At 48.9% G+C, this 115343-nt stretch carries 122 protein-coding genes, 2 tRNA genes, 1 pseudogene and 3 other annotated features (1 of these 128 running past the window's edge); of the genes and pseudogenes, 19 read left to right on the top strand and 106 right to left on the bottom strand.

Annotated elements, in window-relative coordinates:
• Window positions 1-56 precede the first annotated feature (56 nt).
• The 7 genes from HNQ47_RS01560 to HNQ47_RS01590 are packed head-to-tail and all read right to left on the bottom strand — an operon-like array spanning window position 57 to window position 6470.
• The gene (locus tag HNQ47_RS01560; protein ID WP_183326840.1) at window positions 57-233 is read right to left on the bottom strand and encodes a fluoride efflux transporter FluC; all 177 of its coding nucleotides are present in this window, start codon (window positions 231-233) and stop codon (window positions 57-59) included.
• 42 nt (window positions 234-275) lie between these two features.
• Complete coding sequence (locus HNQ47_RS01565) at window positions 276-2372, bottom strand: DUF2812 domain-containing protein (RefSeq protein WP_183326842.1); 2097 nt, start codon at window positions 2370-2372, stop codon at window positions 276-278.
• 40 nt (window positions 2373-2412) lie between these two features.
• Window positions 2413-3618: an aminopeptidase gene (locus tag HNQ47_RS01570; protein ID WP_183326845.1), complete on the bottom strand. Its 1206-nt coding sequence runs from the start codon at window positions 3616-3618 to the stop codon at window positions 2413-2415.
• Window positions 3619-3649: 31 nt separating this feature from the next.
• On the bottom strand, window positions 3650-3841 hold the full coding sequence (locus HNQ47_RS01575; RefSeq protein WP_183326847.1) for a hypothetical protein: 192 nt from the start codon (window positions 3839-3841) through the stop codon (window positions 3650-3652).
• A 52-nt stretch (window positions 3842-3893) separates the two neighbouring features.
• Window positions 3894-6008 (bottom strand): ferrous iron transport protein B, encoded by a 2115-nt coding sequence (gene feoB / locus HNQ47_RS01580; RefSeq protein ID WP_183326849.1) that lies wholly within the window; start codon window positions 6006-6008, stop codon window positions 3894-3896.
• Window positions 6009-6024: 16 nt separating this feature from the next.
• On the bottom strand, window positions 6025-6246 hold the full coding sequence (locus HNQ47_RS01585; RefSeq protein WP_183326851.1) for a FeoA family protein: 222 nt from the start codon (window positions 6244-6246) through the stop codon (window positions 6025-6027).
• Between the two features lie 14 nt (window positions 6247-6260).
• Window positions 6261-6470, bottom strand: coding sequence for a FeoA family protein (locus HNQ47_RS01590; protein WP_183326852.1), 210 nt, complete (start codon window positions 6468-6470; stop codon window positions 6261-6263).
• A 157-nt stretch (window positions 6471-6627) separates the two neighbouring features.
• Here HNQ47_RS01590 and HNQ47_RS01595 point away from each other — a divergent pair, with 157 nt between their 5' ends.
• Entirely contained in the window at window positions 6628-6978 is a 351-nt protein-coding gene (locus tag HNQ47_RS01595) for a heavy-metal-associated domain-containing protein (RefSeq protein WP_183326854.1), read from the top strand.
• 61 nt (window positions 6979-7039) lie between these two features.
• Here the strand turns inward: HNQ47_RS01595 and rplT are convergent, their stop codons facing one another.
• The 7 genes from rplT to amrA all read right to left on the bottom strand — a co-directional run bounded on the left by rplT (window position 7040) and on the right by amrA (window position 11273).
• Window positions 7040-7396 carry a 50S ribosomal protein L20 gene (gene rplT, locus HNQ47_RS01600; RefSeq protein WP_183326856.1) on the bottom strand — a complete coding sequence of 119 codons (357 nt, stop codon included), beginning with the start codon at window positions 7394-7396 and terminating at the stop codon, window positions 7040-7042.
• Between the two features lie 18 nt (window positions 7397-7414).
• Window positions 7415-7609: a 50S ribosomal protein L35 gene (rpmI, locus tag HNQ47_RS01605; protein WP_183326858.1), complete on the bottom strand. Its 195-nt coding sequence runs from the start codon at window positions 7607-7609 to the stop codon at window positions 7415-7417.
• 13 nt (window positions 7610-7622) lie between these two features.
• Window positions 7623-8171 carry a translation initiation factor IF-3 gene (gene infC / locus HNQ47_RS01610; protein WP_183326859.1) on the bottom strand — a complete coding sequence of 183 codons (549 nt, stop codon included), beginning with the start codon at window positions 8169-8171 and terminating at the stop codon, window positions 7623-7625.
• Between the two features lie 224 nt (window positions 8172-8395).
• Window positions 8396-8599: a helix-turn-helix transcriptional regulator gene (locus HNQ47_RS01615; protein WP_183326861.1), complete on the bottom strand. Its 204-nt coding sequence runs from the start codon at window positions 8597-8599 to the stop codon at window positions 8396-8398.
• A 1-nt stretch (window position 8600) separates the two neighbouring features.
• On the bottom strand, window positions 8601-9080 hold the full coding sequence (locus tag HNQ47_RS01620; protein ID WP_221247927.1) for a hypothetical protein: 480 nt from the start codon (window positions 9078-9080) through the stop codon (window positions 8601-8603).
• Between the two features lie 95 nt (window positions 9081-9175).
• Window positions 9176-9982 carry a radical SAM protein gene (locus HNQ47_RS01625; protein ID WP_183326865.1) on the bottom strand — a complete coding sequence of 269 codons (807 nt, stop codon included), beginning with the start codon at window positions 9980-9982 and terminating at the stop codon, window positions 9176-9178.
• Entirely contained in the window at window positions 9972-11273 is a 1302-nt protein-coding gene (gene amrA / locus HNQ47_RS01630; protein ID WP_183326868.1) for an AmmeMemoRadiSam system protein A, read from the bottom strand. Before amrA ends, HNQ47_RS01625 begins: the two co-directional genes overlap by 11 nt.
• Before the next feature lie 163 nt (window positions 11274-11436).
• On the opposite strand from amrA, the gene HNQ47_RS01635 reads away from it, so the two are divergent.
• From HNQ47_RS01635 to HNQ47_RS01650, 4 genes are all read left to right on the top strand, one after another.
• Window positions 11437-11512, top strand: a tRNA-Lys gene (locus HNQ47_RS01635).
• Window positions 11513-11868: 356 nt separating this feature from the next.
• Window positions 11869-13047 carry a sn-glycerol-1-phosphate dehydrogenase gene (locus tag HNQ47_RS01640; protein WP_183326870.1) on the top strand — a complete coding sequence of 393 codons (1179 nt, stop codon included), beginning with the start codon at window positions 11869-11871 and terminating at the stop codon, window positions 13045-13047.
• A gap of 11 nt (window positions 13048-13058) precedes the next feature.
• Window positions 13059-13853 carry an HAD-IIA family hydrolase gene (locus tag HNQ47_RS01645; RefSeq protein ID WP_183326872.1) on the top strand — a complete coding sequence of 265 codons (795 nt, stop codon included), beginning with the start codon at window positions 13059-13061 and terminating at the stop codon, window positions 13851-13853.
• 17 nt (window positions 13854-13870) lie between these two features.
• Window positions 13871-14311, top strand: coding sequence for an RpiB/LacA/LacB family sugar-phosphate isomerase (locus HNQ47_RS01650; protein WP_183326874.1), 441 nt, complete (start codon window positions 13871-13873; stop codon window positions 14309-14311).
• A 12-nt stretch (window positions 14312-14323) separates the two neighbouring features.
• Here the strand turns inward: HNQ47_RS01650 and HNQ47_RS01655 are convergent, their stop codons facing one another.
• The 21 genes from HNQ47_RS01655 to HNQ47_RS01755 form a co-directional block, all read right to left on the bottom strand.
• A complete protein-coding gene (locus tag HNQ47_RS01655) occupies window positions 14324-15142 on the bottom strand; it encodes an HAD family hydrolase (RefSeq protein WP_183326876.1) in 819 nt (272 codons plus the stop codon).
• Window positions 15139-15960 (bottom strand): Cof-type HAD-IIB family hydrolase, encoded by an 822-nt coding sequence (locus HNQ47_RS01660; RefSeq protein ID WP_183326878.1) that lies wholly within the window; start codon window positions 15958-15960, stop codon window positions 15139-15141. Before HNQ47_RS01660 ends, HNQ47_RS01655 begins: the two co-directional genes overlap by 4 nt.
• Window positions 15948-16445 carry a dihydrofolate reductase gene (locus HNQ47_RS01665; RefSeq protein WP_183326880.1) on the bottom strand — a complete coding sequence of 166 codons (498 nt, stop codon included), beginning with the start codon at window positions 16443-16445 and terminating at the stop codon, window positions 15948-15950. Before HNQ47_RS01665 ends, HNQ47_RS01660 begins: the two co-directional genes overlap by 13 nt.
• Window positions 16446-16459: 14 nt before the next feature.
• Entirely contained in the window at window positions 16460-17296 is an 837-nt protein-coding gene (locus tag HNQ47_RS01670; protein WP_183326882.1) for a Cof-type HAD-IIB family hydrolase, read from the bottom strand.
• 9 nt (window positions 17297-17305) lie between these two features.
• Window positions 17306-18166, bottom strand: a complete 861-nt coding sequence (thyA, locus tag HNQ47_RS01675) for a thymidylate synthase (protein ID WP_183326884.1) — start codon at window positions 18164-18166, stop codon at window positions 17306-17308.
• Window positions 18150-18989, bottom strand: coding sequence for a Cof-type HAD-IIB family hydrolase (locus HNQ47_RS01680; protein WP_183326886.1), 840 nt, complete (start codon window positions 18987-18989; stop codon window positions 18150-18152). The genes thyA and HNQ47_RS01680 overlap by 17 nt, the downstream gene beginning before the upstream one ends.
• A gap of 59 nt (window positions 18990-19048) precedes the next feature.
• Complete coding sequence (locus HNQ47_RS01685) at window positions 19049-20419, bottom strand: aminopeptidase (RefSeq protein ID WP_183326888.1); 1371 nt, start codon at window positions 20417-20419, stop codon at window positions 19049-19051.
• The gene (murI, locus tag HNQ47_RS01690; RefSeq protein ID WP_183326889.1) at window positions 20416-21186 is read right to left on the bottom strand and encodes a glutamate racemase; all 771 of its coding nucleotides are present in this window, start codon (window positions 21184-21186) and stop codon (window positions 20416-20418) included. Before murI ends, HNQ47_RS01685 begins: the two co-directional genes overlap by 4 nt.
• An 856-nt stretch (window positions 21187-22042) precedes the next feature.
• Complete coding sequence (hisE, locus tag HNQ47_RS01695) at window positions 22043-22366, bottom strand: phosphoribosyl-ATP diphosphatase (RefSeq protein WP_183326891.1); 324 nt, start codon at window positions 22364-22366, stop codon at window positions 22043-22045.
• Between the two features lies 1 nt (window position 22367).
• Entirely contained in the window at window positions 22368-22694 is a 327-nt protein-coding gene (hisI, locus tag HNQ47_RS01700; RefSeq protein ID WP_183326893.1) for a phosphoribosyl-AMP cyclohydrolase, read from the bottom strand.
• Complete coding sequence (gene hisF, locus HNQ47_RS01705; RefSeq protein ID WP_183326895.1) at window positions 22691-23452, bottom strand: imidazole glycerol phosphate synthase subunit HisF; 762 nt, start codon at window positions 23450-23452, stop codon at window positions 22691-22693. The genes hisI and hisF overlap by 4 nt, the downstream gene beginning before the upstream one ends.
• Before the next feature lie 3 nt (window positions 23453-23455).
• Window positions 23456-24175, bottom strand: a complete 720-nt coding sequence (gene hisA / locus HNQ47_RS01710; RefSeq protein WP_183326897.1) for a 1-(5-phosphoribosyl)-5-[(5-phosphoribosylamino)methylideneamino]imidazole-4-carboxamide isomerase — start codon at window positions 24173-24175, stop codon at window positions 23456-23458.
• A complete protein-coding gene (gene hisH / locus HNQ47_RS01715; protein WP_183326899.1) occupies window positions 24172-24786 on the bottom strand; it encodes an imidazole glycerol phosphate synthase subunit HisH in 615 nt (204 codons plus the stop codon). Before hisH ends, hisA begins: the two co-directional genes overlap by 4 nt.
• Window positions 24783-25364, bottom strand: a complete 582-nt coding sequence (gene hisB, locus HNQ47_RS01720) for an imidazoleglycerol-phosphate dehydratase HisB (protein WP_183326902.1) — start codon at window positions 25362-25364, stop codon at window positions 24783-24785. Before hisB ends, hisH begins: the two co-directional genes overlap by 4 nt.
• Window positions 25361-26392, bottom strand: a complete 1032-nt coding sequence (locus tag HNQ47_RS01725) for a pyridoxal phosphate-dependent aminotransferase (protein ID WP_183326905.1) — start codon at window positions 26390-26392, stop codon at window positions 25361-25363. The genes hisB and HNQ47_RS01725 overlap by 4 nt, the downstream gene beginning before the upstream one ends.
• A complete protein-coding gene (hisD, locus tag HNQ47_RS01730) occupies window positions 26385-27671 on the bottom strand; it encodes a histidinol dehydrogenase (protein ID WP_183326907.1) in 1287 nt (428 codons plus the stop codon). Before hisD ends, HNQ47_RS01725 begins: the two co-directional genes overlap by 8 nt.
• Window positions 27652-28299, bottom strand: coding sequence for an ATP phosphoribosyltransferase (gene hisG / locus HNQ47_RS01735; protein ID WP_183326909.1), 648 nt, complete (start codon window positions 28297-28299; stop codon window positions 27652-27654). The genes hisD and hisG overlap by 20 nt, the downstream gene beginning before the upstream one ends.
• On the bottom strand, window positions 28296-29414 hold the full coding sequence (gene hisZ, locus HNQ47_RS01740; RefSeq protein ID WP_183326911.1) for an ATP phosphoribosyltransferase regulatory subunit: 1119 nt from the start codon (window positions 29412-29414) through the stop codon (window positions 28296-28298). Before hisZ ends, hisG begins: the two co-directional genes overlap by 4 nt.
• A 35-nt stretch (window positions 29415-29449) precedes the next feature.
• Window positions 29450-29682 (bottom strand) — a binding site (T-box leader).
• A 55-nt stretch (window positions 29683-29737) separates the two neighbouring features.
• Complete coding sequence (locus HNQ47_RS01745; protein ID WP_183326912.1) at window positions 29738-31306, bottom strand: GNAT family N-acetyltransferase; 1569 nt, start codon at window positions 31304-31306, stop codon at window positions 29738-29740.
• 13 nt (window positions 31307-31319) lie between these two features.
• Window positions 31320-31877, bottom strand: coding sequence for a helix-turn-helix domain-containing protein (locus tag HNQ47_RS01750; RefSeq protein WP_183326914.1), 558 nt, complete (start codon window positions 31875-31877; stop codon window positions 31320-31322).
• A 103-nt stretch (window positions 31878-31980) separates the two neighbouring features.
• Entirely contained in the window at window positions 31981-32688 is a 708-nt protein-coding gene (locus tag HNQ47_RS01755; protein ID WP_183326916.1) for a PIN domain-containing protein, read from the bottom strand.
• Between the two features lie 28 nt (window positions 32689-32716).
• Here HNQ47_RS01755 and HNQ47_RS01760 point away from each other — a divergent pair, with 28 nt between their 5' ends.
• The gene (locus tag HNQ47_RS01760) at window positions 32717-33379 is read left to right on the top strand and encodes a B3/B4 domain-containing protein (protein ID WP_183326918.1); all 663 of its coding nucleotides are present in this window, start codon (window positions 32717-32719) and stop codon (window positions 33377-33379) included.
• 11 nt (window positions 33380-33390) lie between these two features.
• On the opposite strand, the gene cls is transcribed toward HNQ47_RS01760, so the two are convergent.
• Genes cls through HNQ47_RS01810 form a run of 10 tightly spaced genes read right to left on the bottom strand, consistent with a single transcriptional unit; the run spans window position 33391 to window position 43930 of the window.
• Window positions 33391-34938 carry a cardiolipin synthase gene (gene cls / locus HNQ47_RS01765; protein ID WP_221247928.1) on the bottom strand — a complete coding sequence of 516 codons (1548 nt, stop codon included), beginning with the start codon at window positions 34936-34938 and terminating at the stop codon, window positions 33391-33393.
• A 17-nt stretch (window positions 34939-34955) separates the two neighbouring features.
• Entirely contained in the window at window positions 34956-35309 is a 354-nt protein-coding gene (locus HNQ47_RS01770; RefSeq protein ID WP_183326922.1) for a zinc ribbon domain-containing protein, read from the bottom strand.
• Between the two features lie 3 nt (window positions 35310-35312).
• Window positions 35313-35831: a phosphodiesterase gene (yfcE, locus tag HNQ47_RS01775; protein ID WP_183326924.1), complete on the bottom strand. Its 519-nt coding sequence runs from the start codon at window positions 35829-35831 to the stop codon at window positions 35313-35315.
• A gap of 47 nt (window positions 35832-35878) precedes the next feature.
• On the bottom strand, window positions 35879-36373 hold the full coding sequence (locus HNQ47_RS01780) for a COG2426 family protein (protein WP_183326926.1): 495 nt from the start codon (window positions 36371-36373) through the stop codon (window positions 35879-35881).
• Window positions 36374-36428: 55 nt separating this feature from the next.
• Entirely contained in the window at window positions 36429-37649 is a 1221-nt protein-coding gene (locus tag HNQ47_RS01785) for a hypothetical protein (RefSeq protein WP_183326928.1), read from the bottom strand.
• 6 nt (window positions 37650-37655) lie between these two features.
• Window positions 37656-38447, bottom strand: coding sequence for a hypothetical protein (locus HNQ47_RS01790; protein ID WP_183326930.1), 792 nt, complete (start codon window positions 38445-38447; stop codon window positions 37656-37658).
• 27 nt (window positions 38448-38474) lie between these two features.
• The gene (locus HNQ47_RS01795; protein ID WP_183326932.1) at window positions 38475-39218 is read right to left on the bottom strand and encodes a hypothetical protein; all 744 of its coding nucleotides are present in this window, start codon (window positions 39216-39218) and stop codon (window positions 38475-38477) included.
• A gap of 42 nt (window positions 39219-39260) precedes the next feature.
• Window positions 39261-42368, bottom strand: a complete 3108-nt coding sequence (locus tag HNQ47_RS01800) for an AAA family ATPase (RefSeq protein ID WP_183326933.1) — start codon at window positions 42366-42368, stop codon at window positions 39261-39263.
• A complete protein-coding gene (locus HNQ47_RS01805) occupies window positions 42365-43486 on the bottom strand; it encodes an exonuclease SbcCD subunit D (protein ID WP_183326935.1) in 1122 nt (373 codons plus the stop codon). The genes HNQ47_RS01800 and HNQ47_RS01805 overlap by 4 nt, the downstream gene beginning before the upstream one ends.
• 27 nt (window positions 43487-43513) lie before the next feature.
• On the bottom strand, window positions 43514-43930 hold the full coding sequence (locus HNQ47_RS01810; RefSeq protein WP_183326937.1) for a DUF3284 domain-containing protein: 417 nt from the start codon (window positions 43928-43930) through the stop codon (window positions 43514-43516).
• A 73-nt stretch (window positions 43931-44003) separates the two neighbouring features.
• Between HNQ47_RS01810 and HNQ47_RS01815 the strand changes: the two genes are divergently transcribed.
• Both HNQ47_RS01815 and HNQ47_RS01820 read left to right on the top strand, forming a co-directional pair.
• A complete protein-coding gene (locus HNQ47_RS01815; RefSeq protein ID WP_183326939.1) occupies window positions 44004-46826 on the top strand; it encodes a DEAD/DEAH box helicase in 2823 nt (940 codons plus the stop codon).
• Between the two features lie 10 nt (window positions 46827-46836).
• Window positions 46837-47250, top strand: coding sequence for a (deoxy)nucleoside triphosphate pyrophosphohydrolase (locus HNQ47_RS01820; protein WP_183326941.1), 414 nt, complete (start codon window positions 46837-46839; stop codon window positions 47248-47250).
• Here the strand turns inward: HNQ47_RS01820 and HNQ47_RS01825 are convergent.
• The 15 genes from HNQ47_RS01825 to HNQ47_RS01895 all read right to left on the bottom strand — a co-directional run bounded on the left by HNQ47_RS01825 (window position 47235) and on the right by HNQ47_RS01895 (window position 60157).
• Window positions 47235-48023, bottom strand: a complete 789-nt coding sequence (locus HNQ47_RS01825; protein WP_183326943.1) for an ADP-ribosylglycohydrolase family protein — start codon at window positions 48021-48023, stop codon at window positions 47235-47237. The genes HNQ47_RS01820 and HNQ47_RS01825 overlap by 16 nt on opposite strands.
• A gap of 50 nt (window positions 48024-48073) precedes the next feature.
• Complete coding sequence (locus tag HNQ47_RS01830; RefSeq protein WP_183326945.1) at window positions 48074-48754, bottom strand: lysophospholipid acyltransferase family protein; 681 nt, start codon at window positions 48752-48754, stop codon at window positions 48074-48076.
• Entirely contained in the window at window positions 48741-49082 is a 342-nt protein-coding gene (gene acpS / locus HNQ47_RS01835) for a holo-ACP synthase (protein WP_183326947.1), read from the bottom strand. The genes HNQ47_RS01830 and acpS overlap by 14 nt, the downstream gene beginning before the upstream one ends.
• Window positions 49079-49513: a 3-hydroxyacyl-ACP dehydratase FabZ gene (fabZ, locus tag HNQ47_RS01840; protein WP_183326949.1), complete on the bottom strand. Its 435-nt coding sequence runs from the start codon at window positions 49511-49513 to the stop codon at window positions 49079-49081. Before fabZ ends, acpS begins: the two co-directional genes overlap by 4 nt.
• A 2-nt stretch (window positions 49514-49515) precedes the next feature.
• Window positions 49516-50751, bottom strand: a complete 1236-nt coding sequence (gene fabF, locus HNQ47_RS01845) for a beta-ketoacyl-ACP synthase II (protein ID WP_183326951.1) — start codon at window positions 50749-50751, stop codon at window positions 49516-49518.
• 9 nt (window positions 50752-50760) lie between these two features.
• Complete coding sequence (fabG, locus tag HNQ47_RS01850; RefSeq protein ID WP_183326953.1) at window positions 50761-51495, bottom strand: 3-oxoacyl-[acyl-carrier-protein] reductase; 735 nt, start codon at window positions 51493-51495, stop codon at window positions 50761-50763.
• The gene (gene fabD / locus HNQ47_RS01855) at window positions 51488-52399 is read right to left on the bottom strand and encodes an ACP S-malonyltransferase (RefSeq protein WP_183326955.1); all 912 of its coding nucleotides are present in this window, start codon (window positions 52397-52399) and stop codon (window positions 51488-51490) included. The genes fabG and fabD overlap by 8 nt, the downstream gene beginning before the upstream one ends.
• Window positions 52400-52410: 11 nt before the next feature.
• Entirely contained in the window at window positions 52411-53382 is a 972-nt protein-coding gene (locus HNQ47_RS01860; protein WP_183326957.1) for a nitronate monooxygenase, read from the bottom strand.
• Window positions 53357-54301 (bottom strand): beta-ketoacyl-ACP synthase III, encoded by a 945-nt coding sequence (locus tag HNQ47_RS01865; protein WP_183326959.1) that lies wholly within the window; start codon window positions 54299-54301, stop codon window positions 53357-53359. The genes HNQ47_RS01860 and HNQ47_RS01865 overlap by 26 nt, the downstream gene beginning before the upstream one ends.
• Window positions 54289-55098, bottom strand: coding sequence for an acetyl-CoA carboxylase carboxyltransferase subunit alpha (locus tag HNQ47_RS01870; RefSeq protein WP_183326961.1), 810 nt, complete (start codon window positions 55096-55098; stop codon window positions 54289-54291). The genes HNQ47_RS01865 and HNQ47_RS01870 overlap by 13 nt, the downstream gene beginning before the upstream one ends.
• Window positions 55091-55957, bottom strand: coding sequence for an acetyl-CoA carboxylase, carboxyltransferase subunit beta (gene accD, locus HNQ47_RS01875; protein ID WP_183326962.1), 867 nt, complete (start codon window positions 55955-55957; stop codon window positions 55091-55093). The genes HNQ47_RS01870 and accD overlap by 8 nt, the downstream gene beginning before the upstream one ends.
• A complete protein-coding gene (gene accC, locus HNQ47_RS01880) occupies window positions 55944-57308 on the bottom strand; it encodes an acetyl-CoA carboxylase biotin carboxylase subunit (RefSeq protein WP_183326964.1) in 1365 nt (454 codons plus the stop codon). The genes accD and accC overlap by 14 nt, the downstream gene beginning before the upstream one ends.
• Complete coding sequence (locus HNQ47_RS01885) at window positions 57305-57718, bottom strand: acetyl-CoA carboxylase biotin carboxyl carrier protein (RefSeq protein ID WP_183326966.1); 414 nt, start codon at window positions 57716-57718, stop codon at window positions 57305-57307. Before HNQ47_RS01885 ends, accC begins: the two co-directional genes overlap by 4 nt.
• Window positions 57719-57733: 15 nt before the next feature.
• Complete coding sequence (locus HNQ47_RS01890) at window positions 57734-57985, bottom strand: acyl carrier protein (RefSeq protein ID WP_281378153.1); 252 nt, start codon at window positions 57983-57985, stop codon at window positions 57734-57736.
• A 237-nt stretch (window positions 57986-58222) separates the two neighbouring features.
• Complete coding sequence (locus HNQ47_RS01895) at window positions 58223-60157, bottom strand: sucrose-specific PTS transporter subunit IIBC (RefSeq protein WP_183326970.1); 1935 nt, start codon at window positions 60155-60157, stop codon at window positions 58223-58225.
• A gap of 174 nt (window positions 60158-60331) precedes the next feature.
• On the opposite strand from HNQ47_RS01895, the gene HNQ47_RS01900 reads away from it, so the two are divergent.
• The 3 genes from HNQ47_RS01900 to HNQ47_RS01910 all read left to right on the top strand — a co-directional run bounded on the left by HNQ47_RS01900 (window position 60332) and on the right by HNQ47_RS01910 (window position 63424).
• On the top strand, window positions 60332-61765 hold the full coding sequence (locus tag HNQ47_RS01900) for a sucrose-6-phosphate hydrolase (RefSeq protein WP_183326972.1): 1434 nt from the start codon (window positions 60332-60334) through the stop codon (window positions 61763-61765).
• Window positions 61765-62727, top strand: a complete 963-nt coding sequence (locus HNQ47_RS01905; protein ID WP_183326974.1) for a LacI family DNA-binding transcriptional regulator — start codon at window positions 61765-61767, stop codon at window positions 62725-62727. Before HNQ47_RS01900 ends, HNQ47_RS01905 begins: the two co-directional genes overlap by 1 nt.
• Before the next feature lie 103 nt (window positions 62728-62830).
• Window positions 62831-63424 (top strand): HdeD family acid-resistance protein, encoded by a 594-nt coding sequence (locus HNQ47_RS01910; protein WP_183326976.1) that lies wholly within the window; start codon window positions 62831-62833, stop codon window positions 63422-63424.
• A gap of 45 nt (window positions 63425-63469) precedes the next feature.
• On the opposite strand, the gene HNQ47_RS01915 is transcribed toward HNQ47_RS01910, so the two are convergent.
• Window positions 63470-64906, bottom strand: coding sequence for an IS3 family transposase (locus HNQ47_RS01915; RefSeq protein WP_183326978.1), 1437 nt, complete (start codon window positions 64904-64906; stop codon window positions 63470-63472).
• A gap of 69 nt (window positions 64907-64975) precedes the next feature.
• Window positions 64976-66070 (bottom strand): PTS sugar transporter subunit IIC, encoded by a 1095-nt coding sequence (locus HNQ47_RS01920; RefSeq protein WP_183326980.1) that lies wholly within the window; start codon window positions 66068-66070, stop codon window positions 64976-64978.
• Between the two features lie 94 nt (window positions 66071-66164).
• Here HNQ47_RS01920 and HNQ47_RS01925 point away from each other — a divergent pair, with 94 nt between their 5' ends.
• Entirely contained in the window at window positions 66165-66683 is a 519-nt protein-coding gene (locus tag HNQ47_RS01925) for a transcription repressor NadR (RefSeq protein ID WP_221247930.1), read from the top strand.
• A 38-nt stretch (window positions 66684-66721) separates the two neighbouring features.
• Here the strand turns inward: HNQ47_RS01925 and HNQ47_RS01930 are convergent, their stop codons facing one another.
• Together HNQ47_RS01930 and HNQ47_RS01935 are read right to left on the bottom strand one after the other, a co-directional pair.
• Window positions 66722-68239 carry a prealbumin-like fold domain-containing protein gene (locus HNQ47_RS01930; RefSeq protein WP_183326982.1) on the bottom strand — a complete coding sequence of 506 codons (1518 nt, stop codon included), beginning with the start codon at window positions 68237-68239 and terminating at the stop codon, window positions 66722-66724.
• 138 nt (window positions 68240-68377) lie between these two features.
• On the bottom strand, window positions 68378-68812 hold the full coding sequence (locus HNQ47_RS01935; RefSeq protein ID WP_183326985.1) for a hypothetical protein: 435 nt from the start codon (window positions 68810-68812) through the stop codon (window positions 68378-68380).
• 218 nt (window positions 68813-69030) lie between these two features.
• On the opposite strand from HNQ47_RS01935, the gene HNQ47_RS01940 reads away from it, so the two are divergent.
• Window positions 69031-69573: a LemA family protein gene (locus HNQ47_RS01940; RefSeq protein WP_183326987.1), complete on the top strand. Its 543-nt coding sequence runs from the start codon at window positions 69031-69033 to the stop codon at window positions 69571-69573.
• Window positions 69574-69653: 80 nt separating this feature from the next.
• Here HNQ47_RS01940 and lysS read toward each other — a convergent pair whose 3' ends face one another.
• The 3 genes from lysS to HNQ47_RS01955 form a co-directional block, all read right to left on the bottom strand.
• Window positions 69654-71135 carry a lysine--tRNA ligase gene (gene lysS / locus HNQ47_RS01945; RefSeq protein WP_183326989.1) on the bottom strand — a complete coding sequence of 494 codons (1482 nt, stop codon included), beginning with the start codon at window positions 71133-71135 and terminating at the stop codon, window positions 69654-69656.
• Between the two features lie 34 nt (window positions 71136-71169).
• Window positions 71170-71377, bottom strand: a binding site (T-box leader).
• An 81-nt stretch (window positions 71378-71458) separates the two neighbouring features.
• Complete coding sequence (locus HNQ47_RS01950) at window positions 71459-72001, bottom strand: DNA-3-methyladenine glycosylase I (protein ID WP_183326991.1); 543 nt, start codon at window positions 71999-72001, stop codon at window positions 71459-71461.
• Window positions 71988-72581, bottom strand: a complete 594-nt coding sequence (locus HNQ47_RS01955; RefSeq protein WP_183326993.1) for an L-threonylcarbamoyladenylate synthase — start codon at window positions 72579-72581, stop codon at window positions 71988-71990. Before HNQ47_RS01955 ends, HNQ47_RS01950 begins: the two co-directional genes overlap by 14 nt.
• Window positions 72582-72650: 69 nt before the next feature.
• On the opposite strand from HNQ47_RS01955, the gene mnmE reads away from it, so the two are divergent.
• The gene (gene mnmE / locus HNQ47_RS01960; protein WP_183326995.1) at window positions 72651-73976 is read left to right on the top strand and encodes a tRNA uridine-5-carboxymethylaminomethyl(34) synthesis GTPase MnmE; all 1326 of its coding nucleotides are present in this window, start codon (window positions 72651-72653) and stop codon (window positions 73974-73976) included.
• On the opposite strand, the gene HNQ47_RS01965 is transcribed toward mnmE, so the two are convergent.
• Entirely contained in the window at window positions 73947-75095 is a 1149-nt protein-coding gene (locus HNQ47_RS01965) for an alanyl-tRNA editing protein (RefSeq protein ID WP_183326997.1), read from the bottom strand. The genes mnmE and HNQ47_RS01965 overlap by 30 nt on opposite strands.
• A complete protein-coding gene (locus HNQ47_RS01970; protein ID WP_183326999.1) occupies window positions 75079-75852 on the bottom strand; it encodes a DeoR/GlpR family DNA-binding transcription regulator in 774 nt (257 codons plus the stop codon). Before HNQ47_RS01970 ends, HNQ47_RS01965 begins: the two co-directional genes overlap by 17 nt.
• Window positions 75853-75999: 147 nt before the next feature.
• On the opposite strand from HNQ47_RS01970, the gene hxlA reads away from it, so the two are divergent.
• From hxlA to HNQ47_RS01985, 3 genes are read left to right on the top strand one after another with little or no spacing between them, the layout of a single operon-like run.
• Window positions 76000-76626, top strand: a complete 627-nt coding sequence (hxlA, locus tag HNQ47_RS01975) for a 3-hexulose-6-phosphate synthase (RefSeq protein WP_183327001.1) — start codon at window positions 76000-76002, stop codon at window positions 76624-76626.
• A 9-nt stretch (window positions 76627-76635) separates the two neighbouring features.
• Entirely contained in the window at window positions 76636-77196 is a 561-nt protein-coding gene (gene hxlB / locus HNQ47_RS01980; RefSeq protein WP_183327003.1) for a 6-phospho-3-hexuloisomerase, read from the top strand.
• A gap of 3 nt (window positions 77197-77199) precedes the next feature.
• A complete protein-coding gene (locus tag HNQ47_RS01985; RefSeq protein ID WP_183327005.1) occupies window positions 77200-78144 on the top strand; it encodes a type I phosphomannose isomerase catalytic subunit in 945 nt (314 codons plus the stop codon).
• Between the two features lie 11 nt (window positions 78145-78155).
• On the opposite strand, the gene HNQ47_RS01990 is transcribed toward HNQ47_RS01985, so the two are convergent.
• Window positions 78156-79376 carry a sensor histidine kinase gene (locus tag HNQ47_RS01990; protein WP_183327007.1) on the bottom strand — a complete coding sequence of 407 codons (1221 nt, stop codon included), beginning with the start codon at window positions 79374-79376 and terminating at the stop codon, window positions 78156-78158.
• A complete protein-coding gene (locus HNQ47_RS01995; protein ID WP_183327010.1) occupies window positions 79373-80047 on the bottom strand; it encodes a response regulator transcription factor in 675 nt (224 codons plus the stop codon). Before HNQ47_RS01995 ends, HNQ47_RS01990 begins: the two co-directional genes overlap by 4 nt.
• Before the next feature lie 99 nt (window positions 80048-80146).
• Here HNQ47_RS01995 and HNQ47_RS02000 point away from each other — a divergent pair.
• Window positions 80147-80221: transfer RNA gene (locus HNQ47_RS02000), tRNA-Glu, on the top strand.
• A 122-nt stretch (window positions 80222-80343) separates the two neighbouring features.
• Entirely contained in the window at window positions 80344-81591 is a 1248-nt protein-coding gene (locus tag HNQ47_RS02005) for a peptidoglycan bridge formation glycyltransferase FemA/FemB family protein (RefSeq protein ID WP_183327012.1), read from the top strand.
• A gap of 117 nt (window positions 81592-81708) precedes the next feature.
• On the opposite strand, the gene HNQ47_RS02010 is transcribed toward HNQ47_RS02005, so the two are convergent.
• The 35 genes and pseudogenes from HNQ47_RS02010 to mnmG form a co-directional block, all read right to left on the bottom strand.
• Window positions 81709-82383 (bottom strand): N-acetylmuramoyl-L-alanine amidase, encoded by a 675-nt coding sequence (locus HNQ47_RS02010; RefSeq protein WP_183327014.1) that lies wholly within the window; start codon window positions 82381-82383, stop codon window positions 81709-81711.
• 19 nt (window positions 82384-82402) lie between these two features.
• Window positions 82403-83059, bottom strand: a complete 657-nt coding sequence (locus HNQ47_RS02015) for an N-acetylmuramoyl-L-alanine amidase (protein WP_183327016.1) — start codon at window positions 83057-83059, stop codon at window positions 82403-82405.
• Between the two features lie 39 nt (window positions 83060-83098).
• A complete protein-coding gene (locus HNQ47_RS02020) occupies window positions 83099-83794 on the bottom strand; it encodes a TVP38/TMEM64 family protein (RefSeq protein ID WP_183327018.1) in 696 nt (231 codons plus the stop codon).
• A gap of 42 nt (window positions 83795-83836) precedes the next feature.
• Entirely contained in the window at window positions 83837-84232 is a 396-nt protein-coding gene (gene atpC / locus HNQ47_RS02025; RefSeq protein WP_183327020.1) for an ATP synthase F1 subunit epsilon, read from the bottom strand.
• 6 nt (window positions 84233-84238) lie between these two features.
• On the bottom strand, window positions 84239-85642 hold the full coding sequence (gene atpD / locus HNQ47_RS02030; protein WP_183327021.1) for a F0F1 ATP synthase subunit beta: 1404 nt from the start codon (window positions 85640-85642) through the stop codon (window positions 84239-84241).
• A gap of 10 nt (window positions 85643-85652) precedes the next feature.
• On the bottom strand, window positions 85653-86498 hold the full coding sequence (gene atpG / locus HNQ47_RS02035) for an ATP synthase F1 subunit gamma (RefSeq protein ID WP_183327023.1): 846 nt from the start codon (window positions 86496-86498) through the stop codon (window positions 85653-85655).
• Window positions 86485-88020, bottom strand: coding sequence for a F0F1 ATP synthase subunit alpha (gene atpA, locus HNQ47_RS02040; protein WP_183327025.1), 1536 nt, complete (start codon window positions 88018-88020; stop codon window positions 86485-86487). The genes atpG and atpA overlap by 14 nt, the downstream gene beginning before the upstream one ends.
• Before the next feature lie 15 nt (window positions 88021-88035).
• On the bottom strand, window positions 88036-88560 hold the full coding sequence (atpH, locus tag HNQ47_RS02045; RefSeq protein WP_183327027.1) for an ATP synthase F1 subunit delta: 525 nt from the start codon (window positions 88558-88560) through the stop codon (window positions 88036-88038).
• Complete coding sequence (gene atpF, locus HNQ47_RS02050) at window positions 88554-89111, bottom strand: F0F1 ATP synthase subunit B (protein WP_246345994.1); 558 nt, start codon at window positions 89109-89111, stop codon at window positions 88554-88556. Before atpF ends, atpH begins: the two co-directional genes overlap by 7 nt.
• A gap of 18 nt (window positions 89112-89129) precedes the next feature.
• Window positions 89130-89372: an ATP synthase F0 subunit C gene (gene atpE, locus HNQ47_RS02055; protein WP_183327028.1), complete on the bottom strand. Its 243-nt coding sequence runs from the start codon at window positions 89370-89372 to the stop codon at window positions 89130-89132.
• Between the two features lie 20 nt (window positions 89373-89392).
• Complete coding sequence (locus HNQ47_RS02060; RefSeq protein ID WP_183327030.1) at window positions 89393-90100, bottom strand: FoF1 ATP synthase subunit A; 708 nt, start codon at window positions 90098-90100, stop codon at window positions 89393-89395.
• On the bottom strand, window positions 90101-90535 hold the full coding sequence (locus tag HNQ47_RS02065) for an ATP synthase subunit I (RefSeq protein ID WP_183327032.1): 435 nt from the start codon (window positions 90533-90535) through the stop codon (window positions 90101-90103).
• Window positions 90471-91091: a uracil phosphoribosyltransferase gene (gene upp / locus HNQ47_RS02070; protein ID WP_183327035.1), complete on the bottom strand. Its 621-nt coding sequence runs from the start codon at window positions 91089-91091 to the stop codon at window positions 90471-90473. The genes HNQ47_RS02065 and upp overlap by 65 nt, the downstream gene beginning before the upstream one ends.
• 101 nt (window positions 91092-91192) lie before the next feature.
• Entirely contained in the window at window positions 91193-91936 is a 744-nt protein-coding gene (locus tag HNQ47_RS02075) for an MBL fold metallo-hydrolase (RefSeq protein WP_183327037.1), read from the bottom strand.
• Window positions 91926-93275 (bottom strand): replicative DNA helicase, encoded by a 1350-nt coding sequence (gene dnaB / locus HNQ47_RS02080; RefSeq protein WP_183327039.1) that lies wholly within the window; start codon window positions 93273-93275, stop codon window positions 91926-91928. The genes HNQ47_RS02075 and dnaB overlap by 11 nt, the downstream gene beginning before the upstream one ends.
• A gap of 1 nt (window position 93276) precedes the next feature.
• Complete coding sequence (rplI, locus tag HNQ47_RS02085; RefSeq protein WP_183327041.1) at window positions 93277-93726, bottom strand: 50S ribosomal protein L9; 450 nt, start codon at window positions 93724-93726, stop codon at window positions 93277-93279.
• Window positions 93707-95671, bottom strand: a complete 1965-nt coding sequence (locus HNQ47_RS02090) for a GGDEF domain-containing protein (RefSeq protein WP_183327043.1) — start codon at window positions 95669-95671, stop codon at window positions 93707-93709. The genes rplI and HNQ47_RS02090 overlap by 20 nt, the downstream gene beginning before the upstream one ends.
• A gap of 9 nt (window positions 95672-95680) precedes the next feature.
• A complete protein-coding gene (locus tag HNQ47_RS02095) occupies window positions 95681-96547 on the bottom strand; it encodes a YybS family protein (RefSeq protein WP_183327045.1) in 867 nt (288 codons plus the stop codon).
• Window positions 96548-96608: 61 nt separating this feature from the next.
• Complete coding sequence (rpsR, locus tag HNQ47_RS02100; protein WP_183327047.1) at window positions 96609-96839, bottom strand: 30S ribosomal protein S18; 231 nt, start codon at window positions 96837-96839, stop codon at window positions 96609-96611.
• Between the two features lie 18 nt (window positions 96840-96857).
• The gene (locus HNQ47_RS02105; RefSeq protein WP_183327049.1) at window positions 96858-97355 is read right to left on the bottom strand and encodes a single-stranded DNA-binding protein; all 498 of its coding nucleotides are present in this window, start codon (window positions 97353-97355) and stop codon (window positions 96858-96860) included.
• A 15-nt stretch (window positions 97356-97370) separates the two neighbouring features.
• Window positions 97371-97667 (bottom strand): 30S ribosomal protein S6, encoded by a 297-nt coding sequence (gene rpsF, locus HNQ47_RS02110; RefSeq protein ID WP_183327051.1) that lies wholly within the window; start codon window positions 97665-97667, stop codon window positions 97371-97373.
• A 94-nt stretch (window positions 97668-97761) separates the two neighbouring features.
• The gene (locus HNQ47_RS02115; protein WP_183327053.1) at window positions 97762-98646 is read right to left on the bottom strand and encodes a putative ABC transporter permease; all 885 of its coding nucleotides are present in this window, start codon (window positions 98644-98646) and stop codon (window positions 97762-97764) included.
• A gap of 1 nt (window position 98647) precedes the next feature.
• A complete protein-coding gene (locus tag HNQ47_RS10120) occupies window positions 98648-99892 on the bottom strand; it encodes a 2-hydroxyacyl-CoA dehydratase (RefSeq protein ID WP_281378154.1) in 1245 nt (414 codons plus the stop codon).
• Window positions 99882-102809 (bottom strand): acyl-CoA dehydratase activase, encoded by a 2928-nt coding sequence (locus tag HNQ47_RS02125; protein WP_183327055.1) that lies wholly within the window; start codon window positions 102807-102809, stop codon window positions 99882-99884. Before HNQ47_RS02125 ends, HNQ47_RS10120 begins: the two co-directional genes overlap by 11 nt.
• Before the next feature lie 162 nt (window positions 102810-102971).
• A complete protein-coding gene (gene metK / locus HNQ47_RS02130; protein WP_183327057.1) occupies window positions 102972-104069 on the bottom strand; it encodes a methionine adenosyltransferase in 1098 nt (365 codons plus the stop codon).
• Between the two features lie 273 nt (window positions 104070-104342).
• Complete coding sequence (locus HNQ47_RS02135; protein WP_183327059.1) at window positions 104343-104522, bottom strand: hypothetical protein; 180 nt, start codon at window positions 104520-104522, stop codon at window positions 104343-104345.
• Window positions 104519-106447 (bottom strand): methionine--tRNA ligase, encoded by a 1929-nt coding sequence (gene metG, locus HNQ47_RS02140; protein WP_183327061.1) that lies wholly within the window; start codon window positions 106445-106447, stop codon window positions 104519-104521. Before metG ends, HNQ47_RS02135 begins: the two co-directional genes overlap by 4 nt.
• A 31-nt stretch (window positions 106448-106478) precedes the next feature.
• Window positions 106479-106674 (bottom strand) — a binding site (T-box leader).
• 85 nt (window positions 106675-106759) lie between these two features.
• Window positions 106760-108280, bottom strand: coding sequence for an RDD family protein (locus HNQ47_RS02145; RefSeq protein WP_183327063.1), 1521 nt, complete (start codon window positions 108278-108280; stop codon window positions 106760-106762).
• Window positions 108281-108345: 65 nt separating this feature from the next.
• Window positions 108346-109971: a hypothetical protein gene (locus tag HNQ47_RS02150; protein WP_183327065.1), complete on the bottom strand. Its 1626-nt coding sequence runs from the start codon at window positions 109969-109971 to the stop codon at window positions 108346-108348.
• 32 nt (window positions 109972-110003) lie between these two features.
• Window positions 110004-110605: pseudogene (locus HNQ47_RS02155) on the bottom strand (DUF7010 family protein).
• A 181-nt stretch (window positions 110606-110786) separates the two neighbouring features.
• The gene (locus tag HNQ47_RS02160) at window positions 110787-113195 is read right to left on the bottom strand and encodes a glycogen/starch/alpha-glucan phosphorylase (protein ID WP_183327067.1); all 2409 of its coding nucleotides are present in this window, start codon (window positions 113193-113195) and stop codon (window positions 110787-110789) included.
• Between the two features lie 84 nt (window positions 113196-113279).
• Window positions 113280-113780: a winged helix-turn-helix domain-containing protein gene (locus HNQ47_RS02165; protein WP_183327069.1), complete on the bottom strand. Its 501-nt coding sequence runs from the start codon at window positions 113778-113780 to the stop codon at window positions 113280-113282.
• Between the two features lie 76 nt (window positions 113781-113856).
• Window positions 113857-114366 (bottom strand): hypothetical protein, encoded by a 510-nt coding sequence (locus tag HNQ47_RS02170; RefSeq protein WP_183327071.1) that lies wholly within the window; start codon window positions 114364-114366, stop codon window positions 113857-113859.
• A 7-nt stretch (window positions 114367-114373) separates the two neighbouring features.
• Window positions 114374-114670, bottom strand: a complete 297-nt coding sequence (locus HNQ47_RS02175; RefSeq protein ID WP_221247932.1) for a septum formation initiator family protein — start codon at window positions 114668-114670, stop codon at window positions 114374-114376.
• 10 nt (window positions 114671-114680) lie between these two features.
• A protein-coding gene (mnmG, locus tag HNQ47_RS02180; RefSeq protein WP_183327075.1) for a tRNA uridine-5-carboxymethylaminomethyl(34) synthesis enzyme MnmG crosses the window boundary here: on the bottom strand, window positions 114681-115343 show its end. The gene runs 1185 nt beyond the window's last position; the window shows 663 of its 1848 coding nt (coding positions 1186-1848); its start codon lies beyond the right edge, outside the window; its stop codon occupies window positions 114681-114683.

The raw sequence follows: 115343 nt of genomic DNA on the forward strand, positions 1-115343 counted from the left end.
AATTGTGACGCATACAAAAAGACCGATCATTCGGTCTTTTTTTCATGTTGGTTTATTTACAATGATATTTTTTCACCCGCAAATACTGCGACGACACCAATGATGATACTGGCATAAATATAGCACAATGCCAGAACAGTATGCCCGCTTTTCATCAGATCCGTGCTTTCTGCCGCAAACGATGAGAAAGTAGTAAAACCGCCGCCGCATGCGACAAGCAGCGCATTGATCATGGTTCGTCCTCCTTAAAAAAGCGGCTTTTTCAGCCGCTGATTTTATTGTTCTTTTTGATTCATTTCGTCCCATTCTTTTTTCAGATCTTCATCGCTTTCACGATCTTGTCCCTGATCTTCCAGGTTGATCTGACTGCTGCGTACGCGCAGACGGGCGCGCAGTTTTCTGGACACACGCTTGGCGTTGTTATAGATGCGCAGATAGATCACAAAGAAGATCAGCGCCAATACAAAGACCAGAACACAGATCGCATAGTACCAGATGTTTGGTGCCTGATATGAGCGTGAAATGAAGAAGGAAATCACACAAACGGCCATGACGATAAAGATCAGATACAAGGTCGACCGTGTGGAGCTGGCATATTTACGGAAGAAGGCAAACTTCTCTTCTTCATTGAAAATGTCTTTTCGGTATTGGCCCGGAATTTCTTCATTCCGTAAAACGAACCAGCCGGCTTCCTTTTTATTTTTGCTTGGCCAGCGTTCGATAACGGTCCAGCCGTCGTTTGTCCAACGGTTCTTTTCCTCATCGGACGGCTCATCTTTATAGTAATTGATCCGATAGTAGTAATTCTTCGGTGTACCTTGACGGAAGTAGAAGTTCTTACCGTGACGGCTGGTAAAGTGATAACCTTCCAGTGATTTGTCTTCAAGGTATTGTTCTTCTTTTTCATATTCAGACAATAAGAATTTCTTACGGTCTTCATACAAATCTTCGTCGTCTTCGCTTTCATCCTCTTCGTCATCATCGAAGTCATCGTCATCGTATTCCACTTCGATGTTGTCGTCATCGATGATATCTGCGGCACTCAGTTCCGGTTTCACCGGTTCTTCTGCCGGTTCCGGACTTGTTTCTTCTGCTGTTTCTTCACGAATTTCCACATCCGTTTCCGGCTCTGTCGCTTCGATCGGCTCCGCAGTCTGTTCTGGTACTTCAGCCGTTTCTTCTGTCACCGTTTCAGCAGACGGTTCAATTTCTGTCTCCGGTTCAACGGGTTCCGGTTCCTGTGCATCCGTCATTGGCTGTGCGGTCAGTACATCTGCTTCCTCTTCTTCGTCGGCATCCAGTTCGTGCACATAAGATTCTTCTGGCTGCTCTTCTTCGACCTCGACTTCTTTCAGCGAGATTTCATCCGGTGCAGATTCCAGTTCTTCCTGTACCTCGATTTGATCCATTGTGATGGCATCTTCTGCCGGTTTCTCTTGATCCGGTATAAACAACGGTTGCTGACGGGCATCCACGATTTGAACCGATTCAACGACCGATCCTTCCTCCGGTTCTGCTTCCGCTTCCATCACAGATTCTGTCTCTGGTTCCTCGGTAACCAATGGTTCCGGTTCTTCTTCGGCTTCCGGCTGAACTGTAGGTTCTTCCGCGGTTTCATTGATCATTTCTTCTGCCGCTGCTTCGGCAGACGGTTCGGTTTCTGTCTCCGGCTCTGCTTGAGCAGCTAATGGTTCCGGGACTTCTTCTATCGTTTCTTCAACCTCAGCGGTCTCTTGTTCTTCTTGAGCAATCGGTTCCGGTTCCTCTTCGGCTTCTGGCTGAGCCGCAGGCTCTTCTGCGGTTTCACGGATCGTTTCTTCTGCCGCTGCTTCGATTTCTTTCTCCGGCTCCTCTTGAACGGCCGATGGTTCCGGTATCTCTTCTGCCGGTTTTTCAGCTGCTGTGATTTCTTCCTCAGCGATGGATGGTTCAGAAACTTCTTCAGAGGCTGCCGGTGCTTCCGGCTCTTCTTCTGCAGCCGGTTCTTCAGCTGCTGGTTCTGGTTCTTTTACCATCTCCGGCTGTTTCACACGGCGGACAGCTTCTTCCGCTTCTTCATACGTTTCAGCTTCGATCGGTTCTTCGACATCATCTACTGTATCAGCCAGGGTGATGTCTTCAAATCGTACATGTTTATTTTCTAATTCGCTGGAATTGACACGTACACGCTGGTGCTGCGTACGCTTGCCAATGCGAAATGATCTTCTTTTCTGTTTATGATCGCCTGTCTGATCGACATCAAATACCGTATGGGCATCAAAATCTTTCAGCTCAGGTTCTTCGATCTGCAAAGATGAATATTTATCTTCTTCCTGCAGTCGTTTTAATTCCTCCAACGCACTGCGCTTTTTTCCCTTAGAATCGTTGGCCATAATCTCCCCCCATTATATGTTTATTTTACTTACATTCACGCTATTCGTCAAACGCAGTTATGTAGGAATCAAACGTTCCGTTTACAAATATTGGCACTTTTTTTCCGTCACGTGTTTTTGCTTCAATGCGCAGATCCGCACTGCCGACCATAAAATCTACATGCACCAGCGATTGATTCAATCCATGGGCCTTCAGTTCATCCTCCGACATTGTCAAACCGTTTTTCAAACATTCTCCATACGATTGTCCCAGCGCAAAGTGGCACGATGCATTTTCATCGATCAAAGTTTCATAGAAAATCGTATTCATCTCGGAAATCGGTGAATCATACGGTACAAGCGCAATTTCACCAATCGAACGCGCCCCCTCATCCGTATCTAATATACTGGTCAGTACCTCTTTGCCGACTTTCGCATCATAGTCAACGACCCGGCCGTTCTTGAACGTAAATCGAAAATCGTCGATCGTCGCCCCGTTGTGGACCAGCGGCCGTGTGCTGACCAGAACGCCGTCGATGCCGTCTTTATGCGGGGCCGCAAATACTTCTTCGGTCGGAATATTTGGGAAATAGTAGGTGCCGTCTGTCAAGGTGCTGCCGCCGCCCGCAAAAAGATAATCCTCCGGCAGCTTCACGATTAAATCCGTACCAGCGGCATTCTGATAATGAAGCGATTCAATATTTAATCGATTCAACGCCTTTACGCGCTGTTCAAATTGACGCCGCCGATCCTGCCAGTCTTCGGTAACGCGGGAAACCTGAAAGATCGCATTCCATAAATCTTCGGTCGGCTGACTGCTGTTCGGGAAGACCGCCTTTGCCCATGCCGGAACGGCTGCCGCGGCAATGCACCACTGATTGTGCATCGTATCCAGACGGCGGCGATACGGTTTCGTCGCCTGGCGAAACGTTTTCTGCCGTGCAGCAATGATCGATGCATCCACATCTTTCATCAAAGCCGGATCATCGCCGACAAGTGTCAGGTAACAAGCGCCTTGTTCACTGGTTTCATTATAAAAAAGCGATTCATGGGCCATCACGGTCAGATCACCATGTAAATAATTCAAGTGATCCACCTGCTCATCGCGGTAGCGCACGATCACACGGCCGGCACCGTTCTGATATGCCGTCTTGACCAGCAGGCGCACAAAGTCTGCCGTTTCCACCGGGGCACTGATGATCACCAGCTGTCCTTTTTTCACGTTCAGTCCATTTTTGATCAATAAATCCGCATACTTCTGAAACATAATTCCTCCTATAGAAAAAGGCAGAATAGAACTATTCTGCCGTGTTCGTTATTTTTTTGGGATGATCTTTGCGATATCTTTCATAGAGCGTTTCACCGCCCTTGGCCGAACACATATGTCCGCAGTGGCTGCAGTCTTCATCGCATGCACCATGCTGGATAACATGCCGGACGGCCAATATAAACAGAATCGCTATCACGATCATCGTGATGACTGTTGACATATGTATCTACCTCCAGTTTCAATATACCACAATCTCAACCAATCGGAAAAAATTATGCTTCCGCAGTCTGCGTATTGATTTGTTTCTGCGGCACCGGCCGGAAAATGAAGTACAGCGCAGCTACGATAATGACAATGGCTACGATCTGTCCGAAACCGAACGCTGCTCCGTAGAACAGCCAGGAACCCATTTGATAAATCACCAACGATAAGCAATAACCCAACATGAACTGGTAGCCGATGGCGATCCAGCCCCATTTCCGGTCGCCCATCTCACGCATGCATGCGGACATTGCTGCAATGCACGGCGGATCGAATAAGTTCATTGCCATGAATGACAAGGCAGCGATTGGTGTAAACAGCGATGTGATACCTGCTTTTCCCGCCAGCATCACAACCGTTGACGTTGCGGTTTCCTTGGCCATTTCAGCTGTAATGATCGCTACGGTTCCCTGCCAGCTGCCAAATCCCAGCGGCGCAAAGATCCATGCCAGCGCACCGCCGATCGAAGCCAGGATGCTTTGATCCAGCTGTGTTTCCGGATCGAGGAGCTGCAGGCTCCAGCTGAAGCTTTCCAGGAACCAAACGATGACAACGATTGAGAAGATAATGGTTCCGGCTTTTACGATAAAGTGTTTGCCGCGGTCCCATACCCGCAAAGCTACATTTTTTCCGCTCGGGAAGTGATAAGCCGGCAGCTCCATGACAAACGGGGCCGTTTCGCCGGCAAAAAGCTTCGTTTTCTTCAAAGCGATGCCGGAGAAGATGATCACCAGGAAGCTCAAGACCCACATGCTCCAGGCTACCCATACATTGCCTGGGAAAAACTCAGTCGTGATCATGGCGATAATTTCGGTTTTTGCGGAACACGGGATGAATGTCGTCAGCATGATCGTCATCCGGCGGTCTTTTTCATTCTCAATGGTCCGCGTTCCCATGATGCCCGGCACGCCGCAGCCGGTACTGATCAGGATCGGAATGAAGCTCTTGCCGGACAAGCCGAAGCGGCGGAAGATCCGGCCCAGGACAAAGGCGATCCGCGCCATATATCCACAGTCTTCCAAGATCGCAAGGAACAGGAAGATCAATAAGATCTGCGGCACAAAGCCAAGCACCGTACCGACACCGCCGATGATGCCGTCCACGATCAGACTCTCCAGCCAGCCTGCCATCCCGACACTTTCACAGAATGTGGATACCGCCGGCGGAATGATTTCCCCGAACAAGACATCGTTGGTCCAGTCGGTCATCCATGTACCTAATGTCGAAACCGAAACATAATAGACAAACCACATGATCGCAAAGAAGATCGGCAAGCCTAAGATCCGGTTCGTAACGATTTTATCGATCTTATCGGAAACGGAAAGTTCCCCGCGCGCCCGCTTCTTTTTCACGCATTCCAGCATCACTTTGGCAATGTAATCGTAGCGCTGACTGGTGATGATACTTTCCGCATCGTCATCTAATTCTTTTTCGCAGTCTCTGATATGTGATTCGACATGATCCAATATTTCTTTGGATAACCCCATCTCCCGGATGGCTCGTTCATCTCGTTCGAAGACTTTGACCGCAAACCAGCGTAATCCTTTGGAGCCGACGATCGGTTCAATGGATTCTTCGATATGAGCCAGGGCATGCTCCACAGAACCGGTGAAAACATGTGGGTTCTGAGGAATGCCTGTATGTTCCTGGACCATTTGGATGGCTGCTTCTGCCACTTCCAAGGCATTTTCCCCTTTCAAAGCACTCATTTCGATGACTTTGCAGCCCAAGTCATTTTCTAATTTTTTGACATTGATTTGATCGCCGTTTTTACGGACCAAATCAATCATATTAATGGCCAGGATCATCGGAATTTCCAGCTCCAACAATTGTGTTGTTAAGTATAAGTTTCGTTCGATGTTCGTGCCGTCGATGATATTGATGATCGCATCCGGTTTCTCATTCACCAAATACTGCCGGGCAACGACTTCTTCCAGACTATATGGAGATAACGAATAGATGCCCGGTAAGTCCTGGATCGTTACATCCGGATGGCCTTTCAATTTTCCATCTTTTTTCTCTACCGTGACGCCCGGCCAGTTGCCGACATATTGACTGCCGCCGGTCAGGTTATTGAACAGCGTTGTTTTACCGCTGTTTGGATTTCCTGCAAGTGCAATGATCATATTCTCTTTCCCTTCTTTACTGTTCCACTTCGACCCATGCCGCATCTGCTTTACGGATCGATAATTCGTAGCCGCGGACAGTCAGTTCGATTGGATCTCCTAACGGTGCCACTTTACGTACATAGACTTCGCTGCCTTTGGTCAGCCCCATGTCCATGATGCGGCGTTTCGTCGGTCCGCTGCCGTTCAATTTTTTGATATGGACCGTATTTCCTACTTTCACTTCATTCAATGTCATTCAATCATCCCTTTCTATACCAGCACGCGTCTTGCCAATGATTCATCCAAGGCCACACGCACTCCTTTTATATCCACAATTAAGTTTCCATCAATACTTTGAATGACCTTGACTTGACTGCCTTCCACAAATCCTAACGTTGCCAAATGGGCCCGTACTTCATCTTTACCGGTCACCCGTTTGACCGTATAAAGTTTGTTCATTTCTGCATAGGTAAGCGGCATACGCACCTCCTGTTAGCTTTATCTAACATCTACAGTTTAATTTAACTAACTCGTCCTGTCAACTATAAATTTTATTTATCTAATTTTTATTAGTCTTATTAAATTCCTAATTGACAATTCTCAACTTCCTGCGTATTCTGACATTGGGGTGAGTGAAATGAGCACAATTCTTATTGCGGCCTTGATCGCGCTTGCGGTCATCTTCGGTTTACGTCAGGCAAAACGAAAAATGCGTACTGGATGCTGCGGCGGTGCATCGGAACCGGTCAAACGCATTAAAGTAAAAGATAAAGAAAAACAAAACTATCCATACGAGGAATCTTTCCGCATCGCGGATATGCACTGTAAAAATTGTGAGATCCGGGTAGAGAATGCGGTCAATGCCCATGACGGTTTTTTCGCCAAAGCGAAATTAGCCGACAAACAAGTTACCGTTCTGGCGAAACAGCCCATCGACCGGATCAAAGTACAGCAGTGGATCTCAAAAGCAGGCTATTCGGCTTATTAAACATCCGTCATGGATCATGCATAAAAAAACCCGTTTTCATTGAAAACGGGTATCTTTTTTCTTAGTTTAAAGCCGCTTTGGCTTCATCGCAGATCTTCGTGAAGCTTTCCGGATCATGGATGGCCATTTCACTCAACATTTTTCGGTTGATATCGATGTTTGCCAGTTTCAGTCCATGCATCAAACGGGAATACGATAAGTCATTCATGCGGGCAGCGGCGTTGATGCGGGCGATCCACAGACGACGCATATTTCCCTTTAATTTACGACGATCGTTGTATGCATATTTGAACGAGTGCATAACCTGCTCGTTTGCGGTTTTATAAATTGTATGCTTCGAGCCGAAGTAACCTTTGGCCAGCTTGATGACGCGCTTTCTGCGGGCGCGTGTAACGGTTCCGCCTTTTACTCTTGCCATTCTTCGTTCCTCCTCTTATTACTTCACAAGCATGTCTTTGATACGCTTGTAGTCTGTCTTATCGACCATAGCCGGTTTGGCTAAATGACGTCTTTGTTTCTTCGTTTTTCCGTGGAAACGGTGCGAAGTGTACGCGTGAGATCTTTTCAGCTGTCCGGAACCTGTCTTTTTCACACGTTTGGCAAGTCCTCTGTGGCTTTTCATTTTAGGCATTGTGATATCCTCCTTACTTTTTTTTCGGCGATAACGTCACCGACATTGTGTTGCCTTCCAGTTTCGGGCGTTTTTCCACAACGGCGATATCCGATAACGCATCAATAAAATCATTCATAATTTTCCGGCCGACTTCCTGACGCGTGATCAGCCGACCGCGGAATCGCATATCAATCTTCACTTTCATCCCCTGACCGATCCATTTCTGCGCATGACGCACTTTCGTATCAAAGTCATGAGTATCGACTACCGGAGATAAACGCAATGATTTCATTTCCACAACATGCTGCTTACGCTTGGTTTCTTTGGCTTTCTTCTGCTGCTCAAAGTGATAGCGTCCGTAATCCAGCACTTTACAAACCGGAGGTTTCGCTTTCGGCGCTACACAAAGTAAATCTAAATTTTTATTTCTTGCATAGTCCAGAGCTTTTCTCTTTGGCATGACACCCAATTGTGTTCCATCTGTATCGATGACCAATACTTCACGAAATGGAATTTTCTCGTTAAACAAGTCTCTGTTTACGTTATTTGGGGCTACTTTTCGATTATTGATATTTGACACCTACCTTTTTATCAAAAGAAAACGGGCGCAGTATGCACCCGTTTCATTCTTCTGCTCATTGAGAGAATTGGCATAAACCCATGCTTCAAAAAACATCAGGTGAGAAGGGGTGCTTCTGACTTTCCATTTCCTTGCTCGTTTACTTTACCATAATCCATTCTGACTGTAAAGCGGATTTTCTGAAATTTCCTTCATTAAAATACTCGCCGACAATGCAGGATTGATCAGTCTTCGGTAAATTCGAAAAGATCCTCCACCGTTACATGAAACACTTTGGCGATCGCCATGGCAAGCTTCAGAGAAGGATTGTATTTCCCGTTCTCCAGATGTCCGATCGTCTCTCTTCTGGCGCCGACCAGTTCGGCAAGTTCGCTCTGTTTCATGCCTGCCTTTTCCCTGTATTCCCGGATCCTGGTTTTCAATGCCATTTTATGCGCCTTTCTTGTCCATGATCAGAAAGAGAATGGTCCGCAGCACGGACAGAAACAATAAGGAAGCAACGATGGCCCATCCCATCATATACGCGGCATTCAATGAAATATGCGCAAACGTACCGCCCACCAGTGCGATCAGACAGGAAAAAACCGTCAGAATTTTCAGGCAGATGGCATCACACCTTTTGAGATTCTGTTCCGCCATTTCATCAAAGCGTTCTTTCTTATACTTCTGGATCCGCCAGTAATGAACAAAAAGCAGAAAAATTGCGGCTGCTGAAATAGCCCGTCCAACTGCGGCAGAACCTTCATCATAACTGCTTCGCACCCACATCCAGTAAATCAACGCAAAAAGTACTGCGAATAAAATTTTCGTTGCTACAATTTCAATTAAAGATACATTGTCTCTCAATTCTCCCAGTCCTTTCAATGTTACATATTTTTCACATCTGATGTGAAAAATATGTAACTTCATACGGGATGTGTCAATAGAAATATAACGGCCGAAAGAGCATCTAAAAACCCATGTATTTTACACATGGGTTCAATGAATGACATTTTGGATCATGATCAACAATTTCCAGTATATACATATTTCAGATAACGGCGTGCCACATCCGCCAGTTCATAGATCTGCCGGACCGGAGCGGCCGGTATATCACAATGATAACGCGGAAAATAGCGCGTCACATGCAGCACGATATTCTCATTCACAGAAGCAAGCCAGGCCGCCTCCGCTGCCATTCGTTCCGGTGAATCGTTCTTTCCCGGCACGATCAATGTCGTTACTTCCAAATGACACGTGACATGTGTGATCCAGTCCTTGACCATGTTCAGATCGCCCTGGCACCAATCATAATAAGAATCCGTAAAACCCTTCAGATCGATGTTCATGGCATCCACATACGGAGCAATGGCGCGCAATACTTTCTGCGAAAAACAACCATTACTGACCAACACACAAACCATATCATGTTCATGGAGCAGTCTGCCGGTTTCGATGATCGATTCAAAATCAAGCAGCGGTTCATTGTACGTAAAAGCAATGCCGATATTGCCGGAGCCGCGGTATCGTTCAGCCAACTGCACAAGTTCTTCCGGACTCAAGGTTTTAGTCGGGGCCTGATCGGTCATCGATATCGAAGCATTCTGGCAGAACGGACAGCGCAGATTGCATCCGAAGGAACCGACCGAAAGGATCATCGATCCGGGATGAAAACGAGCCAGCGGCTTTTTCTCGATCGGATCCAAAGCGACCGCGGTCCAGCGATGATGATTTCCGGGGATGTTCCGCCCGCTGCGGTTCGTGCGCGCACGACAGAATCCTGTCTGTCCTTCGCTGAGCTCGCAGGCATGAAAACACAAATCACATTTCATGACGAACGACCTCAAAACGCTGAATGTTCAAGCCTTCCTCATCTTCGATGCCCGCTTTCTGCATCGCGATCGCGATCTGCTGCCGGACCGAAGTGACACCGTCCAGATCCGGCAGCAACAAGCCTCGGCGTCCGTACGGATCGGAAACCAGGATGCCGTAACGCTTCACATCCAGCTGATCCGATGAATCAACCGGTTCCAAATGACCGAGCACATCCACCGATATCTCTAAGTCATCGAGCTCCTTTGGTTCGATCGGAAAAAAGCGCGGATCCCGTGTGGCGGCATGCGCCGCATTGGAAATGATCTCCGAGGCAATATTGGACTTCGTCGGCATGAACGTGCCGATACAGCCGCGCAGACGGCCATGTTCATGAATGGACACAAAGGTGCCCGCCTGTTCCTGCATCATTTCATAAGGTCCCTGCGGATCGATGGTCTTTCGTTCCGTCACATAAGCATGGACCGCGCGCACAGCCAGATCTACGTAAGGATCGCGGCATGGATAGATGCAGACACCATAGCCAATACCGAAGATATCTTCATGACTGAGACACTGCACATCGTAAGGATAACCATCTAAAATACCGGACATGATCGTAAAGGAACCGTGACCGCATTCACCGGCCCGCCGGCGGAACGAATTGGAGAAATCAAGCAGACGGCTGAACTCTCCCTTGCCCATGACATCCATGATTTCCCGTTCATACTCGGGGCCTTCCTTGGTCGGTCCATATGGACTGTTCGCATTGACATGGTGGGACAGATCACCGCTGGCAATAACGGCTGTGCGTCGATCCAATCGATCGGCACAAGCCTGGATGATCTGCCCAAGTTCCAGATTCTTTTCCAGCGGCAGACCGGACAATCCCAGACGAACGAGCTTATAGTGGGTCCAATATTGATTGATAAAATACAGCGGGACCATCGTGCCATGATCCAGCCGATCGTCCTGCGGATATTCTTTGCCGGCCGGAAACTTGCGCTCAGCACACATCTGACAAATGGCATCGACCAATTCTTCATCATATTCTACATGAAACGACACAGACTTTGCCCCAAAGCGAGCAAAATCCCCACGGGCTTCTTTACCTGGTGAAATTTGAAAATAATCCCGATACATTTCCGCATGCGGCGAGATACAAATGATCGTATCTGGCTGCCAGGAAGCGAGAGCACGGGCAGCTTGATGATAGGCATCGATCGTAGCCTGAACCTGTTTTTCTTCGCCGCGTCCGACTTCCGATACAATGACCGGCGGATGCGGAACCATGATAGCTCCTTTTATCATATGAATCATCTCGTTTCTATACTTCTATTGTACTCAATATTGATGGATCGAAACGTCAATTTTTCCAGCAGATCGACCGAATTGTATCGATGGCTTTTTTTCCGCTGTCAAAACAGATTTTCAGTTGCATTCAATTTCAAACCATGATAATATAATCAAGCACGGACCCTTAGCTCAGTTGGCAGAGCAACTGACTCTTAATCAGTGGGTCTAGGGTTCGAATCCCTAAGGGTCCACCATGGGAAATTAAGATGCCGAAAGGCATCTTTTTTTATTCTTGACCCTCATTTTTGATTGAAATCTGCCTTGAACAAATTTTCTGTATCATGCTCTTTCAGAAAATTTGTTCAAATATTTTTTATAAAATCAAACACGAACAGATTTTCTATCTTGCTTGTTTCAGAAATTCTGTTCAATGCATTTTAGAAAACAATTTAAAGAACAATATTTCTTTTCATCCTCCTCATTGAAATTTCGTTCAGCATTTTTTGAGCATTCGTTTATTTATACATTTGTTCAGACTGATCTTCCTTGTCTTTATTTTTTGAATTGATAAGATACAGCTGAAAAGTGAAAGACAAACAAGGAGGATATCATGAACGAAATACTGAACCTGAACATCAATGAAATGGCCCAGACAGAATTTGACTGCTCCTGCGGCCGCCATCACAATTTCGAAATTCACGATCTCGCGGTCGGTCCTGGCGCTATTCAAAAACTGCCGGAATTTGCCGCCCCGTTCAAAGACGGACAGATCCTGATGGTTTACGATAACAACACGTTCAAAGCTGCCGGCAAACAAGCCCGCGACCTGCTGACCGACGCTGGTTTCAACATCAAAGAACTGTACTTTGACCGCGGCAGCGACATTCTTATTCCGGATGAAAGCGTCGTCGGACGCATCCTGCAGGAAATCGAAGCCGATACAAAATTGATCATTGCGGTCGGCGGCGGTTCCCTCAACGATTCCTGTAAATACGTTACCTGCCGGACAAAAATGCCGTATATGATCGTCGGCACGGCACCGTCGATGGACGGCTATGTTTCCGACGGGGCCCCGTTAATGTCCGCCGGACGGAAAATTTCCTATCCCGCTCATCTGGCTTATGCGGTCATCTGTGATACCGATATCATGAAGCTCGCCCCGCAGGAACTGATCCAGGCAGGATTCGGCGATGTCGTCGGCAAGATCACTGCCCTGACAGACTGGGATTTATCCGTCAAAGTGACCGGTGAATACCGTTGTGAAACGACGGTGGAACTGGTACGGCGCGCCCTGAATAAATGCTTCGAAAAATCTGATCAACTGCCGCAGCGCGATGGAGATGCCATCAATGCACTGATCGAGGCCTTGATCCTGACCGGAGTAGCGATGGCTCTGGTCCGCGTTTCCCGCCCGGCTTCCGGTGCAGAACACATGCTTTCGCATTACTGGGAAATGGACTACATTGCCCGCGGTCTGAATCCGATCCATCACGGTACGCAGGTGGGTACCGCCACACCGGTCATCGCCCGCTTTTTCGAAAAACTTTCGGACATTCTGCCGGAAGGCACCGGTCAGCTGTGCCCGCCGCATGAAGAAATTGAAAAACTGCTTCGTGATGCCGGCGCTCCGGTCACTCCAAAGGACATCGGCATTTCCAAAGAGCTGTTTCATGCGAGCCTGATGGAAGGCTACAAAGTCCGCCCGCGTTATTCTGTTCTGAAGTTTGCGATGGACAACGGCCGACTGGAACAAATTGCGGATGAAATCACAACGGAAATCTACGGATAAGAGAGCGCACGATGTTACCAAAAGATAAAGCCTTAGACGATATCAAGCTGTTCGTTCTCGACATGGACGGCACGGTCTATTTAGGCAGCAAGCTGATCAATGGCTCGCTGGATTTTATCCGCCAAGTCGATGCCCTGCCGGACCGGGACTATATTTTCTTTACCAATAATGCCTCCCGCGTGCCGTCCTTCTATGTTCAAAAGCTCGCTAAAATGGGACTGAAAGTCGAAGAAAGCCGGATTGTCACCGCCGGCGACGTGACCGCTGAATTTCTGCAGGAAAATTACCCAGGTGCCCGGATCTACTTAAACGGCACCCCGCTGCTGGAAGAAAACTGGAAAGCTAAAGGCCTGCACCTTGTTGACGAGGATCCAGATGTAGCGGTCCAAAGTTTTGATACGACACTGACTTATGAAAAACTCGATAAGATCTGCCGCTATGTACGAAACGGGGTCCCGTTTATCGCAACGCATATGGATACCAACTGTCCGACCGAAGATGGCTTTATGCCCGACTGCGGCGCGATGTGCAGTCTGATCACCGACTCCACCGGTGTCAAACCGCGCTTCTTAGGAAAGCCATGGAAAGAAACAGTGGAGATGATCACAGCGATCACCGGCTGTCCGCCCGCAAATATGGGCTTTGTGGGAGACCGTCTTTATACCGATGTTGCCACCGGCGTCAACAACGGTGCGAAAGGATTCCTCGTGCTGACCGGCGAAGCCGATATGCAGACGGTGGCCGAATCCGATGTTGAACCAACATGTATTTATGAATCACTGAAAGAAATGAAAGACTATTTATAATAAAAGGAGAGATCAATATGAAAATCGTATTTGGATGTGACCCGAACGCTGCTGAATTTAAAAAACAATTAATGGACTATGCCGAAAAAGAACTCGGCCACGAAGTGACGGATCTTGGTTCCGATGATCCCATTTACGCCAACGTTGCCTTCCGTGTAGCTCAGGCAGTCGTAGATGGAAAATACGACCGCGGGGTGCTGCTGTGCGGAACGGGCATCGGCGTCTCTATTGCCGCAAACAAAGTCAAAGGAGCTTATGCCGCCTGCATACACGATGTATATCAGGCACAGCGCGCCCAGCTTTCCAACAATGCCAATATCATCACCATGGGCTCGCAAGTGATCGGTATCCAGCTGGCCAAAGAAATGCTCAAAGAATATTTGTCTGTTACCTTCAACCCGGAATGTCGTTCAAAACCAAAAGTACAGCGCATCGTGGATTTTGAAAATGAAGCATAAAAAAGCGAATGCTTACGCATCCGCATTCAGGACATGATCGAAAATATAGTGACCGACCGCATCTTCTTCATTGGTCTGCGGCGTCACCACATCGGCGATCCGTTTACAAGCGGCATCGCCGTTTTTCATACAAACGCCAAGACCGGCTGCTTCCAACAGCGCATAATCATTCGATGCATCGCCGAATGCCAGCGTCTCTGTCATCGGAATGCCAAAATGGTCGGCGATCCGCTGCAGGCCCATGCCTTTATTCACATGAACATCCACGAATTCGATCATTCCCGGCTGGGTCTGAAAATGAACGACGCCCGGATCCTGGAATGCATCGGCACAAGCCATCACTTGTGCCATCGCCTCAGGCTGCCGGCAGACAATATTGATCTTGTGGACTCTTTTGCCTTTCATCAATTCATATAAATCAGCCAGATGCTCATGTTCTCCATACCGCAGGGCATCCTTGACCGTTGCCGGGGTAGAATAATTCGAGTAGCGGTCCACACCGATCTTGATATGGAAACAAACCGGCTGTCCTTTGAAGTGGTCCATGATCGCATCGATGGTTTTTTCATCCAGCAGATAGTTCCGGTCCGCTGTTTTGGTTTCTGTGTCATATACCACGCCGCCGTTCATGCCGATCAGAAAACGGATCTCTTTTGTCATGCCCCACTGATCGATCATGTTCAGTGTCGTTTCCAACGGGCGGCCCGATGCGATCCCGAACAGGATCCCCTGATCAACGGCTGCCCGGACGGCCTGATGATTAAAATCAGATACTGTTTTATCGGCCCGCAGAAAGGTGCCATCCAAATCGGTCGCAATCAGCTTGATCATGCACCCGCCTCCAACATATGCGCTTGTACATAACGGGCCAGGCCATCTTCATCATTGGTATAACGTGTTACATCATCGGCTTTTTGTTTCACGGTCTCATAGCCATTGGCCATACAGATGCCGTGTCCGGCCGCTTCGATCATCGCCAGATCATTGGTCGCATCGCCGAATGCCCAAACATTTTCCATCGGAACATGGAAATGTTCTGCCGCATACTGCAGGCCTGTGCCCTTATTGCGCAGTTTGTGTGAGAATTCGTATAAATTGGCTGCCGATGAATACGAGCTGATTCCTTCTACGGGTATTTGTTTCGCAGAACGTTCCATCTCAGTTAAACGTGCGGCATCAAACATCAGCAGGATCTTATCGACCGTATCGTGTTTCCGCAAATATGCATATAGGTCTGTTTCTTCCGGCAATTCGTGATAGATTTCCGAATCTTTCCGCATCGCTTCATCCAAATGTTCCGTATACCGCGTCGCGCCGTCCACGATGCACCGGGCGACCCAATCGACATTCTGATAAAAATCCAGCACAGCTTTTGCTTTATTGCTTTCCAGACGATAACGATTGATCTCTTCCCCGGTTTTCAGATCACAGAACACGCCGCCGTTGCTGCCGAGCAGAAAATCGACCAGCGGTTCCACCTGCCAGCGGCTGATATCCTGCTGCAGCGACCACATGCTCCGGCCGGAAACCAGTCCAATGATCACGCCGTCTGCTTTCAGCATCTGCAGCGCTTCCAACGAAGCCGGCGAAATCGTCTTGGCCGAAGTCAGAAGCGTATTATCCAGATCCATCGCAATTAAACGATCCATTTTTTTCGCTTCCTTTCATAACGCACATGCGCAAATTGAATGCCCTGTTCCTCTGCCGTATATTCCACGGTCCGTCTATATCGATACGCATCAAACTGCGGAAAATACACATCCGCATCAGCTGAAGCATCGATCTCCGTCAGCAGCAATTCATCCGCATACGGAAGCAGCTGCTGATAAATGGAAGCCCCGCCGATCACATAGATTTCTTCATCTTTATTCTTATATGCCTCCACGAACGCATCCACGCTGGAATATAACACGACCTCATCCGGCAGCACCGGATGCGACCGCGAGATCACAATGTGCTTGCGCCGCGGCAGTAAATGCGGCAGGGACTCATATGTCCTGCGCCCCATCACGATCGGATGACCGATCGTGTGCTCCTTAAAATATTTCATATCTTCCCGCAGCCGCCAGATCAAATCGTTGTCTTTTCCCAGTTCCCGATTCGCTCCGACTGCCGCAATCATGATCAATTTCATATCTTTCACCTATTCTATTTATTCACGGCATCGTTTTCGATGATCTGTTTCATCAAAAAACGGCCGACCGCACTGTCTGCATTGGTTTCCGGTGTAATATAGTCCGCTGCCCGTTTTGCCGCTACCGACCCATTCTGCATGCATACGCCCGTGCCCGCGATCTGGATCATTTCCCGATCATTCGGCGCATCGCCGAACACGACAATATGCTTCAGATCCGTACCATAATGACGGGCCAGCTGCCGGATCCCAAAGCCTTTATTGACGGCCGGATCCACGTATTCATAAAAATCATCGGCAGTCGCAAAACCAACGACACGATTATCCCGGAACGCTGCCGCGCGCTTTTCAATGACCGGCATATATGACGGATCAAAATGCAGGACCATCTTATTTACATCCCGATTTTTTAGGAATTCCTCCATGTTTACTTCGATCTCGTATTCACCAAACTCCAGTTGTTTTGCCCGACTTTCCGGAGTCGAAACATTTGTATAACACGTCGGCCCGATGATCACTTGAAAAACCACATCCAGATCTTTGTAGAAATGATAGACCTTCAGACACGCATCGCCGGGGATCAAATAATATTCTTCCTTTTCACGACGGCGGACATCATACAGCACACCGCCGTTCATACCGACAATAAAGCTCACGCTTTTTTCGATGCCCCAGTCGGCGATCATCGGCCGAACTGTATCGATCGGGCGGCCGGACGCGATCCCGAACAGAATTCCTTTTTCTTTCAGCCGGCGGATCGCTTCACGATTGATTTCGGTCACCTGATGATCCGGATCAAGAAAGGTTCCGTCCAGATCAGTGGCCACCAATGTCACTTGATCAAACTTCATAGACACCGCCTACTGCGCCAGCGGGAAACGGATCTTTCCCATGTGCTGGTAATTTTCCAACTTGATGTCCTTCATCGTAAAATCATAGAAATTCGTGATTTCCGGATTCAGCCACAACGTCGGTGCCGGTAAGTCTCCCTGCGTATGGAACCGTTCCAGCTGTTCTTTGATCCCGTCGATCTGATTGATATAAATATGCGCATCTTTGATCGACCAGTACAGCGAGCCGGTCTGCAGACCGGTCACCTGCGCCAGCATCTTCAGTAAGACCGCATACTGCGTCACATTGAACGGCAGACCTAACGGTACATCACAGCTGCGCTGATGGACCCAGGCATTTAGTTTGCCGTCCGTGATATCCCATTCGCTGCTCCAGACACAACTTGGCAGAACGGCCGTATCCAGATAGTCATCCTGCCACAGCGACATGACCCGGCGTCGGTCTCCCGGTGTGTTCTTCAGGCTGTCGATCAATCGGTCGATCAAGCCGAATTTACGGACGATATAGCCATACGCCGTACCGATCGTATGCGCATAGCTCGGATCAAAGTGCTTCAGCACGGCACCGGTCTTTTCATCCTTCCAGTCGCCGTTTTCATCAATTTCCCACAAATCCCAGATATGCACGTTTCGTTCCTGCAGCCAGCGCACATCGTTGGACTGCGCCTGATAGATCCATAACATCTCTGTGACCGCCTGACGGATAAACAGTTGTTTGGTCGTCAGGATCGGAAATTCCTTGCCGACATCCAGATGAAAATACGCCGCCGGCAGTTTGATCGTATCAATTCCGGTCCGGTTGGAGACCTGGACACCGTGATCTAAAATATTCTCACATAATTCACAATAAATCTTATCCCATGTTGACATACGCATTCTCCATAATATGTTTCATGATAAAACGGCCGACCGCACTGTCGTCATTGGTCTCTGGTGTGATATAATCCGCGACCCGTTTGGATTCTTCCGAGCCATTTTTCATACAGACACCGGTGCCCGCGATCTCGATCATTTCCCGATCGTTCGGGGCATCGCCGAACACCACGATGTTGCTTAGATCCGTGCCATAGTGCTTCGCCAATTTCCGGATCCCGAATCCTTTATTGATCGCCGGATCCACATATTCAAATAAATCATCGGCAGTGGCAAAGCCGACCACACGGTGATCGCGGAATTTAGCCGCCCGTTCTTTGATCACTGGCATATAATCTGCATTAAAATGCAGGATCATTTTATTCACATCGCGATTTTTCAGAAATTCTTCCAGATCCACTTCGATCTCGTATTCACCGAAAATGCGCGAACGTGCCCGGTTTTTTTCGGTCGAATGATTCGTGTAGCACGTCGGTCCGACCGTGATCTGGAACGTGATATCCAGGTCTTTGAAAAAATGATACACTTTCAGGCAGGCTGCCCCCGGAATCAAATGATATTCTTCTTTCTCACGGCGGCGGACATCGTATAAAACGCCGCCGTTCATGCCGACAATAAAACTCACGCTTTTTTCAATTTGCCAATCGGCGATCATCGGCCGGATCGTATCGATCGGCCGGCCGGACGCAATGCCGAATAAAATCCCTTTTTCTTTCAGACGATGGATCGCTTCCCGATTCAGATCCGTTACCTTCTTTTCCGAATTTAAAAATGTTCCGTCTAAATCAGTCGCAACCAGTGTGATCTGTTTCTTTTCCATATTCCTATACCTCGCTGCTTCCCTTATCTTATCAAAAAAAAGGAATCGCTGCACGATTCCTACTTCATATACTTCAAGAAAGCCGCATAACCATTGCGTGCTTCATAAATATCTGCCTTGCTGGCGAGCTCATGCGGAGCATGCATATTATGCAGCGGCACGCCGCAGTCGATCACCTGCATGCCGTAATTGGCCAGGATATACGCAATGGTACCGCCGCCGCCATGGTCGACCTTGCCCAATTCGCCGGTCTGCCATTTGACTTGGCCCTGTTCCATGACCGCACGCAGTTTGGCGATATATTCGGCGTTCGCATCGTTGCAGCCGCTCTTGCCGCGGGCACCGGTATATTTGTTTAAAACGATGCCGCCGCCAAAACGCGGCTGGTTGTTCGGACTGGAAATATCCGGATAATTTGGATCATGGGCGGCACAGACATCGCTGGAAAGCATGGTTGAATGGATCAAAGCACGCTTCAGCCGCAGTTCATCATAGACACCGCAGGCATTCATCACTTCAGCCACGACGTTTTCAAAAAACTTGGACTGCATGCCCGTTGCGCCCTGACTGCCCACTTCTTCTTTATCGACGAGCAGGCACACCGCCGTGCGGTCAACCGTTTCGGTTTCCAAAAACGCCCGCAGCGACGTATACGCACAAATGCGGTCATCATGACCATAGCCTAAAACCATAGAGCGGTCTAAGCCGCATGACCGGGCGCAGCCGGCCGGTACGGCTTCCAGTTCTGCCGAAATAAAATCCTCTTCTTCGATCCCATAGTTCGTTTTTAAGATCTGCAGGATATTTGCCTTGACCGCCTGTTCTGATTCACCTTGCAGCGGCATCGAACCAAACGTAACATTCAGATTTTCCCCTTCGATCACTTCGGTCGCTTTTCTCTGCATTTGTTCCGCACCAAAGTGGATCAATAAATCACTGATCACAAAGACCGGATCATCTTCCTGATCGCCGATCGCGATATCGACGACCGAGCCGTCTTTTTTACATACGACCCCATAGATTGCCAGCGGGATCGTGACCCACTGATATTTTTTGATCCCGCCATAATAATGTGTATCCAATAAAGCCAGATCATCTTCTTCATACAGCGGATGCTGCTTCAGATCCAGCCGCGGACTGTCAATATGGGCACCTAAAATATTCATGCCCGATTCGATCGGATCCGTGCCAATGTTCACCAGCACAACGGATTTATTCATCTGACAGGCATAAACCTTATCGCCGGCAGACAGTGTCTCATGATTCTGGATCACATCTGCTAAATTGCGGTAACCGGCCTGTTCTGCCTGTTCAATGGCCATCTTCGCGCAGCGCCGTTCCGTCTTGCCTGCAGAAATGAAAGCCATATAATCTTCTGCCAGCGACTCGATTTCCTTTCGCTGTTCTTCGTTATAATTCCAAGTTTTCATTTCGATTCCTCCAATCTTTCAAACAAGGATCGGCATAATGCTTCCTTGCCGGCTAATGTATCCTTCCATTCGATCTGTCCGGTCCCGGATAAATTGAGAAGGTTTTTCTGCGCCAGCAGATCCTTGACGTGTAAGACCGTCCCCTCATTGCCGTCGATCAAACGAACCCGGCTGCCCAAAATTTTCGTCAGCGCCTGCCGATAGAATACATAATGTGTACAGCCCAGGACGATGCTGTCGACATCCGGATGATAAGCAATATGCGCCCGCAGCGCCGTGTCGATTTCGTCTTTTTGATCCAGACGGTCCTGTTCCACCAACTGCACCAAGTCCGGACATGGCTCTTTGTAGATCGTATGTTCATTTTCAAAACGCTGCATCAAATCCGCAAACTTTTTTTCTTTCAAGGTAAAGTTCGTCGCCCATACGGCTATTTTCTGATGGGGGCCGGCTTCACATGCCGGTTTCAGTGCCGGCTCCATCCCGATGATATCGATATCATAACGTTCCCGCAGCAGCGGTACGCACGCGCTGGTCGCCGTATTGCAGGCAATGACAATGGCTTTCACACCGCGCTGGATCAAAGCATCGCAGATCGATATACAGCGAGCTGTGATCTCCGCCTTGGTCTTGGTTCCGTATGGATTATATTTTGAATCGCCGACAAACAGAATGTCTTCGTGCGGCAGCAGACGATGCAGCGTATGAACAACGGTCACACCGCCCATACCGGAATCAAAGACACCGATCGGATCCTTTGTCTGCATTCCGATTCCTCCTTATAAAGCACATATATCATACCACAAAATACATTTTGCTTACGTCTGAGCATAATAAAAGAACCGGCCTTTTATTGACCGGCTCTTTATGTTATTTCCATGTCTCTGTTTTTTCTTTTTGTAAATGCGATTTGTTTTTATTGTCCGCTTTTCTTCAGACTCTTTTTCTTACTCTCTTACGGATCTTGTACCATCGCTTCGACCTACCGTCGATTTTTTTCTGCACATCCGATCAGGCTTCCTTTTTTATTTACGATTTATCACGCTCGCCTGATTTCTCACCCTGATTTTTATACTTCGATCTCCTCTACTCTTAATCAGGATGTACCCTTTTTTTTCTGATCCTTCGGTTTTTTCGAAATCCCTATCAGGAACATGCCTGTTCTTAATTTGAGTTCCTTCATCACTTCGATATCTTGCCTTGGATCTTTCTTTTTTTATCACCCTGACCTTCATTTTCGGAATATCTCAATTCGTACCTTCTTTCCGTCAGGATGTTTCCATTTTTTAGAAATCAACCGGTTTTTTCGAATCACCTATCAAGAACATTCCTTTTTATTATTCTGAGTTCTTTCATTTCATCGATATCTTGCCTTCGATTTCGTTTTCTGTCACCCTGATCTCAATTTTGGGAATATCTCAATTCTTACTTTCTCTCATCAGGATGTTTCCATTTTTTTGATGTGCCCAGAGAACCATGGATCTCACAGAGATTTTTTTACCTCTCTGTTATAACCATCTTTCTTTGTTCATCTTCATCTTAGCATAAAAAATCCGGCCTGCAAGCCGGATGGAAAAGTCTGTTAATTTTTCGGAAAACTATGAAAATTTTCTGTAAATTTTTTTAATATCTGGTGATTGGTTTTCGTTCTGGTTTTAAATTGTGCGTCTTAGCATTCCGCTGCGCGACCACTTTATTGACATCCTCCAGCGTGATGCCTTTTTCCGCCATCAGCACCAGGACATGATATAACAAGTCATTGATCTCATTGACCTGATCTGCTTTTGTCTGATGCAAAGCGGCGATGATCACCTCTGTGCATTCTTCTCCGACTTTTTTCAATATCTTCTCTTCGCCTTTTTCAAAAAGATACGTCGTGTAGCTTCCTTCTTCCGGATTGGCTTTGCGGTCCAAAATTGTCTGATACATTTCTTCCAATTCGTTCATCTTATATTTCCTTTCCGTCGAGATCCCGATAAAAACAGCTGTAATGGCCCGTATGGCACGCCGCTCCGTCCTGGATCACTTCCAGCAGGATCGTATCTGCGTCGCAGTCAACGTAAATATTCTGTACGTGCTGATAATGGCCGCTGGTTTCTCCTTTTGTCCACAGTTCCTGCCGGCTGCGCGACCAATAGGTCGCCAGACCGGTATCCAATGTCTTCTGCAGACTGGCCTCATTCATATATCCTAACATCAATACTTGTCCGGATTTCACATCTTGTACGATGCACGGCACCAAACCGCCGCCTTTTTCAAAATCGATCTTGATCATATGCGTACCGGAATTCCTTTCTGATCCAAATACTGTTTCACATCCTGCACCGTCAGTTCCCCATAGTGAAACAGACTGGCAGCTAAAGCTGCATCGGCTGCTTCCTGGGCAAAAACATCGTAGAAATGTTCAAGCTTTCCGCAGCCGCCGCTGGCAATCACCGGCACATTCACCCGATCACGGACCGCTTTGCAGAAGGTAAGATCATAGCCGTCTTTGGTCCCGTCGGTATCCATGCTTGTCAGCAGGATCTCTCCGGCGCCTAACGCAACGCCGCGGTCGATCCATTCCAACGCGTCCATTCCGGTATCGATGCGGCCGCCGTTGATGACGACATTCCAGCCGGAACCATCCGGACGCATCCGGCCGTCGACCGCCAGTACGATACATTGGTCACCGAAGATCCGTGCTCCTTCTCGGATCAGTTCGGGATCGCGGACCGCTGCACTGTTTAAACTGATCTTATCCGCACCGGCCCGTAAGATCCGCCGGATATCCTCGATGGTCCGGATGCCGCCGCCGACCGTAAACGGAATAAAGATCTGCTGCGCAACTTGTTCTACCACACGCACCATCGTATCCCGATGTTCATGCGTGGCGGTAATATCCAAAAAGACCAGTTCATCGGCCCCTTGTTCATAGTACATGCGGGCCAGCTCCACCGGATCGCCGACTTCTTTCAGCCCGACAAAGTTGATCCCTTTGACGACTTTCCCGTCTTTGACATCCAGGCAGGGAATGATTCTTTTTGTCAACATAGTTTATCCCTCCTTGCATAAAGCAATGGCTTCATTCAGATCCAGCGTATGCGCATAAATCGATTTACCGACGATGGCACCGTAGATATTCAATTCTTTCAATGCGCGAATATGGGAAAGGTCCCGGATGCCGCCGCTGGCCGTGATCTGGATCGAAACGGCCTCTTTCAGCTGCTTCAGCATATCTAAATTCGGTCCCTGCAGCGTACCGTCAGTTTGGATATCCGTAAAAATGATCGTCTGCACACCGAGGCTTTCCATCTTTTTCGCAAAATCCAGATAATACAGCTGACTGTCTTCCAGCCAGCCGGAGCCCTGCACATAGCCATTCTTGCAGTCCAGACCGACTGCGATCTTTTCGCCATAACGGTTCACCGCGCTTTTGACCAGTTCTTCATCGTGCATGGCCGCCGTTCCCAGGATCACACGGGAGACGCCTCGTTCCAAATAAAACGAAATATCATCCATGGTCCGGATCCCGCCGCCGACTTCGACCGGCACGCGTACCGACTGGGCCGTTTTGCAGATCAAGGCTGCATTTTCTTTCTTGCCTGTCTTGGCGCCGTCCAGATCGACCATGTGAATATAATCGGCATGCGCCTGTTCAAACATTTTTGCGATCTCGGCGACGCTTTCGCCGACGATTTCCTTCTTCCCGTAGTCCCCCTGATACAGCCGTACAGGTTTTTGGTCAATAATATCAATTGCCGGTAATACGATCATCCGAATTCCTCCACGTAATATTGTAAAATTTTCAAACCATCCGGTCCGCTTTTTTCCGGATGAAACTGGCAGCCAAGCACATGATCGGCTGCGACCATTCCGGGCACTTTCAGCGGCCCGTATTCACAATAGCCCCACAATTGGGCGGGATCATACTCCTGTGCATAGTACGAATGCACGAAATAAACATAAGGATCGTGACCAAGCTGTTGATGGATCGGATTGGGCTCGGCTTGTTTTAATTGATTCCAGCCGATATGCGGAATGCGCAGATGCTCCGCTTCCATCTTCACGATCCGGCCTTTTAAGAAGCCGAACCCCTCGGTATAGCCATTTTCTTCTCCGGATTCAAACATCACCTGCATGCCCAGACAGATCCCGAGCAGCGGTTTTTTATCTTCATTGACCATCTTCTTGATTGGTTCATACAAGCCAGCCTCGTGGATGTTTTTCATACAGTCTTTGAATGCACCGACCCCTGGCAGGATCAGCTTTTCGCAGACAGCCAGCTGCGCCGGATCACCGGTGATGACACAATCATGTCCAAGGGCACGGAGCGCGTTTTCCACGCTGCGCAGATTGCCCATGCCGTAATCGATGACCCCGATCATACCAGCACTCCTTTGGAGGACGACACGGTATCGCCGGTGACTTTTACTGCCTGTTTCATCGCATGGCCAAGCGCTTTGAAGATGGCTTCGATCTTATGATGATCGTTGGTGCCGTAATAGACATTGACATGCAGAGTAATGCCGGCAGCAACCGCAAACGCACGCAGGAATTCTTCCGTCATTTCACATGAGAATGTCCCGACCGTATCCCGGGTCAGATCACAATGATAGACCAGATACGGCCGGCCGCTGATATCCAGCGTCACGTTGGCCAATGTTTCGTCCATCGGGCAGTTGAATGAGCCATAGCGCTCGATACCGATTTTATTTCCCAGCGCCTTGCGGACGGCTTCGCCTAAAACAATGCCGCAGTCTTCGACGGTGTGATGGTCATCCACATTCAAATCGCCGTGGGCGACCATTTTTAAATCAATTTTAGAATGAAAGGAAAACAACGTCAGCATGTGATCAAAAAACCCGATACCGGTATCGACAACGGCATCGCCTCTGCCGTCCAGATTCACTTCACATTTGATCCGAGTTTCTTTGGTGTTACGTTCTACATCTGCTTTTCTCATTTTCCGAACCTTCTTTCATATTCCTCCAGTACATGAAGGACCATTTGATTCTCTGCCGAACTGCCGATCGACAGCCGGAAAGCCGGACTGTCATAATTCCGGATCACGATACCGGCCTGTTCAAACAAAGCCAGCAGTTCCGGTTTATGGTCACAGCGGCCGTAAATAAAGTTGGCAGCGCTGGGATAGAAACGGAACGACTGGAAGTCTTTGATCGCATCGTACATCTGATCACGTTCCGCTTTCGTTTCGGCAATTTTTCCCTCAAAACGCTCAGCGTGATTCAAAACAATTGTACCGATCTTGCGGCTGACAGAATTTAATGCATATGGCACAAAACTGCTGCGCAGTTCCGGGATCTTCTTTTTCGATGTCACCAGGAAGCCCAGCCGGCAAGCCGCCAGCTGATAGGCTTTGGATAACGTGCGGGTGACAAATAAATTCTCAAAGTTCTCGACTTCATGAAGCATCGAATGTGAACTGAATTCCATATAAGCTTCATCCACGATGACCGGGATCGGCGCAAATCCTTCAACGATCTTCTTGACTTCATCGACCTTTAAAACATGCCCGGTCGGATTGTTCGGATTACTGAAAACCACCAGATCCACGGGGCGTTGTTTGCCGGTTTGAATGAAATCATCAATATCAAAGGAACCGTCCTCATTGATTTCATATTTGAAAACATCCGCTTCATAAGTGCTCGCATAATAATCGAACATCGAAAAATCTAAACTGTAGGTATAAAGCGTCTTGCCTTTTCCCAGATAACGCCCGATCAAAAACCCGAGCATCTGATCGGAACCATTGCCGGCCATGACTTGATCAGCATCGATGCCTTTGGCTTTGGCATATGCTGCCTCCAGTTCATGCTCCGTTTCCGACGGATAACGGTTAAACGCGATCGTCGGCATAGCTTCCTGAATTTCTGCGATGATATCGTCATCCAGATTTTCAGATGATTCGTTGGCATTCAGCAGGATACCTTCCTGTTTTGCGGCAGTATAACTTTGGATCTTCTTACTCATTTTCCATCCTCACTTTCACGGCATTCGCATGTGCATCCAGATGTTCTTCCTTGGCCATCGTCATGATCTGCGGGCCGTAGGCCTGCAGCGCTTCTTCCGTATAATGCAGGAAACAGGACGTTTTGATAAAGCTGTCCACGCCTAACGCACTGGAAAAACGGGCCGTACCGCTGGTCGGCAGAACGTGGTTCGTGCCGCCGAAATAATCCCCGATGCTTTCACAAGTATAATATCCCATAAAGACACTGCCCGCATGACGGACCTGACCCAGATATTTCATCGGATCTTCGATCATCAGTTCCAAGTGCTCTGGTGCAATTTCATTTGCGAAATGGATGCATTCTTCGATGGAATCGCAGACGATGGCCTTGCCGTAATTGGCCAGACTTTGTTCCACGATTTCCCGCTTCGGCAGCTTGACCGATTGTTTCTTTAATTCATCATTGACCGCATCAAGCACCGTGCGCGACGTCGTCAGCAGGATCGCGCTGGCCATCGGGTCATGTTCCGCCTGGCTGAGCAGATCGGCTGCCGCATGACGTGGATTGGCCTTTTCGTCAGCCACGACGAGGATCTCGCTCGGGCCGGCGATCATGTCAATGTCCACCTTGCCGTAAACGAGCTTCTTGGCCGCTGCTACAAAAATATTGCCCGGTCCGACGATTTTATCCACCGCCGGGATCTGCTGCGTGCCATAGGCCAGCGCAGCAATGGCCTGAGCGCCGCCGATCTTATAGATTTCGGTCACACCGGCAAGCTGCGCGGCAAAAGCAATGTTTGGATGAATCGAACCATTCTCGTCCGGCGGCGTCACCATGACGATGCGCTTTACGCCGGCGACATGCGCCGGGATCGCGTTCATCAGCACGCTGCTTGGATATTGAGCGCGTCCGCCCGGCACATAGATGCCCACACTGTCTAACGGCAGCACCCGCTGTCCGAGATAAATGCCTTTTTCTTTCTGCAGAATATAGGACTGACGCACCTGCGCCCGGTGGAAATATTCGATATTTTTCTTTGCCTGACGCATCGCGTCACAGAAAGCCGGGTCACATTGTTGGATGGCCGCATCCAGTTCTTCCGGCGAAACTTTGAATGTCTCGATGTCCTGGTGATCAAACTGCTTTGTGTATTTTTTACAAGCTTCGTCTTGATTCGTTCGGACATCGTTTAAAATTTCTGTCACTTTTAATAAGATATCGGCCGAAATTTCCTGGGCCCGGCTCTGCAGGTAATCCGCCAGTACAGCGGGATTGTCTTTACTGATTTCCTTCAGCATGTTTCTTCACGATCCTTTCCAAATCTTCAATGATCGTCATCACTTCATCGCGTTTCATCTTGAAGCTGGCCTTGTTTACGATGACGCGGACGCTGATCGGACAGACATCGTCGAGCACGACCAGTCCGTTTTCTTTCAATGTCGTACCGGTCTCCATGATATCGACAATGCCGTCGCATAAACCGAGGATCGGCGAAAGTTCGACCGAACCGTCGATCTTGATGATCTCCACATCCATGCCTTTTTGATTGAAATAGGCACGGGCCACATTCGGATATTTGGTGCCGATCTTAATATGACCGACTTTATTCAATAGATCAATTTCCGGCAGGCTGGCTAAAATAAATTTACATTTGCCGATATTCAGATCCAGCATTTCATAATAATCTTTGCCGCCTTCCAATAATGTATCCTTGCCGACGACGCCCAGATCAGCGACGCCATGTTCGACATACGTGATGCAGTCATTGGATTTGACCAGAAAATAACGGATATCTTTCTTGGTATCGGGGAAAACCAATGCCCGGCCTTTGTCTTTCAGCTTTTCGATGCCGTAGCCGCTTTCCTCCAACATCGCTACCGTTTGTTTTTCCAGACGGCCCTTGGTCAATGCGATCGATATACTCATTTGGATACCTCCACGTCGCCGTTTTCCCGGACGACCATCTTCACCGGCTGCTTTTTCCGCAGTTCCCGGGCCAATTTCAGCGCTTCCACTTGTTTGGACAGCGGATAATACAACGTTACGGTTGGTTCCGGTTCCGGCGTCATGACTTCCGTCAGATAGTCCAGCTTGACGCCGAACCCGCAGGCCGGCAGATCCCGGCCGAATTTATTCAGCAGCTGATCATAGCGGCCGCCGCTCAATACACTATGACCGACGCCCGGCACGAATCCTTCAAATATGATACCGGTATAATAATCCAGATGCGGCACCTTGCCTAGATCAAACGTCACATGATCGGCATAACCCAGTTCTTTCAGTGCATCGTAGATATGAAGCAGAGAGTCCACTTCCTGACGTAATTCATCGTTAAAACAATAGGCCAGCGCCTTGTTCAAGACATCCGGCTGTCCGCCTAACATCGGCAGTTCGATAAAGAAGGTCGAGGCCTGATCTGAAATCTGCAGTCCAGCAACATAATCTTGCAGTTCGACCATGCTTTTGCGGTCGATCAGATCCGCCAGGGTCTTGGTCTGTACATTATTCAGATTCAAAGCCCGGCACGCTTGTTTGAAAAAGTCGCTGTTGCCAATTTCCAGCTGATAATCTTCGAGCCCGAAGGCTGCCATCGTATCCAGCGCACAGCACAGCACCTCGATATCGTGCTGGGAATCCAGACCGATCAGTTCGACACCGCAGTCACTGACTTCGCTGCGCTTGCCGGCAAAAGCCTGACGCATTTTATAAACGCTGGAACAATAGCGCAGACGGTACGGCGGGTCGATCTTGGAAAATTTCGAAGCACAGACCCGGGCGATCGGCACGGTCATATCCATCCGCATCGCGAGGATCTTGCCGTCCTGATCGATTACTTTGACCATCTCACGATCATCAAAGTCACCTTGCGCATCGGCGAATGCATTTTCATACGTTTGATAAAATTCTAATGTCGGGGTTTCGATTTCCCGATATCCATAGGATCGGAATACTTGTTCGATACGGTCCTGCAGTTGTTTTTTGGCCGTGCACTCATCCAGCAGGATGTCGCGCATGCCGAAGGGAATGCGAATCTGATTCATATGACCTCCTTGTTTCTGATACAAAAAAAGCGCCCCATAAGGACGCTGCTGCAACGTGGTTCCACCTTATTTCGCCATTTACTCACATAAATGACCTCGTCGAGTGCTATCACACTCCAGTCCGATAACGGGGACTTCCGATATACACTACTTGGTTTCGCATATATGACTCCGGGAGGTGTTCTTCAAGTTTCGCTCTTCTTTTCCACCGGCCAAGAAGTCTCTCTAAAACTACCACTTAAATACTATGTCCCATCATTGTCCTTGATTAGTTATAAATATATAGGGAACAAGGCAAATTGTCAAGACAGCCTGAAAAGTTCTTACATGTTTTCATTTGTTTCAGAACCGATCTTTTTATCAAAAGCGATCTTCTCACTATGATCGAACCAAATCGTACCGCAGTATTGAAAACCGTTCTGCGAAAGAATATGTTTCATTTTTTGATTGTCCGCATCGGTATCCACCCGGAAAGAATAAATTCCTTTGGATGCGCTCAATTCTTCGATCAGTTGAAAGACTTTGTGACTGAAGCCGTGCCCGCGGGTCTGGTCGGAAAATGCCATCCGGTGTACCACGACATACGGCAGATCGGTATGCCAGGAACCATTTAAATGTTCATACGCCGGTTCGCCGTTGAAATCGATACAGAGATAGCCGATCTTTTGATCGCCGACTTGCGCAAAATACCCTTTCTTGCTGCGCAGATCCTCCAGAATGCACGCTTCATCAGGATAACCTGTCTGCCATTGATCGACGCCGCAGTCATGCAGATATCTTTTTGCGGCATTGATCATGTCCATGGCGGCCGAAAGATCTTTTTCTTCTCCCTGCACCAGTTTCATGCTTGTCTGCTTCAGACAGCGGGAAACCGCTTGTCTTAATTCCTCAATACCTTCCTGGGTCGTAGCCCAGCTGGACGCAAACCGCACGACTGTGTGATCTTCGTCGTAGTCTTCCCAATAACCAAATTCGACCCAGCGGCTGAGCTCTTTCATGACGTTGTTTTCCAAGATGATAAACTGCTGATTGGTCGGCGAATCAATATAAAATTGGCATCCGGCTGCTTCGAAGATTTGTCGGATCTGTTTAGCTGCTTCGATCGCATGCCGGCTGATCCGCAGATAGAGATCATCCGTAAATAAAGCCAAAAATTGAACACCGACCAAGCGGCCTTTGGCAAAAAGTGCACCGTGCTGCTTGATCTGCGTCAAAAAATGCGTTGGTTCTTTGCCGCCGGGAAAAACAATGGCTTCACCGTTCAAAGCACCGACCTTCGTGCCGCCGATATAAAAGACATCGCAAAGTTCATCGATCAACGGCAAGGTCACATCGGTATCATCGGCAGCCAGTCCGTATCCCAAACGGGCCCCGTCCAGAAACAGTTTCAAATGATGGGCGTGACAGACCTTGGCAAGCTGACGAAGCTCATCGGCAGAATACAATGTTCCATATTCAGTCGGATGCGAAATATACACCATACCTGGAAAAACCATGTGTTCATGATTGTCGTCCTGGTAAAAGCGCTGTACGTAAGCATCCACATCTGAAGCTGACAGTTTCCCGTTGGTTTCCGGCAGGGCCAGCACTTTGTGCCCGGTGCATTCAATGGCGCCGGCTTCGTGGACATTGATATGACCGGTTTGCGCGGCGATGACCCCTTCGTACGGCGCTAACATCGTATCGATGACCAGTTGATTGGTCTGGGTGCCGCCATTCACAAAATACACCGATGCCTGTTCATCCTGGCAGGCGCTGCGGATCGCATCGGCTGCCTGTTTCGTAAATCGATCCGCCCCATAACCCGGTGCCTGTTCCATATTCGTTTCACAAAGTGCCTTCAGCACGTCTTCATGACAGCCTTCCAAATAATCACACGCAAATGAATACATATTATCCTCCTTCTCACAGCGGCCGATAATACAAGATCATCGACAGCCAAACCGTTTCTGTGCCCGTATTGCGGTAAGCATGCGGTACATCCGCTAAAAAGTGCACAGAATCTCCTTCGTTTAAATCAAATATTTCTTCCCCGGCGGTAATGTTTACCTGGCCGGAAAAAACGGTAATAAATTCTTCGGTGCCGGGCATATGGGGCTTGGCTTCCAAGCTGCCGCCGGCATCGATTCGAATGCGGTATGTTTCAAACAGGCGCTTTTCATCAAACGGAAACGCCGGATAATTGATGTAGCGGCCGTCACCTTCGGTCAGCGGCATTACGTCCGCTGCCCGGATGACCTGGTTCTCCTGTTTTTGGTTTTCGATCAAGGAAGTAAATTTTACTTTATACCCATTGGCGATCTTCCAAAGTACGGAAATGGTCGGATTGGCGTCGCCTTTTTCAATGGCTGAAAGCATGCTCCGGGATACACCGGTCCGGCGGGAAGCCTCTTCTAAGGTCATCTGCTTTTTCCTGCGGATCTCCTTCAGATTTTCAGATACGTTTTCCTGAACATTCATCATCGGTCTCCTTTTTCTTATATATTGGATTTATATTCATTTTATTGTCATTCACAGTTCCTGTCAACAAAAAAAAGGAAGAGACGCTCTTCCTTTCTGCTTGATGTTACTTTGATGCTTTATGAATGTCCGGTTTCAATTGTTTATATAATTGTGAGCCTTCTTCGACGCCAAAGCTCTTGACCAGGTCGTTATGAATATCGGCCAGGTTGTTCAGATCCTCGCTCAAAAGGATCGAGCGAACTTTGGTGGCTTTGTCTTTCGGCATTTTCTGCCGCTTCACCATATCGGTCACGATTTGGTGCTTGTCATCCGCAACAGCCGGTAATTTCGAATCATCGGCTGAAGCCTGCGATGGCTTTTTTGTTTTTTCAGGTTTCGCTGCCGGTTTTGGCTGTGAAGCCTGCAGCTTCGCTTCGATCTCCCGTTGACTGATCCGCGATAATTTGATGCCGCGCTGGCACCAAAACTGTACGACCGGATCATATCCGGTATCGTTGGAAAAGATCACATAACGCGTTTTCGGAGCCGACTTCAACAAGTACCCTAAATAGCTGACCAATTGAAAGTCCAGCCCGTTTCGTCCCGTGTTGCATGCGACCATTTCAAACTCATTGGGATATTGACAGATGTACTTCATATCGGGATAGGAAATATACGGAGAATTCTCGGTATAAAACAGGAGAATACGATCGAGCTTGGTTTTGCGTTCCAGCAGAATGGTCCAGCTGGAGCCGATATTTTCGGTATCGACTAAAAAAACAGTTCGACTTTTCGTACGTGTTTCCTCCTCGTTGACATCAAGCACTTTCATTATATACAATTATCCACAGGAGGGAAACATGGAAGTTTATATTTCAAAAAAATTATCGGACCGCTGGCCGCAGACGCAGCTCGGTCTGGTCCGTTATGATGTCAGCGTCAAACCATCGGATCCAGCCATCCGGGCAGCTGTCGAAGCCGCATGCAAAGAAGCCGTTCCCGGCGATCAGATCAGTAAACTGCCGGCCGTGCATGAAACGCGTGAGGCCTATAAAGCATTCGGCAAAAGCCCGTCCAAATACCGCAATGCCGGCGAAGCCCTGCTGCGCCAGGTTGCCAAGAAACATACGCTGCCGGCAGTCAATGCCATCGTCGACCTGCAGAACAGCGTATCGATCATGACCGGTTATTCCATCGGTTCTTACGATATCGATCAGCTCGAAGGTCATGTGATATTCGATATCGCACCGGAGCCAAGCTCTTACCAGGACATTCATGGGCACAGCTTCAATATTGCGCACCTGCCGGTGCTGTACGACGAAACCGGCCCGTTCGGCAATCCGACACGGGACAGCGCCCGGGCCATGATCACGGAACAAAGCCGGCATATTTTGACCGTATTTTATGTTTTTGGCAGCGAAGATATCGCCGATGTCCTGCTCGGATTTGAAGATCTGCTCAAGCAGTACACCGATGCCGAACAAATCGAATTATCCATCGTGGATGTACCGCAGGCGGACTAGTTCCGCCTTTTTTAAAACATCGGACTGATCAGGCGCAGGATCGCCCACCACGTGCGCACCAGCACATTGACCGGCTGTCGGTACTTCTCGCTGACATCACGGGATTCTTCAAACATGTTTTCGAAATCTGCCTTAATGTCCTGAACGACATGGTTTTTGTACATGAACACGCCGTTTTCAAAATGCAGATACAGACTGCGGAAATCCAGGTTGATGGACCCGCAAGTGGCCGCCTCATCGTCGCTGACACACATTTTCACATGGCAGAATCCTGGTGTATATTCATAAATTTTCACCCCATGTTTGACCAGCTGACGATAATAAGAACGGGTCATCATATAGGTGATCTTTTTATCTGGGATGCCCGGGGTTACGATGCGCACATCCACACCGCGGGCGGCGGCCAGACAGAGAATGCGCGTCAGTTCATCCGTAATGACCAAATACGGCGTCACGAAATATACATAATGCTTCGCATTGTTTATGATATTCATGTAGACATCTTCCGCCAGATTCAGATTATCCAGCGGCATATCCGCATATGGCTGAATGTAGCCGTCACTGCCGACTTGTTCACTTTTGACCAAATATTGTTCCTCATTCACATCCGTGTCTTTGACCGCATTCCACATTTGTAAAAAGGTCAGCGTCAGACTATTGACCGCATCGCCGATCAAACGGACGCCGGTATCTTTCCAATAGCCATATGGATGCGTGATATTGAAATACTCATTAGCCAGATTGTATCCGCCGGTAAAACCGACCTTGCCGTCGATCACGGTGATCTTGCGATGATCGCGGTTGTTCATAAATACCAGCAGCAGCGGCATCACCGGGTTGAAATCCCGGCACTGGATACCGTGCTCTTCCATTTCCTTGATGAACTGCCGATTCAGAAAACCGATGCTGCCGACATCATCATAAAGGATGCGCACTTCCACGCCCTGTGCTGCCTTCTCATATAATATTGATTTCATGCCCGCAAAGGATTCTTTGTCTTCAATGGCATGATATTCCATGAAGATGAAATGTTCCGCTTTCCGCAGTGCCTGCTTCTGTGCTTCAAAGCCATCGGCTGCATTGTCATAATATTCCATCTGGGTATTTTGATAGACCGGATAACCGCCTTGTTCCCAGATCAGCCGGCTCTGATTAGCTGCCGCAATATCTTCCTGTTCCATCTGCGTCAGTACGTCCGGATCCTGGTGATACATCGGATCTAAACGGGCATCGATCTTCTCATAACGCACCCGCATCCGATGGTTGGAATTGGCCCGTCCCATCAGCGCATACATGACCAGACCGACGATCGGGAAAGCCATGATCAGAATGATCCAAGGCATTTTAAACTGAGAATTGGCATCTTTGCCATAGATCCACAATGCAACCAAAGCGGAGAAAAACGTAATGGCCAGCTGGACCTCGGTCGTATGATACACAAACGCGTTAAAGAAATTGATAATGTATGTAACCTGCAGTACGATCGCGATGGCCACAAGGACCAAACGAAGCACACTGTTCCGTACGGATGTTTTCTGCTCAACACGAACTCTCTCCATCTTCATTTTCCTTTCTTTTACAGGCGGCTGCCGCAGTACGGGCAGTATACATCCTGCTCATGCACCGGCCGATGACAATGCGGGCACACCCGCGGTACGTTCAGCGGTTCGACATCCGCTGCCGTGATCGACACGTCTTCGCCGCGTTCCAGGCGCTGCCCAACGGCCGGATCCAGCGCAAACGAACCGCCGCAGCACGTCGTCTGCACATAATACTCTTTCTTTCCTTTCCAGACCGGAATAAAAAACAAAACCAGCTGGTTATAACGGACAAAAACATGCATGGAGCCATAGCTGCCGCAATGAAAGCAGATCTGCGGCACCACAGCTATTTCCTTCTCCCGCGGAAAGAAACCTATCATGAAAAACATGGATCACTCCCAGATCTTTGTCTGATACACAGCACCAGTATTCAAATCTTTCCAGACAAACTTGTTGTCCTGCCAGATCATATAACTGTGTCGGCTGTCCTTTTTCGGGATCGACGTCGAACCCGGGTTCAACGTCGTATCCCAGGTTGGTACATGGGTATGGCCCTGCAGGTACAGATCGCCGTCCTGCAGTTCCGGCTTCGGTGTATGTCCATGGGATACATATAGGATATGACCATTATACGGAACAGCCATCGCCGGCAGCAGCGGGAAGTCCAGAACTTTTTGATCGATTTCGGCATCACAGTTGCCCCGGATGCAGAAAATTTTATCGGTCAGTCCATTTAGAAAAGATACGACCGTTTTTGGATCGTAATCCCGCGGCAGATCATTGCGCGGGCCGTGATATAAAATATCTCCCAGCAGCAGCAAGCGATCCGCTTGTTCCGTGCTGAAGGCCTCAATGGTCTTTTTACAATAATAAGCAGAGCCGTGAATATCGGATGCGATCATCCATTTCATATTGTTTCCTCCTTTTCAATTATAAAAAAAGACAAGATTGCTCCTGTCTATATTGCGCTTAATAATCCGTACGATAAAGCAGAAACAATGACGGTCGCCATCAGCACGCCGAGAAAAATTGCGACAGAGGCCCGCTTGATGTCCATTTCCAACAGACTGGCGATCAATGAGCCGGTCCAGGCACCGGTGCCCGGCAGCGGGATGCCCACAAAAAGCAGCAGGCCGATAAATTCTCCGTTGCTCATGTCCGAGCTTTTGTTCATGGCGCGTTTTTCCAGTTTTTCAATTTTTGGTTTCCACCATTTGAAACGTTTCAGCCATCGAAAGATCCGCTTAATAAACAGCAGAATAAACGGGATCGGCAAAATGTTTCCGATAATACAGATGGGAATCGCTTCCCAGATGTTGACTTTCAGCAATGATGCCACGATCAAGCCGCCGCGGCATTCCAGGATCGGCATCAATGATACGATAAAGATCACGGCTTTTGCCGATATATACTGTCCCAATGTGGACGCAAACCAAGTGGCAATTCCTTCCATAGTTCCTCCGTTAAAACACAACCATGATACCGAATTCCGTCAGGGATGTCAAAATCTACTCCTTGGCCAGGATCAATCCTTTTTCTACAAAATGCGGCGTATACAGTTTCCGGATCTGATTAGCATAACGGTTGTTTTCATTTTCAAACTTTTCATATTCAAACCGCAGGATCGCTTGGATCTCTTCCGAGGTACCGCGGTAATAGCTCATCATTTGTTCCAGCACGGCTCTGCCGATACGTACGGCTGTCCCTGTCGTTCCATCCGGCAGCTGGATCAACACCGTCTTGAGATCATAATGCGCTGCGCTCTTAAAATTCTGGACCGCCTGCACCTGATCTTTGACCGTCAGAGCCACGGGCGGCAAATCGGCCAGCCAGACCAGAAACAGCTGCGCAAACTGCACATCACGTCCATCTAATCCGCACGGTGACAGTGGGTTGACATCCACCATGCGCAGTTCCACATGGTCGACACCGTCGCTGCGCAGTGCCTGCAGACTATATGGTCCGGCCGGTTTCAGACGGATCGGATAATAGAGCTCCGCCGCTTCTTTCAATAAATCCTGATCGATATAACGCTGTATACTGTCGGCATAGGCATTGATATCGGTAAAATCAAAGATCGGCGTAAAGAAATTCCAGTAGCCCAGTTCGCTGCAGCGGACGCTGGCCATCCCATTGAAAAAGTCACTGCCGCAGACCCCCTTCTCGATATAAGACATATCGAGGATCGGACTGGCCGCCGTCAGGCAAGTCAGCACCCAGCCATAGACAAGCAGCTGTTTGGCCAGATCCAGATAAAAGCGGTCCTTCAGATCGCGGAATGATCCATTTTGATTTCGAAACCGCCGTTCTAAAACTGAACGGTCAAATGAATAGTTGACATGGATGCCGGAGAATGCCATCTTATAGCGGCCGTACCGCTGGGCCAGATGCTTGCGGTACTCGGTTTTCTCGGCGTGCTCCAGACCGAAATCCGCGATCGGGATATCGTATTGATTCCGGATATACGGCGGATTGGAAAACGGCCACAGGTATTCTCCCTGCTGTTTGAGCATCGTTTTCATCTCTAAGTTATACCGGCTCAATTCATTGATGGCCGACTGTGCATCCGGCCAAACAGATGTATTGATTTCCGGCTGACTTTCACTGAAGTCGCGGACGATATGCGGATCCGAGAACGGATGCGGTGTGCGGGCAATATACCCGCTTTCGTTGACCCGGAGATTTTCTTTCTCCAATCCGAACCATCCTTTAAGGTTTTCTTGATTCATACAGAATTAATAATACACGGTATTTCCATTTTCATCCACGTAACTGCCCGAATAGGTTGTCTGCGTCTGCTGACTGTACGGGATGTAGTTGCCGTTGGCATCGTAATAGCCATAGTTTGTATTGGCGTTATAGCTTGATGTTGTTGAATCGGTCGTTCCGGTCGTATTCGTGGTCGTATCGGTTGTTGCCGTTGTATCGGTTGTCGTCGTTGTATCCGCTGCTGTGCTCGTATCTTCGGTCGTTTCAGCTGCTTTGACAACGACCTTAAAGTTCTTTTCCGTTTTATTGCCCTGACCGTCTTCGGCTGTCACGGCCGCATCGTATTCACCGGCCGTCGCAAAGTCAACTTTCGATGTATCAAATGTCAGTTTTACACCGCTCAAGTCTTCGGCTGCAAAGTCCTGATTGAAATCGTGATCGGATTCACCATTTTCTACTTCTACGCTGGCCGGTGCCTTCGTGAATTCCGGTTTCTTCGTATCTTTGATATGGACCGTGATGGTGCCTTGTTCCGAACCCGCGGCATCGGTATAAGTGATCTTGACCTTATAGGTTCCCAAGGCCGCTATATCTTTATTGTCCTGCTGCTTGATCGATGAAGTATCGGCATGAAACTGATCGACATCCGCTTTGCCGAAAACATCAGCCTTCGTAATTTTGACGGCATCGCCGTATTCAAAGGTCAGGCTCTTGTGCTTGATTTCCGTTTTTTCGGCACCGGTCAAGCTGATCGCATAGACCATCAGCGCAATGGTTGCGACACCAAGTACTACGACTGCGATAATCTTATTCTTCATACTCATGATAAAATCCCCTTCCTATGATCATGAAACAGTGTGATCGATCGGGAAGATCCGCATCAGCCGTTCTAAACGCCGGATGGCTTTTTCATAAGCGGCAATTTCCTGATCCAATGCCTGTTTTTTCTCATCAATATCCTTTTCACTAGCTAAAATATATTTATATTGGTACGGTTTGTGATTTTTGATCAGCTGGATTTCCATATGCACACCGTGCATCTTGGATTTCAATTTATCCACCTGCAGATGATCCGGCTCCGGCTTCTCTGCCAGCATCGGATCCAGATGTTCTTTGACTTCTTCCATGCCCTGAAAATTATTGTCCAAGTAGCATGCCTGCAGATGCTTCCAAGCATCATTCAAGGCTTCGTCCGGATAGAGTTCCGGATGGATTTCAGGATGGATCCGGCGGGCATACGCGGCATAGGTCTCCTTGACGAACGCATCGTGCTTTTTCGATGTCAGCGGCATCTTCTGACAATATTCCAGTCGTTCCTGCAGATCATCCAGATGCCGGCGGGCATCCGCCATCACGACATCGACCGCTTCATCCATTTCATTTTGCCGGATCGGCTGGTGCGCATCGGTCCTGTTCTGGCAGTACTGCAGGCGATTCTGCGCTTCGCCGTACGCTGTCTTCAGCTGTTCCAGATGCAGGATCCGATCCCCAAATTCGATCATATATTCGATGTAGCTTCGGTTGGCTTCCTGGTTCATCGCATCCCTCTGCAGCACCAACTCGATATATTCCTGTTCTTGTTCTGTCATATTCAGTATTATAGCACGTGTACACCTTTCTGAGACAGAATATTAGCTGATTTGCCAGTGTACATGGCTGCCGTCACTGTCTTTGAAAACGATCAGCTGATCCTCGATTCCCTGCTTTAATTCCGTCACATGCGAGATGATGCCGATCTGACGGGTGCCTGCCATTTTCTGCAGGATGCGCACCGCCTGATCACGGGCATGATCATCCAGCGAACCGAATCCTTCGTCAATAAACAACATATCCAGATCGATGGAACCTTTTTCGGCCCGGATCGTATCCGCCATGCCCAATGCCAGTGAGAGCGCCGCCATGAAAGACTCGCCGCCCGATAAGGTGCTCACTTCCCGTTCCGCCTCGTTGACCGACGAATACACCATGAAATCCAGCCCGCGGTTCTTGCCGGTGCCGGCTTTGTCCAGATCGACCATCCGCAGTTCATAGGCACCGTCGGTCATTTCCCGAAAGCGTTCATTGGCTGCTTCCAGAATTTGTTCCAGATAAATTCGCTGTGCATAGGTTTCCAGATCCATGCGGGAGCCAGATACGTTGCCGGCCAGCTGTGCATACAGCTCCTGCAGCCGGCGATGTTTTTTCACCGCTTCTGCATTGCGGGATAAATCTGCTTCTAATTGTTGATGGATCCGATGGTTGTTTCGGCTCTGTTCCAATGCGTCATCCAATCTCTGACGCTGTTGTTCCCGTCGGCTGTCTGCCGTGATCATCCGCGCTTTTAATGCTTCCAGATCCGGGCGCACCTGTGCGCCGATCAGCCGATCCATTGCCTGGATCAATTCTTCAGCCTTGGCTTTGCGGACTTGATGATCATTGACGATCCGGCGGTTTTGTTCGACATCAGCTGGCGTAAAACGAGCGGCTGTTTCTTCCCAGTCGATCTGTCCTGTTCGTTTGATCAATTCATCCCGTTTCTGCAGCCGTTCTTGTTCCTCCTGACGGGCAGCCGGCCACGCTTTTTGATCACGTCCGATCAATGTCTGCAGCCGCTGCCATTCGTTTTGTGCCTGATCTGCCTGCCGTCTTGCCTCTGCGGCAGCCGCTGCTGCTTTGGCCTTTTGTTCCTGCGCTTTTTGTCGAACGGCTTCGGCAGCTGCCGGATTTTCAAATGTGTGATCCTCCTTCAGCATCTTCCGCTGCGTTTCTGCCTGCAGATATGCGTCGGCAGCCGTCTGCGCCGCCGTCTTGGCATCCGTCAGTTCCTGTTCCCGATCCGTTTTCAAACGTTCTGCTTCCTGCAGCCAGGCCTGCAGCTCTTTCAATTGTTTGATCTGCCGCATAAGCTGATCGCCGGCTTCTTGATTTTCCTTGGTTTTTTGTGTCAGCCTGGTTTCTGCCTGCTCCCCTTTCTGCAGATGCAGCGTTTGTTCCAAATCGGCATACAGCTGTTCGGCAGCCGCCGCGGCATCAGCTGCCTGCTGGGCAGCGGTCTGTGCCTGTTTCGCGGCCGCGCTCATGATCGCATTGCTTGCCTGTGCCTTTTTTTCCGCATCCTGCACGGCTTCACGCGATAGATCCTGCAGATCTTCCGGCAGATCACAAGGATGCGGATGATCGAGCGAACCGCAGACCGGACATGGTTTTCCTTCCTGCAGCGCTTCACGGGCCAGGATGCCTGCCTGCGCATCAAGAAAAGCAGTATGTAACGTTTGATACTGTTCGCTGCAGTTCTGCCAATCTTTACGGGACTTCAAATATTGATCCTGTGCTTTGGCGGCTGCTTGTTTCAAGGCGGCCGCCTCCGATTCTTTTTGTTTCCACTGTATATAGGCCTTCTGCAGCCGGTCCAATCGCTCGGTTTCATTCTGCCAGCGCGCATAGGCAGCCGGCACATCCTGCAGCTGGTCACGCTGCTTTGTCTTGGCTTGTATTTCTTTTTGCCAGGTTTCGTACCGTTCGATCTGGTTCTTGGCTTTACGCTGCGCTTCTTCATTCAAGCAACGGGTTTGTTCAAGTTTTTGATCAGCTTCCCGTATCTTTTGATCCATTTCCAAGTAGGCATTCACGATGCTGTCTGTACGCACACCGGCCTCATCGCAGATTTGTTTTGTTTCTTCCGCTTTCTGCAGCTGTTCCTGTGCCTGTTTCAAGGTGTTCTGCGCCTGCGGCAGTTTCGCCTGACATTCCTGCAGTTCCGTCTGCAGCTGATTAGTCTGGCGATGCTGATCTTGATAAAGCTGATCGAGCGTGCGGATGCGGAAGGCTTCATCTGCCTTATGGATCGTCACGGACATCTGCTGGATCGTTTTCTCCTGCTGTCGGCAGACTTCCAGCTCTTTTTCTGCTTCATCCCGGCTTGCGAATGATTTCTGCAGGTTTTCCGCTTTCGCATAGGCGCTGCGGGCCGCATCCCGTGTTGTTTCTGCTTGATGCAGAGCGGTTTCCGCCCGTGTCTGTTCCAATGCATCCCGGGTACATTGTTGTTCCAACTCTGCGAGAAAAGCCGTCATCATATCGGCATTCAGTTCTTGTTCCGACAACGCTTTGATCGATGCCTGCATTGCTTTATCCGTGGTCTGAACCTGATGCAGCGCTTCATGCCAGCGGCGGCGGATCGCTTGGATGGTTTCGTCTTCCGCATTTTTCCGTTTCTTCAGTTCATCGATCATTCTGCGGTATACATCGGTATGAAACAACTTTCGGAAGATCACCTTTCTTTCATCCGAAGAGGCCCGCAGCACATGGATAAATTCGCCCTGAGCGATCATCCCCACCTGCATGAATTGTTTCCGGTCCAGCCCGATAATTTCTTCGACTGTCCGATTGATTTCCCGGGTCTCGCACATCGTGCCGTCCGGCATCATCAAGGAAACCTTTTCCCGCTCCATGGTCGTTCCTTCACCACGCTTGTACGCGCGCAGATGACGAGGATGCCGATCGATCGTATATACTTTGCCTTTATCCTCAAAACGCAGCTCGACATATGGTTCGGTCTTCAGATCGGCGTACTGACTTTGAAAACGAGCGCCGGACCCATGTCCATACAGCGCAAAAACGATCGCATCAAAGATCGTCGTCTTGCCGGACCCTGTATCGCCGGTGATCAGAAAGAGATTTTGATTGGGTCTTCGAAAATCGATCGTTGTTTTTTTGCCGTAGGAGCCAAACGCCTGCATGGTCAGTAGTATGGGTTTCATGTATTTTCCTCCTGGACAGTATTGTATACGTCTTTCAGTATTTCTTTTTCGGCTTCATCAAGATCTGGTAAAAAATCACAAACCAATTCAAATGGATCGATTTCCGGCCGGCTGTGTATCGGTCGGTACAAGTGCGGCGGATCTGTGCGGCGGATCTCCAACAAATGCGGAAACGCCTGCCGCAGACGCGCCTGTTCATCAACATCCAGTGCCCTCTCAACGATCAATGACACATAATCATCGCTGGCCTGCGCTTCCAAAGATTCAACGGATCCGCTCAGCACGCGAACCTGACGCAGGGGATGCAGCGGCAGGACTGAAACCGAAATTTGCCCTTTTTCCTGCAGATCATAAACCACGATGCCTTTCTGCTGCCCGGCTTCGCTGACCGAAGCAGCCAACGGCGACCCACAGTAACGATGACAGTCATCTCCCAGGCGCATCGGTTTATGAATATGACCCAGCGCCGCGACGTCAAAAGCCTGCAGGATATGGCCGGCGATCGCATCAATGTTGCCGACAGTGCGCATCTCGGAATCGGCCCGCTCCACAGCTTCAGCCGGCATGCCGAACGGCAGATAAAACTGATGACTGACCAGCACATTGCGCTGTTTCAGATCAATGGCTGCCTTCTGGATCAATTCATTCACGGCTTCCTGATAAGTGCGCCCCTCGCCGACGATTTCCCGCACCATCGAGGGCTTCACAAACGGCAGCAGATAGAAGTTCACGGGGCCGTATGCATCGTGGAGCACGATCTTTTCGATGCTTTCTCCTTCATGCATCGGCGGTTTGCCGATCATATAAATATTCTGCTTCTGCAGCACCGGGCGGAAACTGTTGATGCGCGCCGCACTGTCGTGGTTGCCGCTGATCATCATCAGGACAGCCTGCGGGCAGGCTTCCTGCAGCAGGCGCACAAAATCATTGAACAAATCCACTGCTTTGGCCGGCGGCATTGCTTTATCATAGATATCACCGGCGATCAAGATCACATCCGGACATTCCTGCTGCGCATACTGTGCAATTTGGGTAAAAATGTATTGTTGGTCGTCCTGCAGATCATAGCTCATCAGTTTTAAACCAATGTGCAGGTCCGATAAATGAAAGAGTTTCATTGGTTCCCTCCTATAAAAAAGGGCAGCCTAGCTGCCTTTGAGTAAATGCTGTTCCATGCGCTTAAACAATTTACGCAGACGGCGTTTGGAGATCCGGTCCATCAGCTTGACCTGCCAATTGGAGTCCGGCTGCCCATCCAGCCGATGATAATGATCACGGTAGCGGATCCGGCAATGTTGGTCGTCCAAGGTTTCCAATTCATACGTAACCGTGATTTCCTCGGTCTCAGAACGAGATACCGAAGTATACAGATGATCCGTTTCAACCTCTTTGACACAAATCGTAAATTCCTTTCCGTCCTGGGTCTTTTTCTTATACGTATAGCCTTTGTGGATCGTTTTCGGGGCGATCTTCTTTCCGGTCGCCTGTTCGATGTCACCGGCCAGCGACTGCATCAGTTCCTGATAAAACCGTTTGGCCGGCACCCGCATTGTATATTCCATTTCCATGGTTCTATTGTAACACAGGTCAACAGGAATCATTGATCGATTTTCACAATCCGGGTACAATGGAACCATGGAAAGTATCTTTGTGAGCAATGATCCTCGCCGCGGTCAGAAAGTTCTCTCTGTGCTGGAAAACGAACTCAGCCGCTGCACCGCTTTTGAGATGAGCGTTGCCTTTATCACCCTGGGCGGCATCACGCCGCTGCTGCAGACCTTAAAAGAGCTGCAGGAAAATGGTATCCAAGGACGCATCCTGACCACAGATTATCTGCACTTCAGCGACCCGGCCGCTCTGGATAAACTAGACGCCATGGATAATGTGGAACTGCGCATGTATCGCTGCCAGGATTCAGTCGGCTTCCACACCAAGGGATATCTATTCCGTAACGGTCTGTCCATGCATATTCTGATCGGCAGTTCGAATCTGACCCAGTCTGCCCTGACCCGCAATAAGGAATGGAACACCGAAGTGCTGACGATCGGTGAAAGCGAATACGCCAAAAGCGTTGAGGACGAATTCCATACGTATTGGGAAGCGAAACAGACCCAGCCTTATGCGGCGGTCCGCACAGAATACCGCCAGGAATACTATGAACAGAAAAGAACGGCGCCAAAACCCGCACCCGTCAAACGGCTCGTGCCCAACACGATGCAGAAGGGCCTGATCCATCAGATCCTTAAAGCTAAACAGCGTCATGAACACAAAGGTCTGCTCATCTCCGCAACAGGTACCGGAAAAACCTATGCCGCCGCTTTTGCGATGCAGGAATTGAACGTCAAACACGTTCTGTTTCTTGTACACCGGGAACAAATTGCCCGGCAGGCCATGGCTTCCTTTCAAAATGTATTCAAAAACACCCGGACGTTCGGACTGCTGTCGGGACATGAAAAAAACTTTTCTGCCGAATATCTGTTTTCGACCATGCAGACGATGGCACAAAAGGACATCCGCTCCCGCTTCGATCCGGCTGCCTTTGATGTGATCATCATTGATGAAGTACATCGTGCCGGTGCTCCAAGCTATCAGACCATCATGAATTATTTCACGCCGGCATACTGGCTGGGCATGAGTGCCAGTCCGGAACGGACCGACGGCTTTGATATCTACCAGCTGTTTGATCATCATATCTTGTACGAGATCCGTCTTCAGCAGGCATTGGAAGAGGATTTTCTCTGTCCTTTTCATTATTTCGGCATCCGCGATCTGGAACTGGACGGCCGCACGATCGATGATACGTCGACCTTCGCCGCCCTGACCGATGACCTGCGCGTCGACTATATCCTGAAACAAGCTGCCTACTACGGCTATTCCGGAGCCCGGGTCAAGGGCCTGATATTCTGCCGGACGGTAGCAGAAGCCAAAGCGCTGTCCGCAAAATTCAACGCCCGCGGTCTGCGCACCGAAGCGCTGTCCGGCGAAGATCCTCAGGAATATCGCGAAACTTGTATCCGCCGGCTGACTCAGGAAGAACTTGAAGATCATCTGGACTATCTATTCAGTGTCGATATTTTCAATGAAGGTGTGGATATTCCGGAAATCAATCAAGTGATCTTGCTGAGGCCGACGCAAAGCGTGGTCATTTTTGTGCAGCAGCTGGGCCGCGGTCTGCGAAAAGCGAAAGGCAAAGAATTTGTAGTCGTCATTGATTTTATCGGCAACTATAAAAACAATTTTATGATCCCGATGGCACTGTCCGGCGACCGCTCATACAATAAGGATACCGTACGGCATTATCTGCAGGAAGGCAGCCGCATCATTCCCGGCAGTTCAACGCTGCATTTCGATCCGATCACGCGCCAGCGGATCTATGAATCCATCGATATGGCGAATTTCAATGATCTGCGCCTGATCAAAGAAGCCTATCAGCAGCTGCGGTTTAAACTGGGACGGATCCCGGACCTGAAAGATTTCGATATTTACGGGGCGATCGATCCGATCCGGATCTTCGACCAGAACTCATTGGGATCCTATCATTGTTTTCTGAAAAAATACGAAAAAGCATACAAGACCCGGTTCACTCCGCTGCAGGAACATATCCTGGAATTTTTATCCCGCAAATTCGGCGCCGGCAAACGTCCGCATGAACTCATTTTAGTGAAATATGCACTAGCCGGATCCAACCAACTGATCCGCGATACGTTTCACAGACTGCGCGATCAATATCAAATCGAAACGGATGACAGGACCCGCATCAATCTGGTCAACCTGATGACGAACAACTTTGCTTCTGGTTCGGCAAAAAATCGATATGCGGACTGTATTCTGATCCAAGAATGCGGCAGTGATTATTGTGCATCCGATGCCTTTGCCCAAGCGCTGAACGATCCATCATTCCGGCAGGAAGTATCGGATCTGGTCGAATTCGGGCTGCACCGATGCCGCCAAAAATACGCCGAGCGTTACGAAAACACTTCGTTCTGCCTCTACGCAAAATACACTTATGAAGATGTCTGCCGTCTGCTGGAGTGGGAAAAGAACCAGGTGCCGTTAAATATCGGCGGCTATAAATACGATGAACGAACGAAGACCTACCCCGTCTTCATCAACTATGATAAAGAAGATGACATTGCGGCAACGATCAAATATGCCGACCGGCTGCTTGCGCCCGACCGGCTGCTCGCATTGTCCAAATCCAACCGCACGGAAGCTTCTGAAGATGTGCAGATCGCATTACATGCAAAGAAGCTCGGCGTGCAGATGGACCTGTTCATCCGTAAAAACAAAAACGATGCCAACACCGCAAAAGAATTCTATTATATGGGCAAGATCCAGGCAACAGGACACTGCCATGAAATCATGATGCCCGGCACGGATGCCAAAGCGGTGGAAATCGAATACAAGCTGAAAACACCGATACAAGATGATCTATACGATTATATCGTCAACAGATAAGGAGACAGAAATGAAATTCATTCATGTAGCAGCTGCTATCATTCAAAAAGACGGCCGTATCTTTGCCACCCAGCGCGGATATGGTGCATTCAAGGATGGCTGGGAGTTTCCCGGCGGCAAGATCGAGCCAGGAGAAAGTGCCCCGGCTGCTTTGAAACGGGAGATCAAAGAAGAGCTGGACACCGACATCAATGTCGGTGAGCTGTGCGCCGTTTCGGAATACGACTATCCGGATTTTCATATCTCTATGGAGTGCTACTGGTGCACCGTTCAGTCCGGCCATCTAAGCTTGCTGGAGCATGAAGATGCCCGCTGGCTGCCGGCCGATCAGCTTGAGGAAGTCAACTGGCTGCCGGCCGATGCACAGATCCTCGATCAAGTGAAAAAAGGCATGAAAAAAGCCGGTGATCAGCCGGCCAAATAAGATTCAAAATCCTTCAGGATCTTGGTCAGACGAGGATCCAGATACTGCGTCGCCTGCTCGCGCAAGGCCGATGGAATACCATAATATGCCTCTGCCAGACCGCCGGCGATCGCCGCCAGTGTATCACTGTCGCCGCCGATAGAAATCGCATTGCGGATCGTATCCTCAAAGTCCTTCGCTTCGAAAAAAGCTTCCAACGCCTGCGGTACCGAACCTTGGCACGAGACATCAAATGTATAACTCGGTCGAATTTCATCCAACGTAAAGTTCAATGGATAATAGGACGCCGTGATCCAATCACGGATGTCCTTTTTTGATGCGCTGTGTCGGGCCAAATAGATAGAACCAGCGACAGCTTCCGCAGCCTTCAGTGCTTCCGGATGATCATGCGTGACGGCTGTAACGGCATAGGCAAACTGTTTTGCCTGTACCATGGATCGAGATGCATCCCCGACGGCACTGATCCGCATGGCTGCGCCGTTGCCGAAACTATGATACGGCTGCGGATCCTTTTCCATGAGCCAGCGTGCAAACCGGCCGCCGTATCCGGCAGAAGGATACAGTCGTCCCAGCTGCTGCATGGAACAAACCGCATGCGCTGCCAGATCTTTGCCATCCGGCCGGCTGTCAAGAATGGCTTGGGCAACCGCCAGGGTCATGATACTGTCATCGGTCGGCCGGCAGTCCTTTGTAAATAATTCAAAATCTTTCGCTTTATAGTTCTGCCATTCAAAGCGGGATCCGCAAATATCACCAATGATCGCTCCGAGCATGTTCTCCCTCCTTTTTTTCCATTATAACGAAAAAAGCCGTCAGCTGACGGCTAATGTTCGATATATTGTTCGATTTTCGCCTGCACGTACAGACGCAGCTGCGCTTCATCTTTCTCCCGGTAGTCCTGATACGTGATCGGTGTGCCATAATGGATCTTCAGCACACGGTGCGCTTCTTTAGCACCGCCCAGATCATATGCAAAGTTCAGTGTCACCGGTACAATGGTCGCCCGGCTCATTACCGCGGCCTGCAGGGAATTTTTTTTGAACGGATTCATCTGATCGCTTTTGGATCGGGTGCCTTCCGCAAACAGCAGAAGGTTCTTGCCGGCTCTTAAATAACGCATCGTTTCCCGCAGCATATGTACATTGCCTTCGCGGGTTTCGCGGTCGAAATGGATCGACTGAATATCGGTCGCCCAACGGCCCAGCAGCGGCAATGATTCATTCTCTTTCTTAGAAATAAAGCTCAGCGGCACCGGGCACGAAGCCAAGATCAGCACCGGGTCCAATGTTCCCTGATGATTGCTGACGAACAGCACGCCGTGTTTATCTTCCGCATTTTCCAAGCCGGATACTTTCAGCCGATAGCCCATCGCATCCAAAGCCCGGCGGGACCATACCTGACAACGGGCATAGGCCGTCTCTAAATCAACATGTTCGTATTTTTTACTGTCTCTGTAGCAAGCCGGAACCTGCGGCAGACAACGGATAATTTTACTGATTCTCATGATCCCTCTCCCTTTCCAGCACGACCATCGCGATGGCCGTCTCTTTTTCATGAGCAATCGAAATCCAGACACGGTACCCGGGCAGCGTTATATGCGGTGCCCCGTCGGCATCGTTCAGAATTTCATAATCCCGGATGCGGCCGGTCTGACCGGCTTTGATCAGCGCTTCTTTGGCGGCAAACCGACCAGCCAGATACGTTGTTTTCGCTTTGCCTTTCCGGTTATATTCCGCCTGCTCCCGTTCGGTCAATATCCGATCGGCCAGACGTTGTTCATCCGCACGGATGCGGTTGATATCGACAATATCACAGCCGATGCCGACGATCATTTTCCTGCATCCTGCAAAGCACACATGATCTCACCCTGGGCAACGGTTTTGCCCTCGACCGTAGCTTTGACATCCGCAAACGTAAGCATGGCTTTCTGTTTCGTGAAGGTCACCTCTAAACGCATCTGATCGCCGGGGATCACCTGACCGCGGAACCGCATCTTATTGATGCCCGCGAACAGCGCCAGTTTCCCGCGGTTTTCTTCCTTAGAAAGCAGCAGCACGGCCCCGGTCTGCGCCAGCGCTTCGACGATCAGTACACCAGGCATGACATGATACTGCGGAAAGTGACCTAAAAACTGCATTTCATTGGCGGTGACACATTTTGTGCCGACAATCTTGTCTTCGCTCATCTCTTCGATGCGGTCCACAAGCAAGAACGGATACCGATGCGGCAGAATTTCCTGGATTTGATTGGAATTGTATACCATGATCATTCTCCCTTCTTGAAAATCAAAGAAATATTGTGACCGCCGAAGCCAAGCGAATTGCTCATCGCATAGTGCAGTTCCTGCCGGCGGTTTTCATTCGGCACAATATCCAGATCACAGTCTTCATCCGGCTTTTCATAGTTGATCGTCGCCGGGATCAGGCCCTGCTCCAGCGCCTTTACACAGATGACGGCTTCCACGGCGCCCGATGCCCCCAGTAGATGCCCGGTGTTGGACTTTGTACTGGACATGGCCAGTTTATAGGCATGATCCTTGAATACGTTTTTCACCGCTAACGTTTCGGTTTTATCGTTCAAGGATGTGCTGGTGCCGTGCGCGTTGATATAATCGATCGCTTCCGGTTTCAATCCGGCACTTTCCAGCGCCCGTTCCATGGCCAGTGCCGCGCCGCGTCCTTCACTGTCCGGTGCGGTGATATGATAGGCATCGCAGGAAGCCCCATAACCGACAATTTCACCATAGATCGAAGCGTTTCTGGACTGGGCATGTTCCAACGTTTCCAGGATCAGGATGCCGGCACCTTCGCCCATCACAAATCCGCTGCGTTCGCTGTCAAACGGGATCGAGGCCCGCTTTGGATCCGTTCCCGTATGCAGAGCACGCATCGCCTGGAACCCGGACATGGCCAAAGGCGTAATGGTCGCTTCGCTGCCGCCGGCGATCATGACATCTTCCAACCCGTTCTGCAGACGCAGGAAGGCATCGCCGATCGCATTGCTTCCGGCTGCACAGGCAGAAACGGTACACGACACGTAGCCATGTGCGTCATAATCAATGGCCACCTGGCCGGCAGCTAAGTTGGATAAGGTCATCGGAATGAAGTACGGTGAGATACGGGACGGCCCGCGCTCCGCTAAAATGCCGCTGGATTTTTCCACGGTTTCAAAACCGCCGATCCCTGAACCGATCAAAACGCCGAAACGGTCATGATCGAAATCCGCTGTCTCGAGGCCGGCATCCTGCATGGCCTGCTTTGCGGCAATGCGCGCAAACTTCGTAAAACGATCGTTGAATTTCAATTCTCGTTTGGTAAAATAGGCTTCCATATCCAGGTCTTTGACTTCTCCGGCCAGTTTGACCTTGAAGTCGGCCGTATCAAAGTGGGTGATCGGCGCAATACCACAGACATGGTTTTCGATTCCCTGCCACAATTCGCTGACATCGTTGCCAATTGGGCTGACGGCTCCTAAGCCGGTTATCACTACTCTATGTTTCATATTGATCTCCTACATCCACATGCCGCCGTTGACATGGATCACCTGTCCAGTGATGTATGTGCTGTCGGCGCCCGCCAGAAACAAAGCCGTCTTGGCAATGTCTTCCGGCGTTCCGAAACGACGCATCGGGATTTCTCCTAACATTTGTTTCTTCACATCTTCCGGCAGTTTGGCCGTCATTTCCGTATCGATAAAGCCAGGCGCGATCGCATTGACGCGGATATTCCGGCTGGCCAGTTCTTTCGCCAATGATTTTGTCAAGCCGATCAAACCGGCTTTGGCCGCCGCGTAGTTGCATTGGCCGGCATTGCCGATGACTCCGACGATACTGCTCATATTGATGATCGATCCGGATTTCTGCCGAAGCATCAAACGGCCTGCTTCCTTGCTGACGAGGAAAGCACCTTTTAAATTGACGTTGAGCACCTGATCAAAATCTGCTTCCGTCATCCGGAGCATCATACCGTCACGGTTGATCCCGGAATTGTTGATGAGGACATCCAGACGGCCGTACTGTTTTTTGACGGTCTGGAACATCGCACGCACTCCTTCGTTGTCGGCAACATCCGCCTGGATCATCATCGATTCCGGACTGTATGTCTGCACTTGAGCAAGGGTCGCTTCTGCGGCTTCTTGATTGCCGCGATAGTTCACGATCACGGTATAACCAGCTCTCGCAAAAGCCAAAGCCATGGCCTTGCCGATGCCGCGGGACGAACCGGTAATTAATACGATCTTAGACATGCGGCAGCACCTCCAGATCTTCCACACGGTCGATCGAGTATACCTGTACATCCGGTGCAGTCTGTTTGACCAACTTACTTAAAGTATGGCCCGGTCCGATCTCGATAAAGGTATCGACGCCGTGTGCTTTCATATATTCGATCGTCTGGGTAAACCGGACACTGCTGCACATCTGGGCAGAAAGCAGTTCCGGCAGCGGACGTGTTTCTTCCTGACCGCTGACATTGAAAACCACCTTGACATGACGCGGCCGGAAATGCACTTGATTCAAATCGTTCAAGAACTTACGGCTGGCTTCTTTCAGCAGCGGCGAATGAAAAGCCCCGCTGACTTTTAACGGAATGACCCGCATCTTCTGCTTTTCCAAAAGCTCCTTTGCTTCGCTGCAGGCACCGACCGTGCCGGTGATCACGATTTGTTTCGGTGAATTGTAGTTGGCAATGGTGCAGATTTCCGCATCATGCGTCACTTCCTGACAAACTTGTTCAATGACTTTGACATCCGGGCGGATGACTGCCATCATCGTTGTTGTACCGGCCGGCAATGCTTCGGCCATGATCAAGCCGCGTTTGCGTACCAACGGCAATACCTGATCAACGCTCATCGCACCGGCATAGGTCAGTGCTGTATATTCTCCCAGACTAAGGCCTGCCGTGTATTCGGCGTGAATATTTAATTCATTGAGCACGGCCGCAATGGCCAGTGAAGTGGCCGCTACACAGCTTTGGGTATACGCTGTATCCTGCAGTTTTTCTTTCGGACCGTTGAAGCAGACGTCTTTGACATCAAAATCCATATGGATCTGGTCGTAAACAGAACGGGCACTCGGATACTTTTCGTAGAAGTCCTTGCCCATACCGACATATTGGGATCCTTGTCCCGCAAACAGAAACGCTGTTGTCATATGTATTCCTCCTAGTCGTGCAGACGGTTCATCAAGTCCTGCGTCCGCTGCCATTCTTTGCGGCTGTCCGCCATTAAATCGTCCAGACGCTTCTGCATCGGCACGATCTCATCGCACAAACCGGCGATCTGCCCCATCATGACTGATCCATTCTGTACGTCGCCGTCAAATACGGCACGCCGCAGGCCGCCTAACGTCAGTTTTTCCAACTCATCCCGTCCGGCTGCTTCCTTTTCCAGGCGCAGATATTCTTTGCTCATTTTATTGCGCAGGATCCGCACCGGGGCATTCAAACTGCGGCCGGTCACGACCGTTGAGCTGTCCCGTGCTTTCAATACGGCTTTTTTATAATTCTCATGGATCGGGCATTCTTCGGTTGCCAATAAGCAAGTGCCGATCTGCACGCCGACTGCACCCAGACAGAATGCAGCATTCAACCCGCGTCCGTCGGCAATGCCGCCGGCCGCAATGACCGGAACATCTATCGCATCGACGACCTGCGGCACCAGCGCCATCGTCGTGGTTTCTCCGACATGACCGCCGGACTCTCCGCCTTCCGCAATTAATCCGTCCACGCCGTCGCGGGCCATTCGTTTGGCCAGCGCCACATTGGCTACGACCGGGAAGACCTTCGCGCCGGAAGCTTTCAATGCCGGAATATACGGACCGGGATTACCAGCGCCGACCGTAACGACATCGACTTTTTCTTCACAAATCATCTGAAACATTTCTTTGACTTGCGGATGCATCATCATCACATTGACACCGAAGGGCTTATCGGTCAGCTGACGGCATTCATGGATCGCCGCCCGCGCTTCTTCCACGGTCATCCCGCCGGTGGCAATGATGCCCAGCGCACCGCAGTTGGATACGCAGGCCGCAAACGGTGCCGTAGCGATATTCGCCATCGCACCTTGAATGATCGGATATTTAATATTCAGAATTTCGTTCAATAATTTACCATTTGAAGTAGACTGCACCATAACTGAAACCTCCTCCGAAGCCGGTGATCACAACGTTCATGCCTCGTTTTAATACGCCTTCTTCTTTCGCACACGCCAGTGCGATCGCGATGCTTGCGGCTGACGTATTGCCATATTCTTCTAAGTTCGTATACATTTTTTCCATCGGAATATGCAGATGTCGGGCAACATTTTCAATGATCCGAATATTCGCCTGATGACTGATGACCAGATCCACATCGTCCACCGTGTCACCGGCCTGCGCCAGCACATTTTCGATGGCTTCGCGCATCGCGCGGATCGCAAAACGGAAGACCTCTCTGCCGTTCATCTGCGCGTATCCGATTTCCCGTTCTTCGTGGCTTTTCATGCCCGGCACGAACAGGCTGTGCTGCAGATCGCTCTCGGTGTTCGCGAAACGATACAGCGGAGCATCTCTTTTTTCAACCACGCAGGCCCCGGCGCCGTCACCGAACAATACGCATGTATTCCGATCGGTCCAGTCCATATACTTGCTTAATTTCTCTGCCCCGACGACCAATGCCGCTTCGTTTTCTCGCAGCAGGCCCGATGCGATCTGCAGCGAATATAAGAACCCGGAGCAGGCCGCATTGACATCAAAGGACATCACATTGCCCGGCAGTTCTAAACGGTCCTTCAGCGAACAGGCCACCGATGGCATGACATGGTCAGGGCTTAATGTCGCCACGATGAAATAGCGGATCCGTTTCGGATCGATACCGGAATCAGCCAGCGCATTCTGCGCTGCTTCCAGTGCCATATCCGATGTTTCTTCCTGCTCCGCCCGATACCGGGTGCGGATGCCGGTGCGGGTGCGGATCCATTCATCACTGGTATCCAGGATCTTCGCAAAATCATCGTTGGTCACTTTACGTTTCAGATGGGCATGGCCGCAGCCCAATATTTTTATTCCATCCATTCCGGTGTCCCCCATTTTCGAACTTTCTCCAGACGCTGCCGGATCAGCTGCTCCGGCGCATAGGTATCCAGTTCATCTAAGACCTCATTGAGGCGTGTTTTGATCTGACCGGCAACAGCCCGCAGATCATACTGCGCACCGCCTTCCGGCTCTGAAATAATTTCATCAATGATGCCGGCTTCTTTCAGGTCCGCTGCGGTGATCTTCATCGCTTCGGCTGCCTCTTCCACCCGGCTTTCATCTTTCCACAAGATGCTCGCAAATCCTTCCGGGCTCAAGATCGAGTACACGGCATTTTCAAGCATCATGAGATGATTCGCAACGCTCAGAGCCAGTGCTCCGCCGCTGCCGCCTTCTGATAAAACAACACAAATGACTGGGACAGTGATATCGGAAAACTGATAGAGACACTCCGCAATGGCTTGTGCCTGGCCGCGTTCTTCGGCACCTTTGCCCGGATACGCGCCCGGCGTATCGACAAAGGTGATGATCGGCCGATGGAACTTCTCAGCCTGTGCGGCCAGACGGAGCGCTTTGCGGTAGCCTTCCGGTTCGACCATTCCAAAGTGGCGGGCCATGTTTTCATCCAGGGTCGTGCCTTTTGATTGTGCCAGAACGGTGACCGGACGGCGGCCCAGCCAGGCCAGTCCCCCTAACATGGCCGGATCGTCCCCGTAGCAGCGATCGCCGTGCAGTTCCATAAAATCCGTAAAAATATATTCAATATAGTCTCTGGCCTTAGGACGTTTGGCATCCCGCGCGATCTTCACGCGCTGCCAGGCTGTTCGCTCACTCATACACATTGCCTCCGTGCATTTTCAGCAGTTCTGCCAACGTTTCCCGCATTTCTTTGCGGTCGACAATTTTATCGATGAATCCTTTTTCCAAAAGAAATTCCGCATGTTGGAAATCTTCCGGCAAAGTCTCATTGATGGTCTGTTCAATGACGCGGCGCCCCGCAAAACCGATCAATGCCCCCGGCTCTGCAAGGATGATATCCCCTAACATCGCAAAGCTGGCACTGACACCGCCAGTCGTTGGATGCGTCAGGACCGAGATATACAAATGACCATGATTGCTGAATTGTTTTAAAGCAGCGCTGGTCTTAGCCATCTGGGTCAAGGACCGGATGCCTTCCTGCATACGGGCACCGCCGCTGGTGCAGCTGATGATCAGCGGCAGATCGTTGCGGTCGGCATATTCGATCAAACGGGTGATCTTTTCACCGACCACGCTGCCCATGCTGCCCATCATAAAATGGGAATCCATGACAGCCAGTGCACAAGGCTGCTTATCGATCATGGCGGTCCCGCAGACGACGGCCTCATTCATACCGGTGGACATCTGCGCATGTTCCAGTTTTTGATCGTAGCCGTCAAAATGATACGCATTGATCGTCACCGCATCTTTATCCATTTCCCGGAAACTGTTTTCATCGGTCCACTGACGGATGCGTTCCCGGGCGCTGATCTTGAAATGATAGCCGCAGAACGGGCAGACATACGCATTTCTCAACAGATCACTGTAGACAATGTTATCGTGACATTTTGGACAAGTCTTAAAGACGTGATCCGGAATCTCCTTCGCGGGTTCCGGCCGGCGCGGACGCTGCAGGATGCCGCTGAAGTGCTCCCGGCGATTCTCAAACGGATTCATTTTCCATCCACTCCTTTAAACATTTCTGCGCAAACGAAGTATCATAAACGCCTTCGATCAGTTCCTTCTGGTGAAGGACAAAATAATGGAACTCTTCATTGGTATGGATACCGTCGATGACACATTCTTCCATGGCCTGGCGCATTTTCTTGATGCATTCCAGGCGGGTGTCACCGAAGGTGATCACTTTCACAAGCATCGAGTCGTAAAACGGCGGTACGGTGTAACCGTCATAGATCCCGCCGTCGACCCGTACACCGCGGCCGCCCGGCAGATTCAAAAACGTGATCTTGCCGGCATCAGGCTTCAGATCGGCTTTGGCATCCTCTGCATTGATGCGGCATTCCATCGCATGTCCGCGGCAGACAATATCTTTTTGTTTCAATCCAAGCGGATTGTGATTCGCGATCCGGATCTGCAGTTTGACTAAGTCCAGACCGGTGATCATTTCCGTGACCGGATGTTCCACCTGGATCCGGGTATTCATTTCCATAAAGTAATACGTACCGGAAGCATCCAGCAGGAATTCAATCGTTCCCAACGAAGAATAGTGCACTGCCTGGCATGCTTTTACGGCATCTTTGCACATGGCTTTCCGGATCTTGTCATCCAGCAGGAAGCACGGCGCTTCTTCCAGCATTTTCTGGTTTCGGATCTGAAATGAGCAGTCGCGCTCAAACAGATGGACGACATTGCCGAATTCATCGGCTGCCACCTGGATCTCCACGTGCTTTGGATTTTCAATGTATTTTTCAATATACATATCATCATTACCGAAGCAGGCTTTTGCCTCGGCTTTGGCTTCCAAAAAGGCGTTCTTGAACGCATCGTGATCGTGCACGATCCGCATGCCTTTGCCGCCGCCGCCGTTTGCGGCTTTGATCATCACAGGAAATCCGATTTGATCCGCGGCTTTCAGACCGCGTTTCCAATTGGAAACAATGCCCGGTGTTCCTTCAATGACCGGGATCCCGGCTTCCTGCATGGTTTTCCGTGCTTCGTTTTTATTGCCCATGCGCTCGATGACATCCGCTTTCGGACCGATAAAGACCAATCCGACAGCTTCTACCAGGCGCGCAAACAAGGCATTTTCCGATAAAAAACCAAACCCCGGATGGATCGCATCACAGCCGGTCTGACACGCTGCCTGAATGATGTTGTTCATGTTCAGATAGCTGTCTTTGGCTGCCGGTCCGCCGATGCAGACCGATTCATCGGCCATCTGTACATGCAGCGCATTGGCATCCGCCGTCGAATATACAGCGACGGTGCGGATCCCCATTTCCCGGCATGTACGAATGATCCGAACTGCGATTTCTCCGCGGTTGGCGATCAATAACTTTCGAATCATTGCGCATCTCCTATGATCATCAAAGGCTGCGCATACTCAATTAAATCCCCGTCTTTGGCCAGGATCTCCTGGACCACACCGGAGCAGGTCGCCTTGATTTCATTCATCGTTTTCATTGCTTCGATGATGCAGACGACATCTCCTTCCTGAACTTGCTGTCCGACACGGACATACGGTTCTGCATCCGGTTTGGGGGCCTGACGATAAACACCGACGATCGGGGAATCAATGGTATTCTGCGCAGCGGCAGGAGTCGATTCCGGATGGACACGATCGGCCGGCACGGCTGTCGTTTCCGGCGTCACCGGTTTTTCCAATTTAATTTTCATCGAATCGGTTTCCAGTTCCATTTTGGAAATGGTGCCGCTTTCGAAGATCTTGAAAATTTCCTTTAATTCATTCGTATCCATCGTATTTCCTCCTCTTTAGTTGTTCTGTTTCTTTTCGATCAAGTCCAGAATATCTTGAACAGTCTTCAATTCGGCCAGTTCCTCATCTTCGATGCGGATGTCGAACTCCTGCTCCAATTCCAATGACAGTTCAACAGCTGCCAGCGAATCAATATCCAAGTCTTCTGCTAAACGCGCTTCCGGCACGACATCCGCCGGATCAACGTTGATTGCTTCAGCCATTACTTCTTTGATTTTTTCCAACATGTTTTTTATCCTCCTATTCAAAGTCCATTTCGCATTTTAATCATTTTAAATATCGATGTAAATACTTCGAAATCTAAAACAGTCACATTTAAAAATCTGACCAAGAATTCACCGATTTTTCATTGGGCACATTTAAAAATGTGCATAAAAATGACATCCGTTACATGGATGTCAATAGGTGATTTATTTCAATAAACTAACAGAAAATTCCCTGGATCCGGTTGTACAGACACAAAAAAAGGCCTTTCGGCCTTTTCATTATTCTTCGTTCGGAACGACTTCGATCAATGCATCACCATGCTTGACCTCACCGTCTGCCAGTTTCTTCACTTCGGCATACGAAGGCGTATTGGTGACGATGACCATGGTCGTATCATCGTATCCGGCTTTTTTGATCTTTTCTGAATCAAAGGTTCCCAGCACATCGCCGGCTTTGACGCGTTGGTTGGCCTGCACTTTCTGGGTGAAGCCTTCCCCTTTCATGTTGACTGTATCGATTCCAATATGGATCAGTACTTCGGCACCGTCATCGGATTTCAATCCATAAGCATGACCCGTCTCGAAGGCAACTTGGATGATGCCGGAAACAGGTGCGTATACGGTGTTGCCGCTTGGCTGAATGGCAATTCCTTTACCCATCGCTTCGCTGGCGAATACCGGGTCATTCACGGTCGTGATATCAATCGCTTTTCCATCAGCCGGTGCCTGGATCACTTCATCAGTCGGCGCTGCCGAAGCGACGTCTTCCAATGCAGGTTCGTCTTCCAACGTTTCTTCCATTTTCTCTGTTTTCTGTGTAACAGTTCCCATTTCTTCATCGCTGTAGCCGAACATGTAAGTCAGGATAAACGATACAACGCAGGTCAGTACGACCATGAAAATATATTTGAGCAGCTGTCCGTTTAAGTACAGAAGCATACCTGGAATGATCGTGATGCCAAATCCAGTACCAGCCAGATTCAAGATCGAAGCTAACCAACCGCCGAAAGCACCGGCAATCAGACCAATCACAAATGGTTTACCATAACGTAAGTTAACACCGAAGATAGCAGGCTCGGTAATACCTAAACTAGCTGAAATCGCAGCTGGGAAAGCCAAGGCTTTTAATTTCTTTGATTTGGTTTTCACACCAACTGCCAGTGTTGCACCAGCCTGTGCGGTCATGGCAGCCGTAATGATCGCATTCAGCGGGTCTTTGCCGTCCGCTGCGATCAGCTGTGCCTCCAACAAGTTGAAGATATGATGCACACCAGTTACGACGATGACCTGATGCAGACCGCCGATGATCAAACCAGATAAACCAAACGGCAGATTCAGGACAAATCGAGTACCAGCCAAAATGTAGTTTTCCACTGTATGGAAGATTGGTCCGATCACGAACAATGCCAGGATGGACATGATCAGGAAGGTCACAAACGGAACGACCAATAAATCCAATACATCCGGCACATGTTTATGCAGCCATTTTTCTAACTTCGCACCGCACAGACCGACGAAGAAGGCCGGCAGGACAGAGTTTTGATAACCGACGACCGGAATAAAGTTAAAGAAGTAAATCGGTTTGGCAGCACCGCTAGCTACATCCCAGGCGTTCGGTAAATTGGAGTTGACCATCATCAAGCCCAATACAATACCGATGACCGGGTTGCCGCCGAAGACACGGAAGGCTGACCAGCAGATCAATGCCGGGAAGAAGGCAAATGCCGTATCGGTCAGGACCAAGGAATATGTATAGAAGTTGGATGCCTCAAACGCTTTCTGCGTTGTTCCGAAAACGGCTAAGACCGTATCATTATCGATGGCACCGCGCACACCCATGAATAAACCAGTGGCAACGATAGCCGGCAGGATCGGAACAAAGACATCACCGAAGGTACGAATGGCGCGCTTGAACCAGCTGCCTTGTTTTGCGGCTTCCGCTTTCTGTTCGCTGGTCGAACTGGTCGGCAGTCCCAGCTGAACGACTTCATCATAAATTTTGTTTACCGTACCGGTTCCGAAAATGATCTGATATTGACCGGCCGTAAAAAAGGCTCCCTGTACTTTATCGATATTTTCGACTGTTTCCTTATCGATTTTTTTCTCATCATTGACCATGATGCGCAGTCGAGTGGCACAGTGAGCGACGCTTCGAACATTGTCACGGCCGCCGACCGCGTCGATGACCGCTTTTGCGATTTGTGTGTTATCCATTTCTTTGCTGCTCCTTTTCCCTATGAAAGCGTTTAACTTTCGTTTACATCCTCATCTTATCATAAAAAACGATTATGTCAATCGTTTATCATATTTTTTTGAAAACGCTTAAATTCCGTTGATTTTTAGAATGAAAACGTTTACTATATTGTTAAAGGAAAAAGGAGAAAAAACATGAATCTTCCGACAAAGATCCGTTATCGCCGCTATGAAGACTGGAGCGACGAGGAAAAACAAAACATTCAAAAAAAAGTGAGCGCATCCCCTTGGCATGCGATTTATCATGTAGAGCCCAGGACCGGGCTCTTGAACGATCCCAATGGATTCTGCTTTTTTGACGGCCGTTATCATCTGTTTTATCAAAACTGGCCGTTCGGACCGGCACATGGTCTGAAATCCTGGGTCGATACTGTCAGTGATGATCTGGTTCACTTTACTGAAACCGGGATCAAACTGCTGCCGGATCATAAAAATGATTTCCAGGGTGCGTATACCGGCAGTGCCGTTCAGATCGGCGATCGCCTCTTTATCATGTATACCGGAAATGTTCGTGATGAAAACTGGGTCCGCCATCCAAAACAGGTCGGTGCCTGGATGGACAAAGACGGTAAGATCGAAAAATTTGAAGACGTTCTGATCGAACAGCCAAAAGATGTGACCGAGCACTTCCGCGATCCAATGCTTTTTCAGGTTGACGGACAGCTGTTTGTGATCATCGGCGCCCAAAGTCTGGATAAAAAAGGGTTCACTAAAATCTACCGTGCACAGGACAATGATGTCCATCACTGGGTCGAAGTCGGCAATCTGGACGACGGCGGCCTGCGCACGGAATACATGGATGAATGTCCGAACTTGTTATTTGTGGACGGACATCCAGTTTTGATCTACAGCCCGCAGGGCCTGGACCAAAAAGAGCTCCAGTACCGCAACATCTATCCGAATGCTTATCGTATCTGTAAAGCGTTTGACACAAAAAAACCAGCCCTGATCGAGCCTTCGGAGATCCGCAATTTCGACTATGGATTTGAAACCTATGCGACCCAGGGCTTCAATGCTCCTAACGGCAAGGTCTATGCGGTATCATGGATCGGACTGCCGGATATCGACTCACCAACGGATGCGTACGATTACCAGGGCGCGATGACACTGGTCAAGGAATTGTCGGTCAAAGACGGCAAATTAATTCAATACCCGGTTCCAGCTATGAAAACTCTGCGTAAGGCAGAACATCCGTTTGCCTCGGTATCGGAAACAAGCAACGCGTATGAATTGGAACTGAAGATCCCGGCCGAAGAGACCGCAGTATTCAATTTGTTTGATGACGGTCAAAACGGCCTGCGCATCACTGTTGATCCAAAAGCCGGCGCATTAACTGTCGACCGCAGTCAGATCGGCGAACAATACGCTTTGGAATACGGCACCAGCCGGACTTGTCCGCTGGCGCATGAAGAGACCACATTAAATATTTTCGTGGACCGTTCGATCTTTGAGATCTACGTAAATAAAGGGGAAGCCGCACTCACCGGCCGCGTCTTCCCGACAAAGGGACAAAGCGGCATCCGCGTGCTTTCCGGCACCGTTGCCGGCACTCGTTTCGATTTCAAATAATGGTCGCAAAATTAACCGATGTCGCCAAGCGAGCCGGTGTCAGCCCGACGACTGTATCCCGCGTGATCAACCGCAAGGGATACTTATCTGAAAAAACCATACACAAAGTCGAGGAAGCGATGCAGGAACTGGGCTACAAGCCAAATAACCTGGCCCGTTCTTTACAAGGAAAATCTTCCCGTTTTATCGGTCTGATCTTTCCGAATGTCAGCAACATTTTCTATGCGGAACTGATCAACAGTTTAGAGATCCGTCTGTTTGAACAAGGCTACAAAGCCATTTTATGCAACAGTGAAAAGAATCCGTCCAAAGAACGTGAATATCTGCAGATGTTAGATGCCAATCAGGTAGACGGCATCATTTCCGGCAGTCACAATTTAGGCATTGAAGACTATCGGAAAGTCGATGCGCCGATCATTTCCTTTGACCGCAACCTCGCACCGGATATCCCGATCGTCAGTTCGGACAATTTTGAAGGCGGACGCCTGGCCGCAAAGACCCTTCGGCATGCCGGTGTCAAGCATCCGATCATCATCAGCGGACGGGACGATTCCGGTTCCCCGACCAAACGCCGCGGTGAAGGATTTCGTGATGTCTTGCCGGAAACAAAGATCATTCACATTCCGGGTGATTATTCACCGATCCGCAAGAAAATGGAACTGCAGATGGCACTGCGCAAAGAAAAACCAGATGGCTTATTTGCTTCCGATGATACGACGGCCTTATTGGCGATGCAGATCATCGATCAGGCTGGTTTTACGGTGCCGGATGACATCAAGATCATCGGCTATGACGGCACTGCCATGGTGACGACGTATTTCCCTCGCCTGACTACGATCCAACAGCCTATCGCTGAGATCGCACAGGTCTTGGTAGAAGTACTGCTGAAGAAGATCAACCATGAACCGGTGGATGCGGAATATATTCTTCCGGTTTCCCTGCTGCCAGGGAAAAGTATTTAACAGACTGCTTCGGCAGTCTTTTTTTCAGACATTTGTTCAACATTGTATAAACCGTTTTATTCTTATTGCGTTATAATTAAGGTACTTTATTAATAAGGAGGTTATGATTATGATGTTTTATGACAATGATCGAAACTATCAGGATGAATTCCGTGGTTTCTGGAATCAAAATGTGAAGAAATATCGTCGCTGGGCCTTGATCCTAGGCATCGTGATGATCATCTTAAGTATTTTATGTTTTACCAATCCGATCCGCTCGATGTACGTTCTGGAAGTTATCGCTTCGATTGTAATGATCTGTATTGGTATCGGCGGCATTGCCACCTACTCATCGACACCGGTTTATTTCCGGTTCGGCGGCAGTTTAATTTCGTCGATCTTAAATATCCTGCTGGGAATTATGTTAATTTTGTCCCCGGCACAGGAAATGATGATGACATTTGCCTTCATCTTTGGAATTGAAATGATGTCCTTCGGTATTCAGGAACTCTCCGTTTCTCATCGGCTGAAATTCTTCGGCATCGCCGACACCGGTGTTCATACATTCAGCGGTGTCATGAATATCATCTGTGCGTTTATACTCTTTTTCATGCCGCAGGTCTCGATCGCGATCAGCTGGATCATCGCGGCCTACCTGTTGATCGGCGGTATTTCCCTGTTGATCAACGGCATCAATGCTAAAACGTATGAAATGTAAAAAGCTGGCAAAATGGGGTGAACCCCAAAAGTTGGACAAAATAAGTTATCTAGATTCTAAGGCTTGATTTCTTGCTTCGCAAGGAGTCAGGCCTTTTAATCTGACCTGGATCCTTTCTGTATTGTAATAGGTGATGTATTCTTCCATCGCTGCTTTCAGCTCCTCCAGGCTCTTAAATTCATATTCATGTCCATAGAACATCTCGGTCTTCATCTTTCCAAAGAAATTCTCCATCACACAGTTATCCAGGCAATTGCCTTTTCGTGACATGGACTGTATGATTCCATGCTCCTTCAAGATGGCTCGATACTGTTTCATTTGATATTGCCATCCTTGATCACTATGTAAGATCAAACCATCGAATTTCGTATGACCAGCGAATGCCTGCTCAAGCATATCAGTTGTCTGTTTAAAGTCAGCACTTGATGAAATATTGTATGAAATGATCGCATGATCATAGAGATCCAGGATCGGTGAAAGATAGAGCTTGCCGGCCGCAATGTGGAATTCGGATACATCCGTCGTCCAGATCTGGTTGCTTCTCTCGGTGTTAAAGTCACGAACATAAGCTATTGTATGATCTTCTTCATCCACTTTTGGATGGAGCAGACGATTCGGCACTGTCTCATTGAAATTCCCTCTATAAGATCTATATTTGGCACGCGGTGTGATACCGTAAAGGTCCATTTTCTTCATCAGGCGTTTCATCGTCTTATGATTCACATGAAAACCGTCTCTCTGAAGCTGCAGCACGATCCGGCGATAGCCATATCGTCCTTTATTCTTTTCGAAGATCTCTTTGATCCTCTTCATCAGTTCGGCATATTTCCGCTCATCCGGATCCTGATGAGACAGCCAGTAATAGTAAGTGGACCGGCTGATCTGGGGCAGTGAAAGATCGGCCGCAATGGCTTCTAGGATAAAGTCGACCGGCCGTTTCAGTTCATGCCTTAGTTCGGTCACTGCTCCCGCGATTTCTTCTTTTCCCGGTTCTCTTTTTCCGTAACCAAGGCATTTAATTTTTTTAAGTATGCGTTTTGTATCGTAAGAATCTCGTTCTGCCTGCGAAGATCCGCAATTTCTTTCTGCAGGGCTTCGTTCTTCTGAGGAAGATCCTTCGGTTTCTTCTTTGCCATGGGTTTTCCTGCCTTTCTTCTTTTCAATAACATTATACCCGTTAGCGATATATTCTTTCACCCATCGTGGTAAAGTTCCCTGATTGGAAAGGCCAAGATCCAATGATACGTCTCTCATGGATTCATGTCCGACAAGTACACGTTCGATCGCTGCTTTCTTGAATTCCGGCGAATAATAGGTCCAAGAATGTCGGATCTGTTCAATGCCCCAGCGGTCTGCTAAATGGACCATGTATCGAATCGCTTTATCAGCCATTCCGTATTCGCGGGATAACTGGTAAATAGAATCATGTTCATATTTCCATTTATTGTATATTTCTACTTTTGTCTCATATGCATATTTCATAAAGAAAAACCCCTCCAGTTGGTCGTCCAACTTTTGGGGTTCACTTCAAAAATTCTCTGCCAGCTTTTTTTATGCATCCAATTTCAGATCGCCCGGTTTTACTTTTCCTGCTCTGACCACAAAATGATGAATGAGCGGGGTCAGCACCGCCGGAAGCACAAAACAGATCAGGATCAAGCCCAGCCAGTCCCAGGCCGTGATAGCTGCTTTAGCACCGGAAGCCACATCAGCAGCCCAGCCAGTATACACGCCGATCGGGCCGACCAATCCGCAGGTTCCCATACCGGAAGAAACCGGTGTACCGTTCATCTGCATTTTGAAAACACAAGTCGCAACTGGTCCGGTAATTGCCGAGGTAATGATCGGTGCTGTCCAGATCCAAGGATTGCGGACGATGTTGCCCATCTGCAGCATCGAGGTGCCCAAACCTTGTGAGACCAAGCCGCCCCAACGGTTTTCCTTAAAACTGATGACCGCAAAGCCGACCATCTGTGCACAGCAGCCCGCAACCGCAGCACCGCCGGCTAAACCAACCAATCCGAAGGCTGCACAAATCGCGGCCGAGGAAATCGGCAGCGTCAGCGCAATACCGACCAGTACAGATACTAAAATACCCATCCAGAATGGCTGTAAATCTGTCGCCCACATGATCAGCTGTCCAAGCTGCATCGCAAATGAACCTAATGCCGGTGCCCACCATGCGGAAAGCAGCGTACCGACCGCAATGGTCACCAGCGGCGTCACCAAAATATCGATCTTTGTTTCTTTGCTGACGGCTTTGCCGATCTCAGAGGCAAAGATCGCGACAAACAAGACGGCTAACGGCCCGCCGGCTCCGCCCAATGCATTGGCACAGAAACCGACAGCGGTTAATGAAAATAAGACCAACGGCGGACAGTGCAGCGCATAGCCGATCGCGATCGCCATGGCCGGTCCGCTCATGGCCGAAGCCAGACCGCCGACCGTATACTGTGTGCCGGCAATGGTTGCGACGGGTTCCATCAATGCCGCAATATGCAGCTGAGCACCGAATGTATCGATGATCGTTCCGATCAGCAGCGAACAGAACAACCCCTGTGCCATGGCGGACAATGCGTCAATGCCATAGCGATGCAAAGAAATCTCAATGTCTTTTCGTTTTAAAAACGCTTGAAATGAATTCATACATCCTCCCTCAGATGTCTTGACACCTGACATGACAATTCTAGCGAATTCAAAGATCACTGTCAAGAATGTTTATTTGCGGTATAATATGGGCATGAATGCATCACAACGAAGAGAACGCATTGTCAACGCGCTGGATGGTTCTGACCGTCCGATCAGTGCTGCAGCGCTGGCAAAACAATACCATGTCAGCCGGCAGATCATCGTCGGCGACGTTGCACTGCTTCGGGCATCCGGGCACAATATCCTGGCGACCCCGCGGGGCTATATTCTGGAACATCCGGATCAGCAGAACGTATACCGGATCGCCTGCCGGCACAATGCCGAACAAATGCAGGAAGAGCTTTATGCGATCGTCGATGAAGGCTGCACCGTCATCGATGTGATCGTTTCCCATCCAATTTACGGCCAGCTGACCGGCCAGCTGAATTTATCCAACCGGCATGATGTCGATGAATTTGTGCGCAAATCACGGGCAAGCAACAGCACTCCGATCAGCGCATTGACCGACGGCATCCACCTTCATACGCTGCGCTCACCGGATCCCGGCGCAGTACAGCGGGTGCGCACGAAACTGAAAGAAATGGGGATCCTTTACACCAATGAAACATAAAAAAATGTGTCGAAGCTTTCAGCCTCAACACATTTTTATTATGCCCGCCGTTTGCGGAGGAAGAAGATCAACATTGCAGATCCTGCCAGCAATAATAGGAATGCCTCTGTATTGGTTTCTGTGCCTGTTTGTATACTGGCGGTTTTCTTCTTTGTGCTTACGCGGGTACTTGTTTTTGTGATAGTTTTTTGTTTAGACGGTTTATCTGACTTTTCCTGTTTTGGTGTTTCTTCCCTTGTTTGAACATCGTTTTCTACCGTGATCTCGGTACCGGTGTTTCCGCCCAAGGTCACATATTTGCTCTCACTGGAAAGGATGACACCATCCGGCGCGCTGATTTCAACCAGTTCATAAACTCCGTCATTCAGCTGTGCGATCGTTGCCAGACCATCGCTGTCGGTCGTAATATCGACATAGTCAGCACCATCGTACCAGCCCAAGACACGGGTATGGTCAGCTGCGCTTTTTACTTTATAGATGCGGAATGTCACGTCTGAAATCGGTGTGTCGGTCCCGGTTTCAACTTTGTGAATTTGTATGGTTCCCTTTGGAAGTCCGTTGATGTTTGCGGACGAAGTCGGGATCGTGACTGTTTTCGTATGAGTTTCTGATTCCGTACTGCCAGAATCGGTCGTATAATTCATTGAAACCTGATTCCGAATGGTATTGCCCTGCACTACGTAATTCTCATCCGTATCCGTCGTAAATACAATGATGGCATTGTAGCCATTATCGGCACTCAAAATAGATGCATCCATCGTAATGGTAAGCGTTCTTGCGCTTTCATCATAGGACCACGTATGGCCAGCGCCCGTAAAAGTTTCTAGGGAGCTATAACCGCTCCAGTTTCCTTGAGGATCACGAAGACCGCACCGGACAAAGGTCGGATTGGAAGTGCCTTCCGGAAGCGTATCCGTAATTGTGATGGTATCGGTCAAATTAGTCCAATAACTATCATTGACACCGATGCTCCAACGGATCTTATTATTTTCACCGCCGATCCAGTCTCCGTCTTTCCCGCCGAAGCCAGGAACCACGCCCGTTCCTGTTGTTGATTTGACTGTAATGGAATCACTGTGATCACCAGCTGTCACGCTGATTTCATGATCGCTGTCGGTCGTATTGGACGCTAAAAGTTCAAACGAAAAACTGCCGTTGACATGTTGGAACTGTTCGACAAGTTCATTGAACGTCGCGGTCGCTCCTGTCGATGTGATGACGACCTGACCGACGGTCTGCTGCTGGTTGTTTTCATCCGTGATCTGTAAGTCATGCGTTGCTTGATATGCCGTCAATGAAACGTTTTCCGTGGTCGACGGCCAGCTGACCGTGATCGTATCGCCGCCTTGAATATCCGTATTCGCTGCATCTTCATCAAACGTGATGGTCGCCGTGACACGATTTGCATTATTCACTTCGGAAGAACCATCACTTGAATTGATAACGGTCACATCGGTCACACTGGTATTGTCTGCTGCCTGCGTTTCCATTTTTGCACCGTACAGCAGGAAACACGTGAATAAGAACCCGCAAATAAATATAAACCTCTTTTTCATCCTAACCCTCCTTTCTATCACCAATTATTATAATATTAGATGCTTAAATATTTATTTTCCATTATACCTTTTTTGAATACTAGTATATGTAAACTTTATAGATATTAATGGACTAAAAAAAGCACTCTATACCGAGTGCTAATTCCATATCATTTTCTGCTTTTTAATGGCATATTGATAATAATCTTTTATATTTTCCTCAGTCAGACAGGATAAATCATTGAGATCATCTAGATCATGATATTGCCCTGTTCGATCAAAATACATCGGAGTGATCTCATGTCGGACCGCATCTCCTGTGACGGCTGCGGCAATGATCTTCCGATCCGGATCACGTTCCAGGATCGATCGTGCCAGAACATCGGCCGCATTGACCGCATAATCCGTACACGTATCTCCTTGGTCCAGCGTCTGATCTTCTCTTAATAAGATATGATGGTCGGTTCGTTCCCGATACACGATGAGAACGGTAAAATTCTGGATCATGGCTTGTTGGTCAAAGGACCGCCGGTCCTCCGGATCATCGGCCGTCAATCCGCATTGTTTCATTTCTTCAATGATCCATGAGCACATGCATTATCACCTGTTTCTTAAAATTATATAATAAATATATCATATAATATAACATATCAAAGATTTAAAGATAAGAATTATTTGTTTTTTTAAAATTCTTTTCGTATCCATAGAGTGAATCTATTTTTATTATTTACATGATTTTATTGAATATCTGTGAATTTATTAACTGGATTGTTGTAGAATAATATGTAGAAAGCATAGAAAGGAGAGGCAGTATGATAATTTTGATCATTGTCATTGCCGTCATCGTGATCTGGCTGATTGCCGGATATAATGGGTTTGTCCGCCTGCGCAATAACTGCGACGAAGCCTACGCCACTATGGACGTCTATCTAAAAAAACGTTTTGATCTGATTCCCAATTTGGTGGATACCGTCAAAGGATATACCAAGTATGAATCTGAAACACTGAAAGCCGTCGTTGATGCCCGCAATCGGGTACAGAATGCGGGAAACGATCAAGAGAAACTGCAGGGAGAAACACAGCTGACCGGTGCTATCCGGAATATCTTTGCGTTGGCAGAAGCTTATCCGGATCTGAAAGCCAGTGAGAACTTCAACACGCTGATGCAGCAGCTGAACCAAACGGAGCAGGACATCGCCAATGCGCGTAAATACTACAACGCAGTGGTCAAACAATTGAATACGAAATGCGAATCCTTCCCGTCCAATTTGATTGCCGGCATGTTCCATTTCACCAAGCGTCCGTTATTCGAAGCCGCTGCAGAAGAACGGGAAAACGTCAAAGTCAATTTCTGATCATAAAAAGCAGATCCTATCTGCTTTTTTTGTGCCCCATCGAGCAATGAAAAAAAGCCTGCAGTGCTGCAGGCTTCGAATTATTTATTCTTCATATGCGGGAACAAAAGTACCTCACGGATCGTATGCTGATCCGTCAGCAGCATCACGAATCGGTCGATTCCCAGACCGACGCCGCCCGTCGGCGGCATGCCGTATTCCAGTGCCTCTACATAGTCTGTATCGACTTCATTGGCTTCATCGTCTCCTAAGTCGCGCAGTTCCAGCTGTTTTTCAAAACGCTCACGCTGATCGATCGGATCATTCAGCTCAGAGAATGCATTCGCATATTCATGGCCGCAGATAAACAGCTCATAACGGTCCGTAAAACGTGGATCTTCGGCATTCTTCTTGGCCAGCGGGCTGATCTCCAACGGATACTCATAGACAAATGTCGGCTGTTCGATGGTCTCTTCCACATATTTTTCAAAGAACAGGGAAATAATATGACCGACAGAATTGTGTTTCTTCTCCAACTCGATATCATGTTCCGCAGCCAGCTTTTTGGCTTCCTCAAACGTCATCTCCTGTTTAAAGTCAATACCTGTTTTTTCCTTGATGGCATCGCACATCGTGATCCGCTTGAACGGTTTGCCCAGTTCCAGCTGCGTACCTTGATAGGTGATGGTCGTCGTACCTAAAACCTTTTCAGATACATATTTGAACAATCCCTCGATCAGGTCCATCATGCCGTGCAGATCACTGTAAGCGACATAGGCCTCCACCGTTGTAAATTCCGGGTTATGCGTCGCATCCATACCTTCGTTGCGGAACAGGCGGCCGATCTCATAGACACCTTCCAGACCGCCGACGATCAAACGCTTTAACGGCAGCTCCGTTGCGATCCGCAGATAAAAATCCATATCCAGCGCATTGTGATGGGTCACGAACGGGCGGGCAGCCGCGCCGCCCAAGATCGGCTGCAGCACCGGTGTTTCTACCTCGATCAGACCTTGTCCGTCCAAATAAGCTTGTACGGCACGAATGATCTTCGGACGTGTCAATGCGATCTTTTTGGCTTCCGGATTCATGATCAAATCAACATACCGACGGCGGTAGCGCTCTTCGGTATCAGTCAGCCCGTGGAACTTCTCCGGCAGCGGGCGCAGCGATTTGGATAAATGCGTATACTCTTTCGCACGTACGGTCAGCTGGCCATGATCTGTTTTCATGACCGTTCCGGAAATACCGACGATATCACCGATGTCGTTCTTTTTGAAAATTTCATATTGCGCATCACCGACTTCATCCTTGCGGACATAAATCTGGATCTCACCGGTCACATCCTGAATGTTCATGAATCCCGCCTTGCCCTGACGGCGTTTGCGCATGATCCGGCCGGCGATCGTCACATGGACATTTTTTTCTTCCAATTCTTCTTTGGTGAACTGATCGTAGGCTTTCGTTATTTCTCCGCACTTCGCATCTCGTTTGAATGCATGACCAAACGGATCGATTCCCATATCAATCAAATCCTGCATCTTCTGACGACGCACTTTTTCTTGCTGCGTTAATTTTTCCATATTTTCTCCTTCTCCATAAAAAAAGACATCTCATCCGAGGGACGAAATGCCGTGTTACCACCCTGGTTCATCTTTCCGATTGCCCGGAAAGACCTCATTGACCGTAACGGTCCGTTCTTTAATGCAGAACATACAAACAGCTCCCAAGCCTTTTTTCCTCTCAAATGCCGTACTTTCTTTCCACCGCCGAAAGCTCTCTTTGACTTTGTGTTGAGACTACTCCTCTTGTTCAACGCCTTAACGAAATTATCCTACAAAACAATGGAAACTTTGTCAATGATTTTCATTTTTGTCCCAGCATTGTAAAACATCTTTTCAGGATATTATGTTCTCCAGTCACAGTCCTCGGCATGCCCATTGATCACACCGATGCTTTGTAAATAGGCATACATCGTCGTCGATCCGACAAATTTCATGCCTCTTTGCTTCAGATCCTTGCTTACCGCATCGCTCAGCGGTGAAGTCGTGCGCATCGTATACGGTTCACAAACGATTTGTCCATTGGTAAAATGCCAAATGTAAGCATCGAACGAACCATATTCCTTTTGAATTTCCATAAAATGTACGGCATTGGCAATACTGGCTTCGATCTTCCGACGATTGCGGATAATCCGGGCATCGTTCATCAAACTTTGTATTTTATCTTCATCAAATGCCGCGACTTTCTTCACATCAAACTGGTCAAAATCCTGCCGGAACGCTTCCCGTTTATGCAGGACACACGCCCATGAAAGGCCGGCTTGAAACGTTTCCAGTACGAGCATCTCAAACAAGACTCGATCGTCATGACACGGCTTTCCCCACTCCTGGTCATGATACGCCTGCATTTGTTCATCGGGCGTTTCTGCCCAGCTACATCGCGGCATCTTTCAGCTCCTGCAGCTTGATCGGCCCCTGACGCAGGATCTTTAGTTCCGGACCGGTGCAGTCGACGATCGTGCTGGCCCATAAGTCTTTGCATTCGCCTTTGACACAGCCGTCAATATTGGGCAGCTGCACCAACGCATCATCATAAGTCAGTGCGGTCGGTGCCCCTGATTGATTGGCACTTGTCACAAACAGCGGGGTATCCAGTTTCTCGATGACTTTCAAAATAAACGCATCATCCGGGATCCGCATCGCGATGGTATGCAGCCCGTTGGTAAAGACCGGATCGATCTTGCTTGGCAGGATCAGCGTCAGCGGTCCTGGCAGAAACGCATCGATCAATTTACGTGTACGCGCATCCACCGCAGCGACCCGTTCCATTTGATCGGCATTGGCCACCATCATCGGGATCGGCTTGGTTTCCGGCCGATGTTTGGCATGCTTCAGATGATCCAGATCTTCTTTCGTTCCGTATATGACACCGACGCCGTAGACTGTATCCGTCGGCATCGCAATGATTTGATGATTTAAAAAAGCCCGTGCAACTTCATCAACTTGAGTTTGATCGTATAGTTTCATGTTCGGGGGTCCTTTCTTTTTACCAATTATAACAGAATATGCTAGAATTGGTAAAAAAGGAGAGTGCTCATGTTTGAAACTACCATCGCCGCTATTTCAACTCCGTTGGAAGAAGGCGCGATTTCAATTGTACGCGTCAGCGGCGACGATGCCGTTGCGATCGTACAATCTATTTTTGACCGAGATATCACGCACGTGAAAAGCCATACTGTTCATTACGGCTTTATTGTCGACGGCGGCGAACCGGTCGATGAAGTACTGGTCAGCGTCTTCAGAGCGCCAAAAACCTATACCCGTGAAGATATCGTGGAAATCAGCTGCCACGGCGGTGTATTCATCACTCGTAAAATTCTGACATTAGTGCTTGGACACGGCGCACAGATGGCCCGCCCCGGGGAATTTACCGAACGGGCATTTTACCATGGCCGTATCGATCTGACACAGGCAGAAGCCATTAAAGATATGATCGAAGCAACCAATGAAACAGCCGGACAGATGGCCGTCAAAGGCATCCGCGGCAGCATCCGTGCATTGATCCAGCCGCTGATCGATCAGATCATGGACATCATCGCTCAGATCGAAGTCAACATCGATTATCCGGAATACGAAGATATCGAACAGCTCACCAATGAGAAACTGCTGCCGATGATCAATGAATGGCTGACTGACATTTCCGCCATCCTGCGCCGGGCACAAACCGGTCAGATGGCCAAAAACGGGATCGATACTGTGATCATCGGCCGTCCGAATGTCGGTAAAAGCTCGCTGCTGAATGCACTGTTGGAAGAAGATAAAGCCATCGTCACCGACATCGCCGGTACGACCCGGGATCTAGTTGAAGGACAGATCCGCATCGGTCCGGCTCAGCTGAACTTGATCGATACCGCCGGCCTACGTCATTCCGATGACAAGATCGAACAGATCGGCATCGAAAAAACAGTCGAAAAGTTAAAACAGGCCCAGCTGGTCCTGTTGGTCCTGGACGGCAGTGAACCGCTGACCGATGAGGATCAAGAACTGCTCGATTTAACGAAAACAAAGACCCGTTTGATCGTCCACAACAAGTCTGATCTGACCGAAGCACCGACTGAAGGAATCTGGATCAGCGCGCAGAACCATGATATTCAAGCTCTGCTCGATGCACTTACCGATCTGTATCAAAAAGACATCATAAAAAAAGATCCGCTGCTTTCCAACGAGCGCCAGATCGGTTTGATCATGCAGGCACAAAGCGATATGCTTCATGCCAAAGAAGCACTGGAAGCCGGAATGGAGCCGGATCTTGTCGAAATTGATATTCAGTCTGCCCACAACCACTTGAAAGAAATTTTCGGTGAAGTTTCGCGGGAAGATCTGCTGGATACATTATTTTCCAATTTCTGTCTCGGTAAATAACGTAGTAAAATATTCTCTGACCGCATCAACCTCCGCCTCGATACGGCCCTGCACCATTTCATCGCTGCCGCCGCCTTTTCCTGGTAAAACAGCGTGCATCGCCTGCTGCACAGCACGAGAATGTTCGGCACACAGCGCATACTGTCCCTGACTGATGACCATGCAGACCTTGGGATGAACGGTCTTGTTCAGCAGGTCGCAGCCATTGCGCAGTTCATTCATCGTCAGACCGTCGATCGACTCCAGGACCAGCGGGCAGCCCGGTGCATAGTTCTGAGCCAGATGTTCAAATAATGTTCTCACCAAAATGCCGATCTTTCGGCTTTTTTCATGGTCTTTATTCAATGTCTTTTCCACGGCTTGATCCACCGCTGCCGGCCGGGCAGCCAAGGCATGAGAGATATGGATCACCTGACGATGCTTTGCCTGATAGTCTGCCAGTGCCCGGCTGCCGCAGATCATCGTGATCCGCGTCGCGTGTTCATGGGCCTCGCAGCTTAAGATCTTGACCAGGCCGATCTCCCCGGTCGCACTCACATGCGTGCCGCAGCACGCACAAATATCCACACCAGGAATCTCGACGATCCGAACCGCACCATCAATGGCTTTTTTTGACCGATACGGCAAGGCAGCCAGTGTTTTTTCATCCGGATACCAACATTTTACCGGCAGATTTTGATAAATCGCTTCGTTGACCTTCCGTTCGACCAATTCAGGGTCTGTTACGTTGCCGTTAAAGTCGATCGTGATCACATCGCTCATATGAAAGCCGACATTTTCCAGTCCATATAACGCATGGATCACGCCGGAGACCATATGTTCGCCGGAATGCTGCTGCATAAGATCAAACCGATGCGCCCAGTCAATTCGGCCGTGCACCTGTCCGGATACGGGTGCCTTTGTATAATGAACGATCGTATCATCGACGCGCTGCACATCGACGACCGGTACATCATTCAGGGTCCCGATATCGGCCGGCTGGCCGCCGCCTTCCGGGAAAAAAGCAGTCTGATCCAGTACGATTTCATAAAACTGCCGGCCTTTTTCACAGCGCAGCACAGCCGCATCAAATTCTTTTAAATATACATTCTGTTCAAATAATTCATTCATCTTTTTCATTTCCTCCCGCCTGAATGATCCTCGGCACATCTTTGATGCGCTGTTTTTGTGCCAGCGTGATCACATTGGTGATCAGGACATCAAACATCGCAAACGACGCAAAGGTGTAGATCCCCACTTTTTGAAACTTTGAGGCATCACATAGCAGGACCTTTTTCGATGCCTGACGCAGCACATGCTGCTTGACTTCCATTTCTTCATAGGCAAACGTCGTCGGACCGGCCCGATTGCGGAAGCCGTCGCAGCCCATGAAGGCCGTATCAATATGGATCGAATCAATGTAGGTATTCGTAAAGGCACCGGTGGCCGCTTTGCCGCGTTTTAGGATCTTGCCGCCGGTAAAAATCAATTCATGCCGCATATCCGTCACCAACTGTGCGATCGGCAGTGAATTCGTCGCGATGATCAGGTCTTTTTTCAGCGGCAGCAGTTTAGCCAATGCCAGCGTCGTACTGCCTGGACCGAGAAATATCACCGTGTGATCCTGGATCAGCGGCAAAGCTGCACGGGCAATGGCTTTTTTCCATTCGGCATGCTCCATTTGTTTGCGGTCGACCGATGCTTCCTTCAGTTCGGCCGTCATCGCCCCGCCATGGGTCTTCACCAACAGTCCTTCCTGTTCCATGCGTGAAAGATCCTTGCGGATGGTTTCCATGCTGACGGAAAAATGCGCTGCCAATTCATTCACCCGGACTTCTCCTTGGGTCAGCAGCTGCTGATAGATTTCATCTTGTCTGGTCTGAGTTTTCTTTGACATAATCTTAGTATAGCAGAAGCTTGGCTTTCTGTGTGCTTTTTTGAAAAAGCCAAGTTTATTAAGTTGTTTTTAAAAAAATACCAAGAATTTCATTGTACACATTCTGCTAATTTTCTATACTGAGCATGAACCAAGGAGGAATGAAAAATGAAACTACAAGCTGCACTTGATACATTGACATTAGATGAATGCCTGGACCTGCTCAAGGAAACAAACGGTTCGGTCCAGATCGCAGAGGTGGGCACGCCCTTTGTGATCAAAGAAGGAATGCGCCCGGTTCGCGCCATCAAGAAAGCCTTCCCAAATATCGAAGTTCTGGCCGACACCAAGATCATGGATGCCGGAGAATTTGAAGCCGATGCCTGCTTTGAGGCCGGAGCGGATATCGTCACCGTTTTAGGCGTATCCAACGATGCGACCATCGCCGGTGTGGTCCGCAGCGCAAAGAAATACGGCCGCAAGGTCATGGTCGATATGATCGAAGTTCAGGATCTCGCCAAACGAACGGCAGAAGTTGATCAGATGGGCGTCGATTATATCTGTGTTCACACGGCCTTTGATGTACAGGCAACCGGCAAAGATCCGCTGGATGATCTGAAAGTAGTCAATCAAGTGATCAAAAACGCTAAATCAGCCGTGGCCGGCGGTGTCAAACTGGCAACGATCGATGCGATCGTCAACGAAGGTGCTGAAATCATCGTAGTGGGCGGTGCCATCTGCAATGCCGATGACCGGGCCGCCATGGCCAAAGCCCTGCAGGGACGTTTAAAATAGGAGGAACATATGAACAACCAAGAATACGCAAAAATCATTCTGAATGAATTAAACCAGACCATTCCGCATATCGATGTTGACAAAGCGGAACAAATGAAACAATTGATCTTACAAGCAGATGAGATCTTCTGCGCCGGTGCGGGACGCTCCGGTTTCCAAGTCAAAGGCTTTGCGATGCGCTTGATGCATATGGGACTGAAAAGCTATGTCGTCGGTGAAACCTGCACGCCGAACATTGGCAAAGACGGTCTGCTGGTCATTTGTTCCGGCAGCGGTTCCACCAAGAGCTTGGTCTGCCATGCTCAGAAAGCCAAAGACATCGGTGCTAAGATCGCATTGATCACGATCGATCCAGATTCACCGATCGCACAAATGGCCGATGTGGTCATTGAAATCAGTGCGCCAAGCCCGAAAAGCGCAAAAGCCGGTGCCATCACTTCGATCCAGCCGATGGGCTCTTTATTTGAACAAAGTGAAGGCTTATTCATGGACTGCATGATCATGATGTTGATGGAAGCCAAACACATGGACAGCGATACGATGTTCGGCCGCCATGCCAACCTGGAGTAGCTTATGGAAGATGTATTATTTCTGAAATCGATCATGGTCGATAAGCCTTACGGCGGTCAAAAGATCCAGAAACGTTTTGGCTTTACCGAAGCGTTGGACCGTAAAGTCGGTGAATACTGGGCAATCAGTGCCCATCCTAACGGCATGAGTCGTATTGCTCAGGGACCGTATGCCGGTCAGACGCTGAAGGAAGTTTATGAAAATCACCGCGAACTCTTTGCCGATGATCCGCATGAACGCTTCCCCTTGCTGATCAAGATCAATGAAATCAACCGGCCGGTTTCCGTCCAGGTCCATCCAGATGACGCTTACGCCATGGAACATGAAAACGACAGCGGCAAAGCGGAATTGAATGTATTTTTCGATGTTGAACCGGGAACAAAACTGATCCGTGGCCATAACGCCAAGACCCGTGAAGAACTTCGCCAAGGCATCGAAGCAGGAGACTGGGACCATTTATTACGCCGGATCCCGGTCAAAGACAACGATTTTACCTACACGCCGCCAGGTACGATCCACGGTATCGAAGGCAAGCTGATGATGGCAGAAGTCCAGCAGTCCAGCGACGTCACGTATCGTCTGTACGACTATGACCGGACCGATGCAAATGGAAAGAAACGCCCGCTGCATATTGAACAAGCCATTGCCGTCACGACCGTTCCGTTTCAGGAACCGGAAGTGCATCCAACGGTTCGTCACGAAAACGGCAATACGATCACCCGTTATGTGAGCGTGCCGACCTTCACCGTCACGCGCTATGAAGTGACAAATTCTGTGACGGTCGATAATCCGACTTATTCTTGTGTCCTGTTGTTAAGCGGCAGCGGCACACTGAAAGTCAACGGCAGTACAGAGGACATCCGGGCCGGTCAGGGCATGATCATCACCGCAAATGCAAAAACATTCCAGTTATCCGGCAAAATGGACGTATTGGTCAGCCGCATATAAAAAAGGACGTGTTATCCTTCGAATATGAAGGAGAAACACGTCCCGTTTTCTTTTGAGCTCGTGGCTTTAATATGAATATGATACATATCAGCGATCTCTTTGGCAATGGCCAGGCCTAAGCCGTAACCGCCTTCATAGACACGCGATTTATCCACGCGGTAGAATCGTTCAAACAGATGCGGAATGGCTTCGGGCGGAATGTAACTGCCGCTGTTCTGCACCATCATCCGGATCTTGCCGCCTTCCCGATACAATTTAAAATGGATGACGCCGCCTTTGGGCGTATACTTGATCGCATTATCCAGGAAGATCATCATGAACTGTTTGAATTGATTCGGATCTCCCGAATAAATCAGATCATCTTCGATCTCCGATTCCAAGGTCAATTCTTTTTCATACGCGATCGTCTCACAAGGCAGCGTGCAGCTCATGGCGATTTCACTTAAATCGCAGCGGATCTTCTGCTTCGGCACACGGTTGGCATCGTGTTTGGCCAAAAACAACAGATCTTCTACCAGTTTTTTCATGCGCATCGCTTCGCTTTGAATTGACTGCACCCATTGTTTCTGGGCTTTCACCGTTTCCTCGTCGTGTTCCAGCAGAATATCGCTGTCTGCCAGTATCACGGTCAGCGGAGTTTTCAGTTCATGGGACGTATCTGCCACAAATCGTTTTTGCCGATCCCAGGAATCCTGTACCGGCTTGAGGATCCAGCCGCTCAAGAAATAGGCCAGCACAAAGAAAGCTGCACAAGCCGCGACCCCCAATTCCACTGAAACGATCAGCTGCGAGCGCATATTGCTGACTTCTTTCCGCGCATCGATCACTACGATCCGATAGCCGTCACCCGTCTTCTTCCGACGATAATAAATATTTGAATCTTCTTTCAGCATTCCCGATGAGGGCTGTCCCTGCACGATATCGATGACATCTTCAACATCTTCATCGCTCATCGAGTACACACCGCTGGAATAGTTGACCAATTCGTAATCCGATGTCACATCGATGGTCACGACATTTCCCATGTGCTTCGGTTCATGATCATCCGCACTGCCCGGTGAAAAGGAATCACTGTCGTTTGCTGGATTCATGGCATATTCGAATGTTTCTTCAATGCCGCTTTGGATCCGCTTGTAATTGGTATACGTCTCCATGCCAAACACGAATACAAGGACCATCACCACAAACAACATCGTAATAGCGATAAATTTTCGGCGAAGTTTTCGTATCATTCTGAGACCTCAAACCGGTAACCAACACGGCGTATCGCCTTGATGGTCACCTTGCTTTTGAGGAATTTCAGCTTTTTTCGTAAGAAAGAAATGTATACCTCAACATTGTTGTCGATGGCTTCGCTGTCCATTCCCCAAACCTGCACGATCAGATCTTCTTTGGTCGTGATCATTTCCGGATGCTCCATCAGAAGTTTCATGATTTCAAATTCTTTATAGCTTAAATGAATATGCTTCTCATGGCAGTACAGTTCACAAGTTGACAGTTCCAGGGTCAGATCTGCAAAGTCCAGATCATTGATCACAACTTCCCCTTTCCTGCGGGTCATCGCCCGGATACGGGCAATTAATTCCGTCCGGTCAAATGGTTTGGTCATATAGTCATCCGCACCGACATTCAGACCTTTGACCTTGTCCGGCACTTCATCCAGCGCCGAAAGCATCAGCACCGGCGTTTCAATTTTATTTTCACGCATCTCCTGCACAATTTCAAAACCGTTTTTATGCGGCAGCATGACATCCATGATGATACAGTCATATAAACCGCTCAGCGCATAATCGGCGCCGTCATTCCCGTCATAGACCGCGGTCGTCTGCCATTTCTCTTCTTTCAGCATCTGGCAGATCACGGTTGCCAGGTTTTTTTCGTCTTCCACCACGAGAATATTCATATTTCGCCCTCCTGCTTTTATAATATAACAGGAATCTGAAAGAAGTCTGAATAAATTGTAGAAATTCAAGTAGTTTCATGTTAGAATACTTAGGTGCATGGCGCGTTCGGCAAGCGGTTAAGCCACAGCCCTCTCAAGGCTGTATCACGGGTTCAAATCCCGTACGCGCTACCATCGAATTTAACGCGCTGGAACACAGCGCTTTTTTATTCAAAAAAGAACTACTCAGTTCATAACAAAAAAGTATGGTACAAAATTGAAAAAATAAGTTACTATCAATAGCAGAGGTGAAATTCATGTACATTCAAGACGCAAGCGCCGCGCAGTTTGAAAAAAGTCTATCCGCATTCAAACAGCGCGATTTTTTACAATCCAGCTTTGAAGGCGAAAAAATGAAAAACAATGGCTGGGCGGTCCGGTATCTTCTCGTCTATGAAAAGGAAACGCTTTATGCCTGTGCAGTGGCTGTCATCGGCCGTGTGATGAAATTATATACCTATGCGTATATCCCGCGCGGTATCCTATTCACTGAAGAAGGTCTGCAGCATAAAGAAGAAGCCGTTTCACAAATTCATCAAACCCTAAAAACTGAAAATAAATGCATATACGTCATTACCGATCCCAAGATCATCCTGCAGGAACGGGATAAAAACGGTGATATTGTAGAAGGCGGCATCAATAACCAGGCCGTTGTCGATGAAATGACAGCGATGGGCTACCAGCACCTGCCGCTGACAAAAGGCTACGACGACAGTCATCAGGCACGCTGGCAGTCCGTGCTTACATTAAAAGGGCAAGATCGTGACAGCCTCTTTCATGCTTTCAGCAAGCGTACCCGGCAGAACATCAAAAATACGCTGAAGTATCATATTAAAGTCCGGAAACTGGAGCGGAACGAACTGCACCTTTTAGCTGAGATGGTCGAATTGTCAGCGCAAAAACAACATTTTGACACCTTGCCGCTGTCCTATTATGAGCAGCAATATGATTGCTTTGGGGATCATGCCCAGGCTTATTACACCTATTTGGATATTGATAATTATGCCCAACAGATCCAAAGCCAGCTTGAAGAGAAAGAAAAAACGATTCAGGAAGCAAAAGAAGCATTGGCACAGAATCCCCATTCAAAAAACGCCAACAGTCGGTTAAAGGTAGCTTCTTCCCATATCACTGCCTTGGAAAAACGCCGGCAGGATGCACAGGATCTGCACGAAACGTATGGTCATGAAGTAGGCTTAGCAGCGGCGATGTTCATTTTCTATGGTGATGAAGTCGTTTATTTGATGAGCGGTGCCAATGAAGATCTTCGGCGTTTCCATGGTCCGTATGCCCTGCAGTGGTACATCATCCAAAAAGCGTTGGAAGAAGGATATGACTACTATAATTTCTACGGCATCAGCGGCTATTTTGAACCCGATCAAGAAGGTTACGGCGTCTTTGATTTCAAGCGCGGATTCAACGCCCACGTTGTCGAACTGATTGGTGTCTTTGAATATCCTTTACGTCCAAAATTATATTCTCTCTACAAAAAGAAAGCGTCTTGATCAAAATATCCAATGAAAGCACTGTACGGGTGCTTTTTTCTTTTGCCTGTTTCTTTGCCATTCCATTCCTTTTTTGATCTTGCTTCATAATAAAAAGACAAGATCTTCGATCTTGTCTTAGTTATTTTGATGAATATACTGCACATAAGCGGCTGCGATCGCTTTCGCATAGGCTTTCACAACTTTTTTCTTCTTTAATTGTTTCAATTCTGTACTATTGGAGATATAACCCACTTCAAACAGCATTGCCGGAATTTTTTGCTTGCTGACGACATAGAGCGGATATTGATCTGTTGTCGTTAATCCGTTGTCGGCTTCATAGCCGGCTTTTTTCAGATTTTTGGCAATGATTTTATAAATTTTTTTGCTGGCTTTATCTTTCGGACGCACAAAGGCGGCATATCCTTCCATGGACGTATCTTCCGATGAGTTCATATGGATCGAGAGAAAATAGCCCGCATGCCGTTTCTTCGCAATGATGACCCGGCGTTTCAGATCTGCATCCTCATCATCCCGTGCCCAGGATACCTTGTCACTGTTGCGGGTGTACAGGACTTCGATCGACGAATCCAGTTTCTCGATCTGGGCTCCGATCTTCTTTGCATACATCAACGTCAGATCTTTTTCCAGTGTTTCAGAATCCGCTGCTACTGTGCCGCCATCGTACCCGCCATGACCAGGATCGATCATGACGACCACCTGATCATCTGACTCGGCACGCACCGGCATCATTACACATAGAAATAAAGCGGCAATGATCCAAGCAGCCGCTGTTTTTTTTAAAAATTTCATAGTTTTATTCTACCATATTTTAACTTGATTGGCCTTCAATATAGTCCGAATAAGCCTTCGCAATAGCAGCTGCAATGGTATCCTGATTATCGGAATCCTGCAGATCTGCCAATTCGGTTTCATTGGTGATGAAACCTGCCTCGAACAACATCGACGGAATGCTCAATTGATCGACCACATACAACGACTGATTTTCGGTCGTCTGCGTCCCACGATTATACTCCCATCCTGCTGCATCCAGATTGTCTGCGATCATCGACGCGATCTTCTTGCTTGCATCATCGGAATCCTTCACATAAGCACAGTAACCATAAGCACTTGTATCATCCGCAGAATTTAAGTGAATTGATAAATAATAATCTGCCCCTGCTTCTTCGGCAATGGCAACACGCTCTTTCAGATCTTCCGACTCATTGCTCGGCCAGGAGACCGAATCACTTGAACGTGTATAAACAACTGTTATATTACTGTTTTCCGCTTCCAGTTTCTCGCCGATCTTCAGTGCCAGCGAAAGCGCCAGATCTTTTTCTTTTGTGCCGTCATCCGCAATCGCGCCTGTATCATAGCCGCCGTGTCCCGGATCGATGACCACGACGACCTGATTCTGCCGGTGATACAGATAGAAACCGGCGGCCGCCACTGCAGCCGCCAGGATAATGATCAGAACTTTTTTCATGCCTTTACGATACATTCTGTACCTGTAAAAAGGCTGAAACTAATTCTTTTTTTTTAAAAGTTTGTATTGGTTGACGGAAACAAGTACGATCAGCACGATCTGTGCCGCGATGGCCAAGACCATATAGAAATACTGACCGCGGATCAAAAAGTGACCAAGAAAACAATTCAATACGATCTGGATCCAGCTTGAGGCAGCGACGGCGGCGACAAAACCGCCGAACGTGATGTCCGAGCCCGATGCCACATAAGGAATGATGCCATTGGGGATCCCGGGAATCAAATTGGCTAAGCCGACCACAAACTTCGGATTCGCCATATTGATCTTTTCCATCAGCCACTGCGCTTTGTCATTTTCAAAAACGATGCCTAATCGTCCTTTTCCGAGCAGCTTCGCAAAACCAAACACCAATGCATTGCCGGCCACGAACCCCGCGTAGCAGATCAAAAAAGCATAGTACCATGAGTAAATGACACCCGCAGAAACTTGAATGACAATGCCTGGAATAAAGATACTGATCACTTGGATGACACTCAGCATAAAGACGGAAAAAACGCCTTTCCAAATGCCCTGTTCCCGGACATAGTGCGCGATCTGTGTTTCATCTTTGGTTTTGAGGACATCAAACAGCTTTATGAAGTAATCGCCGGAAAAATGCCAAATCAAGTACAGCAGGCCCAGTAAGACCAGCACAAAAACCAACCCGATCAATCTGTTTCCCGTCTTTTTCTTCATACAAACTCTCCTTTACAAACGAAAACCGAGTATGTACCCGGTTTATTTCATCTCATAAACATGAATACGGTTAATGGCACGTGCCAATGCCAAATTGGCCCGTTTCATATTCGTCAATGCGTCTTTCTTCTCGATCCGGTCACGCGCCCGCTGATAAGCCTGACGCGCACGTTCGATGTCGATTTCTTCCCTGCCTTCGATGGCATCGGTCAAGATCAGGCAATCGCCTTCGCCGTACTTCATAAAACCGCCCGAAAGTGCATATTCTTTTTTCGTACCGTCTTCGGCTGTCAAGATCAACGGACACGGCACCAAGGCCGCAAAGATCGGCACATGATGTTCCAGCACTGTCATTTCTCCTTCTGTTGACGCCAGGTGAACAGCGCTTGCGGTTTGTTTCATATAGACGCCGCGCGGCGTAACAACCTTGATTTCCATAGGCGGCTACGCCTCCAGCTTTTTCGCTTTTTCCGCTGCTTCTTCGACCGTACCGACCATCATGAACGCCTGCTCCGGCAGATCATCATAATCACCGTTCAGGATCTTCTCAAAGCTGTCGATGGTATCTTCCAACGGAACATACTTTCCGGAAATGCCCGAGAAGACTTCCGCAACATGGAACGGCTGCGAAAGGAAGTTACGGACACGGCGGGCACGGTTGACGATCTTCTTATCTTCCTCGCCCAATTCATCCATACCTAAGATAGCAATGATATCCTGCAGTTCTTTGTACCGCTGCAAAATGCTCTGCACGCCGCGGGCCACCTTATAATGCCGTTCTCCGACAACCAGCGGATCCAGGATACGAGAACTGGACTCCAGCGGATCAACGGCCGGATAAATACCCAATGCGGCAATACCGCGGTCCAATACGACCTTGGCATCCAGATGCGTAAAGGCTGTTGCCGGCGCCGGGTCCGTCAAGTCATCGGCCGGCACATAGACTGCCTGTACTGAAGTGATGGAACCATCCTTGGTCGACGTGATCCGCTCCTGCAGCTGGCCCATTTCGGTTGCCAGCGTCGGCTGATAACCGGCCGCGCTCGGGATCCGGCCCAATAAGGCACTGACCTCGGAACCCGCCTGCGTAAAACGGAAAATATTATCGATAAACAAGAGGACATCCTGATGTTCGACATCACGGAATTCTTCGGCCATGGTCAGGCCGGTCAGTCCGACACGCATGCGGGCACCCGGACTTTCATTCATCTGTCCGTAAACCAGCACGGTTTTATCTAGGACACCGCTCTCTTTCATTTCATTATACATATCATTGCCTTCACGCGTACGTTCACCGACACCGACGACGACAGATTTGCCGCCATGCTCCATGGCAATGTTATGGATCAGCTCCTGGATCAACACGGTCTTACCGACCCCGGCACCGCCGAACAAACCGATCTTGCCGCCTTTCATATACGGACATAATAAATCGATGACCTTGATACCCGTTTCCAGCGGTTCGCTCTTTGTGGATTGTTCATCAAAAGCCGGTGCTTCACGGTGGATCGGCCGATAGGTCACATCACCTTTCAGTTCGCCCAATCCGTCGATCGGACGGCCCAGGACATTAAACATACGGCCCAAGACTTCTTCACCCACCGGTGCTTTGATCGGGCTGCCAGTATCGATGGCTTTCATCCCGCGGACCAGACCATCGGTAGAGCCCATGGAAATGCAGCGTACCATATCCTGTCCGATTCCCTGCGCCACTTCCAATACCAGGCTGTCTTTTCCTTCCAGCGGTACTTCAATGGCGGTCAATAAATCGGGCAAACGATCCTCAGAAAACGCCACATCGACGACCGGGCCGATGACCTGTACTATTTTTCCTATATTCTGACTCATTCTTTCCCTCCTATGACAACGCGTTGGCACCGCCGACAATATCAATGATTTCATTGGTGATAGCGCTCTGACGAGCCTGGTTATAAGCCAGCGTCAGTTCATCTTTTAATTCATCTGCATTATCTGTTGCGGCCTCCATCGCCATGCGGCGGCTGGCCTGTTCGCTTGTCCGGCTTTCCAGATAACGTGAGTAAACCAGCGATTTGGCTGCCAGCGGCAGTACTTCCTTCAGCATCTCTTCTTCGCCCGGTTCATAAATCGTCAGCGCCCGGGACGGTTTTTCTTCCGTCTCTTTTTTGGCAGCCGGCAAAACGGTTTCCAGCCGCGGCTCAAAGGTCAGCGTATTTTTATAGTGTGTATAAAGAATTCGAACAGCTGAGATCTGTTCATTCATAAATAAGTGCAGTGCTTTTTCAACCACCTGGGAAAACCAATCGTACGCACCGTCTTTGGACAGATCCTCTGCCGCGTCTTCCAGGTCAATTTCCCGTGAACGCGCCCATGCACAGCCTTTGCTTCCGACCATGACCACATGATCGTCCGGCTGCACGATCTGTTCAAACAGCCGGAATACATTGGCATTGTAGGAGCCGCACAATCCCATATCACTCGTAAATACGATGATAAAGGAAGGCTTCCCTTCATTCTCTTGTAAAAACGGATTGTTTTTGTCTGCATGGGTCAGCGCAAAATTCAGTAAGCCGGCCATACCTTGTGCATATTCACGATTTTCTTCCATCGTCTTGCGCTGGCGGGTCAGCTCCGTGCTGGCCATCAGCTGCATGACACGGGTGATCTTCATCGTGGATTCAACCGAGCGGATGCGGTTTTTGATCGCCTGTCTACTCTGTGACATGCTGCGCACCCTCGGTTACGGCATACACTTCCCGATAGGCATCCAACGCGGTTTCCATCTGTTTCTGCAGATCATCGTCGATGACTTTCTTTGCCTCGATTTGATCAAGCACATGCGGATATTCGGAATGCATGAACTTCAGCATACCTGCTTCATATTCCGTGACTCGATCGACCTCGACGTCTTTCAGATATTCATGGTTCGCCGCAAACAGCGACATGACTTGCTCCGCTACCGACATCGGCTGATATTGTTTCTGCACCAATAAATGCTCCAGACGGGCACCATGGTCCAAGATCCGTTTTGTGGTCGCATCCAGATCGGAACCGAATTTCGCGAAAGATTCCATTTCATGATATTGTGCCAGGTCCAGTTTCAAAGAACCGGAAACCTGTTTCATTGCTTTGACCTGTGCCGCTGAACCGACACGGCTGACGCTCAGACCGCTGTCGACCGCCGGACGGATACCTTCGTTGAATAGATCCGTATTCAGGAAGATCTGACCGTCGGTGATTGAAATGACATTGGTCGGAATGTAAGCAGAAATATCACCGGCCTGCGTTTCGATGATCGGCAGGGCCGTCAGCGAACCGCCGCCGTATTCCTCCGACATCCTTGCCGCACGTTCCAACAGACGGGAATGCAAATAGAAGACATCGCCCGGATACGCTTCACGTCCTGGCGGTCTGCGCAGCAGCAGCGACATCGTACGATATGCGACCGCATGTTTACTTAAATCATCGTAAATGATCAGGACATCCTGTCCTTGTTCCATCCATTCCTCACCGATGGCACAGCCTGCATACGGGGCAATGTACTGCAGCGGGGCGGATTCGCTCGCGGTAGCGGCCACGATCGTAGTATAACTCATCGCACCGGCCAATTTTAATTTCTCTACAATTTGGGCAACGGTGCTGGCTTTCTGTCCGATGGCAACGTAAATACATTTCACATCGGTATCTTTCTGATTCAAGATCGTATCGATGGCGATGGCCGTCTTTCCAGTCTGACGGTCGCCGATGATCAGCTCACGCTGGCCGCGGCCGATCGGGATCATCGAGTCGATCACTTTCAGACCGGTCTGTAATGGGACCGATACGCTCTTACGGGTAATGACGCCCGGTGCGACTCGTTCGACCGGACGCGTCTTAGTGGTGTGGATCGGGCCTAAGCCGTCGATCGGTGCGCCCAATGCATTGACAACACGGCCGCACATTTCATCGCCCACCGGGACTTCGACGATATGACCGGTGCGTTTCACCGGATCGCCTTCTTTGATATCAGGGTTCTCCCCCAACAATACGACGCCGACATGCTCCTGCTCCAAGTTCATGACCATTCCGTAGATATCATGCGGGAACAACAGCAGTTCGCTCATCATCGCATTGCGAAGACCGTAAACCAACGCGATTCCGTCACCGATACTGATGACAGTGCCGCTTTCGGTCATCTCCAGGTCTTCATCCATATTTTCTATCTGCGCTTTGATCAGCTTGCTGATCTCTGCAGGATTTAACGCCATACGATCACCTGCTTCCTACTCTTTCTTCAATTCTTCTTTCATCGCTTCTACGCGATGTACAACCGTATTGTCCAACACAAACTGCTGCGTTTGCACACGCAAACCCGCAATCAAAGAAGGATCGACATGTACCGACAATTCTACGGTTTTGTTCATTTTCTGCGAAAGCACGTCCTTTAAACGGGTCCGTTCTTCCTCCGTCAGTTCCGAAGCGGAATCCACGCGCACAAACTCGACATTGCGGGCTTGATTGTACAAATTTACATACGCCGTATAGATTTCCGGAACGTACGCGGCAACATCGTGCGCATTGCACACGAATAAAAACCGCTGCAGCAGACCATCCTCCGGCACAATGGATGCCAGGATCTGCCGCTTCTGCGCCCGTTCGATCTTCGGATGTTTCAGGTACAGCACCAGATCCGGTGTGTCCTGCCACGTTTTTGATAATTCTTCCAGTGCCTTCAGATAGGCATCTTCCTGATGTCCATCCTGCGCGATCTCAAACAAGGCCTGACTGTACGGTGACACATCTACCATGTCTGATCGCCCGCCTGCTGAATGAAGTCATCCACAAACTTCCGCTGTGTTTTTTCATCCATCTCTTTGTCCACCAGCTTTTTCGCTGCTTCCATCGCTACATCACTGATGGCTGCTTTCATATCTTTCTGCGCCTGCCGCTTGTCGCGTTCAATTTCTTCCTGCGCCTGCTCTTTCAGACGGGCCGCCTCATTCTGTGCCTGTGCCAGAATGCGCTCCCGCTCTTCGTCTGCATCGTTGCGGGCCATAGCTAAAATGGCATGAGCTTCTTTGCCGGCACCGCGCATTTGTTCATCGTATTTATCTTTCTGCGCCTGTGCTTCAGCCTTCAAAGCTTCGGAAGAATCGATATTCTGCTGGATCAGATCCTGCCGTTTTTTGACAAAAGCGACGATCTTATCCCAGAAATATTTCTTTGCGAATAAGATGATCAAAAAGGTCGAAATCAAGACCATGATCATATCCGTCAAATTGATCCGCAAATAGTTATCGATATTTAATGTAAACGCCTTTTGTTCAAGCACCAGACAACCTAAGTTATATGGTACCAAAATTCTGATCTCCTTTGACTAAATGACAAAAATCAACAAAATGGCAATGATCAATGAGTAAATACCGGTCGTCTCGGCCAACGCAATACCCAAAACCATTGTCGACTGGATCTTGCCCTGTGCATCCGGATTCCGTCCGACAGCTTCCGCACCGCGGCTGGCTGCGATACCCTGACCGATACCAGGGCCCAATCCGGCGATCATTGCAATTCCGGCACCTAAACATGCCATACCTTTCACAAAATCTGCGTTGAATTCCATAATCTTGTCCTCCTATTCAACTATTCCTCTTGATCGGCAACTTGCTGGCCGATAAAGTAAGACGATAACGTAAAGAAAATAAAGGATTGAATACATCCTGAGAAAATATCAAAATACATATGCAGGAACGGCGTCACCGCAAATCCTAGGATACCAAACGGCATCGTATTGGCCATCAGCGTATAAACCAATGCCGTGATCAAATATCCGGCCAACATATTTCCGAACAAACGCATCGTCAGGGAAATGACCGGCGCCAGTTCACCGATGATATTCAGCGGGAACAGGAACCAGAACGGTTCCGCCAGTTCTTTCAGACGATTGACTAAACCGCCCTTTTTGATGCCATGATACTGCGTTGTCAGGAAAACACAGATTGCCAGTGTACCATTGAAACTGACGTTCGAGGTCGGATTCTGCCAGCCCAGCAGACCGACCAAATTGGCAGCCGCCATCATGAACAGCAGCGTACCGAAGACCGGCAGATAATGATACACTTTATCCTTCAGGTTATTGCCCGTGACATAGATTGCCAGATTCAGCATTTCTTCCGCTACATAGACCAGACCCTTGCTGGCTTTTGCCGGATCCGCACGATCGATTCGCTTTCCGGCCACATAGAAGAAGACCGCAAAAATAATGCACAGAGCAAACCAGACGAGAATAGACTGCGGAATGACCCATGTCCAGCTGCCTATCGTGATTTCTATATCACTGATATGGTTCATTCACTCCCCACCTTTCTGCCTATTTTGATACGTATAAATCAACAGCGATAATTTATGGCAGACAAACCCCGCCAACATCGCCAATACGGGAACATGCCGCAAAGCGCCCACTGCGAGCACAAGCGCATAGAACGCATAACGCAGCGCATAGCTGCCGCGCCCCATCTGACGTCCGTCTTCTCCGTTGTCCGGCAGCGACCGCACCATTCGGATGATCATCTCAAAGCCGGCCAGCGCCGTAAAAACACCGATCCAAACTCCGATAAACGTCCGGAAATCAAATACTGCGTAACAAATGCCGGAAACGATCAGACCGACTGCCAGCGTGAGCCGTGTCACACTTTGTTTCAGCTTCCGTAGATCGCTCATATTACTTGGTGCCGAAGATCCGGTCACCGGCATCGCCCAGACCCGGAACGATGTAGCCATTTTCATTCAAATGATCGTCCAAGGCTGCCAAATAAATATCCACATCCGGATGTGCCGATTCCACTGCCTTGACACCTTCCGGCGCGCCGACCAGGCACACCAGTTTGATGTTTTTGCATCCTTGCTTTTTGACCATATCGATGGCCGCAATGCTGGAACCGCCGGTCGCCAGCATCGGATCGACGATGATCGCCAGGGAATCCGCAAAAGCCGGCGGATATTTTTCAAAATACGGATGCGGCTCTAGTGTTTCCTCATCCCGGTACATTCCAATGTGTGCCACTTTGGCGGTCGGGATCAGATCCATGATGCCTGAAACCATGCCTAATCCGGCACGCAGGATCGGTACAACAACCACCTTGGTCGCGAGTTCCTGTCCGGTGTATTTGGTGATCGGTGTTTCAATGTCAACCGAGTGCAGCGGCAGATCCCGCGTTACTTCATAAACCATCAGTCCGCCGATTTCATCTAAGTTCTGGCGGAAATCTTTGGTTCCGGTTTCTTTATTCCGCATGATCGTCAGCTTGTGGCAGATCAGCGGATGATCAATGATCGTCAACATAAACTCTCTGCTCCTTTAATCAATATCATTACCATTCTAACATTCTGACTTCGGATTGTCACCTATTCCAGCCATGAAAAAAGGTATCTGTACCGATACCTTTATTCACCGATCGTCGTAATTTCAAACTGTTCTGCCGCCTGTAAATGAAAGCTGTTCATCGGCAGATCGCGGCGGGCAAATTGATCCTTGACCGCCTGCAGCGCCAGCTGCGGATGATTGGCTTCCTGACTGAGATGCGCCAGGACAATATCCTTCGTACGGTCATTGATCAGTTCGGTTAAATAATGACCGGCATCTTCATTGTTCAGATGACCATTATCGGATAAGATCCGCTGCTTGACAAACATTGGCCGGCGGGTCTGCATCAGCTTGGCAATATCATGGTTGCTTTCAAAAATATAATGACCGGCATCGGTCAAGTACGTTTTTTCATCGTTGGGCACATAACCGGTATCGGTGATATAAACGAGTTTATCGGTCGGGGATTCGATCACATAGCCGCATGTCTTCGGTGCATCATGCGACAGTCCGATGACCCGGATATGAAATAAGCCGATATCAAATTCACTCAGCGGCTGCACGACATGATGCACATCCACATCATCCAGGTCGCAGTAGGAATAAACCGGCAGGTGCCGGACCATCTTCAGCTGTTTGATATGATCCGTATGCGTGTGCGTGATCAGCACCGCATCCGTGTCTTCCAGCTGCACATTGGCTTTGGTCATTGCCTGTGTCAGATATTTTTTGGTTGAACCACAGTCGATCATCAGCTGCGTATTCCCTTCGCGGACCACAGCACAGTTGCCTTTCGACCCGCTGCATAATAAATCAATGCGCATAGACATCATCTCCGCCCGTATTTTTCAAGCTTGTAAAGCGCGATATTTTCTTTTCAAAAGCCAGATCGATCTGTCCGATCGCACCGTTGCGGTGTTTTGCCAGATTGACCTGTACTACTTCCGTATCCGATGGTTCTTCATTGTCCCGGTCATAGTAGCCGGCACGATAAAGAAACATAACAATATCGGCATCCTGTTCGATGGAGCCGGACTCACGTAAATCGGACAGCTGCGGCCGGTGATCCGGACGTTCTTCCACCTTACGCGAAAGCTGAGAAAGCGCCACGACCGGACAATTCATCTCTTTTGCCAGGATCTTCAAGTTACGCGAAATATAGGAAACTTCCTGCTGACGGGAATCCGAACGGATCGGCCCGGTGATCAGCTGCAGATAGTCGATCACGATCAGGGACAGAGAGCCTTCTTCGCTCTGCAGTTTGCGGCATTTGGAAAAGATCTCCGGAATGCGCACGCTGCTGGTATCGTCGATAAAAATATGCCGCTCGGAAAGCAGGCTGCCGGCCGCATTGACGCTGGATGTTTCACTGTCGCTGATCCGCGCGCTGCGGATCTTCTCCGACGGGACCTGGCTTTCACAGCTCAAAAGCCGCATCATCAGCTGATCGGCCGGCATCTCCAGAGAAAACAGCGCGACGGCACCGTCGTTGCGCTTGGCAACCTGATTGACAAAATTCAGTGCCAGTGCGGATTTTCCCATGGCCGGACGAGCGGCCAAAATAATCAGGTCGCCGCGCTGAAAGCCATTGGTCATACGATCCAGATCCGTATAACCAGTCTTGATACCGACCACACCATGGTGGTTTTTCAGCCGGCTCATATTCGTCAGCACGCGGCTGACCACTTCACGGCTCGATTCAAATTCGCTGCCGCGGCGGTCCCGTGTCACATCCATGATGTTCTTTTCAGCTTCATCAAGGATCTCATCCATATCATCCGCTTCATAACAGTCATTGATGATTTCTTCCGAGACTCGGATCAAACGGCGCAGCTGGGCCTTGTTTTTAATGATCTCAATATTGGTGTGTACGGTGGCCGATGAAATCGCAAAATCTGCCAGCCCGAGCACATAATCTGCGCCGCCGGCTGCCGGCAGTTCTTCATGGCTGCGAAGACGATCGACGACCGTCGTCGTATCGACCGCATACCCTTGCTCATGCAGTGCTTCAATGCAGCGATACAACGTCTGATGCGCCGGAACATAAAATTCCTCGGCTTTCAGATCCATATCCATGCAGGCCGTCATCGCGTCAGGGTAGATCATCAAAGCCCCCAGGACAGCTTTTTCCATGTCCTGGCTGTTGGGTAATTCCTGCGCCATATTAATCCTTCTGACGGACGCGGACGATGATCTCGCCGATCACCTGATTGCGGTACAGATCCACTTTGACCTTGGTCGTGCCCAATGACGAGATCGCCTGCTCCATCTTGATCTTCCGCTTATCGACCGCAATGCCTTTTTCATGCAGCGCTTCAGCAATCTGCTTAGAGGAAACGGAACCGAATACTTGTCCGTCTTTACCAGCGTTCAAAGAGAACTCCAACGGCATGTTCTTCAGTTTTTCGGCTGTCTCTTCCGCTTCGGCCTTCTTCTGTGCTTCTTCTTTTTCACGTTCTTTCAATTGGGCATTTAATACCTTTTTTGCGCCCTCGGTATACGCCACGGCCAGATGACGTTTGATCAAATAGTTGCGGGCATACCCGTCACTGACCTCTTTCACTTCGTCTTTTTTACCAACATTTCGTACATCTTTAAGCAGAATGACTTTCATGTTCTTCCTCCTGTAATATATTCAACAATTCTTGTTTGAGCTCTTCCGGTTTCAAGTCGCCGCGCTCCACGGCTGCGGCGCTGAAATGACCGCCGCCCTGCAGCTTTTCAATGACTTTCTGCACGTTGAAATCGCCCGCCCCCCGGGCACTCAAAGCGGTGACCCGTGTTTTGCCTTTTAAAGGCGCCATCGCAAAGGCGGCCTGACAGCCTTGAATGGACAGCAGCGTATCCGCTGTCGTCGCTAACATGGTCTTTTCCACCGGTGTATCGGTGCACATGATCATGAACCGGCCGTCGACTACTTTCGCCTCCGATAATAATTTATTTTTAATATTGAAATCTTCCCAATCGATGGTCAGGGCCTTTTCTGCTTCTTTGGCATTTGCGCCCCATGAACGCAGTGCCGCCGCTGCCTCGAAGGTCCGCGCATCGGTATGCATCTTGAAACGGTTGGTATCGACGATGATGCCCAAATACATGATCGTCGCCTCGGTTTCATAGATCGGCACATGATTCGGAATGATCTGTAAAAGTTCGGTGATCAACTCACACGTCGAACTTGCGGTACTTTCGACATAAGAAAGCATCGTGTGCTTCACAAATTGTTCATTCTTGCGATGATGATCGATCACGATAATATTCTTGCAGGTATCGATGAAATCCTTGGCACTGGAAATAGCCGGGATGGCATGATCGACCATGATCAGCAAGTCGCGGTCATAATCAATTTGATCTGCTGCTTCCAGCGGCGAAATGAAAGTATGCCGTTCGCGGATCGTCTTTTTATACCGCTGCATCATCAACGTCAGCTGATCATCCCAAGGCACGCCGTCCAATACAATGAACACTTTCTTGCCCAATGCCCGGCACCAGCCGGATACGGCCAAAGCCGCGCCCATACAGTCAAAATCCGTCACCGTGTGACCGGCAATATAAACATTTTCGGCATCGCGGACAGCTCCTTGAATGGACTGGGCCATGGTATGGACACGGACCTTAGATCGTGACGAACTGTTCTCACTGTTGCCGCCGACAAACTGCGCCCGCCCTTTCGCGTTGCGGAAGGCGACCTGATCGCCGCCGCGGCTCTGCGCCAGCTCCAGCAGCTCGCTGACCATCGAATCCAGCTCATTAAAGTCCTCGGTCCCATAAGCAAAAGCCATGCTTAAAGTGATCGAAACATCTAAATTGTGTGCTTCGTCTTTTACGATCTGTAAAATAGTAAAATTGTCTTTTCGGATTTTTTCGAATAAGCCTTGATTTAAAACAACGAAAAAGCGGTCCGACCGGAACCGTCGGATAAGCATACCGTTGTCATGGGCCCATTTAAGGATCGGCGCCCGCAGATGGGTGTTGATTTGTTCCATCAAGGCTTCATTTTCATACGACTGGTATTCGACATAATTGTCCAGCTGAATGATGCCGACTACCGTGCCGCTGTTCATATATTTTTGTGATAAATTCTGATAATTCGTAATATCTTTTACATAAAGAATGTTGGAATCGGCTTTCCGCATGATCTCATAGGCACTGTTATCGGCGTAACCGACAATATAATCGACTTCTTCCTCAAACAGATCGCGGATCTCACGGATCCATGACGTCAGCTGATGATTGACCAGGTCGATGCCCCGTTCTTTGAAAAACGGCGACTGCCAGGTCACGGTATATTCGTCGTTGTATGTCAGGATGCCGCCATTTCCGAAGCTCAGTGCATCTTTGGCATCCTTGCCCAGCACCCGGGAAATATCCAGTTCGGTTTGTACCCCGTATCGGCGGACATCCTGCCACAATTGCGAAAACGCAAGCGCAAGAACAGCCGTTACAACGATAAATAAGATGCCGGCTTTTGTTTGGTGATCCAGAAATAAAAGAATGATGCCGACCGCAGCCATGACTGCGCCGACGCTCGCCAAGATCAACCACTTACGATATTGTTTCATACTGCAACCTCAACTCTGTTTCAAGTAATTCTTCCGGATCTGCAAAAGACAGTCCATTTCTCCTGACAAGATCCATAAAATCTGCAAAACTGGAATAAATGCACCTAAGATGGCCAGCGGCGCCCGCTTCCGGCTGCCTTTCCGTACGGTCAGCGTCATAAAATAAACGACCCCGTAAAAGTCCAGTGCCATCGCATCAAGGAACAGCGCCGCCTGTACCGCCGTCTGCCATTCCGGAGATAATTTTACCATACTTTGTCCGAAAAAGTAGACTAGCCAGATCACAAGCGAAACGATGCCGACCCAGCGCGGGCTTTCGATCGAATCGATCCCGTTCAGCGGCCGCATGGCGATCCGCAGCCGGGTACAGAGCAGGATCCCCACCAAATGGATGCACAGCGCCTCCAGCAGCGCCATGGCGACCACCACCGCCAGAACAAACGCATCCCAGCGGACAGATGGAAAATATTGAACGATCATCTTGAAATCGGACATCAGATCCAGATCAAAGACCGCTGCCCATAAGTACACCATCAAAATCGTAGACACGAAGCTGATCAGAAAAACCAGCAGGAAATTCACGCTGTTTTTCTGCCTGCGGAAGACACCGCTGCCATAGACATATCCGCTTAAGATCGACAGCCAGCTATAAAACCAAGTGGTGAAGCCCCCGAATAAAAATGTCATCAGGCACATGGCCAAAGCCGCAATACCGGCCACTTTAGCACCGTACATCGCTGTATAAACAAGGATCGGCAGCACGAAGAGCCAGGAAGCAGACGATTCGATCATCAGGCCGGTCTGCTGATTCAAAAACAGCAGAAGTCCATAGATGGCGCAGACCATAGCTCCGCGCGTCAGCTGTTGTGTGTTCATACCCCGTATTTTAGCACAAAAGTGCAGAAACACGAAAAAAACGCATCATTGATGCGTTTGATTAGTCTACGACATACGGCAATAAAGCCATTTGACGGGCACGTTTGATTGCTTTAGCCAACATTCTCTGATATTTGGCACGCGTTCCGGTCACACGTCTCGGAATGATTTTTCCGTTGGCGTTGATGAAGCGCTTCAACAATTCAACGTCTTTATAGTCGATTTCTTTGATTTTATTCTTGGTAAAGTAGCAGACTTTTTTACGTCCCATCCGTTGTTTTCTGAATGCCATCTTTGTTCTTCCTTTCTGTTAAAACGGTAAATCATCACTGGCAATATCCAGTGTATCATTCTGATCATCCGAAAAATCCTCGAACGAATTGTTCTGTGCCGGCTGCTGGAAGTTCTGGGAACTATTCTGGGAACGATTATCGGAACGATAGTTGTTCGCATAATTGTTTCCGCTCTGCTGATAGCCGGTATTGGCTGAACTGCGGGAATCCAGGAACTGTACGCTTTCTGCCACGACCTCCGTCACATAGACGCGCTGGCCCTGGTTATTTTCGTAGTTCCGGGTCTGGATGCGGCCTTCGACCGCACACATCGAACCCTTGTGCAGATATTGTGCCATCAGTTCTGCCGTCTTGCTCCAGGCAACGCAGTTGATAAAATCGGCATCCGGCTGTCCCGGCTGCGGCGATCTGCGTCCGACGGCCAGCGTAAAGGACAATACGCTCGTGCCGCTCTGCGTCCGGCGCAATTCAAGATCTCTTGTTAAACGTCCGATTAATACTACACGATTGACCATAGTTCTATCCTCGAATTACTTCTTTTCGTCTTCGGTCTTTAAGACCATGATACGAATGACATTGTTGCTGATATGAGCCATACGCTGGAATTCCGCAACGCCGGCATTGTTTGCCGTCGCATTGATGACCGCATAGTGGCCCTTCTTCATATGATCGATTTCATAAGCGAAATCTTTGACGCCCCAGTCATCGAATTTATCGATGGTACCGCCGTTTTCCGTGATCGTGCTGTTCAGACGGTCAGCGACTTTCTGGAATTGATCGTCATCTAATGAAGCTTTTACAATGTACATAATTTCATATTTTTTCATGTGTACACCTCCCTTTGGACTATTGGTTTCTTATAAAAAGAAACAGGGCAAGCTTGCACTTGCTCTGCTATTCTATCATCTTTGCCGGATGGAATCAAATTTTTTCATGCTTTTCTGAAATGAGCGCTTCTGCCCGTTCGACGGCATCCGCATACTCCTCAACATACACAAAATCCGGGTAATTCCGAGCTGGATGTTTTTGTTTTTCCTGCTCCAGCTGCGCTAGTTCCTGCTGCAGACGGCCGACCAATTCCCGGATATCCGAATTGTAATCCATCCAGGTCGAAAACTTCCGGTCATCCAGTTTGTCGATCTCTCGGTCAATGCTTGCCAGCTGCGTTTTGGCATCGTACATCATGGCTGCCCGTTCGATTTCCACCTTCTGAAGTAAGTCATCCCGACCATACGCCGTTTCATCACGTTCTTTGTCAAACGCTTCGTTTTTCTGATCCCGGCGGTCTTTGACATCCTGCCGCAGGCGCTGCAGACGTTCGCTGCGCAGATCCTGATCCGATGCAAAATGATCCATGCACTGTTTCAGATCTTTCTGCACACCTTCAGTCAGGTGCCGGTAGATCGTAAGCCGATAAAGAGTATAAATCAAATCAGCAGCCATCACGATCCAAAGCATACCTAAATAAGGGTTCGCTTCCGGGATCACATAGACCATGGCCAGCCCAAATACACCGTAGGCCAGAACTGCCGATAAATGAAAGCCCTGCTGCCAGCGGACGTGCGACCATAAAGCTGCGATCAGATTCAATCCTTCTTTGACCACAGCGATCAGGGTCGCTGCCAATACGAAGACCACGATGGGTTCACCGGCCAGCGGTTTTAAGAAAGCCGCACAGCCGTAAGCCAGGATCCACGGTCCGCGCATCAGCCCGCGGTTGGTCCAACGTTTTGACTTCCAGGTCATATAAGTGCTTTCGCACAGCCATCCTAACAAGGCATTCCACACAAACGCAGCGGCCGTCATATCAGTTCTGCTCCTGCATTCTTGCGTTTAATTTGGCGTTGGCCATCATTAAACGGATGCGATTTTCCTGGTTGACGTGCGAGGCGCTTGGATCAAAGTCGATCGGTGCGATATTGGCATTCGGGTATTCCTGCTTGATCTTATGCGTCATCCCTTTGGCGACAATATGATTCGGCAGGCAGCCAAACGGCTGGCACATGATGACGTTGGTCACACCGGACTGGATCAAGGAGACCACTTCGCTGGTCAGCAGCCAGCCCTCGCCCATCTTGACACCTGGATCAATAAACGGCCGGCCGGCCCGGATCACTTCGCTGAAATCATCCGGTGCCACAAAAGTCCCATCCTGTTTCACTGCATCGCGGAAGGTCTTCTGCATGCGCATGACCACATCTTTGGCGATCTGATAGATGCCCCAGCTTTTAGAATGCATATGGTAATACTTATAGTCGATCAGGCCGTTTTCGATCGAATAAAGCACAAAATCCATGACGCCGGACAGAACGGGCTCAAAGCCTTCCTGCATCAGATAGTCCTCTAAGTGCTGGTTGCCCAGCGGGGAGTATTTCATATAGATCTCACCGACAATACCGACGCGGATCTTCGGTTCTTTGGTCCGTTCGATGGCTTTCATGCGGTCGATCATATCCCGATAGATCTTCTTCGATTTGCGATAGCCGCCATTTTCAAACGAGACCATCAGCTCATCGACCATCTCATCGATGACACGCATTGTTTCGCCTTTATGTACTTCATAAGGCATCACTTGGTTCTTCAGCCACATCAGTGCATCGCCGTACAAAGCGCCATAGATCGTACGCATGATCAGCGGCAGGTCCATTTCCACCCCGCTGTCTTTTTCCAGACCGGAAAAGTTCAGCGACAGCACCGGGATATAGTCCCAGCCTTCCCGTTCCAATGCTTTTCGCAGCAAGGATAAATAATTGCTGGCGCGGCAGCCGCCGCCGGTCTGCGTGATGGCCAGAGCGACATGATCCAGATCGTATTTACCGCTTTTCAGCGCATCGATAAATTGTCCGATCACCAACAAGGCCGGATAGCACATATCGTTATGCACATGCGCCAGCCCTTCCTCGCGGATATTGTCGTTGTCAGTATCCAATACTTCGATGTGATAGCCGTTTTTTTCAAAGATCGGTTTGAAAAATTTGAAGTGGATCGGCAGCATGCTCGGTACCAAAATCAAATGATCGGCTTTCATGTCGGACGTAAATTTAGTGTACATGCTGCTCTTCCTCCTTTTGCTGCTCAATGGCACCTTTCAGCGAACGCAGGCGGATCCGCACAGCGCCCAGGTTATCTACTTCATCGATCTTGATCTGCGTGTAGAACTTACCGGAAGCTTTCAGGATCTCTTTCACTTCATCGGTCGTGACCGCATCGATGCCGCAGCCGAAGCTGACCAGCTGGATCAGATGCATATCATCATTCTCGCAGACATAATGCGCCGCTTGATAAAGCCGTGCGTGATAGGTCCATTGATTCAGGACATTGGTGGTGTGCGGCTGCTGGCGCGGCACGCTCTCCTCACTTAAGACCACGAAACCCAATTGAGTAAGCAGCTGATGGATCTGGTGGTTGACCAGCGGATCAAGATGATACGGACGGCCGCATAAGACTGCCATTGGTAAATTGTGTTCGCGGGCATAAAGGACCGCATCCTGGTGTTTCAGACGCAGCTGTTCATGGAACAGTTTATAGTCATTGGCACCGGCATGCAGGGCGATCTGCACGTCGTGTTTCCGGAATTTGATGCCGGCTTTTTCAAAATGCAGGCAGAACGCTTTCACAAAGGTCTTTTCATCGTCAAAGCTCAGGAACGGGGAAACAAATTTGGTTTCTTCCATGTCCATGTTGTTTTCGATGACCTGCGGGTAATACGCGACGACCGGACAGTTGTAGTGATTCTGCGACTGTTTTTCATCCACATTGTACGTCATGCATGGATAGAAAATATAGTCCACTTTCTGGTCGATCAGTTCCTGAATGTGGCCATGGACCAGTTTGGCCGGGAAGCAGGCCGTATCGCTCGGGATCGTCTGCTGACCGCGCTGGTACGTTTCCTGGGTGCTTGGCTTGCTCCAGATGATTTCATAGCCCAGGGAATCAAAGAACCGTGACCAGAACGGAAGCAGGTCATAATTGTTCAGGACCAGCGGCATGCCGATCTTTTTCTCATGATGATATTTCTTTTTGATGTCCTCGAACATCTGGGTCTTGATCTTATACATATCCGGCAGATCTTCATGGCGGGACTTCGTGACGATCATCTTATCGCACTTGTTGCCGGCAATCAGACGGGTGCCGTCATTAAAGGTATTGATGGTCAGCGAGCAATGATTGCTGCAGCCCTGACAGGCAACGGAACGGGCCGTATGGCTGAAGTTCTCCAGCTGTTCGCGATTCAGGATGGCGCTTGGGGTCCGATGCAGTTTCTGTGCATACAGCGCAGCTCCGTAGGCGCCCATCAAATGCGCGATGCTCGGCCGGATGACTTCCAGATCCAGCTCCTGCTCAAATGAACGTAAGACCGAATCGTTTTGGAACGTACCGCCCTGCACGACGATGTGCTTGCCGATATCGTCTTTGTTCCGGGCACGGATGACCTTATACAAGGCATTTTTGACGACCGACCGACATAATCCGGCACTGATATCTTCAACGGTCGCACCGTTTTTCTGCGCCTGCTTGACGCCGCTGTTCATGAAGACCGTACAACGGGTCCCCAGATCGACAGGGTGCTTGGATTTCAGGCCCAGTTTCGCAAATTCCTTGGCATCATAGCCCAGCGAATTGGCAAACGTTTCAATAAAGGAACCGCAGCCGGAGGAACACGCTTCGTTGAGCACGATGTCATCGATATGACCGTCTTTGATCTTAAAGCATTTGATGTCCTGACCGCCGATATCCAGAATATAGTCGACATCCGGATTGAATTTCTTTGCGGCTGTATAGTGAGCCAGTGTTTCAACGACGCCGCCGTCCAAATGGAACGCCGTGCGCATCAGCTCCTCACCGTATCCTGTCGAATAGGCACCATAGATCCGGATATCCGGATTGGTATCGTAAATGGTTTTTAGATCATGCAGCACGACATCCAGCGGATTGCCTTTATTGGAGGAGTAGGAATCATAAAGGATATCGCCGTTCTCCGCGATCAAAGCCAGTTTTGTCGTCGTCGATCCAGAGTCCACACCGAGGTAGGCTTTTCCGGTGTAGGATTTCAAATCGGCATATTTCGCATCGTGCGATTGATGGCGGGCGACAAACGCATCATAGTCTGCCTTCGTTTCAAACAACGGTTTGCTTTCGGACATTTCTACAGGCGTATTGACCAGTTCTTCCAACGTACCCTCGATCGATTCACGGGTAAATTCCTGATCCGCGCACAATGCCGTACCCAAGGCCACATAATGGATCGCGGTGTCCGGGCAGTTGATCTGCTCATCCTCCAGCTTCAATGTTTCCTGGAATCGTTTACGCAGACCGCTCAAGAAATAGAGCGGACCGCCCAAGAACAGCAGATTGCCCTCGATCTTCCGTCCCTGCGCCAGCGATGTGATCGTTTGTCCGACCACCGCCTGGAAAATGCTCGCACATAAATCCGCTTTATCGACGCCTTGGTTGATCAGCGGCTGAATATCGGATTTCGCAAATACACCGCAGCGGCTGGCGATCGGATAGATCCGATGATAGTGCAGACTGGCTTCATTCATTTCTTCAAGGCTCATGTTCAGCAGCTGAGCCATTTGGTCGATGAACGCTCCCGTACCGCCGGCACATGTGGAATTCATCCGCTGTTCGATGCTGCCGCGGAAGAATAAAATCTTGGCATCTTCACCGCCCAGTTCGATCGCACAGTCGGTTTCCGGGAAGAATTTCTTCGTAGCGACCGCACTGGCAAATACTTCCTGCACAAACGGCAGTCCGGATTGTTCGCATAAGCCGATGGCACCGGATCCGCTGATCGCAAACGTGAACGGTTCTTTGGTGAACTTGCGCAGTTCAATGATCTTATCCAGCGCTTTCTGACGCGCTTGGGCCTTGTGCCGTTCATAGCTTCGGTAACAAATATTATTTTCATCGTCCAGGACCACTGCCTTGATCGTGGTGCTGCCGATGTCAAATCCGATATGATACATAAATCCTACCTCCATCTGATAATTGATTATTATACTCAATTCTCAGTAAATTGCCCCTTTAACGAACTTGTAAAAAAGAAAGCGGGCTTTCCCGCTTTCCATTATAACAAATCTCTTGCGCAAACCTTCTGTTTTTTGCCCGATTGCAGATCGATCTGCACGTTATTCACTTAAAGTCTTGATTTGTTCCCAAGGGAACTGCGGATCACCAAAGTGTCCGTAGCAGCTGGTCTTGCGGTAGATCGGACGGCGCAGATCCAGCTCTTTGATAATATTGCCGACATTGAAGTTGAAGTTTTTCTTCACGATATCCAGAATTTCTTCATCGGATTTTGCGCCGGTGCCGAATGTATCGACACAGATCGATACCGGTTCCGATTTTCCGATCGCATAGGCAACCTGTACTTCCGCACGGCGGGCTAAATGATTGGCAACGATGGATTTTGCGACATACCGTGTGTAGTAAGCCGCACTGCGGTCGACTTTCGTCGGATCTTTACTGGAGAAGCATCCGCCGCCGATATGACCGCGTCCGCCGTATGTATCGCAGACGATCTTCCGTCCGGTCGTACCAGAATCGCCGAAGGAGCCGCCGACAACGAAACTGCCGGATGGGTTGATCAAATACTTGGTGTTTTCATCCAACAACTTCGGATCGATGCTCGGTTTGATCACTTCATTCATCACCAGTTCACGGACTTGTTCCTGTGTAACATCTGCCGCATGCTGGGTAGAAACGACGATCGTATCAATTCGTTTGATCTCATCGTTTTCATATTCAACCGATACTTGCGTCTTGCCGTCCGGGCCCAATACATCCGGATGGGCGCGGCGAACCTTGGTCAGACGACGTGCCAGTAAATGGGCATAGTAGATCGGCAGCGGCATGTACTCCTTGCTTTCATCGCAGGCATAACCGAACATGATGCCCTGGTCGCCGGCACCGATATGATCATCGGCATTGACCGCATTGTGGATCTCCGGACTCTGCTGGTTGACGACGACCGTTACATGATAATCTTCGTTATAGCCGATCTTGCGGATCGTATCCAAAGCGATCTTTTCATAGTCCAGTTTTGCCTTGGTGTTGGCTTCGCCGTAGATCAATACGAAATCGTCTTTGATCGTTGCCTCAACGGCCATATTCGAATACGGGTCTTGTTCCAAAGCGGCATCCACGATGGAATCAGCGATCATATCGCAGATTTTGTCCGGATGTCCTTCGGTCACGCTCTCACTGGTAAAAATGTAGTTTTTCATTCTGCTCCTCCTCTGTTACAAAAAAACATACTTCAAGAAGTATGTGGCGTATGCATTATACTTCTTATCATTGCTAGTGGGACCACCTTAATCATTGTGTGTATCATCAGGTTGGTGTGGGATCAAACAAGCTAGCTCTTTACCCCCAGCTCTTGATAATGCGTAATTATTAAAACATTTTGTGCCTGTTTTCGCAAACAAATTTACTAGACAATCCATGCCGTTTATCTGAAAATCGTTCACTTTGCGAAACCTATACAATAAAAGAGAGACTTATTCGTCTCTCTTGATCAATTTCTTAATGATATAGATGCGCACCAAGCCAAAGCAGGCGATCACGATACCGGTGATGATCAGCGACCCGCGCCGCATGACCAACCCGATCACGGCCAGGACCAGTCCGACCGTTACCAGCTGCTTCTGCTGGGCCATCACGCGTTCTTCATCACTCATGCGACCTTCGAACCGTTCGGAATATCCGCATCAACTGTGACCAGCGTCAGTTTCTTGCCCTTCATTGCGCATAAGATCATGCCCTGGGATTCCACGCCGCGTAATTTGACCGGCTTCAGATTCGTTACCACGACGACCTTCTTGCCGACCATTTCTTCCGGTGTGTAATATTGGGCAATACCGCTGACGATCTGGCGGGTCTCGCCGCCTAAGTCGATCTGCTCTATGAGCAGGCGGTCAGCTTCCGGATGTTTCTTGCAGGAAAGCACGGTGCCGACTTTCAGTTCGGTCTGTTCGAACTGATCAATATCGATCTGCGGTGCTTCCGGTTTTGGTTCTGGTTTCGGCTTTTTCTTTTCTTTGTTGAATTCCGCCATAAATTTCTTTTCATCGATTCGTTTGAACAGTACTTCTGCCTTTTTAACTACATGAATATCCGTTTCCAGCTGTCCGAAGGACGATAACGTATCAAAATCACGCTGCTGCGTATTCAATTCATCCAGGATCTTTTCGCCCGTTTCCGGCAGGAAGCTCTGCAGCAGGACCGCACTGAACCGAATGGCCTCCAATAAGTTGTACAGCACGGTAGCCAAACGGTCTTTTTTCGCTTCATCTTTCGCCAGTACCCAAGGCTCCGTTTCATCAATGTATTTGTTCGTACGCCGTAATAAAGTAAAGATCTCATTCAGCGCATCACTGACATGGAAAGTATCCATTTTTTCGGTGACTTTGGCCAGCGTGGACTCAGCCAGCGTCTTCAATTCCTCATCGACCGGTTCATTGACCTGCGGATTAGTGACCAGGCCATCGAAGTATTTATTGCTCATGGCGATCGTACGGGAGACCAGATTGCCCAAAATGTTGGCAAGATCCGAATTGATCCGTTCGATGACCAGTTCCCATGTGATCGTTCCATCCTGCGCAAACGGCATTTCATGCAGGCAATAGTAACGCACCGCATCAACACCGAAGTGTTCGACCAGATCTTCGGCATAAATCACGTTGCCTTTGGATTTGGACATCTTGCCCTCACCGATCAGCAGCCATGGATGACCAAAGACGGTTTTCGGCAGCGGCTGGCCTAAAGCCATCAGGAAGATCGGCCAGTAGATCGTATGGAACCGTAAAATATCTTTACCGATGATATGGGTGCCCGGCCAGTATTTTTGATACCTCTGCGGCTGCGTCTCGGCATCCGGATCATAGCCAAGTGTCGTGATATAGTTGAACAGTGCATCGATCCAGACATAAATAACGTGTCCCTCATCAAAGTCGACCGGAATGCCCCAATCAAAAGACGTACGCGAGACACATAAATCCTGCAGGCCTGGTCTTAAGAAGTTATTGAGCATCTCATTCTTCCGGCTTTCCGGCTGAATGAAGTCCGGATGATCTTCGATATATTTGATCAATTTCGGAGCATACTTCTGCATATTGAAGAAGTATGCTTCTTCTTTGGCTTTCTGTACGGGACGGCCGCAGTCCGGACATTTGCCGTCTACCAGCTGCGATTCGGTCCAGAACGATTCACACGGCGTACAATACCAGCCTTCATAACAGCCTTTGTAGATGTCGCCTTGTTCATAGAATTGACGGAATACTTTCTGTACGGTCCTCATATGATCTTCATCGGTCGTACGGACAAAGTAATCATAGCTGGTGTTCATCAGATCCCAGTTAGCACGGATCTGACCGGATACTTTATCGACGAATTCTTTCGGTGTGATGCCGGCTTCCTCGGCTTTTTCTTCGATCTTGATGCCGTGCTCATCCGTTCCGGTCTGGAAATAGACATCATAGCCCTGGGCACGTTTAAAACGTGCGATCGCATCAGATAAAATAATTTCATACGTGTTGCCGATATGCGGGCGTCCGGAAGTATACGCAATTGCGGTTGTTAAATAATAAGGACCTTTGTTTTCCATGTTTGATTCCTCCTAAAGAAAAAAACTTCCATCCAAGGACGAAAGTTTCGCGGTACCACCTTAGTTCACACAATCTGTTGCAGACTGTGCCTCAAAAGCCTTAACGCGGCCAAACGGCGTACTGCAGCTCCGAGTTCATGTTCACGCTGTCCGGCATCCAATTTTCCACCAGCCAATTGTTCTCTATGCATCCAGTGCAGCGTTACTCTTCTCTTCTTTGCCTTTGGTTATATTCGTTCATATTATACGCTATTTTTGCCTTCTGCTCAATCATTTCGCATACGAAAAGCCATCCTTGCGGATGGCTGTATTTTACGAAGCGGCTGCCTTGGTAATGATCCGGACCAAAGGAATGGCTTTCTCCGGACAATTCGTGACGCCCAGTTTCTTGCGCGGTTTCGTCGTGCCGTGGAAATCACTGCCCGCAGTCACAAACGCTTTGCGCGACTGTGCGATCTTCAGCAGCAAGGTGATGGTCGTATCCTGCAGATCCGGGCTGAAGCACTCGATACCGTCCAGTCCAAGGCTCATCATCTCTTCAATGACCGGTTTTGATACACTGTCCATATGCCAGGAAGCCAGAATGGCGATACCGCCGGCATTATGAATGGCTTCGATCATTTCCTTGGCTTCCGGATATTTCACCGTCACATAGCACGGGCCGTTTTTGCCAAAGATTTCTTTCTGGAAACGGCGCTTTGCCTGACGGATATTCTCTGTTTCGTCGATGTATTTTTTCACAAAGCTCATCTGACGGACGACCTTGTTATTGAAGACCATATTCGTGATATCACGCGCTGTGATGGTCTGGAAACGGGAACTGTTGATGATCGAATTCACATCGATCGAGATGCCAGAAAATTCTTCAAATTTGCGGACCCGTTCCATGGACGCTTCTTTCTCCCGGCGCAGTGATTCCCGTTCGATCCAGTCAAAGATCTCATCGGTCCAATCGATATAATATCCTAAGATCCGCACTCGGATCCCCCGATACTGCGCATCGATCTCGACGCCCGGAATATACTGAATGCCGTACATGCCCGCAAACCGCACTGCTGCCGCGTTGGCCCGGGCACAGTTATGATCCGTGATCGAGATGACTTCCAGATTCGCTTTCTTGGCTAATTTGAACAATTCTTCCACATCACAGGTTGCATCATCGCTGTAATTCGAACGGATGTGCAGATCGATCGGCGATACACTGCTGACCGGTCTTTCCGGACGGACCGGACGGGCAGCCGGCTGTACAGCTTCACCGGGCAGCTCTGGTTCACGTACTGTTTTCAATTTAAAGACCAGATCAAAAATAGACTGCTGATTCGGTGTAATAATGACCACCAGCGCATTGACGAGCATCCAGACGACCATACCGATGATCTGGAAAAAGTACCCCAGTACCATGATCGGGATCCCCAGTCCCAATGCCTGACGCAGGATCAAATGCAGTGCACTGGCTTCTTTTTTGTTTTGCTGGACCAGCTTCAGACCCATCGCCCCATAGCCCAGCGATTGTCCGTGGTTGCGGGATGTATAGATTCCGACAGCCAGCACACTGATGACAAACAGCAGTGCATACATGATATAGAACAACAGATCAAAGAAATTCGGCGGGATAAAGCCGCATAAGATCAATAAAAACTCAAGGACCCACAGGTATACCGGCAAAAGGCAAATGTTAAGATCTATTAAAAAAGCGAAAAAATGACTCGAATAATCGGGCAGGTTCCGTGACAAAAAGACTGCTTCTTTATATCCGCCGGCACGATATAAACGGGATTTCCGCAGCACATTTTCGCTCGACAGCTCATTGAAAAACACTTCAGATAAACTCATGGTATACAAACCTTTCTTTTTCTATTATACAGAAATTAAAGGTATAAAAAAAGAGCGAGACGCTCTTAATGTTTCTTCGGTTTCCGCAGCAGAAGCCATGAGAAAATCGCTCCGGCAGCGGTGCAAAGCAGCCGATAAAACGTGCTTCCGGTCGCAGCCGCCGTGTTCGTTTCTTTGTTCATGACCTTGGTCTGGATCTTCTGTGCTTCCTGAAGCAAAGACTGATAAGTCTTGCCCGTCGCCTTTGAAACGATTGAATTCACGCGTGCTTTCTGCACGGTCTTCATGCTGTTCCAAGCGGAAACACCGCCGATGATCGTACGGTAATTCTCCGTTGTCGCTTCGGTATAAATATTGCCTTGCGCATCGGTCAGATACGTTTCCACGAAAGCGGTGACCGTGCTGGTTTTCTTCTTGGTCGTGGTACTGGTTGCCGTCGGCAGGGAAGCCGCCTTGCTTGCGGTCGTATCGGACGTAGAACTGCTGTCCGTTGTTGTACTGGTTTTTTCCTCAGTCGTTGTATCATCACTTGTTGATTCGGTCTTTTCAGATGTCGTATCCGTTGCTGATGCATCAGCCGTTGTCGTCGATACCGTTTTTTCTTCTGTACTTGATTCCGTACTTGCCGTCGTCGCTGTGGTCGATGCAGTCGTTGCTGCGCTTGCTTCTGTGCTCGCCGTCGTACTTACAGTTTTCTTGGCTGAGTAAAGACGTGCACTTCTGAGTGCTGTGGTCTGCGTCTGGGCAGTCTGCACATTCTTCGCTGCAGCCAGCAGCGTATCATAGGAATCCGTCAGCTGGGCGTTGATCAGCGCCTTGACCGAATCGCTGTAACCATTGTAAGTCGTTTCGCCGTTCATGATCGTCTGAGCATTGGTGCTGTTGACCTCTGCAGATGTTTTGACCGGCACATATTGGCTGACAAAGCTGTTTGCCTGCTCCTGATCCTGTACGGTCTTGGCTTGGTTCAAAAGCGCGGTATAACCGCCGGTGATCTTCGCATTGACGCTGTCTTTGACCTCCTGCGACAGTTTATTGTATTCGCTCTCGCTGTTGATGATCGTCTGGGCGTTGGCACTGGTCACCTCGGCAGTTGTCTTGACCGGCAGATACTGGCTGATGAAAGCATTGGCCTTGCGGTCGGTATCAACTGCTTTTGCCTTGTTTAAAAATGCCGAATATCCGCCGCTGAGCTTCGTATTGACGCTGTCTTTCACTGCCTGTGCCAGTCCATTGTAGGCACTTTCGCTGTTCAGGATCGTATCCACATTGGAATCGTTGATCTGATCCGTTGTGCTGACCGGAATATATTGCTTGATAAAGGCATTTGCCTGCTGTTCGGTGTCAATAGCTTTGGCACGGGCAAGCAATGTCTCATACGTCGGCGCCTGCGCCTGGCTCAGCGCATTCGCGATATCCGTCTGCGTCTGTACCGACTGCGAACGGTAAACCGATTCGCTGGCCAATACAGTCGTATAATTTGTGTTATTGATATCATCGACCGTCTTAAAAACCGTCTTGGTTTTGGTGCCGTCCGCATTGACCGTCACTTTACTTAAATACAAATCGATGAATTCCTGCGACGAGACTTGTCGGCTCACTTGTTCTTGGGCAAAGGTCGGGGTCATGGCCGGGATCTGGGATCCGGCGAGCATGGCTGCCGCAACCGCTGCTGTAATTCTTTTCCTCATGCGCAGTTCACTCCTATCTTAACGTATTTATTTTACATGATTTTACTCTTCACCGCAATATTTGTTACAAATGGTCTGAAGGAAATAATCGGCGAAAGACTTTTTTGGAAGTGATTTCTGCTCTTGACTTCATGGAGAAGAAAAAGACTAAATATTGCTTCAAAAATGATCATGACGGCTGCAAGTATAAAAGGCTCATAGATCAATCCGACGATCAGTGCCGTGATCGGAATAATGATCGAAAAGGCAAAATAACTTTTTGATCGATATAACCAACTATACGGCATTAGATGCGCACCAAAGATCATTGCGATGACCATCAACATCTTTTCAGGAATCGTAGGATAGATCCACATCGCAATTAATAAGTATAACATCTGATTCACAGAAAAAAGGATCCCAAGAGTCGTTAATGGATCCTCCTTATTTTGTTTAAAGGTTTTGAAATGACATAAGAAATCGGCAGCAGCGGTGCCGTAGCACAAAACGTCAAAAGATTTTTCGTCAGTATCGGCAGCGATGTCAGATGAACATATAACACGAATATCCAAATGATCACCGATACAAGAATGATGTGTACGCCTTTTTTCTGCTTTTGCGCACAATCCATGCGTAATTCCTCTAAATTCATCATATTCCTTCCGTCAATCTATAGTATGCATTGCCCGCCATTTCAACCATTGTTTTCATGGATCGGATCCACGTTTTTCATTCAACGCCAGCACAAGTATAGCACAAATCTATATTAGGAAACTACTCGCAGAGCACAGACGATTTCACTTAAAAAGATGTGATCCAAATGGATCACATCCTTATTAATATTTCAGTTTGGTTAAATGCCAGATGTCATCGTTATATTCCTGGATCGTACGATCGCTGGAGAAGTAACCAGACTTGGCAATGTTGATCAGCATCATCTTTGCCCAGTGGCTCTGATCGCGATACATAGCTTCAACTTCCTGCTGTGCTTTCATATAAGCATTGAAATCAGCCAGCACAAAGTATTCATCATTGTTCATGATCAAATCGTTGTAGATCATACGGAACTCATCCGGATTTTGTGCCCAGTAACCGTTATGCAGCGAATCAACGACCTTGCGCACTTCCGGATGCTGGTTGTAGAATTCACGCGAATTATAGGCATTTTCATGTTTCAGATGGTTGATATCCTCAACATGCAGTCCGAAGATCTTCGCATTCTCTTCGCCGACTTGACCGACGATTTCTACATTGGCGCCGTCCAAAGTTCCTAATGTCAAGGCACCGTTCATCATATATTTCATGTTTCCGGTACCGCTGGCTTCTTTGCCTGCCGTCGAGATCTGCTCGCTGACATCCGCCGCATTCATCAGGATTTCCGCAATGGAAACAGAGTAGTTCGGAATGAAGACCACGCGCAGGAAATCTTTGGTTTCCAGATCGTTGTTGACGCGCTGCGCAACAATATTGATCAGCTTGATGATCTCTTTGGCTTCATAATAGCTCGGTGCGGCTTTGGCCGAGAAGATAAATGTCCGCGGATAGATACGGAAGTTGCGGTCTTCTTTCATGCGCATATACAAATACATCACGTGCATGATATTCAGCAGCTGGCGTTTATAAGCGTGCAGACGTTTTGCCTGGCAGTCGAAGATCGAATCAATGTTCACATCGATATCCAATGTATCTTTGATGTATTTAGCCAGGATCTTTTTACGTTCTTTCTTTACATCCAGGAACCGCTGCTGCACGACTGGATCGTCGACATAATCCATCAGTTTTTCCAGCTGACGCGGATCCGTCTTATAATCTGTACCAATTGTGTCATCCAACAAAGCTGTCAGCTGCGGATTGGAATACATCAGCCAGCGGCGATGCGTGATGCCATTGGTTTTATTGTTGAAGTGATCCGGATAGATCCGGGCAAAGTCCTTGAAGACATCATCGACCAGGATCTTCGAATGCAGAGCAGCGACACCATTGACACTGTGGCTGCCGACGATCGCCAGATTGGCCATATGTACGTTGCCTTCACGGATGATCGCCACATTCGGATAAATCGCACACAATCCGCGGTGATCGACATCAAATTTCCAGCGGCGGTCGATTTCTTCAATGATCATATACAAGCGCGGCAGCAGCTTTTTGACCGTTTCGACCGGCCATTTTTCCAGTGCTTCCGCCATGACAGTATGGTTCGTATAAGCCACGGTATTCGTGACGATCTGCCATGCATCATCCCAGTTGTAGTCATATTCATCCATCAGGACCCGCATCAATTCCGGAATGACCAGGACCGGATGGGTATCATTCAGCTGGATGGCTACTTTATCAGCGAAATTATCCAGCGAAGGATAACGGCGCAGGTGTTCGGTGATGATGGCATCGATACCGGCGCAGACAAAGAAATATTCTTGTTTCAAGCGCAGTTCTTTGCCTTCTTGTGTGGAGTCGTCCGGATATACGTTGGTCGTCAGAGCGCTGACATCCTGCAGATATTTATTTAACTGTCCGGACGGCACCGATTCTTCATCGACTTCCGCATCCCATAAACGTAACGTGTTGGTTGTCGGCGTATGATAACCGATGATCGGTTCATCATAAGCGACCGCACGTACGACAAAATCCGGATGATGATGGACGACGAATTTTCCGTTTTCATTCATATATCCGTCGACATAACCGCCGAATTTCACACGCGCATTGTGGTGCGGCTTCCAAACTTCCCAAATATTTCCGTACTTCAGCCAGCAGTCCGGCAGTTCCACCTGCTCATTGTTGACGATCTCCTGCTTGAATAAACCATAACGATAACGAATACAGTTTCCGTTGCCCGCATAATTCAATGAAGCCAGGGAATCCATGAAGCAGGCAGCCAAACGTCCTAAACCGCCGTTGCCCAGCCCGGCATCGCTTTCCAGTTCTTCCAGCTCATTAATATCCATGCCCAGATCTTCCAGACCGTCCTTGACCACGTCATAAACACCTAAGTTCATCAAGTTGCTGGTCATCAGACGTCCCATTAAAAATTCCATGGAAAAATAATAAAGCTGTTTCGCTTGTTGTTTTTTTACTGCATTTTTGGTGATCCGCCAGTTCACACCGGCTTCTTCCAAGATCAGGGAACCCAGAGCGCGGTAACGTTGGATCGTATTCGTTTCTTCGAAATCGCGTCCGTACATATCAGAAGTGGTTTCCTTCAGTTTTTCTACAAAAGTTTCTTTCGAATCAAATGTATTCGGCATAAAATGTCCTCCCTGAACGCAGTATACCGAAATAAAAGCGAAAAGGCAACCATTCAAAAATGTTTTATAAAGTGATGAAATTCATTATATTCTGCTCTTTTTAACTTCATAGATCCACATATAACCGCTTTTTGGGACAGTTCGGATGTACGGCTTGCCGTTATAGGTTCCGAGCAGGCGGCGTAAACGATAGATCGAAACTGATAATGTATTATCATATATTTCATTCTTCGAGCGTGCTTCGATCATGGTAATGAGCGTTTCCCGGTTCAGGACCCGCTGCGGATGATGTAAAAAAATATCTAACACATAAAAGATCTCTTCACCGCCGACAAGCTGCTTGCCGTCTTTGAAGATGGTTCGTTGGGAAATATCGATAAGCAGATCTGCTGTTTGGTAGATCAGACGGCCGGTCATCCGGTCGATCGCCGCTTTGATTTCCTGCCAGTCCCTGCGGTCGATCACATGGACCATGCGGTAGCCCTGACGCTCTTCGCGGATGCAGAACGCTTCATTGTCTTTGGCCGTCTCTTGTATTTGGTCGAACACCTCATCTTCGACCTCGAAAATAATGAACTGAGTCATAAAAAAACCTCACATATGACTATAATATAGAATACATTATTTCATCATATATGAGTTATATATATTAATTCATTTTTTATATTTCACTGATAAAATCACGAAATGCTTGGATTTTATTATTTTTCACCAAGAAAACTGTCATCATCGTATACCCAGGCCGCTTCCACATCACATAGATCCGGTTCTTTTCCTGCGCACAGCCTGTGATCCGATAATCGGTTTCTTCGCCTGCCGGCAGATTTTCATACCCATTATACGTATGACCGTGCCCGTCATGATATTTTACATCGAACGCAAACCAGCTCTTTGGCAGCGTCCGGTTCTGACAGCGATATTTGATCACATCCTGGGCCAGCTGCCGATCTGCATCATTCTCTTTTGATTTTGGTTTCCGATCAAAGACGGACAAAAGACCGCCTCCGACGTGGCGGTCCATAAATGTATTCAATGACTCCATCTGATCACAATATAACTGATAACTTTCCAGCACATAGGAAGGCGTATCATCACGAAATGTCACTTTTCCGTTCTTCTCTGTATAATATTGCTTATACTTGCGCCATTCATACATTTCATTTTTTGCCATAACTACCTCAATTTTCGTCCGGGAACTTAAAAACCTGTTCGCCGTCCTTGGTCACCAGATACTTACCGCGGGCAATGTATTCGATATAACTCGGATCGGACAAATTCTTCTTCGTGGTCTTCAGTTTTTTTTCTTTTTTCTTTAATTCCGTCGTTTTTGCTTCCGTTTCACTGATGCTCTGGCGTAACTGCACCATCGTCACGATCTCTTTTGCCCCTTCTGCGATCATGACCACAGCCAAAGCCAAACAGATCCACGTTGCCATACTATGTTTTTGTCTTCTTCTTCTCTTCCTGCGTTTCATGTCTATCCCCCTATTGAACATGCATCGCCAAGACCGCAATATCGCTTGGATTGATCCCGGATATCCGGCTGGCCTGACCCAACGTATGCGGCCGGATCGCGTCAAGCTTCTGACGTGCCTCCAATGATAAATTCTCCATATGCGGATAATCCAGATCATCCGGCAGCACGACCGCCTCCATCGACTGCAGATGCGCGGCTTCCCGTTTTGCTTTCGCAATATAGCCGGCGTATTTTTCCTGGATCTCGATCTCCCGGCTGATTTCCCGATCATACGTTTTGCCGGTCAGTGATGTCAAACCATCAATGGTGACTTTCGGCCGTTTGATCAATTCCAGCGCACTGCTGCCGTGCGATAAAGAATCATATCCAAGACGCTGAAGATATGCATCCGCCTTCGCTCCCGGTTTGATCCGAAGCTCGCTCAGTTCCTGACGAGCTTTTTCGATGGATGCCATCTTCGCCATATATTTATTATACCGTGTTTCCGGCACGACGCCAACCTTATAACCAAGTTCGGTCAATCTTTGATCCGCATTGTCATGCCGAAGCAGCAATCGATATTCAGCCCGTGACGTCAGCAGACGATATGGCTCCTTGGTTCCTTTGGTCGTCAGATCATCGATCATGACGCCGATATAAGCCTGGTCACGCCGCAGGATAAACGGCTTTTC

The organism is Catenisphaera adipataccumulans, assembly GCF_014202755.1.
Lineage (GTDB): Bacteria > Bacillota_I > Bacilli_A > Erysipelotrichales > Erysipelotrichaceae > Catenisphaera > Catenisphaera adipataccumulans.

Coding starts and splice junctions, on each gene's coding strand:
- HNQ47_RS01560 (WP_183326840.1), bottom strand. CDS start 233: ATGATCAATGCGCTGCTTGTCGCATGCGGCGGCGGTTTTACTACTTTC.
- HNQ47_RS01565 (WP_183326842.1), bottom strand. CDS start 2,372: ATGGCCAACGATTCTAAGGGAAAAAAGCGCAGTGCGTTGGAGGAATTA.
- HNQ47_RS01570 (WP_183326845.1), bottom strand. CDS start 3,618: ATGTTTCAGAAGTATGCGGATTTATTGATCAAAAATGGACTGAACGTG.
- HNQ47_RS01575 (WP_183326847.1), bottom strand. CDS start 3,841: ATGTCAACAGTCATCACGATGATCGTGATAGCGATTCTGTTTATATTG.
- feoB (WP_183326849.1), bottom strand. CDS start 6,008: ATGATCATTGCACTTGCAGGAAATCCAAACAGCGGTAAAACAACGCTG.
- HNQ47_RS01585 (WP_183326851.1), bottom strand. CDS start 6,246: ATGACATTGAATGAAGTGAAAGTAGGAAATACGGTCCATATCAAAAAA.
- HNQ47_RS01590 (WP_183326852.1), bottom strand. CDS start 6,470: ATGCCGCTTACCTATGCAGAAATGAACAAACTTTATACGGTCAAACGG.
- HNQ47_RS01595 (WP_183326854.1), top strand. CDS start 6,628: ATGAGCACAATTCTTATTGCGGCCTTGATCGCGCTTGCGGTCATCTTC.
- rplT (WP_183326856.1), bottom strand. CDS start 7,396: ATGGCAAGAGTAAAAGGCGGAACCGTTACACGCGCCCGCAGAAAGCGC.
- rpmI (WP_183326858.1), bottom strand. CDS start 7,609: ATGCCTAAAATGAAAAGCCACAGAGGACTTGCCAAACGTGTGAAAAAG.
- HNQ47_RS01615 (WP_183326861.1), bottom strand. CDS start 8,599: ATGGCATTGAAAACCAGGATCCGGGAATACAGGGAAAAGGCAGGCATG.
- HNQ47_RS01620 (WP_221247927.1), bottom strand. CDS start 9,080: ATGAAGTTACATATTTTTCACATCAGATGTGAAAAATATGTAACATTG.
- HNQ47_RS01625 (WP_183326865.1), bottom strand. CDS start 9,982: ATGAAATGTGATTTGTGTTTTCATGCCTGCGAGCTCAGCGAAGGACAG.
- amrA (WP_183326868.1), bottom strand. CDS start 11,273: ATGATAAAAGGAGCTATCATGGTTCCGCATCCGCCGGTCATTGTATCG.
- HNQ47_RS01640 (WP_183326870.1), top strand. CDS start 11,869: ATGAACGAAATACTGAACCTGAACATCAATGAAATGGCCCAGACAGAA.
- HNQ47_RS01645 (WP_183326872.1), top strand. CDS start 13,059: ATGTTACCAAAAGATAAAGCCTTAGACGATATCAAGCTGTTCGTTCTC.
- HNQ47_RS01650 (WP_183326874.1), top strand. CDS start 13,871: ATGAAAATCGTATTTGGATGTGACCCGAACGCTGCTGAATTTAAAAAA.
- HNQ47_RS01655 (WP_183326876.1), bottom strand. CDS start 15,142: ATGATCAAGCTGATTGCGACCGATTTGGATGGCACCTTTCTGCGGGCC.
- HNQ47_RS01660 (WP_183326878.1), bottom strand. CDS start 15,960: ATGGATCGTTTAATTGCGATGGATCTGGATAATACGCTTCTGACTTCG.
- HNQ47_RS01665 (WP_183326880.1), bottom strand. CDS start 16,445: ATGAAATTGATCATGATTGCGGCAGTCGGAGCGAATCGGGAACTGGGA.
- HNQ47_RS01670 (WP_183326882.1), bottom strand. CDS start 17,296: ATGAAGTTTGATCAAGTGACATTGGTGGCCACTGATCTGGACGGAACC.
- thyA (WP_183326884.1), bottom strand. CDS start 18,166: ATGTCAACATGGGATAAGATTTATTGTGAATTATGTGAGAATATTTTA.
- HNQ47_RS01680 (WP_183326886.1), bottom strand. CDS start 18,989: ATGGAAAAGAAACAGATCACACTGGTTGCGACTGATTTAGACGGAACA.
- HNQ47_RS01685 (WP_183326888.1), bottom strand. CDS start 20,419: ATGAAAACTTGGAATTATAACGAAGAACAGCGAAAGGAAATCGAGTCG.
- murI (WP_183326889.1), bottom strand. CDS start 21,186: ATGCAGACAAAGGATCCGATCGGTGTCTTTGATTCCGGTATGGGCGGT.
- hisE (WP_183326891.1), bottom strand. CDS start 22,366: ATGAACGAATTGGAAGAAATGTATCAGACAATTTTGGACCGCAAAGCC.
- hisI (WP_183326893.1), bottom strand. CDS start 22,694: ATGATCAAGATCGATTTTGAAAAAGGCGGCGGTTTGGTGCCGTGCATC.
- hisF (WP_183326895.1), bottom strand. CDS start 23,452: ATGTTGACAAAAAGAATCATTCCCTGCCTGGATGTCAAAGACGGGAAA.
- hisA (WP_183326897.1), bottom strand. CDS start 24,175: ATGATCGTATTACCGGCAATTGATATTATTGACCAAAAACCTGTACGG.
- hisH (WP_183326899.1), bottom strand. CDS start 24,786: ATGATCGGGGTCATCGATTACGGCATGGGCAATCTGCGCAGCGTGGAA.
- hisB (WP_183326902.1), bottom strand. CDS start 25,364: ATGAGAAAAGCAGATGTAGAACGTAACACCAAAGAAACTCGGATCAAA.
- HNQ47_RS01725 (WP_183326905.1), bottom strand. CDS start 26,392: ATGAGTAAGAAGATCCAAAGTTATACTGCCGCAAAACAGGAAGGTATC.
- hisD (WP_183326907.1), bottom strand. CDS start 27,671: ATGCTGAAGGAAATCAGTAAAGACAATCCCGCTGTACTGGCGGATTAC.
- hisG (WP_183326909.1), bottom strand. CDS start 28,299: ATGAGTATATCGATCGCATTGACCAAGGGCCGTCTGGAAAAACAAACG.
- hisZ (WP_183326911.1), bottom strand. CDS start 29,414: ATGAATCAGATTCGCATTCCCTTCGGCATGCGCGACATCCTGCTGGAT.
- HNQ47_RS01745 (WP_183326912.1), bottom strand. CDS start 31,306: ATGTATTCATTTGCGTGTGATTATTTGGAAGGCTGTCATGAAGACGTG.
- HNQ47_RS01750 (WP_183326914.1), bottom strand. CDS start 31,877: ATGATGAATGTTCAGGAAAACGTATCTGAAAATCTGAAGGAGATCCGC.
- HNQ47_RS01755 (WP_183326916.1), bottom strand. CDS start 32,688: ATGAAAGTGCTTGATGTCAACGAGGAGGAAACACGTACGAAAAGTCGA.
- HNQ47_RS01760 (WP_183326918.1), top strand. CDS start 32,717: ATGGAAGTTTATATTTCAAAAAAATTATCGGACCGCTGGCCGCAGACG.
- cls (WP_221247928.1), bottom strand. CDS start 34,938: ATGGAGAGAGTTCGTGTTGAGCAGAAAACATCCGTACGGAACAGTGTG.
- HNQ47_RS01770 (WP_183326922.1), bottom strand. CDS start 35,309: ATGTTTTTCATGATAGGTTTCTTTCCGCGGGAGAAGGAAATAGCTGTG.
- yfcE (WP_183326924.1), bottom strand. CDS start 35,831: ATGAAATGGATGATCGCATCCGATATTCACGGCTCTGCTTATTATTGT.
- HNQ47_RS01780 (WP_183326926.1), bottom strand. CDS start 36,373: ATGGAAGGAATTGCCACTTGGTTTGCGTCCACATTGGGACAGTATATA.
- HNQ47_RS01785 (WP_183326928.1), bottom strand. CDS start 37,649: ATGAATCAAGAAAACCTTAAAGGATGGTTCGGATTGGAGAAAGAAAAT.
- HNQ47_RS01790 (WP_183326930.1), bottom strand. CDS start 38,447: ATGAAGAATAAGATTATCGCAGTCGTAGTACTTGGTGTCGCAACCATT.
- HNQ47_RS01795 (WP_183326932.1), bottom strand. CDS start 39,218: ATGACAGAACAAGAACAGGAATATATCGAGTTGGTGCTGCAGAGGGAT.
- HNQ47_RS01800 (WP_183326933.1), bottom strand. CDS start 42,368: ATGAAACCCATACTACTGACCATGCAGGCGTTTGGCTCCTACGGCAAA.
- HNQ47_RS01805 (WP_183326935.1), bottom strand. CDS start 43,486: ATGAAACTCTTTCATTTATCGGACCTGCACATTGGTTTAAAACTGATG.
- HNQ47_RS01810 (WP_183326937.1), bottom strand. CDS start 43,930: ATGGAATATACAATGCGGGTGCCGGCCAAACGGTTTTATCAGGAACTG.
- HNQ47_RS01815 (WP_183326939.1), top strand. CDS start 44,004: ATGGAAAGTATCTTTGTGAGCAATGATCCTCGCCGCGGTCAGAAAGTT.
- HNQ47_RS01820 (WP_183326941.1), top strand. CDS start 46,837: ATGAAATTCATTCATGTAGCAGCTGCTATCATTCAAAAAGACGGCCGT.
- HNQ47_RS01825 (WP_183326943.1), bottom strand. CDS start 48,023: ATGCTCGGAGCGATCATTGGTGATATTTGCGGATCCCGCTTTGAATGG.
- HNQ47_RS01830 (WP_183326945.1), bottom strand. CDS start 48,754: ATGAGAATCAGTAAAATTATCCGTTGTCTGCCGCAGGTTCCGGCTTGC.
- acpS (WP_183326947.1), bottom strand. CDS start 49,082: ATGATCGTCGGCATCGGCTGTGATATTGTCGATATCAACCGCATCCGT.
- fabZ (WP_183326949.1), bottom strand. CDS start 49,513: ATGGTATACAATTCCAATCAAATCCAGGAAATTCTGCCGCATCGGTAT.
- fabF (WP_183326951.1), bottom strand. CDS start 50,751: ATGAAACATAGAGTAGTGATAACCGGCTTAGGAGCCGTCAGCCCAATT.
- fabG (WP_183326953.1), bottom strand. CDS start 51,495: ATGTCTAAGATCGTATTAATTACCGGTTCGTCCCGCGGCATCGGCAAG.
- fabD (WP_183326955.1), bottom strand. CDS start 52,399: ATGACAACAGCGTTTCTGTTTGCGGGACAAGGATCCCAATATGTCGGT.
- HNQ47_RS01860 (WP_183326957.1), bottom strand. CDS start 53,382: ATGGTGCAGTCTACTTCAAATGGTAAATTATTGAACGAAATTCTGAAT.
- HNQ47_RS01865 (WP_183326959.1), bottom strand. CDS start 54,301: ATGGATGGAATAAAAATATTGGGCTGCGGCCATGCCCATCTGAAACGT.
- HNQ47_RS01870 (WP_183326961.1), bottom strand. CDS start 55,098: ATGAGTGAGCGAACAGCCTGGCAGCGCGTGAAGATCGCGCGGGATGCC.
- accD (WP_183326962.1), bottom strand. CDS start 55,957: ATGAATCCGTTTGAGAATCGCCGGGAGCACTTCAGCGGCATCCTGCAG.
- accC (WP_183326964.1), bottom strand. CDS start 57,308: ATGATTCGAAAGTTATTGATCGCCAACCGCGGAGAAATCGCAGTTCGG.
- HNQ47_RS01885 (WP_183326966.1), bottom strand. CDS start 57,718: ATGGATACGAATGAATTAAAGGAAATTTTCAAGATCTTCGAAAGCGGC.
- HNQ47_RS01895 (WP_183326970.1), bottom strand. CDS start 60,157: ATGGATAACACACAAATCGCAAAAGCGGTCATCGACGCGGTCGGCGGC.
- HNQ47_RS01900 (WP_183326972.1), top strand. CDS start 60,332: ATGAATCTTCCGACAAAGATCCGTTATCGCCGCTATGAAGACTGGAGC.
- HNQ47_RS01905 (WP_183326974.1), top strand. CDS start 61,765: ATGGTCGCAAAATTAACCGATGTCGCCAAGCGAGCCGGTGTCAGCCCG.
- HNQ47_RS01910 (WP_183326976.1), top strand. CDS start 62,831: ATGATTATGATGTTTTATGACAATGATCGAAACTATCAGGATGAATTC.
- HNQ47_RS01915 (WP_183326978.1), bottom strand. CDS start 64,906: ATGAAATATGCATATGAGACAAAAGTAGAAATATACAATAAATGGAAA.
- HNQ47_RS01920 (WP_183326980.1), bottom strand. CDS start 66,070: ATGAATTCATTTCAAGCGTTTTTAAAACGAAAAGACATTGAGATTTCT.
- HNQ47_RS01925 (WP_221247930.1), top strand. CDS start 66,165: ATGAATGCATCACAACGAAGAGAACGCATTGTCAACGCGCTGGATGGT.
- HNQ47_RS01930 (WP_183326982.1), bottom strand. CDS start 68,239: ATGAAAAAGAGGTTTATATTTATTTGCGGGTTCTTATTCACGTGTTTC.
- HNQ47_RS01935 (WP_183326985.1), bottom strand. CDS start 68,812: ATGTGCTCATGGATCATTGAAGAAATGAAACAATGCGGATTGACGGCC.
- HNQ47_RS01940 (WP_183326987.1), top strand. CDS start 69,031: ATGATAATTTTGATCATTGTCATTGCCGTCATCGTGATCTGGCTGATT.
- lysS (WP_183326989.1), bottom strand. CDS start 71,135: ATGGAAAAATTAACGCAGCAAGAAAAAGTGCGTCGTCAGAAGATGCAG.
- HNQ47_RS01950 (WP_183326991.1), bottom strand. CDS start 72,001: ATGCCGCGATGTAGCTGGGCAGAAACGCCCGATGAACAAATGCAGGCG.
- HNQ47_RS01955 (WP_183326993.1), bottom strand. CDS start 72,581: ATGAAACTATACGATCAAACTCAAGTTGATGAAGTTGCACGGGCTTTT.
- mnmE (WP_183326995.1), top strand. CDS start 72,651: ATGTTTGAAACTACCATCGCCGCTATTTCAACTCCGTTGGAAGAAGGC.
- HNQ47_RS01965 (WP_183326997.1), bottom strand. CDS start 75,095: ATGAAAAAGATGAATGAATTATTTGAACAGAATGTATATTTAAAAGAA.
- HNQ47_RS01970 (WP_183326999.1), bottom strand. CDS start 75,852: ATGTCAAAGAAAACTCAGACCAGACAAGATGAAATCTATCAGCAGCTG.
- hxlA (WP_183327001.1), top strand. CDS start 76,000: ATGAAACTACAAGCTGCACTTGATACATTGACATTAGATGAATGCCTG.
- hxlB (WP_183327003.1), top strand. CDS start 76,636: ATGAACAACCAAGAATACGCAAAAATCATTCTGAATGAATTAAACCAG.
- HNQ47_RS01985 (WP_183327005.1), top strand. CDS start 77,200: ATGGAAGATGTATTATTTCTGAAATCGATCATGGTCGATAAGCCTTAC.
- HNQ47_RS01990 (WP_183327007.1), bottom strand. CDS start 79,376: ATGATACGAAAACTTCGCCGAAAATTTATCGCTATTACGATGTTGTTT.
- HNQ47_RS01995 (WP_183327010.1), bottom strand. CDS start 80,047: ATGAATATTCTCGTGGTGGAAGACGAAAAAAACCTGGCAACCGTGATC.
- HNQ47_RS02005 (WP_183327012.1), top strand. CDS start 80,344: ATGTACATTCAAGACGCAAGCGCCGCGCAGTTTGAAAAAAGTCTATCC.
- HNQ47_RS02010 (WP_183327014.1), bottom strand. CDS start 82,383: ATGAAATTTTTAAAAAAAACAGCGGCTGCTTGGATCATTGCCGCTTTA.
- HNQ47_RS02015 (WP_183327016.1), bottom strand. CDS start 83,059: ATGAAAAAAGTTCTGATCATTATCCTGGCGGCTGCAGTGGCGGCCGCC.
- HNQ47_RS02020 (WP_183327018.1), bottom strand. CDS start 83,794: ATGAAGAAAAAGACGGGAAACAGATTGATCGGGTTGGTTTTTGTGCTG.
- atpC (WP_183327020.1), bottom strand. CDS start 84,232: ATGGAAATCAAGGTTGTTACGCCGCGCGGCGTCTATATGAAACAAACC.
- atpD (WP_183327021.1), bottom strand. CDS start 85,642: ATGAGTCAGAATATAGGAAAAATAGTACAGGTCATCGGCCCGGTCGTC.
- atpG (WP_183327023.1), bottom strand. CDS start 86,498: ATGTCACAGAGTAGACAGGCGATCAAAAACCGCATCCGCTCGGTTGAA.
- atpA (WP_183327025.1), bottom strand. CDS start 88,020: ATGGCGTTAAATCCTGCAGAGATCAGCAAGCTGATCAAAGCGCAGATA.
- atpH (WP_183327027.1), bottom strand. CDS start 88,560: ATGGTAGATGTGTCACCGTACAGTCAGGCCTTGTTTGAGATCGCGCAG.
- atpE (WP_183327028.1), bottom strand. CDS start 89,372: ATGGAATTCAACGCAGATTTTGTGAAAGGTATGGCATGTTTAGGTGCC.
- HNQ47_RS02060 (WP_183327030.1), bottom strand. CDS start 90,100: ATGAACCATATCAGTGATATAGAAATCACGATAGGCAGCTGGACATGG.
- HNQ47_RS02065 (WP_183327032.1), bottom strand. CDS start 90,535: ATGAAAATGGCTACATCGTTCCGGGTCTGGGCGATGCCGGTGACCGGA.
- upp (WP_183327035.1), bottom strand. CDS start 91,091: ATGTTGACGATCATTGATCATCCGCTGATCTGCCACAAGCTGACGATC.
- HNQ47_RS02075 (WP_183327037.1), bottom strand. CDS start 91,936: ATGCGCATTGATTTATTATGCAGCGGGTCGAAAGGCAACTGTGCTGTG.
- dnaB (WP_183327039.1), bottom strand. CDS start 93,275: ATGGCGCAGGAATTACCCAACAGCCAGGACATGGAAAAAGCTGTCCTG.
- rplI (WP_183327041.1), bottom strand. CDS start 93,726: ATGAAAGTCATTCTGCTTAAAGATGTACGAAATGTTGGTAAAAAAGAC.
- HNQ47_RS02090 (WP_183327043.1), bottom strand. CDS start 95,671: ATGAAACAATATCGTAAGTGGTTGATCTTGGCGAGCGTCGGCGCAGTC.
- HNQ47_RS02095 (WP_183327045.1), bottom strand. CDS start 96,547: ATGAACACACAACAGCTGACGCGCGGAGCTATGGTCTGCGCCATCTAT.
- rpsR (WP_183327047.1), bottom strand. CDS start 96,839: ATGGCATTCAGAAAACAACGGATGGGACGTAAAAAAGTCTGCTACTTT.
- HNQ47_RS02105 (WP_183327049.1), bottom strand. CDS start 97,355: ATGGTCAATCGTGTAGTATTAATCGGACGTTTAACAAGAGATCTTGAA.
- rpsF (WP_183327051.1), bottom strand. CDS start 97,667: ATGAAAAAATATGAAATTATGTACATTGTAAAAGCTTCATTAGATGAC.
- HNQ47_RS02115 (WP_183327053.1), bottom strand. CDS start 98,646: ATGACGGCCGCTGCGTTTGTGTGGAATGCCTTGTTAGGATGGCTGTGC.
- HNQ47_RS10120 (WP_281378154.1), bottom strand. CDS start 99,892: ATGTACACTAAATTTACGTCCGACATGAAAGCCGATCATTTGATTTTG.
- HNQ47_RS02125 (WP_183327055.1), bottom strand. CDS start 102,809: ATGTATCATATCGGATTTGACATCGGCAGCACCACGATCAAGGCAGTG.
- metK (WP_183327057.1), bottom strand. CDS start 104,069: ATGAAAAACTACATTTTTACCAGTGAGAGCGTGACCGAAGGACATCCG.
- HNQ47_RS02135 (WP_183327059.1), bottom strand. CDS start 104,522: ATGAGTGATGAAGAACGCGTGATGGCCCAGCAGAAGCAGCTGGTAACG.
- metG (WP_183327061.1), bottom strand. CDS start 106,447: ATGGAAAACAAAGGTCCTTATTATTTAACAACCGCAATTGCGTATACT.
- HNQ47_RS02145 (WP_183327063.1), bottom strand. CDS start 108,280: ATGAGTTTATCTGAAGTGTTTTTCAATGAGCTGTCGAGCGAAAATGTG.
- HNQ47_RS02150 (WP_183327065.1), bottom strand. CDS start 109,971: ATGAGGAAAAGAATTACAGCAGCGGTTGCGGCAGCCATGCTCGCCGGA.
- HNQ47_RS02160 (WP_183327067.1), bottom strand. CDS start 113,195: ATGCCGAATACATTTGATTCGAAAGAAACTTTTGTAGAAAAACTGAAG.
- HNQ47_RS02165 (WP_183327069.1), bottom strand. CDS start 113,780: ATGACTCAGTTCATTATTTTCGAGGTCGAAGATGAGGTGTTCGACCAA.
- HNQ47_RS02170 (WP_183327071.1), bottom strand. CDS start 114,366: ATGGCAAAAAATGAAATGTATGAATGGCGCAAGTATAAGCAATATTAT.
- HNQ47_RS02175 (WP_221247932.1), bottom strand. CDS start 114,670: ATGAAACGCAGGAAGAGAAGAAGAAGACAAAAACATAGTATGGCAACG.